General features: G+C 68.0%; 102 protein-coding genes and 4 riboswitches (2 of these 106 running past the window's edge). Of the genes, 51 read left to right on the top strand and 51 right to left on the bottom strand.

Annotated elements, in window-relative coordinates; genetic code table 11:
• From ACQP2F_RS32975 to ACQP2F_RS32955, 5 genes are all read left to right on the top strand, one after another.
• On the top strand, positions 1-231 hold the end of the coding sequence (locus ACQP2F_RS32975; protein WP_433294387.1) for a 3'-5' exonuclease. The gene continues 432 nt to the left of window position 1, outside the view; only the last 231 of its 663 coding nucleotides appear in the window; the start codon falls outside the window, past its left edge; it ends in the stop codon at positions 229-231.
• A gap of 70 nt (positions 232-301) precedes the next feature.
• Positions 302-1,363 (top strand): protein-L-isoaspartate O-methyltransferase family protein, encoded by a 1,062-nt coding sequence (locus ACQP2F_RS32970; RefSeq protein ID WP_433294385.1) that lies wholly within the window; start codon positions 302-304, stop codon positions 1,361-1,363.
• 88 nt (positions 1,364-1,451) lie between these two features.
• Positions 1,452-2,066: a YdcF family protein gene (locus ACQP2F_RS32965; RefSeq protein ID WP_433294383.1), complete on the top strand. Its 615-nt coding sequence runs from the start codon at positions 1,452-1,454 to the stop codon at positions 2,064-2,066.
• A 90-nt stretch (positions 2,067-2,156) separates the two neighbouring features.
• Positions 2,157-2,831, top strand: coding sequence for a hypothetical protein (locus ACQP2F_RS32960; RefSeq protein ID WP_433294381.1), 675 nt, complete (start codon positions 2,157-2,159; stop codon positions 2,829-2,831).
• 264 nt (positions 2,832-3,095) lie between these two features.
• Complete coding sequence (locus tag ACQP2F_RS32955; RefSeq protein WP_433294379.1) at positions 3,096-3,590, top strand: hypothetical protein; 495 nt, start codon at positions 3,096-3,098, stop codon at positions 3,588-3,590.
• Between the two features lie 399 nt (positions 3,591-3,989).
• On the opposite strand, the gene ACQP2F_RS32950 is transcribed toward ACQP2F_RS32955, so the two are convergent.
• Positions 3,990-4,985: a hypothetical protein gene (locus ACQP2F_RS32950; RefSeq protein WP_433294378.1), complete on the bottom strand. Its 996-nt coding sequence runs from the start codon at positions 4,983-4,985 to the stop codon at positions 3,990-3,992.
• Between the two features lie 88 nt (positions 4,986-5,073).
• Positions 5,074-5,949: a PIN domain-containing protein gene (locus ACQP2F_RS32945; RefSeq protein ID WP_433294376.1), complete on the bottom strand. Its 876-nt coding sequence runs from the start codon at positions 5,947-5,949 to the stop codon at positions 5,074-5,076.
• 180 nt (positions 5,950-6,129) lie between these two features.
• Between ACQP2F_RS32945 and ACQP2F_RS32940 the strand changes: the two genes are divergently transcribed.
• The 3 genes from ACQP2F_RS32940 (at position 6,130) to ACQP2F_RS32930 (ending at position 9,426) form a co-directional block, all read left to right on the top strand.
• Positions 6,130-7,554 (top strand): serine/threonine-protein kinase, encoded by a 1,425-nt coding sequence (locus ACQP2F_RS32940; protein WP_433294373.1) that lies wholly within the window; start codon positions 6,130-6,132, stop codon positions 7,552-7,554.
• Between the two features lie 470 nt (positions 7,555-8,024).
• Positions 8,025-8,399, top strand: a complete 375-nt coding sequence (locus tag ACQP2F_RS32935; protein ID WP_433294372.1) for a creatininase family protein — start codon at positions 8,025-8,027, stop codon at positions 8,397-8,399.
• Positions 8,400-8,550: 151 nt separating this feature from the next.
• Positions 8,551-9,426 (top strand): phosphotransferase family protein, encoded by an 876-nt coding sequence (locus ACQP2F_RS32930; RefSeq protein WP_433307685.1) that lies wholly within the window; start codon positions 8,551-8,553, stop codon positions 9,424-9,426.
• A gap of 38 nt (positions 9,427-9,464) precedes the next feature.
• Here ACQP2F_RS32930 and ACQP2F_RS32925 read toward each other — a convergent pair whose 3' ends face one another.
• Positions 9,465-10,139: a YdcF family protein gene (locus ACQP2F_RS32925; protein ID WP_433294370.1), complete on the bottom strand. Its 675-nt coding sequence runs from the start codon at positions 10,137-10,139 to the stop codon at positions 9,465-9,467.
• Between the two features lie 134 nt (positions 10,140-10,273).
• Positions 10,274-10,723 carry a hypothetical protein gene (locus ACQP2F_RS32920; protein ID WP_433294368.1) on the bottom strand — a complete coding sequence of 150 codons (450 nt, stop codon included), beginning with the start codon at positions 10,721-10,723 and terminating at the stop codon, positions 10,274-10,276.
• A 273-nt stretch (positions 10,724-10,996) separates the two neighbouring features.
• Between ACQP2F_RS32920 and ACQP2F_RS32915 the strand changes: the two genes are divergently transcribed.
• Entirely contained in the window at positions 10,997-11,821 is an 825-nt protein-coding gene (locus tag ACQP2F_RS32915; RefSeq protein WP_433294366.1) for a 5'-3' exonuclease, read from the top strand.
• 153 nt (positions 11,822-11,974) lie between these two features.
• Here ACQP2F_RS32915 and ACQP2F_RS32910 read toward each other — a convergent pair whose 3' ends face one another.
• The 3 genes from ACQP2F_RS32910 to ACQP2F_RS32900 are packed head-to-tail and all read right to left on the bottom strand — an operon-like array spanning position 11,975 to position 14,499.
• Positions 11,975-12,778 carry a hypothetical protein gene (locus tag ACQP2F_RS32910; RefSeq protein WP_433294364.1) on the bottom strand — a complete coding sequence of 268 codons (804 nt, stop codon included), beginning with the start codon at positions 12,776-12,778 and terminating at the stop codon, positions 11,975-11,977.
• On the bottom strand, positions 12,775-13,065 hold the full coding sequence (locus tag ACQP2F_RS32905; protein WP_433294362.1) for a GNAT family N-acetyltransferase: 291 nt from the start codon (positions 13,063-13,065) through the stop codon (positions 12,775-12,777). Before ACQP2F_RS32905 ends, ACQP2F_RS32910 begins: the two co-directional genes overlap by 4 nt.
• Before the next feature lie 48 nt (positions 13,066-13,113).
• Positions 13,114-14,499, bottom strand: a complete 1,386-nt coding sequence (locus tag ACQP2F_RS32900; RefSeq protein ID WP_433294360.1) for a helix-turn-helix domain-containing protein — start codon at positions 14,497-14,499, stop codon at positions 13,114-13,116.
• Between the two features lie 195 nt (positions 14,500-14,694).
• On the opposite strand from ACQP2F_RS32900, the gene ACQP2F_RS32895 reads away from it, so the two are divergent.
• From ACQP2F_RS32895 to ACQP2F_RS32885, 3 genes are all read left to right on the top strand, one after another.
• Positions 14,695-14,853, top strand: coding sequence for a hypothetical protein (locus ACQP2F_RS32895; RefSeq protein ID WP_433294358.1), 159 nt, complete (start codon positions 14,695-14,697; stop codon positions 14,851-14,853).
• 87 nt (positions 14,854-14,940) lie between these two features.
• Complete coding sequence (locus ACQP2F_RS32890; RefSeq protein WP_433294356.1) at positions 14,941-16,482, top strand: asparagine synthase-related protein; 1,542 nt, start codon at positions 14,941-14,943, stop codon at positions 16,480-16,482.
• Between the two features lie 28 nt (positions 16,483-16,510).
• Positions 16,511-17,053, top strand: a complete 543-nt coding sequence (locus ACQP2F_RS32885; protein WP_433294354.1) for a GNAT family N-acetyltransferase — start codon at positions 16,511-16,513, stop codon at positions 17,051-17,053.
• Between the two features lie 142 nt (positions 17,054-17,195).
• Here ACQP2F_RS32885 and ACQP2F_RS32880 read toward each other — a convergent pair whose 3' ends face one another.
• A complete protein-coding gene (locus ACQP2F_RS32880) occupies positions 17,196-17,252 on the bottom strand; it encodes a hypothetical protein (protein WP_433307683.1) in 57 nt (18 codons plus the stop codon).
• A gap of 235 nt (positions 17,253-17,487) precedes the next feature.
• Positions 17,488-18,207 carry a hypothetical protein gene (locus ACQP2F_RS32875; protein ID WP_433294352.1) on the bottom strand — a complete coding sequence of 240 codons (720 nt, stop codon included), beginning with the start codon at positions 18,205-18,207 and terminating at the stop codon, positions 17,488-17,490.
• A gap of 216 nt (positions 18,208-18,423) precedes the next feature.
• Here ACQP2F_RS32875 and ACQP2F_RS32870 point away from each other — a divergent pair, with 216 nt between their 5' ends.
• On the top strand, positions 18,424-19,122 hold the full coding sequence (locus ACQP2F_RS32870) for a hypothetical protein (protein WP_433294349.1): 699 nt from the start codon (positions 18,424-18,426) through the stop codon (positions 19,120-19,122).
• A 338-nt stretch (positions 19,123-19,460) separates the two neighbouring features.
• On the opposite strand, the gene ACQP2F_RS32865 is transcribed toward ACQP2F_RS32870, so the two are convergent.
• The 5 genes from ACQP2F_RS32865 to ACQP2F_RS32845 all read right to left on the bottom strand — a co-directional run bounded on the left by ACQP2F_RS32865 (position 19,461) and on the right by ACQP2F_RS32845 (position 28,539).
• Positions 19,461-19,706: a hypothetical protein gene (locus ACQP2F_RS32865; RefSeq protein ID WP_433294347.1), complete on the bottom strand. Its 246-nt coding sequence runs from the start codon at positions 19,704-19,706 to the stop codon at positions 19,461-19,463.
• Between the two features lie 464 nt (positions 19,707-20,170).
• A complete protein-coding gene (locus tag ACQP2F_RS32860) occupies positions 20,171-23,995 on the bottom strand; it encodes a hypothetical protein (protein ID WP_433294345.1) in 3,825 nt (1,274 codons plus the stop codon).
• Positions 23,996-24,281: 286 nt separating this feature from the next.
• Positions 24,282-24,452, bottom strand: a complete 171-nt coding sequence (locus ACQP2F_RS32855) for an SAM-dependent methyltransferase (protein WP_433307681.1) — start codon at positions 24,450-24,452, stop codon at positions 24,282-24,284.
• Between the two features lie 3,203 nt (positions 24,453-27,655).
• Positions 27,656-27,868 carry a hypothetical protein gene (locus tag ACQP2F_RS32850; RefSeq protein ID WP_433294343.1) on the bottom strand — a complete coding sequence of 71 codons (213 nt, stop codon included), beginning with the start codon at positions 27,866-27,868 and terminating at the stop codon, positions 27,656-27,658.
• A gap of 425 nt (positions 27,869-28,293) precedes the next feature.
• Positions 28,294-28,539: a hypothetical protein gene (locus ACQP2F_RS32845; protein WP_433294341.1), complete on the bottom strand. Its 246-nt coding sequence runs from the start codon at positions 28,537-28,539 to the stop codon at positions 28,294-28,296.
• A gap of 142 nt (positions 28,540-28,681) precedes the next feature.
• Between ACQP2F_RS32845 and ligD the strand changes: the two genes are divergently transcribed.
• Positions 28,682-29,638 carry a non-homologous end-joining DNA ligase gene (gene ligD, locus ACQP2F_RS32840; protein ID WP_433294339.1) on the top strand — a complete coding sequence of 319 codons (957 nt, stop codon included), beginning with the start codon at positions 28,682-28,684 and terminating at the stop codon, positions 29,636-29,638.
• A gap of 142 nt (positions 29,639-29,780) precedes the next feature.
• Positions 29,781-30,224: a hypothetical protein gene (locus ACQP2F_RS32835; RefSeq protein ID WP_433294336.1), complete on the top strand. Its 444-nt coding sequence runs from the start codon at positions 29,781-29,783 to the stop codon at positions 30,222-30,224.
• Positions 30,225-30,230: 6 nt separating this feature from the next.
• On the opposite strand, the gene ACQP2F_RS32830 is transcribed toward ACQP2F_RS32835, so the two are convergent.
• Together ACQP2F_RS32830 and ACQP2F_RS32825 are read right to left on the bottom strand one after the other, a co-directional pair.
• Complete coding sequence (locus ACQP2F_RS32830; protein WP_433294334.1) at positions 30,231-31,343, bottom strand: hypothetical protein; 1,113 nt, start codon at positions 31,341-31,343, stop codon at positions 30,231-30,233.
• A 127-nt stretch (positions 31,344-31,470) separates the two neighbouring features.
• On the bottom strand, positions 31,471-32,193 hold the full coding sequence (locus ACQP2F_RS32825) for a hypothetical protein (protein WP_433294331.1): 723 nt from the start codon (positions 32,191-32,193) through the stop codon (positions 31,471-31,473).
• Positions 32,194-32,600: 407 nt separating this feature from the next.
• Here ACQP2F_RS32825 and ACQP2F_RS32820 point away from each other — a divergent pair, with 407 nt between their 5' ends.
• A complete protein-coding gene (locus tag ACQP2F_RS32820) occupies positions 32,601-33,539 on the top strand; it encodes a hypothetical protein (RefSeq protein ID WP_433294329.1) in 939 nt (312 codons plus the stop codon).
• Between the two features lie 49 nt (positions 33,540-33,588).
• A protein-coding gene (locus ACQP2F_RS32815; protein WP_433294327.1) for an IS3 family transposase occupies positions 33,589-34,757 on the top strand; the annotation gives its coding sequence in 2 pieces (ribosomal slippage) (positions 33,589-33,873 and positions 33,876-34,757; 1,167 coding nt in all).
• A 412-nt stretch (positions 34,758-35,169) separates the two neighbouring features.
• Here the strand turns inward: ACQP2F_RS32815 and ACQP2F_RS32810 are convergent.
• The 6 genes from ACQP2F_RS32810 to ACQP2F_RS32785 all read right to left on the bottom strand — a co-directional run bounded on the left by ACQP2F_RS32810 (position 35,170) and on the right by ACQP2F_RS32785 (position 42,584).
• Positions 35,170-37,041, bottom strand: coding sequence for an ATP-dependent helicase (locus tag ACQP2F_RS32810; RefSeq protein ID WP_433294325.1), 1,872 nt, complete (start codon positions 37,039-37,041; stop codon positions 35,170-35,172).
• Positions 37,042-37,072: 31 nt separating this feature from the next.
• On the bottom strand, positions 37,073-39,118 hold the full coding sequence (locus tag ACQP2F_RS32805; protein ID WP_433294322.1) for an ATP-dependent nuclease: 2,046 nt from the start codon (positions 39,116-39,118) through the stop codon (positions 37,073-37,075).
• Positions 39,119-39,409: 291 nt separating this feature from the next.
• Positions 39,410-39,742, bottom strand: a complete 333-nt coding sequence (locus tag ACQP2F_RS32800; protein WP_433294320.1) for a histone-like nucleoid-structuring protein Lsr2 — start codon at positions 39,740-39,742, stop codon at positions 39,410-39,412.
• Between the two features lie 333 nt (positions 39,743-40,075).
• Positions 40,076-40,552: a hypothetical protein gene (locus ACQP2F_RS32795; protein ID WP_433294318.1), complete on the bottom strand. Its 477-nt coding sequence runs from the start codon at positions 40,550-40,552 to the stop codon at positions 40,076-40,078.
• Between the two features lie 65 nt (positions 40,553-40,617).
• Positions 40,618-41,220 carry a hypothetical protein gene (locus ACQP2F_RS32790; protein WP_433294316.1) on the bottom strand — a complete coding sequence of 201 codons (603 nt, stop codon included), beginning with the start codon at positions 41,218-41,220 and terminating at the stop codon, positions 40,618-40,620.
• A gap of 50 nt (positions 41,221-41,270) precedes the next feature.
• Positions 41,271-42,584 (bottom strand): tyrosine-type recombinase/integrase, encoded by a 1,314-nt coding sequence (locus ACQP2F_RS32785; protein WP_433294314.1) that lies wholly within the window; start codon positions 42,582-42,584, stop codon positions 41,271-41,273.
• A gap of 590 nt (positions 42,585-43,174) precedes the next feature.
• Between ACQP2F_RS32785 and ACQP2F_RS32780 the strand changes: the two genes are divergently transcribed.
• On the top strand, positions 43,175-44,110 hold the full coding sequence (locus ACQP2F_RS32780; RefSeq protein ID WP_433294311.1) for a hypothetical protein: 936 nt from the start codon (positions 43,175-43,177) through the stop codon (positions 44,108-44,110).
• Positions 44,111-44,544: 434 nt separating this feature from the next.
• Here the strand turns inward: ACQP2F_RS32780 and ACQP2F_RS32775 are convergent, their stop codons facing one another.
• Together ACQP2F_RS32775 and ACQP2F_RS32770 are read right to left on the bottom strand one after the other, a co-directional pair.
• On the bottom strand, positions 44,545-44,934 hold the full coding sequence (locus ACQP2F_RS32775; protein WP_433294309.1) for a VOC family protein: 390 nt from the start codon (positions 44,932-44,934) through the stop codon (positions 44,545-44,547).
• Between the two features lie 40 nt (positions 44,935-44,974).
• The gene (locus tag ACQP2F_RS32770) at positions 44,975-45,409 is read right to left on the bottom strand and encodes an ATP-binding protein (RefSeq protein WP_433307679.1); all 435 of its coding nucleotides are present in this window, start codon (positions 45,407-45,409) and stop codon (positions 44,975-44,977) included.
• A gap of 275 nt (positions 45,410-45,684) precedes the next feature.
• Here ACQP2F_RS32770 and ACQP2F_RS32765 point away from each other — a divergent pair, with 275 nt between their 5' ends.
• From ACQP2F_RS32765 to ACQP2F_RS32755, 3 genes are all read left to right on the top strand, one after another.
• On the top strand, positions 45,685-47,880 hold the full coding sequence (locus ACQP2F_RS32765) for a putative bifunctional diguanylate cyclase/phosphodiesterase (RefSeq protein WP_433294307.1): 2,196 nt from the start codon (positions 45,685-45,687) through the stop codon (positions 47,878-47,880).
• Positions 47,881-48,151: 271 nt separating this feature from the next.
• The gene (locus ACQP2F_RS32760) at positions 48,152-48,781 is read left to right on the top strand and encodes a superoxide dismutase (protein ID WP_433294305.1); all 630 of its coding nucleotides are present in this window, start codon (positions 48,152-48,154) and stop codon (positions 48,779-48,781) included.
• Between the two features lie 5 nt (positions 48,782-48,786).
• Positions 48,787-49,068 carry a superoxide dismutase gene (locus tag ACQP2F_RS32755; RefSeq protein ID WP_433294303.1) on the top strand — a complete coding sequence of 94 codons (282 nt, stop codon included), beginning with the start codon at positions 48,787-48,789 and terminating at the stop codon, positions 49,066-49,068.
• Here ACQP2F_RS32755 and ACQP2F_RS32750 read toward each other — a convergent pair.
• The 3 genes from ACQP2F_RS32750 to ACQP2F_RS32740 are packed head-to-tail and all read right to left on the bottom strand — an operon-like array spanning position 49,046 to position 51,200.
• On the bottom strand, positions 49,046-49,594 hold the full coding sequence (locus ACQP2F_RS32750; protein ID WP_433294301.1) for a GNAT family N-acetyltransferase: 549 nt from the start codon (positions 49,592-49,594) through the stop codon (positions 49,046-49,048). The genes ACQP2F_RS32755 and ACQP2F_RS32750 overlap by 23 nt on opposite strands.
• A gap of 25 nt (positions 49,595-49,619) precedes the next feature.
• The gene (locus tag ACQP2F_RS32745; RefSeq protein ID WP_433294299.1) at positions 49,620-50,042 is read right to left on the bottom strand and encodes an N-acetyltransferase family protein; all 423 of its coding nucleotides are present in this window, start codon (positions 50,040-50,042) and stop codon (positions 49,620-49,622) included.
• Between the two features lie 6 nt (positions 50,043-50,048).
• A complete protein-coding gene (locus ACQP2F_RS32740) occupies positions 50,049-51,200 on the bottom strand; it encodes a HoxN/HupN/NixA family nickel/cobalt transporter (protein WP_433294297.1) in 1,152 nt (383 codons plus the stop codon).
• A 112-nt stretch (positions 51,201-51,312) separates the two neighbouring features.
• Between ACQP2F_RS32740 and ACQP2F_RS32735 the strand changes: the two genes are divergently transcribed.
• From ACQP2F_RS32735 to ACQP2F_RS32695, 9 genes are all read left to right on the top strand, one after another.
• Positions 51,313-51,801, top strand: coding sequence for a Fur family transcriptional regulator (locus ACQP2F_RS32735; protein ID WP_433294295.1), 489 nt, complete (start codon positions 51,313-51,315; stop codon positions 51,799-51,801).
• 313 nt (positions 51,802-52,114) lie between these two features.
• Positions 52,115-52,327, top strand: a riboswitch (cobalamin riboswitch).
• 132 nt (positions 52,328-52,459) lie between these two features.
• Positions 52,460-52,951, top strand: coding sequence for an acyl-CoA thioesterase (locus ACQP2F_RS32730; protein ID WP_433294293.1), 492 nt, complete (start codon positions 52,460-52,462; stop codon positions 52,949-52,951).
• Positions 52,948-53,472: a LysE family translocator gene (locus ACQP2F_RS32725; RefSeq protein WP_433294290.1), complete on the top strand. Its 525-nt coding sequence runs from the start codon at positions 52,948-52,950 to the stop codon at positions 53,470-53,472. The genes ACQP2F_RS32730 and ACQP2F_RS32725 overlap by 4 nt, the downstream gene beginning before the upstream one ends.
• Before the next feature lie 39 nt (positions 53,473-53,511).
• Complete coding sequence (locus ACQP2F_RS32720) at positions 53,512-53,847, top strand: hypothetical protein (protein ID WP_433307678.1); 336 nt, start codon at positions 53,512-53,514, stop codon at positions 53,845-53,847.
• A riboswitch (cobalamin riboswitch) is annotated at positions 53,844-54,058 on the top strand. It overlaps the preceding gene by 4 nt.
• Before the next feature lie 41 nt (positions 54,059-54,099).
• Positions 54,100-54,960 carry a MerR family transcriptional regulator gene (locus tag ACQP2F_RS32715; RefSeq protein ID WP_433294288.1) on the top strand — a complete coding sequence of 287 codons (861 nt, stop codon included), beginning with the start codon at positions 54,100-54,102 and terminating at the stop codon, positions 54,958-54,960.
• Between the two features lie 5 nt (positions 54,961-54,965).
• Entirely contained in the window at positions 54,966-55,742 is a 777-nt protein-coding gene (locus tag ACQP2F_RS32710) for a (2Fe-2S)-binding protein (protein WP_433294285.1), read from the top strand.
• 63 nt (positions 55,743-55,805) lie between these two features.
• Positions 55,806-56,114 (top strand): hypothetical protein, encoded by a 309-nt coding sequence (locus tag ACQP2F_RS32705; protein WP_433294283.1) that lies wholly within the window; start codon positions 55,806-55,808, stop codon positions 56,112-56,114.
• A 153-nt stretch (positions 56,115-56,267) separates the two neighbouring features.
• On the top strand, positions 56,268-56,495 hold the full coding sequence (locus tag ACQP2F_RS32700; RefSeq protein WP_433294281.1) for a CbtB domain-containing protein: 228 nt from the start codon (positions 56,268-56,270) through the stop codon (positions 56,493-56,495).
• A gap of 18 nt (positions 56,496-56,513) precedes the next feature.
• On the top strand, positions 56,514-57,449 hold the full coding sequence (locus ACQP2F_RS32695; RefSeq protein ID WP_433294279.1) for a CbtA family protein: 936 nt from the start codon (positions 56,514-56,516) through the stop codon (positions 57,447-57,449).
• Positions 57,450-57,559: 110 nt separating this feature from the next.
• Here ACQP2F_RS32695 and metE read toward each other — a convergent pair whose 3' ends face one another.
• The 6 genes from metE to ACQP2F_RS32665 all read right to left on the bottom strand — a co-directional run bounded on the left by metE (position 57,560) and on the right by ACQP2F_RS32665 (position 66,971).
• Entirely contained in the window at positions 57,560-59,812 is a 2,253-nt protein-coding gene (gene metE, locus ACQP2F_RS32690) for a 5-methyltetrahydropteroyltriglutamate--homocysteine S-methyltransferase (protein ID WP_433294277.1), read from the bottom strand.
• A 116-nt stretch (positions 59,813-59,928) separates the two neighbouring features.
• A riboswitch (cobalamin riboswitch) is annotated at positions 59,929-60,141 on the bottom strand.
• 172 nt (positions 60,142-60,313) lie between these two features.
• Complete coding sequence (locus tag ACQP2F_RS32685; RefSeq protein WP_433294275.1) at positions 60,314-60,595, bottom strand: hypothetical protein; 282 nt, start codon at positions 60,593-60,595, stop codon at positions 60,314-60,316.
• Positions 60,596-60,692: 97 nt separating this feature from the next.
• The gene (locus tag ACQP2F_RS32680) at positions 60,693-61,688 is read right to left on the bottom strand and encodes a ribonucleotide-diphosphate reductase subunit beta (protein WP_433307676.1); all 996 of its coding nucleotides are present in this window, start codon (positions 61,686-61,688) and stop codon (positions 60,693-60,695) included.
• Positions 61,689-61,735: 47 nt separating this feature from the next.
• Entirely contained in the window at positions 61,736-64,114 is a 2,379-nt protein-coding gene (locus ACQP2F_RS32675; protein ID WP_433294273.1) for a ribonucleoside-diphosphate reductase subunit alpha, read from the bottom strand.
• 113 nt (positions 64,115-64,227) lie between these two features.
• A riboswitch (cobalamin riboswitch) is annotated at positions 64,228-64,442 on the bottom strand.
• A gap of 436 nt (positions 64,443-64,878) precedes the next feature.
• Positions 64,879-66,507 (bottom strand): GMC family oxidoreductase, encoded by a 1,629-nt coding sequence (locus ACQP2F_RS32670; RefSeq protein WP_433294271.1) that lies wholly within the window; start codon positions 66,505-66,507, stop codon positions 64,879-64,881.
• Between the two features lie 44 nt (positions 66,508-66,551).
• Positions 66,552-66,971, bottom strand: coding sequence for a nuclear transport factor 2 family protein (locus ACQP2F_RS32665; RefSeq protein WP_433294269.1), 420 nt, complete (start codon positions 66,969-66,971; stop codon positions 66,552-66,554).
• A gap of 211 nt (positions 66,972-67,182) precedes the next feature.
• On the opposite strand from ACQP2F_RS32665, the gene ACQP2F_RS32660 reads away from it, so the two are divergent.
• Together ACQP2F_RS32660 and ACQP2F_RS32655 are read left to right on the top strand one after the other, a co-directional pair.
• Entirely contained in the window at positions 67,183-69,723 is a 2,541-nt protein-coding gene (locus ACQP2F_RS32660; protein WP_433294267.1) for an AAA family ATPase, read from the top strand.
• Positions 69,724-69,735: 12 nt separating this feature from the next.
• The gene (locus tag ACQP2F_RS32655; RefSeq protein ID WP_433294265.1) at positions 69,736-72,480 is read left to right on the top strand and encodes an AAA family ATPase; all 2,745 of its coding nucleotides are present in this window, start codon (positions 69,736-69,738) and stop codon (positions 72,478-72,480) included.
• Here the strand turns inward: ACQP2F_RS32655 and ACQP2F_RS32650 are convergent.
• From ACQP2F_RS32650 to ACQP2F_RS32640, 3 genes are all read right to left on the bottom strand, one after another.
• Positions 72,477-73,679 (bottom strand): cation:proton antiporter, encoded by a 1,203-nt coding sequence (locus tag ACQP2F_RS32650; RefSeq protein WP_433294263.1) that lies wholly within the window; start codon positions 73,677-73,679, stop codon positions 72,477-72,479. The genes ACQP2F_RS32655 and ACQP2F_RS32650 overlap by 4 nt on opposite strands.
• 28 nt (positions 73,680-73,707) lie before the next feature.
• The gene (locus ACQP2F_RS32645) at positions 73,708-74,649 is read right to left on the bottom strand and encodes a catalase (RefSeq protein WP_433294261.1); all 942 of its coding nucleotides are present in this window, start codon (positions 74,647-74,649) and stop codon (positions 73,708-73,710) included.
• A gap of 189 nt (positions 74,650-74,838) precedes the next feature.
• Positions 74,839-75,162, bottom strand: coding sequence for a hypothetical protein (locus ACQP2F_RS32640; RefSeq protein ID WP_433294259.1), 324 nt, complete (start codon positions 75,160-75,162; stop codon positions 74,839-74,841).
• A gap of 212 nt (positions 75,163-75,374) precedes the next feature.
• Between ACQP2F_RS32640 and ACQP2F_RS32635 the strand changes: the two genes are divergently transcribed.
• The 3 genes from ACQP2F_RS32635 to ACQP2F_RS32625 are packed head-to-tail and all read left to right on the top strand — an operon-like array spanning position 75,375 to position 77,510.
• Positions 75,375-76,679, top strand: coding sequence for a diaminopimelate decarboxylase family protein (locus ACQP2F_RS32635; RefSeq protein ID WP_433294257.1), 1,305 nt, complete (start codon positions 75,375-75,377; stop codon positions 76,677-76,679).
• Positions 76,676-76,996 carry a hypothetical protein gene (locus ACQP2F_RS32630; protein ID WP_433294255.1) on the top strand — a complete coding sequence of 107 codons (321 nt, stop codon included), beginning with the start codon at positions 76,676-76,678 and terminating at the stop codon, positions 76,994-76,996. Before ACQP2F_RS32635 ends, ACQP2F_RS32630 begins: the two co-directional genes overlap by 4 nt.
• Positions 76,989-77,510, top strand: a complete 522-nt coding sequence (locus tag ACQP2F_RS32625) for a universal stress protein (RefSeq protein WP_433294253.1) — start codon at positions 76,989-76,991, stop codon at positions 77,508-77,510. Before ACQP2F_RS32630 ends, ACQP2F_RS32625 begins: the two co-directional genes overlap by 8 nt.
• On the opposite strand, the gene ACQP2F_RS32620 is transcribed toward ACQP2F_RS32625, so the two are convergent.
• Positions 77,511-79,409 (bottom strand): amino acid transporter, encoded by a 1,899-nt coding sequence (locus ACQP2F_RS32620; protein WP_433294251.1) that lies wholly within the window; start codon positions 79,407-79,409, stop codon positions 77,511-77,513.
• Between the two features lie 331 nt (positions 79,410-79,740).
• Here ACQP2F_RS32620 and kdpF point away from each other — a divergent pair, with 331 nt between their 5' ends.
• The 6 genes from kdpF to ACQP2F_RS32590 all read left to right on the top strand — a co-directional run bounded on the left by kdpF (position 79,741) and on the right by ACQP2F_RS32590 (position 87,809).
• Positions 79,741-79,830, top strand: coding sequence for a K(+)-transporting ATPase subunit F (gene kdpF / locus ACQP2F_RS32615; protein WP_433294249.1), 90 nt, complete (start codon positions 79,741-79,743; stop codon positions 79,828-79,830).
• Positions 79,830-81,479, top strand: a complete 1,650-nt coding sequence (gene kdpA / locus ACQP2F_RS32610) for a potassium-transporting ATPase subunit KdpA (RefSeq protein ID WP_433294247.1) — start codon at positions 79,830-79,832, stop codon at positions 81,477-81,479. The genes kdpF and kdpA overlap by 1 nt, the downstream gene beginning before the upstream one ends.
• A complete protein-coding gene (gene kdpB / locus ACQP2F_RS32605) occupies positions 81,476-83,599 on the top strand; it encodes a potassium-transporting ATPase subunit KdpB (RefSeq protein ID WP_433294245.1) in 2,124 nt (707 codons plus the stop codon). The genes kdpA and kdpB overlap by 4 nt, the downstream gene beginning before the upstream one ends.
• 1 nt (position 83,600) lies before the next feature.
• Positions 83,601-84,467, top strand: a complete 867-nt coding sequence (locus ACQP2F_RS32600) for a potassium-transporting ATPase subunit C (RefSeq protein WP_433294243.1) — start codon at positions 83,601-83,603, stop codon at positions 84,465-84,467.
• A 184-nt stretch (positions 84,468-84,651) separates the two neighbouring features.
• Positions 84,652-87,135: a DUF4118 domain-containing protein gene (locus tag ACQP2F_RS32595; RefSeq protein WP_433294242.1), complete on the top strand. Its 2,484-nt coding sequence runs from the start codon at positions 84,652-84,654 to the stop codon at positions 87,133-87,135.
• Entirely contained in the window at positions 87,132-87,809 is a 678-nt protein-coding gene (locus tag ACQP2F_RS32590; protein WP_433294240.1) for a response regulator, read from the top strand. The genes ACQP2F_RS32595 and ACQP2F_RS32590 overlap by 4 nt, the downstream gene beginning before the upstream one ends.
• Here ACQP2F_RS32590 and ACQP2F_RS32585 read toward each other — a convergent pair.
• Entirely contained in the window at positions 87,772-88,245 is a 474-nt protein-coding gene (locus ACQP2F_RS32585; RefSeq protein WP_433294238.1) for a hypothetical protein, read from the bottom strand. The genes ACQP2F_RS32590 and ACQP2F_RS32585 overlap by 38 nt on opposite strands.
• A 363-nt stretch (positions 88,246-88,608) precedes the next feature.
• On the opposite strand from ACQP2F_RS32585, the gene ACQP2F_RS32580 reads away from it, so the two are divergent.
• Positions 88,609-90,552, top strand: coding sequence for a potassium transporter Kup (locus ACQP2F_RS32580; RefSeq protein WP_433294236.1), 1,944 nt, complete (start codon positions 88,609-88,611; stop codon positions 90,550-90,552).
• Between the two features lie 456 nt (positions 90,553-91,008).
• Complete coding sequence (locus ACQP2F_RS32575; RefSeq protein ID WP_433294234.1) at positions 91,009-92,202, top strand: hypothetical protein; 1,194 nt, start codon at positions 91,009-91,011, stop codon at positions 92,200-92,202.
• A 24-nt stretch (positions 92,203-92,226) separates the two neighbouring features.
• On the opposite strand, the gene ACQP2F_RS32570 is transcribed toward ACQP2F_RS32575, so the two are convergent.
• The 6 genes from ACQP2F_RS32570 to ACQP2F_RS32545 form a co-directional block, all read right to left on the bottom strand.
• Positions 92,227-93,450, bottom strand: coding sequence for a GAF domain-containing protein (locus tag ACQP2F_RS32570; RefSeq protein ID WP_433294231.1), 1,224 nt, complete (start codon positions 93,448-93,450; stop codon positions 92,227-92,229).
• Positions 93,451-93,651: 201 nt separating this feature from the next.
• The gene (locus ACQP2F_RS32565; RefSeq protein ID WP_433294229.1) at positions 93,652-94,503 is read right to left on the bottom strand and encodes a carbohydrate ABC transporter permease; all 852 of its coding nucleotides are present in this window, start codon (positions 94,501-94,503) and stop codon (positions 93,652-93,654) included.
• Positions 94,500-95,450, bottom strand: coding sequence for a carbohydrate ABC transporter permease (locus tag ACQP2F_RS32560; RefSeq protein WP_433294228.1), 951 nt, complete (start codon positions 95,448-95,450; stop codon positions 94,500-94,502). The genes ACQP2F_RS32565 and ACQP2F_RS32560 overlap by 4 nt, the downstream gene beginning before the upstream one ends.
• Positions 95,447-96,745, bottom strand: coding sequence for an ABC transporter substrate-binding protein (locus tag ACQP2F_RS32555; protein WP_433294226.1), 1,299 nt, complete (start codon positions 96,743-96,745; stop codon positions 95,447-95,449). The genes ACQP2F_RS32560 and ACQP2F_RS32555 overlap by 4 nt, the downstream gene beginning before the upstream one ends.
• Before the next feature lie 190 nt (positions 96,746-96,935).
• Complete coding sequence (locus ACQP2F_RS32550) at positions 96,936-97,820, bottom strand: SigB/SigF/SigG family RNA polymerase sigma factor (protein WP_433294224.1); 885 nt, start codon at positions 97,818-97,820, stop codon at positions 96,936-96,938.
• 266 nt (positions 97,821-98,086) lie between these two features.
• Positions 98,087-99,067 carry a GlxA family transcriptional regulator gene (locus tag ACQP2F_RS32545; RefSeq protein ID WP_433294222.1) on the bottom strand — a complete coding sequence of 327 codons (981 nt, stop codon included), beginning with the start codon at positions 99,065-99,067 and terminating at the stop codon, positions 98,087-98,089.
• 69 nt (positions 99,068-99,136) lie between these two features.
• Between ACQP2F_RS32545 and ACQP2F_RS32540 the strand changes: the two genes are divergently transcribed.
• Positions 99,137-100,069: an NADP-dependent oxidoreductase gene (locus ACQP2F_RS32540; RefSeq protein ID WP_433294221.1), complete on the top strand. Its 933-nt coding sequence runs from the start codon at positions 99,137-99,139 to the stop codon at positions 100,067-100,069.
• 27 nt (positions 100,070-100,096) lie between these two features.
• Complete coding sequence (locus tag ACQP2F_RS32535; RefSeq protein WP_433294219.1) at positions 100,097-100,861, top strand: SDR family NAD(P)-dependent oxidoreductase; 765 nt, start codon at positions 100,097-100,099, stop codon at positions 100,859-100,861.
• 173 nt (positions 100,862-101,034) lie between these two features.
• Here ACQP2F_RS32535 and ACQP2F_RS32530 read toward each other — a convergent pair whose 3' ends face one another.
• A complete protein-coding gene (locus ACQP2F_RS32530; RefSeq protein ID WP_433294218.1) occupies positions 101,035-101,952 on the bottom strand; it encodes an MgtC/SapB family protein in 918 nt (305 codons plus the stop codon).
• 407 nt (positions 101,953-102,359) lie between these two features.
• Between ACQP2F_RS32530 and ACQP2F_RS32525 the strand changes: the two genes are divergently transcribed.
• A complete protein-coding gene (locus ACQP2F_RS32525; protein ID WP_433294216.1) occupies positions 102,360-104,333 on the top strand; it encodes a putative bifunctional diguanylate cyclase/phosphodiesterase in 1,974 nt (657 codons plus the stop codon).
• Positions 104,334-104,585: 252 nt separating this feature from the next.
• On the top strand, positions 104,586-106,223 hold the full coding sequence (locus ACQP2F_RS32520; RefSeq protein WP_433294213.1) for a methyl-accepting chemotaxis protein: 1,638 nt from the start codon (positions 104,586-104,588) through the stop codon (positions 106,221-106,223).
• A gap of 131 nt (positions 106,224-106,354) precedes the next feature.
• Here the strand turns inward: ACQP2F_RS32520 and ACQP2F_RS32515 are convergent, their stop codons facing one another.
• Together ACQP2F_RS32515 and ACQP2F_RS32510 are read right to left on the bottom strand one after the other, a co-directional pair.
• Entirely contained in the window at positions 106,355-106,747 is a 393-nt protein-coding gene (locus ACQP2F_RS32515) for a hypothetical protein (RefSeq protein WP_433294211.1), read from the bottom strand.
• 801 nt (positions 106,748-107,548) lie between these two features.
• The gene (locus ACQP2F_RS32510; RefSeq protein WP_433294209.1) at positions 107,549-108,259 is read right to left on the bottom strand and encodes a GAF and ANTAR domain-containing protein; all 711 of its coding nucleotides are present in this window, start codon (positions 108,257-108,259) and stop codon (positions 107,549-107,551) included.
• Positions 108,260-108,383: 124 nt separating this feature from the next.
• Here ACQP2F_RS32510 and ACQP2F_RS32505 point away from each other — a divergent pair, with 124 nt between their 5' ends.
• Entirely contained in the window at positions 108,384-110,456 is a 2,073-nt protein-coding gene (locus ACQP2F_RS32505) for a catalase (RefSeq protein WP_433294207.1), read from the top strand.
• Between the two features lie 238 nt (positions 110,457-110,694).
• Here ACQP2F_RS32505 and ACQP2F_RS32500 read toward each other — a convergent pair whose 3' ends face one another.
• On the bottom strand, positions 110,695-110,826 hold the full coding sequence (locus ACQP2F_RS32500; RefSeq protein WP_433294205.1) for a hypothetical protein: 132 nt from the start codon (positions 110,824-110,826) through the stop codon (positions 110,695-110,697).
• A gap of 349 nt (positions 110,827-111,175) precedes the next feature.
• Between ACQP2F_RS32500 and ACQP2F_RS32495 the strand changes: the two genes are divergently transcribed.
• Positions 111,176-111,538 (top strand): hypothetical protein, encoded by a 363-nt coding sequence (locus tag ACQP2F_RS32495; protein WP_433294203.1) that lies wholly within the window; start codon positions 111,176-111,178, stop codon positions 111,536-111,538.
• A 109-nt stretch (positions 111,539-111,647) separates the two neighbouring features.
• Here ACQP2F_RS32495 and ACQP2F_RS32490 read toward each other — a convergent pair whose 3' ends face one another.
• On the bottom strand, positions 111,648-112,079 hold the full coding sequence (locus ACQP2F_RS32490; RefSeq protein ID WP_433294201.1) for an ATP-binding protein: 432 nt from the start codon (positions 112,077-112,079) through the stop codon (positions 111,648-111,650).
• Between the two features lie 52 nt (positions 112,080-112,131).
• On the bottom strand, positions 112,132-113,811 hold the full coding sequence (locus ACQP2F_RS32485; protein ID WP_433294198.1) for a GAF domain-containing sensor histidine kinase: 1,680 nt from the start codon (positions 113,809-113,811) through the stop codon (positions 112,132-112,134).
• 305 nt (positions 113,812-114,116) lie between these two features.
• Between ACQP2F_RS32485 and ACQP2F_RS32480 the strand changes: the two genes are divergently transcribed.
• Together ACQP2F_RS32480 and ACQP2F_RS32475 are read left to right on the top strand one after the other, a co-directional pair.
• Entirely contained in the window at positions 114,117-114,479 is a 363-nt protein-coding gene (locus ACQP2F_RS32480; RefSeq protein WP_433294196.1) for a hypothetical protein, read from the top strand.
• A gap of 109 nt (positions 114,480-114,588) precedes the next feature.
• Positions 114,589-114,861 (top strand): hypothetical protein, encoded by a 273-nt coding sequence (locus tag ACQP2F_RS32475; protein WP_433294194.1) that lies wholly within the window; start codon positions 114,589-114,591, stop codon positions 114,859-114,861.
• A 174-nt stretch (positions 114,862-115,035) separates the two neighbouring features.
• Here ACQP2F_RS32475 and ACQP2F_RS32470 read toward each other — a convergent pair whose 3' ends face one another.
• Positions 115,036-115,343 carry the 3' portion of an STAS domain-containing protein gene (locus ACQP2F_RS32470; protein WP_433294192.1) on the bottom strand. Its footprint extends 31 nt past the window's final position, so 308 of the gene's 339 nt are visible here — the last part of the coding sequence; its start codon lies beyond the right edge, outside the window; its stop codon occupies positions 115,036-115,038.

Below are 115,343 nucleotides of genomic sequence, written 5' to 3'. Positions count from 1 at the left end.
CGGCCCGGCCTTGCCTCGTACGCCCTCGATGCCCTGCTGAGCTTCTATGGCATCGCGATCCCGGCAGCACGGCATCGCGCGCTCGCTGATGCCGAGGTCACCGGCCGATTGCTGATACGGCTTCTGGCTGACGGTGCTCGGGCGCACCGTTGGAGCCGGCTGGCTCAGCTTCGGCACCTTGCCGGTACCCCGCCACCGGCCGGTGCGAGTACGCAGCAGTCCTTGTTCTGACCGCGAAGGAATTCGCTTTCCGCGACCGGACCCACCGGCTGCCGGAGCCACTTCGCCCAAAGGAGAGAGCGTGGCCTTGATCGACGACGCAATCGCCCGCGTACCCGCCGACTACTACCTCAACGACCCTCACCGCGGGGCGACCAGACATTGGTCGGATCCCGACGCGATCCGGCGCGAGCTGACCAGCCTCGACGTGCGTCCCGGCGACCGGGTCTACGAAGTTGGTACCGGGACCGGCTACTCGAGCGCGCTGTTGGCCGAGCTCGTCGGCCCGGGCGGGCAGATCGTCAGCATCGACATCAGCGACCACCTGACCCGATGCGCGGAACGGCTGCACCAGCAGCGGGGCATCCGCACCGTCCGCTGCGTCACCGGCGACGGCCTGACCGCCCGTCAGCCGGGCCCGATATTCGACCGGGTCGTGGTGTGGTGCACGCCCGCTCGGCTGGCCCGAGTGCTCGTGGAGCAGCTGGCGCCCGACGGGCGGATGGTCGTGTGCCTGCCGATCGCGCCGTTGCCGTCACTGACGATGATCAGCTCGATCACCCTCGACCCCGACCGGCGGCCGAAGGTAGAGACCGGGGTGTTCGGCGGCTACGCGCAGAGCACCCTTGCCCCGGTCGACGACCCCACCACGATTCCCGGCCGCTGGGTAGATTGGAGCATCCCCGGCCCGCAGCCATCCTGGGTCGCGATCGGCTGGCGCGACCACGACGACCTGCAGCACACCGGCGCCCGGACCGCCCTGGCCCGCTTGCTGGAGCCCGGACAGCACGAGCCCTACCCGCATGAACCGCTGGACTGGCGGTCGCTGACCGCCCACCTCGCCGCGATCGGCGACCCGCAGCTGACCGTCGTCGCCCGCCGCGGTCAGGACCGCGGCATCGGTCACAGCACACCGAACTCGGCCGCCGCGATCCTCGACGACGGGACGCTGATCGCGGATCGGCCCGGCTCGCCGTCGCTGGCGACGTTACGTACCTGGTTGGCCGGCTGGGAAAACGCCGGTCGGCCCGGTCCCGACGGCTACACCCCTGTCCTGGCCCCGGCAGGCGACGTCCATCCGCCTGGTTGGGATCTGAGCCTGCGCCCCGGGCACACGGGTACCAGCTGCGCGGTGCCGAGATGATCCCCGCCAGCGCTCCGAAGAACGACGACTTCACCGGCGCGCGCCTGCTGCACTGGGAGAGGCCCGGCGACAGGTCACGGTGGTGGCCATGTCGGTGACCGACGACATCGCGGACTTCGTCGACGCCCACGCCCCGGGACTCGGCCCCGCGGACGTGATCTTCGTTTTCGGCTCCACCCTGCCGGACGCCATCGAGCCCGCTCTGCACGCCTTCGGGGCCGGGCTCGCACCGTTGATCGTCCTGACAGGCGGCCCTAACCGCCGCAACCCCGCCCACGTGGAAAGCGACGCACACGCGCAGCTCCTTCATACCCACGGGATCACCTCCCAGCAGCTACTGGTCGAACGCCGGTCGCAAACCTCGAAGGAGAACGTCGAGTTCGCCCGACCGCTCATTGAGGAACGCCTCGGTCCAGTCCGGACGATGATCGCGGTCGTCAAATGGTGGCAGAGAAGACAAATACACCTGCTGGCGGAGGGTTTCCCGTCGGTCCAGCGGATCTACGCCGCCACGTGGAACCCGCCCGCTCGCGCGGATACCCGCGCCTACGACCGGACTACCTGGGCGTCCAGCACGGATCGAGCGCGCATCGAATGCGAGCACGACTACCTGAAACGGCTGCTGGACAGCGGCGAACTGCCTGCGTTGTCGCGGACCCCAGCGGGCTGGACCCGAACCACACCGGTCGACCGGACCTCGTGACGCCCACCCCACCCCTTTGACCCAGACGACCGCGGCGGCAACAGGACCTGCGGCTGACCGTCGATCCCCTCGACGAACGGAGAACCCCCGATGACCAGCGTCGCCTTCGCGGCGGGCTCGACCGTCGTACGCCGCGACGTCCTCGATGGGCGGGTCTGGACCGCGGCCGCCTACCGCTTGCTGTCCGACGACGGCCACGAGCTCAACCTGGTCTGCTGGCCCGGCTGCCCCAGCTACGTACCGACCACCTGGATCGCCTGGCTGCACGGCGGCGACGACGCCACCCGCAAGCAGGGCATCCCGAACCTGGCCAACCGCCGGTGGCAGCTCGGCGCCTGGACCTGGCAGCACACCATCCAGCTGAGTTGGATCGGCCTCGACCCCGAGTTCAGCGCCATGTATTTCCGCCCCCTGGCCGGCGGCCCCGCACAGTGGAAGATTAACTTTGAGCGGCCAGTCCAGCGAACCAAGTTCGGCATCGACACCTTCGATCTGCTCCTCGACCTGGCCGGCGACGCCACCGGCGAGCGGTGGACGTGGAAGGACGAGGACGAGTATCAGCAGGCACGCCGCCTCGGACTTATCACCGACAGCGAGCACCAGCGCATCGACCAGGCCCGGCAGCGAGCGACCGCGTTCGTCGAAGCGCGCACCGACCCGCTGGCCCACGACTGGTCCGCCTGGGACGTGCCCGAAGACTGGCTCGTCCCCGTCCTACCCGCGCACGTCACGGACGTTGTGGACCGCGGCCGCGATTCCTCATAGCCGCTGGCCGGCGACGGCCGTCTACGCCAAGGGAGCCAGCTCACCCAGCTCCGGCAACTCGCGGTACGCCACCACCTGCGGGCCCCGCCACTCCACCGCCCGTTCTGACCAGCAAACTCGGCCACAGCCCGCATCGGTGGCTGTCGCCCTTCAAGGAGAAAAATCCGTGACGACCAACCCGACCGCCGCCGAACCCTGCGCCACGCCGACGACCGCACCGGCCAACCGCGAACAGCCCAGGCCCGTTGCGTACGGGACCGGCCGATGAGCCGTGCGCCCGAGTCAGCCCCGCCGGTGCGGGTGGTGATGTCGCTCTATCCGCAGTACTACGACCTGATCCTGAACCGGCGAAAACGTCACGAGTTCCGGCGCCACTTCCTGCCCGGCGTTGCGACCAGGTGGTTCGTCTACCTCGCCGACCCAATCGCCGCGCTTACGGCGGTGATCGACCTGGCCCCGGCCGTCATCGACACCCCGACCACCATCGCCGAGCTCGCCGAGCAGGTCCACCCGGGAAACGGCGCCAGCGTCCTTGCCTACCTGGGCGACGTACCCCTCGGGTACGCGATGCCGATCCTGCGGGTCCGTGAATACCCGCCGCTGCCGGGCGAGGACCTTGCCGACGTCTTCGGCCGCCCGCCGGCCATTCGCCGCTACACCCTCGTCGACCAGGACCCACAGCTCGCCGCGCTGTGTACGCGGTTCACCGGGCAGAAGCCGGTGCGTGACCTGGACATCGAACACCTGCCACCCACCTGAAATGGGCCGGACCACGGGCGGCCGAGATGGTCGTGTAGCCGGACCGTCATGATCGCCGCCCAGCCGCGCCCCTGATTCCTCCCGGGCTCGGAAAGGATGCCGCCGTGACGACCCTCGACCTACCTCGGCTGCTGACGATCGCGCAGAACGTCGTCGCCGACGCCGAACAGCACCTCACCACCGCCTGCCCCGGCACGGGCACCGTCAAAGTCGACCGTGACCTGGTCAGCGACGCCGACCTCACCATCGAACGATGGACCCGGACCCAACTGCAGCCGAGATCCGTTGTGGCGCCCGTCGGACAGCCCCGAGGGCTCACAGATTCCTGCCAGAGGGACGTGCAGACCTGCGCGTTAGCGCAGGGGCCATGGCCTTCAAGCGGTGCGGGTTGTCAGCAACCTATCGCGGGAGCGACGCGTCGGCGGCAGCCATGCGGCCCGTCCGGCGCAGCATGTGAGCGATGAGGTTCGCACACCGGATGAACAGGTAGTCTCCAGCGTCGTCGTTCGGGAGCTCCTGCTGGTCGTGCTCGTGATGCCGAATCCGGAATCGGTTGCCGATGCTGGTCAAGGCCCTGAAATCCTCGTCGAGGACGGTGCGGAATGGTTCCGATGCTGCATTGTCGAGGAGCAGCGCGATGGAGTTCTGTTTCTGTCCGCCGAGTTGGAGGGTTTTAAGACGCTCGAAGCCATCCCAGAGCTTTTCGAGGGCGTCTTGGCGATCTGCGCGAAACCGGGAGACGAACCGCGCGAAGGCGTCGTTGAACAACTCGTCGAGCTTGGGGTCGCCAGTGTTCGGGCGGAAGTCGGTGATCAGGGCACGGGCTTCGGGCGGTCCGAGACGGCGGATGCGTAGGTCGTCGCCCAAGGTGAACGCGATTCCGTTGCGTCTGAAGACCTGATCGATCTTGTCCTGGAACCTTTCCTGCTCTGGCGTGAGTTGCCCGGCATGGATGGGATCGCGTTCTTCGCCGAAGTAGTAGTGAGTGTGGTCGCCGTTCCAGCTGTGGCGAATAGTGGAGCTCGGCTGTTCGATGTTCTGTGCGACGAAGTCGATCAGGTCCAGCACGGTGGCAGTGGCTGGCATGATGTCCGGATCCAGTGGGGTCCTGGCAGATCGGCGGGCCCAGCCGTCCGCTGGGTCGCCTGCGGACTCGATCAGTTGCGGCACGTGGGCTTCGAGGGCGTTGAAGAAGCCCTTGCGGTCCGTTCCCGTAATCGTGTTGCGACCGGGATCGTCCGTGCAGTAATACTCGGGGTAGGCATGTGCAAGTGCGCCGTTGTCCAGCTGTTGCTGTATCAGGACGACGACGCCGCGCCAGGCCGGGAGCGAAATCTCCTCGCTGGTGCGTGGGGCGACCTGGCCGATCCGGTCGGTGTAGAAGGTGTCAGGCACGATTGCAGCTTGGCAGCGGTCCGGATCGCGTGCCACAGGTTTCTCGGGTCTCGAACGCATCGTGACTGGTCTCCGGGCGAGGCTTGGGTCAGTCGTCGTCCCTTTTCTTCTTGTAGCTGTCGGGCAGGAGTCGTGCCCGTAGGCCCATGTGCTCGGCACGCAACTGCATGCCGAGGTCGCCGGTCACGACGCGCGCGCCGCCGTCCCGGATTCCGTCGAGGTCCGATGTGCAGCGCAGGATGGCCAGGTCGGCGTCGCCGCCGCGGTCCTCGGTCTGGATCCACACCTCGAGCGTGGCGCTGCGGCCGGGGCGAATCGCCGCCGCCTCACCCGTACGGCCCGCGAGGGTCTGTTGCAGGAAGCGCACGGCCTTGGTGGCGCTCCGCGCGAGGAACCCGTCGCCGTACTTCTGCTTGTCGAGTTCGTCGACGACCCGTAGGGGCACGACGAGGCGGGCCTCCCGGTCTGGCTCGTTCCATCCGCGTAGAACAGCGGGCCAGTCGATTTGGTCGGGCCGTTCCCAGGTGTGAAAGACGTTCGTGTCGAGGACTAGGGGCAGGCCCGGTCGGGCGGCGAGTTCCTTCAGGGTGTTGAGTTCGGCGCGCGCCTGAGCGAGCTCACGGATCGCGTCGTCGATGACCCGGCGGTGCGCCTCATTGTTCGCGCGTCGAATATCCGTATTATCCGGTGCCATGCTCGGCGGGAGGTCGCTGACCAGTAGAGTCACGGTCGAGCGGAACGCCAGGTCGAGGGAGAGCAGGTGCCAATAGGCATCGCCGCGGATGGCGCCGGCGAGATCGGGCTCGGCGAAACACTCGAGCAACGGGGTGTACGTCTTCTCGACGACGTCGATGTAGGAGCGAAAGTATCCGAAGCTCCCGCCCTTGGCGTTCTCCCACTCCATCTCGGCGGTACGTAGCACCTCGTCGGCGCGGGCAATCGTGACCCCGGGGTTCAATCTCATGCCGGGGATCCTCCCATCAAAGATCTGCGGAACCGGAGACAATTGCAGCGCCTCGGAGTTTCCCGGGGGTCTCGTTCCGGCAAGCCCCACCAACGGTTATGAGTGCCGGTGGGCTTGTCCATCGTGTCGCAACCCCCGTCGAGCCCGACCGCCTCCACGTTGTCTGCGATCATCGCAGTCGTGGAGTTCTTCGATGGCGATCACGGCGGGCAGTGGTCCTACGACCCGGATGCCCGGCTTGGAGACCCTGGTGCCTTCGGCGAGGTATTCGAGGGCGCCAGGTCTGATGGTCATCCGGTTGCTGTAAAGCGAATTCCCTTGCCCTGGGATGTCGAAGGTGAGCGGCGACTACGCGAACGGGAGGTCGAGATCGGTCAGATCTTGGCCGACATGCCAGCCCAACACGTGATGAGACTGCTTGATGTCGGGCGGGCAGGCAAGGACTTGCTGCTGGTGATGCCCCGTGCAACTCGATCGTTGGCCAAGGCGATCCGTGACGGAGACCTTGATATTCCGGCTGGCATCGAGGTGATCCGGCAGGTCGCAATGGGTCTGTCCGAGCTTGCACAAGCATCGGTGGTGCACCGTGACCTGAAGCCAGCCAACGTGCTCCAGGTCGACGGCGTATGGAAACTGGCGGACTTCGGCATCTCCCGCGATCTTCGCGTGTCCACGAACCGCTACACGTTCCGTGGGCAAGGGACGGCGGAGTACAAGGCTCCGGAGATCTGGGCGGGCAGACCCGCGACAGTCAAGACCGACCTCTACGCCCTGGGCGTCCTCGCGTTCGAAGTTCTGTCCGGCCACCAGCCCTACGTCGGTACTGACGAAGAGCAGTTCGCCCGCCTACACGAACAGGAACCACCACCATCCTTGCTGGACGCGGTTCCGTCGATGGTCCGCCGCTTGGTGCTTCGGCTACTCGGTAAAGATCCCGCCCAGCGCCCGCAGGACGCTCGGGCCGTGGTGGATACCCTTGACAATGCTGTCCGTCGTCTGGAGCCGCAGCGGGAGGCGTTACGGGAAGCAGCCCTCGCGGCGCAGCGGCGCGATACTGAGAAGGAAGCCACCGGCGCTGCGCTGAAGGCCAAACAGGCCTTGCTCGGTCAGCAGATCAGCCAGGCCCTCGCGGATCTTCGCGACGTCTTGGAGGAGGCAGCCGATCAGGTACGCGAGGCGTTGCCAGAGGCCGAACTCGAGGTGCGGAACGGACTTGATCTGGAGTTGCGCTGTGGGCAGGGACGGCTGGTCGTGGAGGTCTGGCCCCAATCTGCTCCAGACCTGGAGATCCCCGAGCGTGATCCGCTGCTTCTCGTCGGCACAGTAAGCGCTGCGCCGAACGCGACGGGCCCGTACGCGAACCTCGTGTGCGAGGTACGCGACGGCCGACTGTCTTGGTCGGTACTGCGCTTCACCGCGAGCTTGACCCCGTCCCGTTACGACTACGGCCCGCGGGATCGACAACATGGGTTCGCCTGGCACGTCTTCCAGGCGCAACGCCAACACATGCTCCGCCCGTCAATGCATGTGTGGACGATGGTGAGCGGCCCGCTTGGCCCCGACGTGATCGTCGATCTCTTACGTGAGGCAATCACCCAGGCTTGACCATCTGTCCATACCGGCGGCTCGCCCTCGCCTGAGGTCAGCGAGAACCAACGTCAGCGCTGATCACAAGGTCGCCGTCCAGCGCTGCTCGCGTCCCCCATCGGAGCAACTACCGAGAGGGCATCAAGACGTTACCGCGGGCGGCGAAAGCTACCGAAAAGCAGCACGGCTGGGCAGCCGCTGGTTGACAACAGTTCGGACCGGCAGAGAAACATTGCGGAGACGAACACTGTGCAGGCCGGTGTGACACAGCCAGGGCCGCCCAGGTCGGCGGGACTGCGTCGGCCCCGATGGGGAGGTGAGGAAGTCCGGCCGGCCAGCTGAAGCCAGCGTCCCTGGAGCCAACATGATCGGTTTGACATGAGCAAGGCGGCGAGCCTTCGTTGCCATCTCATCATGGACATGTAATCTACGTAAATGCGCAGGTCAGGGCGTTCGGGCGGTCGCTTACGGTCGGTAAAAGCAACGTGGTGCAGACCGCCAACGCCCACACCCCACGGTCGATGATCCTGTTCCCGACCCGAACCGACTGGGACACCGCCCGCCGCGACGCCGCCCTGGCCACCACGGGGCACGAAGACATGCACGCCGGCGAACTCGAAGCGTCCGTCCTGCTCGTGACCTATCCGGACGCTGTGCGTACCGGCGGCCCGGAACAGGATCATGTCGCCGACGACCGCCGTCTGCTCCTGAGCCACGGGATGACCGCCTACACCGACAGCGGCGTGATCGGCCGGCCCTCGGCGGCAACCGCACAGAAAGGACACGCGGTCCTCGACAGCCTCACCACCTCGTTCCGCCACCACTTCCAGGCCGTCGCCGCACCCGGCGACCAGGATCAATAGACGCCGCTTCCGGCGGTGTACGGCGAACGCGACCTCACCACATCGCGGCCCCGGCCCCAGCCGCTCAACCGTGGGCTGTCGGGTGCCTCGGCGCGCAGCCGCCTAGCATCGGATGGTGGGCACTGCAGGAGGCCGGTTCGGGGAGTCGGCGATGCGCGAGGCGCTCGATCGGATCGCCGCCCACATCGGCGTGGATTTCCACACGGCGACGCTGCTGCAGTTGACCAACAACGCCGTGTTCGCCCTCCCGGACGCGGGCCTGGTCATACGGATCACCCGCTCACACACCCTGCATGCCCGGGTCCACAACAACGTCGCGTTGGGCGCCTGGTTCGCCGCCATCGACGCACCGACGATCCGGCTGGCCGCCGGTCTGCCCCAACCGGTCGCCGACGGCGACCTGCTCGCCACGATCTGGGACCTCGTGCCTGCCGGCACACCGGCCCCGGACGGGAGCGATCTCGGCACCGTGCTGCGCCGCTTCCACGCGCTCGGCCTTCCGGCGTTCGACGTGCCGGCTTGGAATCCGATCGGCGACGCCCGGGCCCGCATCGTCGACGCTGAAGCCCTCGGCGACGCCGATCGCGACTACCTTCTGGACTGGTGCGACCGGCTGGAACCGCGTCTGGCCGGGTTCGCCGCCGCGAGTCGCCGCTCGCTGATGCATGGCGACGCTCACCCCGGCAACCTGCTGCGTCACCCGGACGGGCGAGTGTTGCTGTGCGACTTCGACGCCACCGCTGCCGGGCCGTGGCAGGTCGACCTCGTTCCGGCACCGGCCAATGAGCTGCGCTTCGACGCCAGCGGCGCGCACGCAAAACTCGCCGCCGCCTACGGGTACGACATCACCACCGACCCGGCGTGGCCGCTGCTGCGCGAGGCGCGGGAGCTGAAGATGATCGTCGGCGGGGTGCCGCTGCTGGCCTCCGGGCCGGGCGTCGCCGAGGAGTTCGCCCGGCGACTGGCCTCGGTACGTGACGGCGATTCCAGCGTCCGCTGGACCGCTTTCGGCGATCTGCCTCGCTGATGGTGCCGAGCCTTCGCACGATCGCGGCGAAGAGAGGGCTACCCGGCTGGACGCAACAAGCGGCTGGTGAAGCCCGCGTCCCGCAGGAGCGTGAAAGCCTCCAGGACGGCGGCCGGCACGGGCTGGGAGACGGCGTATCCCCGGGCCGGGTACTCGAGGATGCGCTGCACGTCGCCGACCAGCATGTCGATGACCAGCCGCTCGTCACCGATCGTTTCAAGGTAGTCATCGAACCCGATGACCTGCGACGCGCAGACTGGCTCCACCTGCGGCCAGAGTTTGCGGCAGGTCGCGTACGCCCGCCGCTGGTCGTAGGGGCGGCACACCAGCATCACGGTCGTCGGGTGAATTCCGGCCTCGGCCAGCACGGTCCTCGAAAGGGTGATGTTCTCGCCGGTGTTGGTCGCCTGCCGCTCCACCAGTGCCCGCGCCTCGGACATACCGGCAGCGATCGCCAGGTCCCGGAACTTCACGGCTTCGCCGTCAGGAAACAGCTCGGGGCGGATCGGGTTGCTCGCGCCGCTGAACACCGCGTATGGAAACCATCCCTGCTGGTATAGGTCGGCCGCGCACGAGGCAACGCCGAGGTCGTGGCTGCCCAAGACGATCGCGGCGTCACTGGGTTTCAACGGTTGTTGAAGTTGGTGGTAGCGCCACAGCAGGTGGGCCGCCGTCCATTGGGCGTCGCTGATGCGCACCGCACGTGAAGACACGCCGCTCCCTTCACCGTCTTCGAGAACCCGCCACGGCCGCCGGCGAGAAGTCCGAGCCGCGGACGACGACTTTGGATGATCGCACAGGCGTACGAGTGGTCGGGCCGGGGCCTCGGGCGCCCCGCCGAGGCTGATCAGAAGCGGGTGAGCTCGACCGTGAGCACCCGGCGCAGGACGGCGACGACCTCGCCGGCCGGAAACCGTTCGCCGGCCTGTCGCTCCAACCTGGCCACTACGCTGAACATCTCGTCGCGGCTGGCGATCCGCAGGTGCGCCACCATCCATGCGCTCAAATCCGCCAGATCCTCGGGCATGACGAGCGCCTCGGGCGGCGGCAGCAATTCCGCCTCAGACACGCTCGGCACCGCAACGCCGGCGGAGGCGTACGCGGCGGGCGCCAGCCCGACCCGGAAGGGGTGCACACAGACCGGAACGCCGTCCGGGGTCGCCCGCCACCCGAGATCCGGCCGGTAGGCCAACTCCGTCCGAGGCCGCGTCACCACATCGAAACCACCCGGCCTCAACAGCTGGGCAGGGCAGATCCCGCACGTCTCGTCGCGCCACCGCCGCACCGGACCGCCCACGCCGCGATCGTATCCGCCCGCCGACGCAGCGCCCGGGCGCAGAGTCGCCCGTTCTCGAGACGTCACCCTTCTCGGGGAAGACGACCGGAGCTTCACCCCTATCTGGTGACGCGCCACCGCGTCTCGCCTTCGCGTGGGCGCGTCAACCCTCCGCCGTAGTGCCGAACCAGTAAGGTCGCTGCCACGGCTCGCCTCGCAATCAGGGCAAGACGTGCCCGCCCCGCCACGGATATCGGCGCTCCACAACCGCGCTCATGTCCGGAGGCGACACTGATGACACCGCTGCTGCTGGTTGACGGCCACCACCTGCTGTACCGGGCCTGGTTCGGGTTCCCCGCCCGCATTCACTCCCGGGATCGCAGCCGCGATCTCACCGGCGTCTTCGGTTTCCTGGCCCTGCTACGCAAAACCCACCGCGAGGCCGTTCCCGATGCCGAGATCATCGTCGTGTTCGACGGCGAGAACGGCGCCGCGGCCCGGCGCCGCCTCGACCCCAGCTACAAAGCCACCCGCATGAATGCTGATCACATGCCTCTGGCCTCGCTCGCACCGATCAAGGAAGCTCTGAGCGACTTAAGGATCACCTGGGTCGAGATCGACGACAGCGAGGGCGACGACGTTATCGCCGCCCTGGCCACCATCGCCGCCGCCCGCGGGCGCACCGTTATCTGCTTGTCTGGCGACCGGGACCTGCACCAGCTCGCGGCACCCACGATCACCATCCTCACTCCCGAACGACGCCAGATCACCCCCGCGACGCTGGTCGCCCGCTACCGCGTCACGCCCGCACAATGGCCGGACTACCGCGCCATGACCGGCGACCCCGCCGACAACATCGCCGGCATCCGCGGCATCGGCCCCCACACCGCCGCAACCCTGCTCGCTGGCGGCCTGCACCTGGAAGACCTCCCCAGCAGCGACCGGCTCCACGGGGTACGTGGCGCCGCCATCAACCGAGCGTGGCTCCAGCTGTTGATCTGGCGCGACATGATCCGCCTCAACCGAACCGTCCCGATCAGCCCCGGCCTGATCACGGACGAAACCACGCCGCCGATGCCACGCGCCGCAAGCATCCTGGAGTCCCTGAAACTCTGGTGAGCAAGCCGGTCAGCACCTTCCGGCATCGAGCTATTCGGCGGCCTGAACAGAAGCTTTTTCGGCCCAGGCCAACGACGCGGCTTCCAGCGTGCCGCAGACCGGCTCCGAGAAGACAACCGATCGACTCGCGTCATGCCGACCTCGGGGTCGTGGTCAGCTCCGCCAGCTGGCCCACGCGTTCGCGGCCTCGGCCAGAGTTTGAGTCCACGCATCGGTGCTGTTGGTTGTGATCTCTGACCAGAGGCGGGCACTGGCCGCCGCGAACACGTTCAGCGCCGCGGAAGACGCCCGGCTCCAGGCCGGGACCCGAGCGGCCCATGCCTCGGCGTCGGCGGGTGCATGACCGGCGGCGATGAGCCATATCGTCCAGTAGGCGGCATCGAGCCACGGGGCGCCGCGTGTGGCCCAGCCCCAGTCGACCAGGCGGGCGCGGCCCTGGTCGACCAGCACGTTGGTGTTATTCCAGTCAGTGTGCAGCAGCGCGTCGCCGCGAAACAACAGCGCATCGCCGGGTCGCTCGACGTAGGCGGCAAGGCGTTGGTCGGCGTGTTTCAGCTCGATCGCCGGGCACGGCAGAGCGCCGAGCTCGCTCAGCAACGCGGCCGTCGCCGCAAGGTCTGCCGAGCCGGGCGTGTAGTCGGCATGGTGATGGGCTTCGAGCGCGCTGAACAGCAGAACGTCCCAGCCCGCTGCCACGATCCGTCCGGTGAAATTCGCGGAGACCGTCCGCACGTACGGGGCGATGCCAGCCTCACGCTGCTGCGTCCACACCCACCGCGCGTCGGCCGGCAGGGCTTTGATGAAGAACGCCCCGCCGTTGGTGTGCAGGGTCGCGGCGACGGCACTGTTGAGGCCGCTGCTCGCGGCCGTGACGTGCCGGACCGGGCCGGTCAGCTCCTCCACCTGGGCATGAACGATGCTCGGCAAGGCCTCGTACGCCGTCCGGATGACCGTCACCTGCCGCCCTCGTGCTCGACGAGGCGGTGAGGCAGCAGCAACTCGAACACTGCACCGTCGCGGCCGGACCCCATGAAAGCTCGGGTGACGGCGATACCGCCGATCGTGTAGTCGCCGGCGAGGTTGCTGAACCGCAGAGCCGTCCACGTCCGGAGGGCGGCCTCATTGTTCGGTCCGGATGGGAGGTAGAGGCGCCGGCAACCCCATTGCCCACCGCGCAGACGCACGGCGTCGAGGAGCGCCGGAGCGAACCCTTGCTGCCGGCGCTCGGCGTGGACCACTTCCACGCCTGCAGCGGGAGCGCAGTCCCTCGACCGGAGCGGCAAGCAACTGATCTAACTGACTCCGATCCGGTTGGCGAGCCCCCGGAGTGCGGCCGGTGTTGGCGTCGGTGCGTACAGCAGGGTGGTAACCAGGTCCCGAACGCTGGCCCGGGCCACGTCCTCCGGCGCGTGCCGTTCCGCAGCGAGTAGCGCGTGCGCGGCCCGGTCGGGCCGGCCATGCCGATGCCACGCCCGCGCGGTGTCGACCAGGTAGCGGCTGTGGCGTTCGGCGGTCGGGAGCCGGGCCGGGTCCACGCTGGCGGCGTGCCGCAGCGCGGCGCCAGAGTCGCCGAGCGTGGTGTGCACGCCGATCCGGTAGATGGTCACCGTCGTCGGCGTGAACGGGTGGACTCCTGCGCCCTGATGGTCGCCGATCCGGTCAGCGGCTGCGGCCGCCTCACTCAGGTAGGTGTCGGCGTTGACGGCCTGCCCGGCCTGGGCGCTGGTGTACGCCGCGGTGCACAGCAGTGTCCCGTACGCGGCGAGCACGGCCGGGTCGTTGTCAGCGACGTCAAGTTGGGCGGCGGTGCCGAGCAGCAGGTCCAGCGCTCCGGTGTGGTGCCCGTCGCGGCGCATCGTGATCGCCAGCACGTGGGTGGCGGCGGTCAGCGCGGCGTGGTCGCCGGCGGCGAGCGCTTCGGCTCGCGCCCGGTCCGCCATCGTCAATGCGATCGCGTCGTCGCCTTGCTTGGTGGCCAACGATGATGCGACCGCGTAGGCGCGCGACAGCAGCCCGGCCATCGCTTCTTTTCGGTGGCCGTCAGCCGCGTCGCGGCTGGTGTGAAGGGACGCGAGCAACTGTGGCAACGCGGCGGCCAGGGTGCCATATCGGGCGTCGCGATATGCCTGCGCGGCGCCGGCCACCGCACTGGCCGCCCGGTCGTCGGTCAAGATCGCGGCGGGCGTGCTGGGTGCCAGCAGCAGCCGGTCAAGGCTGGCCGGCTGCGGGCCAGCTGCCATGGCAGGGCTGCTGGTGAGACCCGCGAGTGCGGCTGCGCTGACACCAGCTCCGGTGAGCAGGGTGCGTCGTCTCATCGGGCTCCGATCGCCGTCGTGTGCTCCTCCCGGCAGCGTATCGGCTTGTGATGGTGGCTGCGGAGCACGCGCAGCGTGTCGCGCGGGAGCGGCGGCCAGGCCAACGAGCTCGTCTGGGATGCCGAGGAGGTGGGCCAAGCGGCGCCGTACGCCGATCTGGTCGACGGGCGGCTGCCCGCGTTCGATGCGCGAAAGCGTAGATGCGGAACAGCCATAGAGGCTGCCCAGCTGCTCAAGGGTGAGGCCGGCGGCCTGCCGGACGAGGCGAATAACCGCGCCGGGCTGGTCGGCGCGGGTGGCCGCGGCGACGTGCGCGGAGGCCCACACGGGGTGGGTGGAAGCGACGAGCGGGGCGTGCTCCATGCCGGGACCGTACCGGTTGGTGCTGATCGTGGCACCCCTGCGGATTTTCAACCTTTGCAAAACGCTGTCACTGCCTGCACGCACCCTGTCGCACAAAGTCACTGATGAGCGTTGATAGATGCAGGCCCACAGCCCGGCCGCCCAGCATCGCCCACTCTCTTGCTGACGCGGTCGCACCCGACGAAGGAGGACCACATGGTCACTGATCACGACACCGACGCCGCCGCCGTCGTCTCGGCACTGTTCACCGGGCCGGCGCCGCTGACCGTCCCCGTCCTGGAGGAGAGGACCAGCTACAAGAAGAAGAAGGGCAGTTCCGACACCGCCCACACCAAGGACGAGATCGTCACCTGATCGCACCCTCGCCAGGCCGGGACGCCGCTTGCCGAGGGCGCCCGGCCTGCGCCACCCCAGCCCAGCAGCGCACGCGAGCGGAGAACGATGATCAAACTGCGGATCCACCCCCGAGACATCGCCGGCCCGTGGACCTGGACCGGCCGGCAGTGGCAGGCCGGCACATCGTGGATCGAGCCATACACCCACCCGGCCGTAGAAGTCCTCGGCCCGGACGACACCAGCCCCGCGATGATCATCCGCGAACGCTGTCCCACCTTGACTGGGCAGCCGCACCACGTCGGATGGCCCGGCGACTTCATTGCCATCCAGCCCAGCAACGGCACGATGTGGATTGAGGCTGGCGTGCGCGGCGTCGCCCCGCTGTACCTGATCGTCACCGACACCGTCCTGTACGGCTCGTGGGACGTCGCCGACCTCGCCCCATCGCTCCGGCACGCCGCGCTCAACGAGCACGAGGTGGTACGGCAACTGTCCACCACCTTCCGATACACCCACGACACCCTGTGGCAGGGCCTGCACTGGCTCACCGAACGCAGCCAGGCCGTGTTCGGCGCACACGGGCTCGGCATGCGCTATCCACTGCCGGCCGCGCACGGCCGCCCTCGCGAACTAACGGCCGGCGCCGACCCGGTCGCCGCCTACGAACAGCTGCTCGACTTAGCCCTGAGCCGGCGCGTCTACGACCCGGCCACCACCGCGGTAGAACTGTCCGGCGGCTTGGATTCAGCGAACATCGCCGCGAGCCTCGGCGCCGCACACCCCGGCCAGATCACCGCCGCCGCGATGATCATCGTTGGGGCGGCTGGCGTCCAGCAGCAGGACCGCCGCCGACAGATGATCGACCTGTTCCGGCTCGGCCCGGACGTCACCACCAAGATGATCGACAACCTGCCGCTGCGGCCGGACGGCCGCCGCGCCTCCCGCGCCCTGATCACCCCCTACGACGAGCTGTACGACGAGGGCAAAACCACCTTGCTCGGCCTGCTGCACTCACGCGGTGTCCGCACCGTCGCCACAGGCATCGGCGGCGACGAGATGGTCGCGCTCACCGCCGCTGAACTGTCCCGCGCACCGTTGGGCATCGACCCCCTCGACCTGCCCTGGACCGGCCCGCACAGCCGCGACCTGCGCGGCGGCTTCGACACCGGAACCGCCCCGGCGTCCATCGTCAACGAGGTGACCCTGCTCGCCACGGCTTGCGTCGCCCCGCCGATTCTGCGGGCCGGCATGTGGCCGATCCATCCGCTCGCCGACCCTGCCCTGATCCGGTTTGGCGAATGGCTGCCGTACTCGTGGCGGTATTTGAAACGGCTGCACGTGGCCCGCCTCGAACGCGTGGGGTGCGGCCCCTATCTGGTCGACCCGCCCTTGCGGGAGAATTTCGAACCGGTCATGGATGAAGCCCTGCACCGGCACGGCGCAGCCTTCCTCCGAGCGATGCTCGACCGCGGATCCCCGCTGATCGACGACGGCTATCTCAATCCGGACGAGCTGGCCGCCGCAGCCACCCGCATCGCCGACGGCACACCGGCGCCGGGCGACAACTCGGTCTGCAACGTGATCGCCCTCGAGGCGGCGCTGAGCTCCTTCGGGCACGCCGAATCACCCACTCCGGTACCTGCCTGATCGGCGTCTCACGATCTACCGTGGGCGGGTGCTGCAGCGCCCGCCCACCCTGACCATGCGCCCCGCCACTGCCGACGACGAGAAACCGCTCGCCGAGCTGATCCATGCCCGCTCCGACTGGCTGCAGGCGCGCGGCCTGGCGGACTGGCACGCGGCCGCTGACGAACTCGCCGCCCAGGCCGCCGACCCCGAGATACCCACCTGGGTGCTGACCGCCAACGTCGTCGAGGTGATTGGCTGCACCACCTTGTACGAAGAGTCACCAGCGTCGCTATGGACCGCACAGGAACGAGCCGAGCCGGCCATCTTCATGGCCACCACCGTCATCGATCCGGCATACGCCGGCCAGCGGATCGGCTGCCACCTCGCGTGGTGGGTGCTCGACTACGCGGCCCGCGCCGGGCGTACCGCGGTCCGACGCGGCACGATCGAACCAGGGCTCGTCCGTTACTACCGCGACGCCCAGGGCTGGACCGTCGTACGCGCCATCCATCGCGGCGGCGTCACGGTCACCGGCCTGTCCCGGCCCGCTACCCGGATGCCTGATCTGAGGGTCACATCCACCTACTGACCCGCAGCGTCAGGGGTTCCGAGGCGCCGCTGCCGGGCTTCACCAAATCTCGGGTTCGCAGGGTGCGCAGACCGTCAGGGTCGCCGCGCGGTCGGCGCCACCCAGTCCATAAACAGCAGCCGGCCCAGATCCATCTGAAGTCTTAGCTCGTCAGCACCTCACGTGCACAACACATGTGTGGCGGCTCGCCGGCCTCCATGATGCCGCCCGGCAGGTTCCACCACGTCCGAGTTCGGCTTCTCCACTAGGACCGCCCTGCGCGCACGGTCCGATCAACGCGCTGGCCGAGCCCAGGAAAGTGGGCAGGCTGGCGTACCACTGTTCCAGCTCCAGCCATTCGCCCGCAGTCCTTACGCTACGCGGCCGAACCGCAGCGGCTGTGACCCGCCGTCCGCCGGATCCATCACCGGACAGATCGCGCGTTGTCTGGCGGGCTACCGGGGTCGGTTCGGGTAGCAAGGCAGGCGACGTACCGCCAGATCACCCAGTGCCGCACCCACGCCGAACAGCACGCCCGCGGCCACGAGCCCCGCGCCCGCCGACACCAGCCGAGCGCAGCGCGTAGAGGCAACCGGCGGCGGCGTCGACGGTGGGCGCGTTGATCGCCGGCCCGTCATCGTGGCCGAGGCCGCGTTCTCGGGCCTACCGGCCAGTGCGGTGCTGGAGGGCGCGGCCGACGTGGGCAGCGGCAGCCGGTGGACCTGCGATGCGCGACCGGTGTAGTTCTCGCGCGGGGTCTGCGTCGTCCAGATGACGATCTCGAGATCGCCGATCGTGGCGAGCCGGGCGAACGTGCTGTCGTTGGAGGCGACGATGAAGCGGCGGCAGCCGGTGCCCGCCAGGCGGTACGCCTCGGCGAGCAGCGCTTCGTCGGCCGCGTCCTTCGCTCCGTCCACGGTCAGCAGCGCGACGTCGTGCTCGTGCAGGACCTTCTCACCATCCGGGGTGATCCGCCCTCGGGCGCACGCCGCAACGACTTTGACTCTGGGCCCTGCACACCGGATCAGCACCTGCATGCGGGCAGCCACGCTGCGGGGCTTAGCGTTACAGCCCACCATGTTTTCCAGATCCACCAGGAGCACGCCCAGGGTCCCCGTGGTTTCGAAGAGGCCGGGGGTGCTGATAACCGGAGGGGGCTGCCGGTCAACGTCCATGATCAGATTCTGGCCGGTATCACGCGATTCGGTGCGGGTCGGCGCTCGGCGCGCCCGAGTGAGATATCGCCGCTGCGACTGGAGCCGGCGTACGTCTACGGCATCCAGCACAAAACGCGTATCGACACGCGTAGGCCAGCCCTAACGGCGCCTCTGTTGCCGTCTGCTTGAGCGAACGCAGGAACGCCGTGGACAGCCCGTATGGATGTCGGCAGAATGCCCGATGTGGTGAAGGCAGAGGTGCCATCGTGGCGGTGGGGCGAACGCTTCGATCCCCGCATCGTTCGCAATGTGAGTGATGCGGCTGACGCCGCGAACGAACAGTCCCTGTCCCTGCTGGAAGCCAGGACGCTAGCGGACCGATGGGAGACTGCCTACGAGCGGCTCTCGCGGGACGGGAGTTTCCCCGAGCCGCGGCGCCTGGCCGGCGCGAACGCGCTGTACCGGGCAGCGTCGGACTTCACCGACCAGGTGGGCAGGATCTATGCACGCGAGGCGCTGTACTTCGCCTGGCTCAGCGCCACCCTGCTTGGTCAGCTCCACGACGGCGTCTCCCCGGCCGACCTTCACATCCCCGACTCGCCCTTGCTGCGGCCTTCGCAGCTCTACGCCGATCCGTCGGTCCTGCCGGGGCCGCCGGCCACCTTCACGGATCCGCCCGACACGCCCGACGAGGAATCCGCGTCCAGGGTCCACGCCCGGGTGCTGCAATGCCTGCGTATCGCCCGCCTGGATCAGACCAAGCCACGCTACGTAATGGATGTCGGCTTCGACGCCGCGACGTTCCCGGACGAGGCCGACGAGAGCATCTGGGGCTCCGGCGGTGTTGACCTCGCCGAGGCGCTGCACCAGTACGGCCATGTGTGCTTGTGGAACCTGGCGCTTCCCAAACCGGACGCCGGCATCGGCAACTGACGCGCACTCGGCCGCGCCCATCCGGGAAGGCGGCGTCTGAGCCGATACGCAGGCAGCTGAGCATGAGCGGCTCGCCGGGCAGACCGTTGCTTGCCGGCCGTCGGGCAACAACGAACCCGATGAAGCGCCTATGTGTCAGTTCGCTGAACGGCTGCGTCCCGGCGGACGTGTGGCCAATGTCCGAGAGCGGAAACTCAGGTGCGGCGGGATCGGTGGGGGTGTTGGCCCGGATGACGCGCGCCGCCTGGCGGCTTGAGCACGCGAACCGCGAGCGGCGGTGAGGTCGGTTGCGGCGGCAGCGCCAAGCAACCAGCATGTGGATCAAGGGATCTGCGAAATCACCAATCGTCCTTGGACATGAAGTCGTACCCTCCGTCTTCGACCGTGTTCCACATGGCCTGCAGAGTCTCGTCGTTCTCCAACTCGGTCACGTGCGCCGAGCGGGCTGCGGCCGCACGATCCCCGTCGCTCTGCGACTGCCGCCGGCGCCGCTCGTCCTCGGGCAGGTTGGCCCAGCGGGCGGCCCTGGCGTGGTCGATCGCGCTCTGCGACTGTCGACGGCGTCGCTCAGGCTCGGGCAGCACCGGCGCTGGTTCGGGCTGGCTTCCCGCACGTGCGCGGTCTGCGGTGCTCTGCGCAATCCGTCGTTCCCGTTCTGCTGGTGGCAGCTTGGCCCACCGAGGTCGTACCTCACCCATCACCTTATAGTGATGACTCGATGACACCCGGTCTAGTGAGTATGGAGGTCCGGCCCTTGATTTTCGTGCGCCGTCATCCGGTAGGGCATCAACCGTCCGCGGTCCGGCGCCCGGCAGAACGCCGCCGAAAGCCCCGGACGGCGGCCGGCTTGCAGGACACGATCGGCGCCCAGCAAGTTGAGGGCGGCCATAGACGGTTACCGCCGGCCCGGCTACTGTCCAGGCGGCGCCGTTGCGAGTTCTTCCCCCGTGGAATTCGCAGCGGCGTCCTCGTTGTCGGCAATCCTGCCGCTGGTCAAGGCAGCTCGGGGGTAGCAGGGGCCGCGTAGCGCGATGCGCCTCGAGAAGGCCTAGGTCACGTACCTGGCCTGGTCCCTCTGGCTGCCGGAAAGGATCGCCTCGCGCAGCGCGGCGCTGTGGCCAAAGGCGCCAGGCGAGGTGTCCTTGGTGACCAGGACGACGGCGATGCCGGCGGCTGGTCCGTCGACGGCGAATCGTTCGACGAGCGCAACGAGCTCGTGGGATTCTCTGAAAAGGCGGTCGGCGTCGTCGATGGTGACGAGCACTGCCGGTCGATCGGACGACGGTTCGAAGGGTTCCTGGCCTGCCGTCGCCAGCCGCTCGTCGAGAAGGGCCAGGCGGTCCAGGACGCCTGCGGGCCCCTCGGCGGCTTGCGGATGCCGCGCCGAGGTCTTGCGATCGCGTCCCGACCACGCCCAAGCGGTCGGGATCAGAGTAAAGAGCTGGGTCTCGCTCGCGCGTTGCGCGATGGTGCGCAGGACGCTGCTGCGGCCGCTGCGCGACGGCCCGTACACGAGGCCGTGGCGTACGCCGCGCCCGGGGCGATGCAGCTGCCAGGTAGTCACCGAGCCGTGGACACCTTCGCCGATCTCGACGCGGCCGCTCATCGGCTCGTAGCGCGGCCCCGCCGCGAAGCCGTCGCCGCTGCGTAGCGGCCACCTGGTGACTTCATGATGGATACGGACCCATTCGGGTGTGCTGCGCTGGACCTCGAGATCGGCGAGCGTCTCAGGATGGTCCGGCCCGTAGAGGGCGGTGTCGATCGCGATGGCTTCCGTGAAGGCCGAGTTCGCCCGCTCCGGCTCGCTGAGCAGAGCCGCGTTCTGGCCGATGAGAAGCAATGTCGAGGGCAGCATGCCGCGGGCGGTCTCGCCGGCCTGGCGAAACACGAGGGCAGCGGATTCGAGATCGTCGAGGGCGTCGATCCGCCGGCTGCGCAAGGTGTTGAGATGCCCGCGAACGTGCAGGTATTTAGCGTATTGAACGCTGTCGACGCCGACCGTGAGGCGGGTGACGGGCTCCGCTTCGGTCAGCAACTCGACCGCTTGGTCGAGCTTGAGCAGTTCGAGCGCGGCGTCGGCACTGCTGATTAGGGCCTCGATCCGGCGCAGGCTGACCGGTTTGCCCGGCCGCGCTGGAAAGTAGTCGAGCACTGCCAGCTCGTGTTGTAGTCGAGCGACCCCGTCGTGCTGATCGCGGGCTAACAGCGCCGCGGTGGCGTGCAGGTCGGCCAGCAGCCGTGGTGCTACCTGGTCGTCGGTGCTGGCAGCGGCCAGCGCGGTGGCATTGACCTGGGCGGCCTCATCGATCTGGCCCAACAGGCGCAGCAACCCGGCGCGGATGTGGGCGGCGGAGGCCCGTACGTCCGGGCTGCGCTCGGGGTCGTCGACCGCCGCAGGGTCAAGCGCGTCGAGAACCTCCTGCGCCAGATCCCGTCGTCCGGTGTTCGCGGCGAGTGCGCCGAGATCCAGCAACGCCGAGAACGACCGCCCCCGGCCCGGACTCAGGAAGGCACCGACGCGGGCGGCCACGCTCTGCACCTTTCGTAGTTGATCGACGGCATCGTCGACGCGGCCCGCACGTTGCAGCAGCACCCCGGTCGCCCTGCGGTAGTCAACCAGGATCCGCACGTCAAGAAGGCCCTGCTCTTCGAGGCTGTCGACGAGCGCCAGAGCCCGCACGGCGAAATCGGCGCCGGCCTCAATGCTGTCCAGGGGCGGTATGCCGCCACGGGTAGCGAGGTGGAGGGAAAGGACCATGGCCGCGACCGCGACGGCCGGCCCGAAATGCTGATGATCAAGGGCGGCGAGCACGAGCGCCGCGATGTGCTCCATGTCCGCGTCCAGCTCGGCGACCGAGGAGTACAGATCGTTCGGGTCCATCCGCTCGAGATAGAGCCCTAACCCGAGTTCGAGCCAGGACAGCGGATCCGGCTCGCTGTTGTGCAGTACGGTGGCGATCAGCGGATGCAGGGCCAGGGTCGTCCCGGTGCGACGCACCAGTGAGCGGTGCACCAGCGCGTCGACGGCCGCCTCGCCGACTGCAGGGTCCTGCAGCGCTGAGGTGAAGGAGTGGGCGCGGGCCGTCGCTTCGGCATACACGCGGCCCTTCACCACCGACCGTCGCGCGATGAAGGCCCTCCATCTCGCCCACGTCGAGACAGGAAGCTCGTGCAAGAACGGGGTTCGCACGAGCGCGGTCACCTCGGCGGTGCGCAGCAATTCCTCCTCGATGGCGACCGGCGCGAGGTGCGCCATGAGCATGAGCAGGTCACCGGCCACCGGGTCTTGCTGGCGTAGCAGCTGGACCTGCAAGTTAATGGCGGCCAGCAGCCCGGTCGGGTGCCCGGCGCTTGTTCCTCGCCCGAGGGCGACAGCGGGCTGCCGGTCGAGCTGGCCAAGGAACTCGGCGATCGGCCGGCCGGAGGCGAGGCAATAGTTGACCGCCTGCGACACCGCCAGGGGATGATTCCCGAGCGCTTCCCCCAACGCCCGTACCTCGGCCGTGCTCGAATCCGGCAGAGCGGTACGGATGAATGCCGCCGACTCCGCTGCGCTCCATACCGTCAGCTCGATCGCATTAAAACCGTGCTCGATATGCCGTGCCGTGCTGGTGATCACCACGCGGCACCATGCCCGGCTCGGAAACAAACCGGCCACCACCGCGGCGTCCGTCACCCCGTCTACGATCAGCAGCAGCGACGGATCGTGCGGCAGGGCCTCCCGAACCGGGCTTTCACCTTCGTCCGCCTCCTCAGTACCGTCCCCAGCCACGGCGCTCCGGCGCAGCCGCGCGAGCGCCCGCCGTACGGACGAGCGGGAGGTCCCCGAAATCATCACGGGCCTCAGCTCGGTGTCATGCAGGGCGGCGAACTGCACAGCGAGGCTTGTCTTACCGGCTCCGGGCATGCCGTGCAGCAGGACCGGTGCGACCTCCTGCTGATCGCCGGGCCGCAGAGCTCGCACCAGGGCCGCCAGTTTGTCATCACGGCCGGCGAACAGCGGGTCAGGCGCCCAGCTCGCGCGCTCGGCGCTGCCCGGGCGTTGCACCGTCTGGTCGTGGACGCGCAGCAGGAGGTCAAGGACTTCAGCGCGGCTGATGAACTCGTGCCGGATCCGTAGGGCTTCCCGCTGGCGGGCAGCCTCAGCGAGGGTCGCGGCTACGGCCGCCCGCTCCGTGGTGCGCCCCGCGGTGTCGGTCGCGGCTTCCCTTACTCGAGCGCGCAACGCGTCGAAACACGCGGCGGCCGTGGCGTCCGCGCCGTCGCGTAGTGGCCGCAGGACGTCGGCGGTGCGCCGGACGGCTACGTCTTCCATCTCCTTGCGCCGGGGAAGCGGCTCTTCCGGCAGATGCAGAGCGGCAAGGAACGCCTGCGTCTCCGACGGGGCCACGCCGAGTTGGCGGCCGACGCGACCAAGAAGCTCTGCCGACGGCGGGTCGCCTTTGGCGCATACCCGCCATAGCTCATGGGTCGGGCCCGCGAACCCCGTGTTGGACCAGAACGCGAGCGTGGCGCGCTTGTCGTACAGCAGCCACTTCCCGTAGAGATCCGCCAGCACTCGGTCCTTCTCCAGCGCCGACCACGTCCATGCCGCCGTCCCGCCACGGTTCGCCTCGCGGTGCTTGATCGACACCAGCTCCGGAGCACCGGCCTTCGGCACCAGGATCAGGTCGGTGGCGCGCTCGACGATCACGCCCGCCAGCTCCTCGTCGCCCAGGTGCCCGAGCAGGACCAGCGCGGCGCAGTCGTCCTGAAACTGGAACCACGCGCGCACCTGCGGAGCGGGATTGCCGCGATCGACGGGCAGCGCAGCCAATGCCTCCCACCCACGAGCATCACTATCGGCAACGGGATGGTCGCTATCTTCGGTCATCGATGATGGACTCTAGACCGAATCCGACCGCACATGACCCCGCGAAGCGCTGATCTGTCTGTCGCACCACGCCGGGACACCTGGTCGCCGCACCGCTACCCTTGGCATCGATCCGAGCTGATGGCGTCCAGCGGAGATCTCGACAACGCGATCACCCCGCTGCATACCTTGGCCGACCCGCATCGACGGCTTCACAGATGGTCAGAGCCGATCTCGACTCTCGGATTTTCACGTTCGAGGCTCGTCATGGCCGGCTCGACGAGGTCCGCCGGCGGGCGTACGCGGGCTATTCACTACTGGGTGGCGTGCGAGGCGAAGACCAACTGCCGGGCTCGAGCGCGTCGATCAGGGTGTTCACGATGGCGCGCGGGTCCTCGTCGTCGCGGATGAAGTGCAGGACCGCGACCAGCATGAGCGCGATCGGCTTCGACAGGTCGAGCAGGTCCTGATCCGCCAGGATCCGGCGCGGGTCACGCAGGTCAGCCTCGATGCAGGAGGAGCCGCCACCGACAGATCAAGCCTTACCTGACGGTGTCGGCGTGACCGCGTCGCCCCAGGTCGCCTACGGAGGTTTATTGCGTTACCAGGGTTGAGCGCGCCGAAGACGGTAGCTCGCCAGGGTGCAAGCGTTCGCATCGTCGAGTACGTACGGCCAGGAAGGCTGTCACAACGCGTGCCCGCACCACGAGCCAGAGGGAGGAAGGAGGTTCCGGTATCACCCCTCCGCGCAGCGCCTCGGCATCCAGCCCCGTCGAATGGTGGCCCGCGAAGGGCAGCCGGCAACCTCGCTACCCGGCGACGGAGTTCACTCGTCCGAGCGGCGCATCGCACTCACACCGGAAGGCGCCTCGATGGCCCCGCCATCGTGAGGGGCTACGAACCTCCGCGATCAACGGCACTGGTTGCCTACGCATACGACCCCTCGGAGGAGACGCAACTCACTCTGAAGAGTGATCCCTGAAGGCTCGACTAGTTGCTCTAGCGGCCAGGCTGGGGGTCAGGAAAGTGGCGCAAGTCACATGCGGGAACGGCGGTGGAGCTCGTCGCGCGGGTTGCAGGGCGGCGCTTCCCCCATCGTCGTGTTCGTCGGCGCGCAGCCTCAAACGCGGCATCGCCCCCGAGGGGATTCTTGGTCAGGGCCAGCCTGCCCGAGGGACTTTCAAGATCGGAAGTCACTTTCTGTAACCTCCCTCGGTCCGGTGCGGCCTCGACAGGGCGCCTCGTTGAACGACGCAGACCCTCCGCGGCGCGCGTCGATCGACCGGCTGCCCTGCCGGAGCGCCGACACGATGAGCTCCACGGAAAACCGAACGGCAGATCGGCGAAGCCTCCGACCGCCGGTGGCATTCTTCGATGGGCCACCAAGCCATCCCTCTCGCCGCGCCACCCCAACACGCGACGGGACTGCTATCGGCTACCCGTCGTCCGATTGGGGCGCCACGCGTACCACCTCAACGGGAGCGAGACCTCCGACCGGTCTCAGGCGTTGAGCGGCTATTCCGACGGCCAAAGGAACCGTTTCGCCATCTCTGGCAGGTGGCACAGTCTGCCCGCACATAGATCGAGACCGCAGACGTCGCGATGGAGCGGAGCGGCCACGTCTAGGCCTTGGTACTCGACGACGGTCTCGTGGGTCCGTTCGGAGCTGACAACTCGGATCCGGGCACGGCCGGGGCACGTCACGACTCTCACCGGTCTGTCTGGACTAAGCCGGACGGACCATGGTCAACCGGAGGCGGGCGCCGTTCCGGTTCGGCGGCGTCCCGCGTTCCGCGCCGGTTGGAACGGAACGACGGTTGGAACGGAACGCCGGTTGGAACGGTGCACGGGACCGGCCGCCGTTCACCAATCTGCCCCGAACGGATTGCGGAACGGGTGCGCACCGTACCGTGTCCCGTGCACGGCACGCAGTGCAAGCGTCCTGCACGGAACGGCGTTGCATCGGACCGTGCACGGGACACCGCCTGCACCGGCCGAGCCGGCACAGAGGAAGCGGAAGCAGGAGCGCGACTTCCGCTCGCCGTGGCGGAAGCGGAACTAGTGCCAAAACTTCCGCTCCGCCGAGGAGGAAACGGAGCGGAAATTTCCACCCGGCACAGGGGTGGAAAGCAGCGGTCTGCGGACCTCCGCAGACGGTCTCCATCTGCGGTCTGCGGACCTCCGCAGACGGTCTCCATCTGCGGTCTGCGGACCTCCGCAGACGGTCTCCATCTGCGGTCTGCGGACCTCCGCAGACGGTCTCCATCTGCGGTCTGCGGACCTCCGCAGACGGTCTCCATCTGCGGTCTGCGGACCTCCGCAGACGGTCTCCATCTGCGGTCTGCGGACCTCCGCAGACGGTCTCCATCTGCGGTCTGCGGACCTCCGCAGACGGTCTCCATCTGCGGTCTGCGGACCTCCGCAGACGGTCTCCATCTGCGGTCTGCGGACCTCCGCAGACGGTCTCCATCTGCGGTCTGCGGACCTCCGCAGACGGTCTCCATCTGCGGTCTGCGGACCTCCGCAGACGGTCTCCATCTGCGGTCTGCGGACCTCCGCAGACGGTCTCCATCTGCGGTCCGGGGACCTCCGCAGACGGTCTCCGCCTGCGGTCTGCGGACCTCCGCAGACGGTCTCCGCCTGCGGTCCGGGGACCTCCGCAGACGGTCTCCATCTGCGGTCCGGGGACCTCCGCAGACGGTCTCCATCTGCGGTCCGGGGACCTCCGCAGACGGTCTCCATCTGCGGTCCGGGGACCTCCGCAGACGGTCTCCATCTGCGGTCTGCGGACCTCCGCAGACGGTCTCCGTGGACCGGGGATCCCGGCCCTCGCAGGTGGAAATTTCCGCTCCGATTTCCTCCTCGGCGGAGCGGAAGTTTTGGCACTAGTTCCGCTTCCGCCACGGCGAGCGGAAGTCGCGCTCCTGCTTCCGCTTCCTCTGTGCCGGCTCGGCCGGTGCAGGCGGTGTCCCGTGCACGGTCCGATGCAACGCCGTTCCGTGCAAGATGCTTGCACCGTGCCGTGCACGGGACACGGTACGTTGCACGCCGTTCCGCACGATGCCTCGTCCCGTGCATGCTGGAACACCTTGGGCATTGCGTACCATCCCGTGCACCGTTCCGGCGGCCGTTCCGTTCCAACCGGCGTTCCGTTCCAACCGGCGCGGCGACCGGAGGGGAACGCGGGACGCCGCCGGACCGGAACGCCGGCTTGTGCCGGTCGATCATGACGGCGGGAGCCGACTCGGCCGGAACGACCAGAGACCTCGCACTCGGTCTCGGGCTGTGGCCTGTCCGCGCCTGCGAGGTCTGGGTCCGGCTGACGCGCTCTAGGACTCGGGACAGATCTAGTCGGTCATGATCTTGGTTTTGGCTGGCTGCGGCGCATGGTGAGTGTGTAAGCCCCGGAACTGACGATGAAAAGGCGCCGATCAAAACGCACTGCGTAGCCGAACAAATAGACCCGCCCCAGTCGACTACTGAAATTGTTTGGACGGATCGATTCTCGATTGCGTCCTCGATGCGGTTGGATGAACTATTCGCGAGACCAGGACAGTGCGAATTAATGCCATCGGATAGTGCTGAATTACTCGACGGCCTTGCCGGCCTTGAGTGTTTGGTTACAATGAAAGGAGGAGCCGGCCCTGTAGGGCCGACTCCTCCGATGGTGCCACCAAATGGTCAGCGGGTGAGAGCGATGACAACCTTGGTGGCGGCGGCGAGGGCGCCCACGAGCATGATGCTGGTGGGCGTCCCGTCCTGACCGTGCAGCATCAGGACGTTGACCAGGTCCAACGTGGCTGACGTGACCATCAGCATCGTCTTGTCCTGCTCCTTCTTGCCGTTGTCGTCGGGGTCTTCCGACTTCGGTGAGTAGCCGTCCTGCACTGCCATTCTCCTTCTTGGTGGGTGGACTTCCGGCGCTGAATTCTGGCGTCGGGGCATCCGCCCGCGAAGGCTTGGGGAAGTTCAGATGGGCCGTTTCTCGCCGACCACAACAATGGCATATCGAGTCCAGCTCTGCCACCCGGCCAGATCTTCGTGAGTCCGCTTTGGACGCCGCTTGATCTTGGAAAGGGCGGGCGTGCTGAGACCGTAATTCGAGGCTTCCCGGATGATCCAGGCGCTTCCCCGCCCGACCTTTGTCGGTGCGGCGAGAATCATCCTTAGCCGTTCAGGCGCAGAGACTCGGGCACGCCGGCGACCGGGCCCTGAAGGGCGACGAGGGCGGGGTGCAGCGAGTGGGGCGGAACTCATGATCCGGAGCGGGATGATTCCAGTGGCCTGGCTTTGCGGATCGGCCTCCTGCGCGGGTGGGATCAGCGCCGTCGTACGCGGTCGTAGGTTCGGCGCGCGTCCAGCATCTCGCCGAGTGCCGCATGAAGCTCCTGCAGAACCTGGACGTCTTGCGCCTGCCATGCGCGAACCGATCGGACGCTGCTTCCCGGGTCGATCGGGACGCCGCGCGCCATCAGATGCGCGAAGGCGCTCACAAAGCGGCGAGCCGCGGCGAAGTAGCTCGTCCGCGCTAGCGACTCCTCTCGCTCATGCCGTGTCGATCCCACGTAGATAATCGTACGTGTGTTCTATTTCCTGCTCTCGGCGAGGTTCGCACCGGCCTTGACCAGGACGAATTCGCCGATCTGAGCCCGCAGCGGATGCCGAGGCCACGATGATCCTTTTGTGAGGGGTGCGCGGCATGATGAAATGCCGCCCCGGCTCAAACCGATGCTCGCGACGCCGGGGCCGCTACCGGACGGCACGGGCTGGAGTTTCGAGTTCAAGTGGGACGGGGCCCGGCTGCTTCCGGCGACGGCCGGATCACGGCTTCGGCTCTTGACCCGGGCCGGTCGCGACGTGACCGGCTCGTTCCCCGAGTTGGTCGTTCTCACCGAGGTCTTGGACGGCCGGCAAACAGCTCTGGATGCGGAACTCGTCGCTCTCGACCACCGCGGACGCCCGAGCTTCGCCCGCCTGCAGAAACGTCTTGGAGTAGGCCGGCCAACCGCGGATCTCTTGCGCCATGTACCCGTGGCGCTGTATGTCTTCGACCTGGTGCACCTCGACGGCGCCAGCATCACCGCCGCGCCCTACCGGGAGCGCCGCGACATCCTCGCGGGCCTGGACCTGGACCTGCCGGGCGTGCTCTGCGTCCCGCCGCACGTCGACGGTGACCGCGACGCGACCTGGGCCGCGGCGGTGGAACATGGCCTGGAAGGCGTGGTCGCCAAACGTGTCGACGCCGGCTACCACCCCGGCCGCCGGTCGAAGGCGTGGATCAAGAAAGTCATCCCGCACGTCGCCGAAGTCGTGCTCTGCGGCTGGCTGCCTGGCCGCGGCCGCCTGGCCGGCTCGATCGGCGCCCTCGTCGTGGGGGCCTACGACCGCGACAACCGGCTGCACTACGTCGGCAAAGTCGGCGGCGGCCTGACCGGCGAACAACGCCGCGACCTGCTCGAACAGCTGCAGCCCCTCCGCCGTGCCGCTGCACCGATACACGCCGAGACACGCGAACTGGCGGCGGCCAGTTGGGTGGACCCTGTCCTGGTGGCGCAGATCGCGTACCGCGAACTGACCGCTGGATCGCAATTACGGCACCCGGTCTGGCGCGGCCTCATCGACACCGCCGGCCCGACACGGGCGTACCTCGACGAGCTTCGCTGAACCGGTTCTTCCCGATCGGGCTCGGGAACAGCAGGCCATGAGCAGGTCAGGCACTGGCCCCGGACCGGCCCGGCAGTTCCAGCCGTCCAACCATGATGATCACATCGATGAAAATGTCGTACCCCGACGCCATCATGCACATATGGCACAGCCCGCCGCCCCGCTGCCCGACCGGAGGCTCGAACTCACCCTGCCCGAGGCCCGGCCCCGCTTCACGCAACTCGTCCGCCTCGCCACCCTGAACCAGCAGATCACCACCATCACCGACGCCGGTCGACCGGTGGCTGTCATCGCACCACCGGACCGGGTCCGCGGACCCGGCGAGCCCACCGCCGACGCCACGCCCCGGCCCACGCCCGCCGAGGGCTGGATCCGCCGCATCGAACAGGTCCGCGCCGAGGTCCGTCGCCAGCACCAAAGCCGCATCACCGAGCTGGAGACGGCCCTACACGAGGCTTGGCAGGCTCTCGACGCACTGCAACCGCCGGGGAAAGACCCGCGCATCGACGCCCTGCGCGTCCTGCACGGCGACATCCGCCGTGCTCGCCCAGAACAGCCGCCGACACCGGTACCTCACGCCGCCTAGCAGCGACTACACCAGGCGAGCCGCCACCTGGTCCGCCTGCGCGCGAACCAAATCCAGGAACGTCTCGCGGTGATCTTCGGTGTCCATCGGATTTTCGTCTTCCTGGTCGGTGTCGCAGAAGACCAGCAGGCAGGCACGCAGCCCATCGAGTAGATGGTCCAGCAGATCCCGGCTGGGCCGACGCGGATCGACAAGGGAAACACGATCCAGGAAGCCGGCCATCACCACGTCGCGATCAGAGACCGGCAACCGCTCGGCCTGGGCCCGCGCGGCATCCACCGCCGCCACCAGAGCAGCCGGGTCCGGGACACGGCCTTCGGCCGCGGCTCGCGCGGCCAGCAGCACATCGACGACGACCTGCCGCGGCTGGACTCCCTCGCCGAGAACGGCATCCACGACCAACGACGGGACCTGCACCGACCCGGCCTCGAGATCGTCCGCCCAGGCGAACACCTCCAGCGGCGTCACCCCGGTCACGTCAACAATGACCTGGGTCGCTGCGGCGAGCCAGTGAGCTGCGGCGACACACGCGGCCGCCGGATCCACCGCCGTCCACAGCAAAGCATCCCCCAAGGGATGGTCCCGCAGAATCGCGTCGGCGGCGGCAACTTGAACCGGTGACGGATCGACGCGGTTCAGGCGAACAGCCTGAACGGCCCGGTCACGCAGATCACCCAAGCCCGCACGATCGACCGCCCGGATCTCCGCGGTCACCTCGGCGACCACCGCGTCGGCCAGTTCGACGTCGCCGATGTCTCGTACGAGCCGGCCGACCTCATGAGCAGCCTCGATCGCCGGATGATACGAGACCACCAGATCACCGGCATCGTCCGGAATATTCGGCTCGCGCAGCGCCTGGAGAATCTCGGCCCCATCGACGCCGTGCTCGTGCAGATCAACGGACTCCTCGTCGCTGGCTGCCGAAGGCGTGGCCAGGTAGCCGCAGGCCCAGAGCGCTTCCGACAGACGGGTCAGCCCCTCGCACAGCTCGGCGGCCACCGATTCTTCAACACCCGGCCCCCACGGGCACACCGTCGTGGCATGCCCTCCACTGCCCGTTGCCCATACCGCGATGATCACCGGCCGCGTCTCGCCGACGAAGAGGGCGTACGACGTCATCGGCACCTCGATCGAGTCCCGCCGCACCCCCTCGCGGAGCGCGTCCCGTGATTATCGCGCAATCGCTACCTCCTCCCGGGACAGGCCGGGAATCGGCCGGCCGGAAAGGTGAAAGCGTTTCGTTCTATCATGCTGAACGCTCAGGAACATTCTCGACCCATAGTCCCTCTCGTTTCCACCGCAGTAGCCTGCGGCGGGAGGTCTCAACGCTGGCGCGCATCTCGTTCGACCATTGGAACTGTTCACGAAGGAGGGCGGACATGCCCGGCCCGTCGCCGGTAATGATCGTCACGCCATCGACCGGGTCATGAATCACCTGCTGGATATCCTTCGCGTTCTCTTTCGCCTGGCGCAGGGCATCGCGCCGCTTCTTCCAGGAGGACCGCCTGGACTCGTTGAGGGCGTTCTTGAGTCCGGTGTCGCGGCGCCGACAGTCGAGAATGCGCGCGCGTACCCGCTCATACTCTGCACTGGACCCTTGGGTGTTGTTGAAAATGGTTCGGTAGAAGTCCGCCAGCACGGGCTGGACGGATTCGAAGCTTCGCGTATGAGCCTTGAGCTGGTCAAACCCCTGCTGTAGCAGAGTTTCAGCCTGTTCGAGTACGGCTTCGCGATCGTCGTCAGGAAGTTCGTCACCCTGGTCGACCTGGTGGACGTAGTTGCGGGCTATGAAGTTCCAGACCGCGTCGCCAGCCGCCATAAGGTAGTCATATGCCGTCTCGCGGGCTTGCGCGTGCCGCTGCTCAACGGCGCTCTGGCGATCGATCCATTTCATCCGGAACGTCACTGCTGCGCCAAGTACTGCAACCAGCAGAGCGACGGCCGCTGGAATGAGGATCTTCGGGTCCATAAGCCCACATTAGAACCATCCGACAAAACCGAATTGAATTCACGTCAGGGGGCCGTTTCCCCTCGCCCCTCTGACGATTAGCGGCAACGGAACAAGGACCTGCCGAATGGTCTGCGATGCAGGCCGGCGCGCTGATCAACCTCGTCCCCTCGGGACCGGCAGCATTCCCGTACACCAGGGGATGACCGCAGTTCGCCCGCTGTTGCGCGACGTAGCAGTGCTCGGGCATACTGCCTCTCGGCCTTGCAGGGGCCAGCTCCTGGTGTCGTTCCGCCTCCCAGATCCGGCGGCACCCCGTAGGAGCGAAGCGGCTCGGCCGTTCCGCAGCTCCACAAACAGCAGTTCGCGGCCCGTCAACTACCGATCGGGCGCTTGGGAGGCGGAAGCGCACGAGAACGGGTGCGAACGTGCCAACCGACACCGCCACGCGGATTCGGCTCTACCGCGACTACACCGGCGCCTCCCACCAAGCAGCGCTCGACGCCGTCCGCTCGGCGACGCACGGCATCCCGCCAGCGAACACACCTGAACAAGCCGTGCTCGAAGCCCAGCTGCTCGCCGAGTTCGGACGCCTCGGCGGCGAGTATTGGGCACATCCCCTGGGCATCTCCCGCGTCTGGCACCGCCCGACGGGGCTAGCCATCTGGCTGGACAGCCACACCATCCTCAGCTCGGGCGAACACCACCCCGCATCGGCCGCCATCGTGGACGGCATCCTGCCCTACTGGGACCCCGACAGCGAAGTGTTCGGCATACCGGGATTGCGGGTCGCCGGCCACCGGGGCGCCTTGCACCTTCGATCGCTGTGCGGCCGCGGCGCAGCCGTCACCCTGTATGGAATTCAAGGGACTCCATGGCGCCAGATCCTGCGAGACCGATCGGCGGCCCTAGTCGAATCGGGAGCCGTCCCGCTGTGGAACGAACCTAAACTGACGCCCAGCGAGATCGACCACCTGAAACAATTCCCCGACGTCGGCGCAAATCGCAAGGACATCGCCTGGTTCGGGTCAGGGCTACTACGGCGCATCAATCTCCTCTATACCCACATCGACGCATATTCGGCCCACGCCTGGGTGACAGAAGACCGATGGTCCGTCGAATTCAGTTCTTCGCAAACGCCTCAGCTCGGTCACGACCACTTCACGACCATGCTGTCCGACACATCTTTCGGCCTACCCCTGCAAGTCGCCCACAGATACTGTTCCTGTCTGACCAGTCAGAGATACCCCGCGGCATCGTGCAGAATCGAGATGCGGATACCGGACCTCACCGGTTCGGTGGACCTACGCTTTCAACACTGGGCATCCGAGCAAACACGCGAACGCAGGGGTCTGCTGCACCAATAGGTGACATCTGAGATGGCTTGCCGTGACGGCGGGCTGGAAGGATGTTGCTGTGCCCAAGCCCTACCCCCGCGAGTTCCGCGACGACGTCGTGCGGATCGCTCAAGGCCGCGATCCTGGCGTGACGGTGGAGCAGATCGCGAAGGACTTCGGGGTCCACCCGATGACGTTGTTCAAGTGGCTGCGTCAGGCTGACATCGACGCCGGCGCCGAGCCCGGCGTGAGCCGCAGTGATTCCGCTGAGCTGCGCGAAGCGCGTAAGCGGATCAAGCTCCTCGAGCAGGAGAACGAGGTCCTGCGCCGGGCTGCGGCGTATCTGTCGCAGGCGAATCTGCCGGGAAAAGGCTCTACCCGCTCGTGAGCGAGCTGGCCGCCGACGGGATCCCCGTCGCGGTGACGTGCCGGGTGCTGACCATTGCTCGACAGCCCTACTACCGGTGGCTTGCCCGCCCGGTCACCGACGCCGAGCGGGCCGAGGCGTACCGGGCGGACGCGTTGTTCGACGCCCACCGTGACGACCCGGAGTTCGGCTACCGGTTCCTGGCCGACGAGGCCCGCGCCGCCGGGCAGCCGATGGTCGAGCGCACCGCCTGGAGGATCTGCTCCGGTATGGGCTGGTGGAGCGCGTTCAGCCGCAAGCGGCGGCGCGGCAAAGGTGGCAGGCCGGGCCCACCCGTGCATGACGACCTCGTCAAACGTGACTTCACCGCCGACGGGCCGAACCAGCTATGGCTGGCCGACATCACCGAACACCGCACGCTTGAGGGCAAGCTCTACCTGTGCGCGATCAAGGACGTGTGGTCGAACCGGATCGTCGGCTACTCCATCGACTCGCGGATGAAATCTAGGCTGGCGGTCAATGCCCTGCGCAACGCCGTCGCCCGCCGCGGTGAGGTGGCCGGTTGCGTGCTGCACACCGACCGCGGGTCGCAGTTTCGCAGCCGGAAACTCGTCCTCGAACTGCACCGTCACCACATGATCGGATCAATGGGCCGCGTCGGCGCCGCCGGCGACAACGCCGCCATGGAATCCTTCTTCGGCCTACTACAGAACAACGTCCTCGATCGCGGGACCTGGCCCACCAGACAAGCATTGAGGACCGCGATCGTGACCTGGATCGAACGGACCTACCACCGCCGGCGACGCCAACGAAGCCTGTCCCGGTTGACCCCTATCGAGTACGAGACCATCATGAGCCCACCGGCCAGTCAGGCCGCGTGACTTGTCCTGTCACCTATCGGTGCAGCAGACCCCAGCGCCTTCATCGAGGTCGGCGCGTCACACACCTGGCTAGACCGAGTTCTACCGGCGAAGGATCCTCGCCTGCCAGGCGCGATGCGATGAACGTGGACCGGCTTCTGCTGATCGCGCTTCTCGCTACACGCCTTCCCAGCCTGATCGACGCAGCTACGCGCGCCCTGACTGTCGCCGTCGCGCTCCTATCCTCAGACAGGAATCGACGCAACCAAGCCCGCCTGCTTATTCAGACAATTACAAATCCCGCGCAGCGAACCCAGTCGCGTCGACGGCAGGACTAGATTCCTGGTATCGCTGAGTTCGGCGCCGTCCATAGTGGTTCATGTCCGCAGGCAGGCGAGTCGGCGTGCGGACATGGGGAGCGGAAATCCTGTTCTCAGGTGATGACCTCTTGCTGAATTTCGGAAACGAAGCGCGACCATTTGGAGCTACGCGTCCGGCCCCAGGCAGTAAATTTATTTCCAGGTATGAGGACAACTGCGTTAGTCGCTCTGGTGACCGCAACGTAAAACTTTCGCCGAGCTACTTCCAGCCCGTACGGGGTTAGACGCTTACCTGCGAAAACGAAGGGCACCAGACCCTCAATGAGGCCAGGCAGGATAACAACGGGGAATTCGCGACCCTTGGAACTATGATAAGTCGTCATTATTATGTGGCCAGGCGAGCGGCCGCCGGCAAGTTCGGCCATCGTGAGTCCGGCCGCCACCTCGCTGCGTACCTTGTCCAGGGCCTTATGGTCTCGACTGCCGCTCGTGAGGTCCTGGATGGCGAGGGTCTCGCTCAACATCGCCCAAAAAGGTTCGCAGTCGTGCTGGGGGAGCTCGCGTTCGGCGGCGTCGACCAGTCCGAGCAGGCGCCTGGCAAGAAGCCGTACGGTCGTCGTAGGACTGGCGCTCTCCGACTCTTGCAGGAGCCGGCTCCACATCGCCGCGATCTCCCGCACAGGTGGCGGGGCAGCGCCGCCCGCGCTCCGCTTCGAGGGAACTTGGCCCCGTTCAGCAGATGGAGGTTTTCCCGGCAACGGTCCGGCCAATCGTCGGGCGGCGCAGGCCATGATCAACTCGGCAACCGGACCGTCGGGCATTCGACGACCACGTTCGTTGTCGAACGCGATGCCGGCGTCGGTGAGGGCCTGCTCGATCAAGTCGTGAAGGGTGGTTTGGCCAGGGTAGAGAATGGCCATGTCCTCGGCGGCTGTGCCGTTCGCGAGCAGCTCCTGTACTACTTCGACCGTGCGGTCTGCGTGCGCGTCGAGGTCGCCGTCGACCGGCCTGAGTTCGATGACTCCGGGATCGACGCGACGGGGATCGTGGGCATAGCCGCGATCTTCGCCGAGCGTGGCGCGCGCAGCGGCCACGATGGCGCTGCCACTGCGATAGTTCAAGGTCAACTGGACGGGTTCGCAGCCGAGGCGAGTCCCGAGGGTGCGAAGGTAGCGCGGATGGGCCCCCTGGAACTCGTACATCGTCTGATCAGGGTCGCCGACCGCGGTTACCGTCATACCTGCGTCGTGCAACGTGGTGACCAGAACGTCGAGGACCGGCCCCAAGTCTTGGTATTCGTCGATGACCAGGTGAGGGAAACGAGCGGTGAGTAACTCGCGAGCTGCGCTGCTCTCGCCCAGGACGCGCATGGCCCGATGGGTCATCTCGTCGAAGTCGAGGAGATGGTTTGCCGCGAGTCGTTGTTCGTAGAGCCGAACAGCGTGTCGATGCTCGCGCGTGAAGTTTTGGACGTCTTCGCCTGCGGCGGCACGGCGTCGAAGCCGGGTGACCGTGGTCACCTCGCTGCCGAGGTTGTTGAAGTGGACCCCAGCGTCGCTAAGCGAGCCAGACCATAGCCGGTCAATCTCAGCCTTCTCCGGTACCCGGAAGTCCGCCGGCAGCGGCCGGCCGGCAATTCTGCCGTACGGGCGGAGGACGTGGTTGAGGCAAAACGCATGAACGGTACGACTTGCCAGCCGCCGGCCCAACGCCAGTCCCATCTTGCGTAGTCGGGAGCTGAGCTCGCGCGCAGCGGCGTCGGTGTAGGTGATGGCCGCTACGCCACGGTGTTCACCGGTCGTCGCGAGGAGGTATCCAACCCTTGCGACCAGCGTGCGGGTCTTGCCTGACCCGGGGCCCGCGAGGATGACGACGTCACCCTCGTGAAGAGCAGCTTCGCGTTGCCGAGGATGAAGTGCGGCGATCTCGTCGGCCAGCGCTGCCGAGAGCATGATCTCGGCAGCTGGCCGGACTTCGGCATCCACACCTACACCCACCGGTCGAGGCGCCGCGGCTTCACTTGTCGGCCTTGGGCTGCTCAGGCGCACCGCGGGAATCGGCTTCAGCTGTTTCCTTCTCGACTTCCCTTGTTTTCAGCCAGGCTAAATATTCAGCCTGGCTCGGCATCAGGGGCAAGCCCTCCACCTCCTGGCGCAGGTCATGTAGCAGCGTCAGTAGGTGACCGCAGCCAGGAACTTCGAGAAGCTCGTTCTCCGTGAGCACTGCGTCAGCGTCTATTTTGAGAAGGTCGCATACCCGTTTTCGTAGATCCATGGCGGCGACGTGAGCGGCGAGGCGCTGCCCATAACGACCCTTACCCATTCTTTCGATCTTCGAAAGCAGTGCTTTGCGCTGGATGAGCGTCGAGCACCCACCCGCGTCGCCGACCTCTTTGACCGCGGCCGCGAAATTGCTTTGGCGAGTGGGGGAACTTGGTGCAAGTTCATTGAATGCTGCCACCATTTCGCGCGCCATCAGTGGGACGATATCGACTTCGAGGGTGTGGTCGCCGACATAAATTTGATAGACCGAAGCGTCGCTGACGAGATCTGCTCGTCCTCCGCGAAGCGATCCACCATCCATCGCTCCCGAAGCAACCTCTTTCAGTTTGTCGGCGAAATCGAGGGAGTTAGGCGCGTCGAGTAGTTCGAGAAGGTTGCGCGCACGGGTCAAGCCCGGCTCGGCCAGGTGGGCTTGCTCAGAGTCGGTTACGTCGCCGTCGGTCAGAACCACGAAGGGCCGGCGAAGTGCCGAATCGCCCAGCAGGAGAGCGTAAGGCGCGAAGTCTGTTCCCTCGACCGAAGCAACCACGACGCCGTGTCCATCAAGATCAAATCCAGTGGCTTCGGCGAGAGCGGGGATCAGAAAATTCTCGGCGGCGCCCTCAACCAGCACGATTCGCCGTGCGAACAGCATCTCCGCTCGGGTGACGTTGAGGTACCGCTCGATGTCGGTGGTCTCGTGTGGTTCCAGGAGTCCTGGTGGCACCAGGCTGGCTTGGGTCTTTCCCTTTTCGGCGGAGAGAAGTACCAGGCTTCGCAGCGGGGTGACCGCGGCGATGTGTGGGCTGTGGGTAGTGAGGATAAGTCGATCCGGCTGCTTCAGCAGGTGAGCAAAGACGCGACGCTGCAAAGTCGGATGCAGGTGAGCCTCCGGCTCCTCTACCGCAAGGAGAGCGTCTTCCCCGTTCCCGGATTCGCGACGTAGACGAAGGCGCTCAAGCAGCAAAGCGAGATAGAGGACGTTCGCCGTGCCCGTAGAGGTGCGATCGATGCCGCGCGTGCCGGCAGCGTCGGTGAAAAGTCGGATACTACGAAGGAGGTCTTCCTGCCGTCCAGCGAATGCCAGCGAGGGAGAAAGAGCCAATTGCGGGCCCGCCATACTGCCGACGCGATCGGTGATCATCTGCCGAACGGTGTCGACATTCGGATCTTGGCCAAGTTCGTCACGCGCCGTCTGCATGGCGACCAACGCCTTCTCGAGGTTCGAGTCGGACGGAGGTAGCTCGCGCAGCAGCTTCGTCAGCGGGCTGCGATCGGCGCGAACAAGATCGCCTTCGGCATCTCGCAGCGGCGGTAACACGGACAAGGCCGCGTAGCGTTTGGCCGCGAGCATCGCGTTGGACGGGTCGTCCGCACCGAAGATCGTCCACTCGTAGTCATCAGGCGTCAGCCGGTCGCCTTCGGTCTCTCCGAGCGCCGCGGCAAGCGACTTCTTGGGCTTGAAAAGGTACGTAAGACGGGCGATCAAGGGATCGGTGTCGACGATCGCGCCATCGAGCTCGCTGCGGGCATCGTCGTCATCGTCGAAGTCGGTCAGTTCGATTTGAACGGAAACCTCGACGCCGGCATACATTGACGGACCGGTGTCGTGGATGTCGTCGGGCTGGAGCCATCGGCGACGGTCGGGCAAATCAGGGTCAAGCACCAACCGCAAGGCCATCAACAGGTTGCTCTTGCCAACACCGTTTTCGCCAACGATCACCGCCGGGTTGGGAAACGGCTCGATTGACAGGTCCGCGAAGTTACGAAAGTTCCTGATGTGCACCTTTCGAAGCTGCACGAGCGCCTCCCGCTGACCGCTGCTGCACGCTCACGACGACCTGGATCAGAGTAGCCATCGATCGAGCCGTTACAACGGGTTTCGTCCGCGAAGGCCGAAATCCGGCAGCTGGGATAAGCGCCAACCACCCGTCGGGGCAGAACATGAGAGAGCACACGGGTTCGCAGGCCTGCGGCGCCGCGCTTCAACCAACTGCTAGGCGGACACCGCTGCTAGCGTACGAACCCAAGCCAACCAACCCGTGGCGCGAGCCGATCAAGAAACCGAACACCACCGCAGGCCTGAACGACATCAACGCTTGCGGTATGCCTCGACGACGTGAACCGGAATCCGGCCCCGACCAGAGATCTCGTGGCCGTTCTTGCCCGCCCACTCGCGGATCGCCTGGTTCTCATCACGCGTCGACCGCGCTGCCGCCGCCGCAACCGGACGCCGCCCGACCCCACCGCGCCCGACCCTAACTCCCGCGCTGAGGTACGGGTCGAGCGCCTTCCGCAGCTTGCCGGCGTTCTTCTCCGACAAGTCGATCGTGTAGTTCACCCCGTCCAACCCGAACTCGACGGTGCGGTCGGCTTCACCGCCGTCCAGATCGTCGGTCAGCATGGTGATGACTTGCTTGGCCATGTTCATCCACTCCCGGACAAAGAAGGAGACCAGTCAGAAACCGATTTATATCGCTTACCATAGCGTTCCATCGACCTATATATGACTACCTAGCTGAAGAAAATAATCTGGATCACACCGCCAGCGACGAATTGCTCGCCGCAGCGGCGCGAAAGGATAGCTGAGACCCCATTAACGAATCGTACGCAGATGAACGAGCATCGGCGCAAGACAGCTATCCAGTAACCACACCAGAAGCCCACGTCCACTTCCCTCCAGAGCCGGGCGGCGGCACCCGCCGCGAGGAAGACGCCGCCACCCGCCCGTCCGCGTCCGGTCGCGAACCGACCGGCGCTACTTGTTAAACGCAGTACCGGCCTCGCCCGGGCGGCGCCGCAAGATCGCGGCCCAGGCGGGATGGGCCTTACCCGTGGCGTCGTACTCTCTCAACATCCTGGCCAGACCAGCCGACCGCAACGCAGGCAGCCGCGCCCCGTCCACCCCGGCCTGCCGCGTCAGCTCGCGCCACTGCTGTCGAACCTGCGGCTGATTCCACTGCCGATCGAACACCAGCGCGTTCCCATCGCGAGACTCCACGAGCTCCCGCATGCTCTCGAGCAGCTCACCCGAAATCCCCATCACCCGCGGACGACGCAACTGCCCGCTCTGCAGATCCGCATCACGACCCCGAAGAGCGAACACCTCGCCCACACGCAGCCCCTCATCAACCATCAACGCGACCACCACGCCCCACGGCGGTGAGGTCGCCGCGGCATCCTTCAACCGGCGAACCTCTGCCTCCGTCAACGCCGACCGCTCCACCTTTTTCATCCTCAGCAACCCCTCTTGAGAAGCATCCACAATTCGAGGCAGCCGCCTCGACAAAACTCGACCAGCTACGCCCGTTTCCTCCACGGAAGCTGGCCGGCCAGCACCACGAGATCAGCCGCGAGGTTTCGCGCCGCCAGCACGCGAAAGCCGCCGTCCCAGATCACCGAGACCACGCCGCACCGGCGGCAATACCAAGACCGCCGCCACAAGTACCAGGCCCGCTCGGCCGCCTGACCGCGCCGCACAGCCTCGCGCCGCCACCACGGCACGAGCCCGGCCAGCAGCACGACCACGACAGCGAGAACGCCGGCGAGCGCTCCCGTGCCGTACCGGCCGCCCTCCGAAACGGCCGACGCCACCACCGCGAGCTCCGCCAGGCCGGCCACGACCAACCCGGCAACCGGCACCACCGGCGACATCGGCCGCCTCGGCGCCGCCAGCGCCTGCGCCAAACCACTCACCGTCGACGCGCTGGCCCGAAACGGAAGATCCACCCCCGGCGAGCCCGTAATCCGCCCACGAACCACCGCCGTGCTGCGGCCCTCACGAACCACCGCCGGGACCGAAACCAGCAGATCCGTACCCCCGCACTTCAGGCACCTCGGCCGCTCGCCCGGCACCGCCGGACTCACAGCCTGCGACGCTGACGTATTCATCAGCCCCTCCACCTCCTCTTCACCGATTCCTCCCTTGCCGGCCGAGGCATGTGCGCCTCGCCCTACGCGGCCAGCGCCAGCGGCAAGCCGTCGACGTACGGCGACACCCTCTTCTTGGACTTCCTCTTCGCCTTCTTCTTCGACGACTTCTCCTTCCCACCGGGAAGCCGCCGATCCAGCGCCTCCAGCAGCCGATCGTCACCGCTCGCGATCCGGTGGCCATACACGTCGATCGTCGTCTTGATCGAGGCATGACCCAGCCGCAGCTGGATCATGTAGAAATCAGCGCCCGCGTCCAGCAGCAACGCGACATGGGTATGACGCAGATCGTGAAACCGCGGTCGCTTATGCAACCGCGTCTTGCACGCACACGTCGACACCGACATCGCCGTCACCCGCTCCAGCTCCGCGCCATTGCCCGTCTTCTGCGGCACCGGCGGGTGCTCCGCGCAACGCTGCGCCGCCGACACCGCATACCGCCAGTGCTGCCACCGGAAATCGTTCGCATCCCACGCGCCGCCCTCAGGCGCCGTGAACACCAGATCATTGGGCCGCTTACCGGCGATCAAACGAGCCGCCAACTCGGCCATCCTGGGCGACAAGTGAATCGCCCGCCGCGACCGCTCCGACTTCGGCTTGCCGAACTTCCCGCCGCGATGCAACGTCATCACGACGTACACCACCGGCTTACTCCCGGACAGATCAACCGCCTTCACCCGCAGACCGAATAGTTCGCCCTGCCGCATACCGGTGCCGATGGCGAACTCGACAAGGTCCCGGATAGCCGGGGGACATCTGGCCACCAAAATGTCGGCCTCGGGCGAGGTCAAGAAGACCGCATCGTGCTTCTCGATCCGGGGCAGCCCATTACTGCGGTGGCCGGCAGGAATATCGAGAGGGTTATCCGGCCGGTACCGGGGAACCGCCGCCCTCATCACCATGTTCAAGACCGTCCAGTGCTTGTGGACCCCGGCCGGTTCAAGGTCCTCACACAGGTACGTCTTCCACGGATCGATATCAGCCTGCCGAGTGATCTCATGGACGTACAGACCCTCAAACGACGGGATGACCCGCTTGCGCAGCATGCGGGCGTACTCCGCTTTCGTGGTGTCCTTCACGTCGACCTTGTTTGCGATCCACTCCTCGACGAAGTCCTTCATCAAGGGGGACTCGACCGTCTCGGTGTCCTCCTCGTTCCAGCCGTAGATGGCCGCGTAGACCTCCCGGTCGGTGATCCTGTGGTTGCGGGCATCCGCAAGTCGCTGGGCCGCTTCCGCCAACTCGATCGTGGGGAAGGTGCAGACCTCGCGGCGTCCTGCCCGGCCGGCCTGCCACCGGACTTGGAACGAGCCGTTTCTTTCCTTGATCGATGCCATGCGGCAGAAGCTAGCGCGAGAACGTCTCGACGAGTGGCTACCGAACGTGCATGTCGCTGCCCCTCAAGAGCATCAACCTGCAACCAAAAAGCATGTCTGACCTGCGTTCATAACTGAACGTGCAGGTCAGAGCACTGTATCAATGTCACTGGCAGTGTGGGGGTCAGCACCCTCGTCGGCCTCGCTATATTCGGTTCTATCAATGAGTTTTGTGCGCGATACTTTCGCGGTCTTCAGTCTGGTGGTTAGTCGGGTGGATTCCAAACACTTGACTTCCCGGACTTCTTCGCTGGCGCCTCGAAGCGGTCCTCCCAGGGCGGACGTCAGGAGGATTTAGCGCTGTGGCAGAACTGTGCGCTTCAGTTACGCAGTGAAAGCCCTGACTCACGCTGCTATCGAACGATGACTTAGTGTCTCCGATCGGGCTGCGTTGCCCCGGCTCGAGCATTGTCGCTCGCCGAGGTTGCGCATCGGGAGAGCCGCTTATTCCCTTCGGACGAGCGTTGGCTCTTTCTCCTGCTTTGGGCGGCTGTTCATCTGCCTTGGCCGTGTCGTCGGTGACGGGCGGATCCGGGTCTATGCTCGCGCCCATGGGTCAAGGGGGACAACAGTTCACGATCAGCGCCGAGGTGACAGTCGAAGTCACCGACATGGCGGGTCTGCAGCAAGCAGCTCTTCAGCGGCTCAACACCACACAGTTCTTGCCGGACGATCGCCGCAGCGCGGACGAGGTCCGGGCCGACGCCCGCGACGAGATCGAAGAAGACATCGCAGCAGCGCTGGACTGGGTTACCGACGCGGACGCAATCTTGACGGTCGTCGACGGCGTTCAGGTTACCTCTTCCCAGATCTCGATCGGCGAAGCGGGCGACGACGCCGCCGACGAGGATCAGCAGTGGCCGGACTTCGCCGCCCTGTTTCCGGTATGCCAGTGCGACGCCGAGGACTGCGAGACCTGCTCCGGGTTTCAAATGACCCCGCGCACCGCGGCCGCTCTCTGGTCGGTGGCGCAGGTCCACGCGGACTTCGCCTACGACGACGTCCAGCAGCACGGCGACGACCCGGTCACCGACGACGACGCCTGGGCCGCCTTCAACGAGTACCCACGCATCACATGGACCCAGGATGCGGTCTGGCGCCGCCAAGCCGCCCGAGCCTTCGACGATCTGACCGCGGACCTGGCCGCCGGTCATCTGCCGTCGCCGACCTGCCCTGGTGAGGAGATGGCCTTGCACCTGATGTTGCAATCAGCGCAGGCCGCCATCGCCGACGGGTGGGGACCCCCGCCCGAATTACTTTCTTCGCTACCGGAAGTCGCCGGCGACTACGACTGGGATCTGGCCGAGGAGGTCCTGTTGCAGGACGACGACATCCTCAGCCTGTTCGACGTGCAGATGGACGGCATCGAAGACCCGGAATCCGAGGCCAACCGCACTGCCGGTATGGGCGACTACCGTCCTGCGGCGTGGTTCCGCACATTCAACAACATGACGCCCAGGGACGGCCGTCGTCGATTCCGCCGGTAGACGTTGCTGACCTACACCGCGATTCGGTGGAGGCGAAGCCCCTGTGCGGCCCGCTCAAGTGCCTGGATAGCGCGGTGCCGCAGTCAATTGGGGGAGTGGCTCAGCAGGATCGCCCCGACTTTTGTCTGCCGGCGAGGATCCGGTCCCAACGCTCGGCGAATGCGTCGACGAGCCGCAATCCCCGGGCCCGATCATGAGCCGCCGGCGGGCCGCCACCGGCCAGTGGGGCGGGGCACCGTGACCGCGGTGGTGGTGCCTCCGGCGACATGGATTATCAGATTCTGGGCCCCAGGACAATGCAAACGCCGATCAAGGTTGCGGCGTGGTCGATCGGGTCGGCGACCAGTTCTGTGCTCACGACGCTGGCCGGGAAACGCTCAGCCCAAGATTCCCGTCCCTCGTCCAGGGCAAGGACGAAGATCAACGTGGCGAGCTTAGGTGTAGCGTCGCGGCTCGAGCTGGTTGATCTTGATGAGTAGGCCGTCCGGTGAGGTGACTTGCAGCTGGCGTCCGAAGCCCTGGTCGCTTGCGGGTGAGGCGATGGTGACGCCTGCGGCGCGGAGGCGTTGCTCAAGCGTGTCGAGATCGGTGGTGGCGGCGAAGTTGAGTTCGACCTGACCTTCGTTCTGCTGCGGGTTTGGTGGGTGGGCGAGCAGGCTGAACTGGCTGTCGCCCAGGCGCATGAGGGCGAAGTCGCCGTCGCGGCTGCCGTGTTCGACGTGGGCGCCGAGGGCTTCGTAGAAGGTGACGGCGGGTGCCATCTCGGCGACGTGGATCATCGGTTGCAGGCTGAGCCCGGCGGCGGTAGGCAGTTCGTCTGTCATCAAAGTCTCCGTGGTGGCGGTCGGGTGCCCGAGGTGGAAGTCAGGGGTGCAGCGGGAACGTGGCCCAAATGTGTTTCGTGGTGGCGGTGGCGTACCAGCCGACGTCGAGGGAGAAGGCGCGCGCGAGTTGCAGTCCGCGCCCTCCGGCGCCCAGAGGGCGGGTGTCGGGTACGCGTGGCACGGTGCTCAGGTCGTGATCGGCGACGTCGAGCACGAAGCAGTCGTTTGCGCGCGACAGCCGGACCTCGGCCAGTGGCTGGCCGTGCATGATGGCGTTGGTGGCCAGCTCGCTCGCGACAAGCACCATCCGCTCCGGTACGTCGCCGAGAGTGTCGCCGGCTGTGGGCGGGTGCCCGGTCAGGGCTTGCTGGAGCGCGGAGCGCAGCTGCCGCAGCTGGGTGCTGTTGTCGAGGACCCAGACATGGAGTTCCTGCGCCTCGGGCGGGGGCGGCAACGTCTGCAACGGGGGCACCATCGCCAAATGCCCTCCGTACCGGGTCATTAAGCGTCCGGTATCGCGGAATCTGGCTGGTCGAGTGGCGAATGGGTTCTCGGCCTTCCAGGAGTTTCCACTATTTCTGCGACGCGGGACGCCGGTCACGATACGTCGGACTGTTCAGGTTCGCGCAGTCTTTGCCGACTACTTGTTGAGTAGGCGACGGCGGGAGCGGGGGAGCGGCGGTGGTGCGCGCGAGGCTTGAAGGAGCGCAAGGCCGGCGGCGTTGGTGGTTTACCCCGATCGCCGTCGCGATGGCCGTGTCCGGCGTGCTGATGATCGCGCTGGGTATACAGGTCGCGCTTCCTCAATTGCTGGTGTGGGTGCCGGCTGTAGTAGGTCCGGTGCTGGCGAGCGCCGCGTTCTGGGCGGCTGCTGACGGGGCCGACGGTGGGCTGGGCCGGTTCTGGCGTCGCTTGTCCGTGGCGATGGGTCTGGTGGCCGTGGCCGCGGTGAGCCAGGTCGTCGACGTCGTGACGATGCCTTATCAGGGCATGCCGCCGATTGGCGCAAGGACGTTGCTGCTTTACGTGACCGGCACGGTAGTGGCGATCGGCGCCTTGTTGCGGTTGCCCGGCGGCGGCCGCAGCTGGCGGCGCCTGGTGACGGCGGTGCTGGATGTCGCGGTGGTCGCGGTGACCGCGGGGATCGCCGCATCGCAGTATGTCGGGTGGTTCGTCGGCCGGTTCGGGGTGTCCGCCCCGGCGTGGTGGCTGAACATCGCGATGATCGCGATCGCCGTCGGCGGTGTCGTGGTCGTCGTCAAAATCATGTCGTCGCGTCAGAGCCCTGTATCGCAGGCCGCGCTGTGGTGGCTGGCGCCGGTCGGGCTGTGCGGCCCGCTGTCCACCGTCTTGATGTCGGTCCTGCGGCCCTGGCCGTACCTGAACGGCAGCGCGGCGGTTCTCCCGTTCGTGGGCCTGTTCGGGGTGCTGGCCGCCCACGCACACCGGCTCACGATGAACGCCAGCGGTGATGACCGGCCGGCGTCGGGGGCGCACCGGATCGCCGCGCGGCTCGGCAGCACGGTGCCGCTGATCGCGACCAGTTTGACCGGCCTGCTTCTGGCGGCCCTGGTCCTGCGCACCGGACACCTCAGCGTGGCGGAGGTCGGCGGCACGGTGCTGCTCCTGCTCCTCGTGGTCGCCCGGCAGGCGATCGCGATGGCCGAGAACGCCGCCCTGCTCGCCACGGTCGAATATCAGGCCGCCCACGACGACCTGACCGGCCTGTTCTCGCGCCGCCACTTCACCGCGGCGGTCGCGGCGGCCCACGGATCGCGCACAGTCGTGCTGGTCGACCTCAACGACTTCCGCGAGCTCAACGACACCCTCGGATCCCAGGCCGGAGACGAACTACTGGTCGGGTTTGCGCACCGGTTGACCCGACTGGCCGGCGACGGCGCGACCGTGGCCCGGCTCGGTGGCGACGACTTCGGCGTGCTGCTGCCGCGGCGGGACCCAGGCTTCGCCGACCGGCTGTCGGCGGCCAACCGGGAACCGCTGCCGGCCGACGACCGTGAAGTGGCCGTCGACGCGAGCGTCGGGATCGCCGAGGGCAGCCACGCCGGGCTGCACCGGCAGGCGGAGATCGCCCTGCGCGCGGCGGTCGCCGCCGGCGGGGGAGCGGTCCGCTACGACGCGGCACTGGAGTCCCAGCTGACCCGGCGCGCGACTCTGGCCGCGGAATTGCGGGCGGCGCTCCGGGCCGAGCAGTTCCATCTGCTCTTTCAGCCCATCGTCGAGTTGCCGCACGGGCGGATGACCGGGGTGGAGTCCTTGATCCGCTGGACCCGGCCGGACGGCCAGGTCGTCTCGCCGGCCGAATTCATCCCGGTCGCCGAGGACACCGGCCTGATCGTGGAGATCGGCGCCTGGATCATCGATCAGGTCTGCGCTCAGATCGCGGCCTGGCGCCACGAGTTCGGCCCCGACTTGTTGAGCTCGGTGAGCGTCAACGTCTCGGCCCGGCAACTGCTCGACCCGGCGCTGCCCGCCGTGCTGACCGCGGCACTGGACCGGCACGGCGTACCCCCGCGGCAGCTCACCGTCGAGATCACCGAGACCGCGGTGTTCAGCGGCAGCCGGGCCCTGGCCGCCGTCCACGCACTGTCCGAGCTCGGCTGCAGCATCGCGCTGGACGACTTCGGCACCGGGCACTCCTCGCTCGGGCTGTTGCGCACCTGCCCGGTCGACGTCATCAAGGTCGACAAGTCGTTCGTCGACGAACTCGGCGGCACCGCGCAGCAGGAGGCCATCGCGGCCGCGCTGGCCGGACTCGCCAGCACGCTGGGCTTACGTACGGTGGCCGAGGGCGTCGAGACCGCGGCCCAGGCCGAGCGGCTGTTCGAGCTCGGCTACCGGCGCGCACAGGGCTTCCTGTTCGCCCGGCCGCTTCCGGCCGCCGAGATCGGCGCCATGCTGCGGCAGCAGGAACGCGCCGCTGCCTGAGCCCGCCGCAATCGCAGAGGAAGACGAGCGGCAAGCCGCTGTAATGCCGTCGGGGTTGGCCCTTCCTTGGCCGTGGCCGCCGTATTTGTCGAGCCCGCCAAGGATGAGCCGGCGCAAGGCGTCCCGGCGAGCTGGATCATCGCGGCCGAGACGCCTCAAGACGCCACTTCACACCGCGAACAGCGGTGAGTGCCGCCTGCGGTGGGCTCAACGCCCGATTGCCATCGTGAGGTAGTTGCCAAAGTATGGCAATAAGGGAAGGCTGTGGGTCATGGCGATCTACACGCTTCCCGACATGCCCTACGACTACGGCGCGCTCGAGCCCGCCATGAGCGGGCAGATTCTCGAGCTGCATCACAGCAAGCACCACGCCGCGTACGTCAAGGGCAGCAACGACACCCTCGACCAGCTCGCCGAGGCCCGCGACAAGGGCGACTACCACGCCCTGGTCGGCCTGGAGAAGACCCTGGCGTTCAACCTGTCCGGGCACGTGCTGCACTCGATCTTCTGGAACAACCTGCGGCCCGGATCCAGCGCCGACCGGCCGGACGGCGAACTCGCGGCCGCGATCGAGGAGCACCTGGGCTCGTTCGACGCGTTCGCTGCCCAGCTGTCGACCGTGACCAAGGGCGTGCAGGGCTCCGGGTGGGGCGTGCTGGCTTGGGAACCACTGTCGCAGCGCCTGATCGTCGAGCAGGTGTATGACCATCACGGCAACGTCGGGCAGGGCTCGACGCCGATCCTGGTGTTCGACGCCTGGGAGCACGCCTACTACTTGCAGTACAAGAACGTGCGGCCGGACTACGTCGACCGGCTGTGGAACCTGGTCAACTGGGTCGATGTCACGAAACGGTTCGACGCCGCCCGGGCCGCCGGCAACCCGATCATCGTCGCTCCCTGACGCTGATGGGTGACGCCGACCCGGCCGCGGCCGCCGCTGCGGCGTTCGCCGGCGCCCAGCGCGCCGCCGGGGCCATCGCGGCCAAACACCGCGGTGACCTCGACGGCGCCGCCGAGCTGCTGGCTGCCTTCCCGGATGCGGACGCCCGCGCCCATTCGTTTCAGCTGCTGGCCGAACTCGCGCTGAGCATTCTGCGCGCGCAGACCGGCCAGTCGATGGACGAGCTGGTCCAGGAACTCAGCCTGCACATCGCCGCCGCGGCGATCAGCGGACCGCCAGCAGGGTGAGGTCCTTAGTGAACAGCACTAGTGGATGCCCGCCGGCCCGGTAGGTGAACTGCCGCTGCCAGCCGGTCTGCTCGTAGAGCGCGACCGCCGGGGCCTGCGGATGGGTGGCCAGCCACGCTCGCGGGGCATCGGCAACAAGCTCGGCCAGCAGCCGGCGGCCGAGGCCCTGCCGCTGCCACGACGGGGCGACCATCAGCTCGGCCACCACCAGGGCCGGGGCCACCAGCAACGCGGCCAGCTCCGGCGGTACGGCGTCGCGAACCGCGCGGTCGTGTTCAGTGGCTTCGGGCAGGGTCGCCGGCGCAGGCCAGCCGTAGGCGGCGGCGACCACGGTGGTGCCGGATCGGGCGATGACGCCGCGGGCGCCGGGGTAGCTCGTCTGCCGGTGCAGCCGGTCCGGGTAGCCGTCGGTCTCGGCGGCCGGTTCGTTCCACGGCGGCGCGGCGAAGCACTGCCGGTAGATCACCGCGAGCTGCTGCTGATGCTCGCGCAGGCCGGCAGCGTCCACGCCCACGATCGTCACCACGGCCGCGCTCCTCTCCAGCGATTGGTCAGGCGGTGTCGCGGCTGAGGATGATGCTGTAGTCGCGAAAGCCCAGCGCCCGCCAGAACCCGAGCGCGCGTTCGTTGTGCACGAGCGCGTCGAGCCTGACCGGCGCCCGCCGCCATCCGCCCGCCAGGAGTGTGAACGCCTGCCGGCCGAGGCCGGTGCGGCGGCGGTGGCGGACGACGAAGAACTGGCGGACGTAGATGCCGTCCTCGTCGTCGCGCCACACCCCGTACGCCACCGGCTCGCCGTCGTCCTCGACGACCGCCACGTGATACACCTCGCCGGTGATCCAGCGGCGCATCCGATCGGCCAGTTCGTCATCGGTGGCGGTGCTGTGATGCCGCTGGTCCTCGATGAGCTGCCGGTTGAGCGCGGCCAGCAGCCCGATGTCGGAGACCGTGGCCGCGTGAACCGTCAGCCGCATTGTCGGCTACTCCGCAGCGGCGGAGGGGGCGAGGTTGGCCGACCAGCGTTCCTCGACTCGGCCGAACCGCCAGACGGCGATGGCGACGATCCAGGCGAGGAAGAACAGGCCGACGATGCCGTAGCCGGCGTAGTCGAGTGGGATGTCGGCGATCGCGGCGAGCGGGCCGGTGGTGATGTTGGCCTGGTCGGCCAGCACCCCGATGAGTTCGACGGTGCCGATGATCAGGGCGACGGCGACCGAGATCGAGGTGATGGTGATGTTGTAGAAGACCTTGCGGACCGGCTTGGCGAACGCCCAGCCGTAGGCGGCGTTCATGAACACCCCGTCGATGGTGTCCATCAGGCACATGCCGGCGGCGAACAGGATCGGCAAAACGAGGATCGAGTAGAACGGCAGGTTGAACGCGGCCGCCCCGCCGGCCAGGACGAGCAGGCCGACCTCGGTGGCGGTGTCGAAGCCGAGTCCGAACAGGACGCCGATCGGGTAGATGTGCCAGGCCTTGCGGACGCTCTTGGTCAGGCCGCCGAGGAACCGGTTCATGAAGCCGCGCTTGTTGAGCTGGTCCTCCAGGGCTTCTTCGTCGTAGACGCCGCGGCGCAGGTCGCGGAAGACCTTGATGATGCCGAACAGCACGACCAGGTTGAGGATGCCCAGGATCCACAGGAAGACCCCGGACACGGAGGCGCCGATGACGCCGGTGACCGAGTGCAGTTCTGAGTCGTCGTTCTCGACCTGCCCGGCCAGGGCCTTGACGCCGACCGAGAGCAGGAAGGCGAGGCAGAAGACGATCGTGGAGTGGCCGAGGGAGAACCAGAAGCCGACCGACAGCGGTTTGCGGCCGCCGCCGTTGTTGGTGTTGTCCTGCATCAGCTTGCGGGTGGTGTTGTCGACCGCTGCGATGTGGTCGGCGTCGAAGGCGTGCCGCAGGCCGAAGGTGTAGGCCAGGATGCCGACGCCGACGGTGAAGACGGGGTGGTCGCCGCCGAGGCTGAAGTGTTTCGGGGCGACGAAGCCGAGCAGCGTGACGAACCCGATGACGTGCAGCAGGACGATGAAGGCGCCCATGCCGGCCAGCGAGCTCCAGTCCTGCGGGGTCAGGCTCTGCCGGAATCGGGAGAAGCGGGACACGTCCACGGCCATCTGGGTATCGGTCACGTCTGTCTTCTTCCGCGAGGGTGCTCGATACCCGGACGCTAACCCGCACGGATCTACTATTGCAAGGTTGTGGCGATAGCGTGATTGTGGCAACTGGGACCGGGGAGGCGTAGTGACAGCGGAAGCAGATGCTCGGCTCAACGCGATCCGGGATCACGTCCGCGCTGGTGGCCGCCGGTGGACTTTCGCGAAGAACGCGATCGTCGGCACGCTGATGGACGCCGAGCGGCACCTGTCGCCGCGGCGGATCTACGAGACCCTGCTTCCGGCCCATCCGCAGCTGGACCACTCCACGGTCTACCGGGCGTTGCAGGTGCTCGTCGACGAGGGCGTCGTGCACAGCCTCGACCGGCGCGGCGAGGCCCGTTACGGGCTGGCCGACCGCCCGCATCATCACGTCGTCTGCGGCGACTGCGGACGCGTCGCCGAAGTTGCCGCCGCGGACGGTGTGCAGGAGTTGCTGACCATGGTCGGGTCGCGGACCGGTTTCTCCTTCGCCGGTCAGAGCCTGACCCTCACCGGCCGCTGCGCGCGGTGCTCGACAGCGTCAGCGGCCGGCGGCGGCCTGGATGGCGTACTGAACAGCGAGGGCGGTCGTTAGCACCCCGAGAGCAGGCGTAGTGCTCGCTCGGGCGGATGTGGTTGCAGGCGGGCACCGAGGTAACCGCCGCCGAGACCGCTGAGCAGGCCCAGAATCTAGTCGGGGTTGAGGTGGCCGCCGGTCGTTGCCGCGAAAACGAGATAGCCGGCCGCTCCGGCGGTCGAGGTCAGGAACGTGGAGGCGAGCACGGCCGGGGCCGGTTCGGTGATCCAGGTAAGCCGCCCACCCGCAGCATAAGAGAGGCTGGTGATGCGTGGCTGCGGTGAATGGCTGGGGTGATAAGCATCGCGTCGCCCGTCGCCGCCAGATCGCTATGCTCGGCCTCAGCGCTGGTTCACCCGATCTCCTTGGTGGGGTGTCGTAAGAGGGAACCCGGTGGGATTCCGGGACTGCCCCGCAGCGGTGAGCGGGAACGACCGCCGTCACACAGCACTGAACCCCTTCGCACGGGTTTGGGAAGCGACGGCCAGTAGGCGTTTGTTGGCTGCCCGCGAGTCCGAAGACCTGCCCGCGTCGCGTACGCCGCCCGGCGTGCGTTTGCTGTCGGCCTCGCGGGTGGGCCGGACATGTCAACGTCACCGGCGAGCCGAGACCGGGGCGCTGCCCGCTGTCTGCCTTCCGCGCGATCGTTGGTCGCGGAACGGAGCGGAAGGTAGCGATGACAGAATCTGGTCGTGCGCCGTCGGCGTCGCAACTGACCCTGTCGCAGATCATGGACCAGCACCACACCAACCTGATGGGCACGGTGCACGGCGGCCGGATCCTCAACCTCATCGACTCGGTCGCCGGGGTCGTCGCGGCCCGCCACTCCGATGGTCCCGCGGTCACCGCGGCGATGGACGAGACGTTGTTCCTGCAGGCCGTTCGGGTCGGTGACGTCGTGCACGTGCAGGCCCGGATCACCTGGGCCGGGCGCAGCTCGATGGAGGTCGCAGTCAAGGTCACCGCCGACCGGTGGGACCGGGCGGTGCCGCCAACGGTCGTGGCTACCTCCCATCTGGTGATGGTCGCGGTCGACGACGACGGCAAACCGCGTACTGTGCCGGCGCTGTTGCCGGAGACCGACGAGGACCGGCAGGCCTTCCATCAGGCGGAGATCCGCCGCCGGCACCGTCTCGCCCTGCGGGGCGCGCTGGAGGGACGGCCGTGATCTCGACGTCGGTGCTGCTGGGCTACCTGACCGCGATCGTCCTGCTGATGATCACTCCCGGTCCGGACATGATGTTCGTGATCACCAACGCCGGCCGCTACGGCGCCCGGGCCGGCATGGTCGCCGCGCTCGGTGTCGCGACCGGTAACGCTTTCGTGCGGGGATTGGTGACGAATCTGCTCAACCCGAAGATGATCCTGTTCAGCGTGGCGTTCTTGCCGCAGTTCGTACGGCCCGCCGCCGGGCAGGTGACCGGCCAGCTGATCACCCTTGGCGTCCTGTTCATCACCGTACAGCTCGCCGTGGACATCACCCTGGCCGCCACGGCGGGGCGGCTCGGCGCGCGGCTGGCCCGCGGCCGTACGGCACGGTGGCTCAACTGGGGGGGTGCGCGGCCGTTTGCGTCGCGCTCGGCGTCCGGCTGGCGTGGGGGTGATCCGATGAGTTCTCCCGAGGAGCGGACCGGCGCCACCAGGTGTGCCCCTACTCCAACGCCACCCGCGGCTGATCGCTCTGGCTAAAGTTGGCCGGTGAGCGAAACGATCATCGACGGATGCACGGTGACGGTGTGCCGAGACTGCTGTTGCGGTAACGCGCTCAAGCATCCGTCGACCGATCACGACGCTCAGCTCGACCGGCTGCGCGCCGAGATCGGCGACGGCCACCGGGTGCGGACCAGTGTGTGCTTGGACGTGTGCGAGCAGGCCAACGTCATGGTGGTCCACCCGACCGCGACAGCCCGCCGCTCGGGCGCCCGGCCGGTCTGGTTCGGACTGGTCCTCGACGACGCGATCCTCACCGACCTGCTCGGTTGGGTACACGCCGGCGGCCCGGGGCAGGCCGAGATCCCGGCGCCGCTGGAGCTGTCGGTGATTACAGCGCCTGGCCGGCAGTAAGCTGTGGGGGCAGTCGGTTCGCCCGCCCCTGGCCGGGGGTGAGCGTCGTAAGAGGGAACCCGGTGTGATTCCGGGACTGCCCCGCAGCGGTGAGTGGGAACGACCGCCGTCACAGAGCACTGGACCCGAGCTGGGTCCGGGAAGCGACGGCCAGTAGGAAGCGTGCCGGACGCCCACGAGTCCGAAGACCTGCCACTGCCCACACCCGATGCGGGTGTGGTCGTTGTCGGTGACCTCGAGGGCGGGTCGGCGGTGGATGACACCAGGGGGCTCAGCCCCGGATTACTCGCGCGGCGACTCGGCGTGGCCCCGACGACGCTGCGTACCTGGCATCAGCGCTACGGGCTCGGCCCGACCGGGCATCAGGCCGGCCGGCACCGGCGCTACACGCCGCCCGACGTGGCCGCGCTGACCGTGATGGCCCGGCTCACCGCTCGCGGCATGCCGGCCGCCGAAGCCGCCCGGATGGCGCGCCGCGAGGTCACCCCGTGGCCGGCCGAGCATCCGGTGACCGACCAGAGCACACAGTCAGCGGCGCGCGGGCTGGCCCGGGCCGCCCGCCGCCTCGACGTGCTGAGCCTGCACGAGACACTGCGGGCCGCGGTCACCGCCCACGGAGTCGTGCACACCTACCACACCCTGGCCGGGCCGGCGTACGTGTTGATCAGCCAGGGCCGCTACGCCGAGACACGAAAAGCGGTGGCCCGGCGCGTGCTCAGCCGGGCCCTGAGCGAGGTGTTCGCGGCAGTTGCACGGCCGCCGGCCGGTTCGCCGGTACGCACACTGCTGATCGCCGTGGACGCCGGCCGCGACGTCGCGGCCCTAGACGCGCTTGCCGCCGCCCTAGCCGAGCAGCAGATCGCGTCGATCCACCTCGGTGCCGGCCTTTCCCGGCAGACGCTGGCCGACGCGATCACCCGCAGCCACCCCGCAGCCGTCGTCCTGTGGAGCCACGCCCGGCACCCGGCGATGCCCGGACTGCTGGCTACGGTCGCCGACAGCCTCCCGTGGCGGCCGACCGTCATCACCGCCGGGCAAGGCTGGGATGATCAGGTCACCACCGTGACCCTGGCCGACGCCGTCGCCGCCGTAACCGGGCTGGTCATAGAGTGAGCGGCGTGCCTGCCGAACAGTACGGTGCCGGTCCGGCCCTGGAGGCCGCCGCCGGGCTCGGACCGTACTTCGCCTGGCAGCCCCGTCGCACGGCCGCCGGCTGGCGGCCCCTGGCCGATCTGCTGGAACCGGAGGTCATCGCCGAGCGAGTCACCGCTGGCCAGCAAGTGATCATGCGGATGTCCGGGCTCGGCCCCGATCAGATCGGCGAGCGGGTGGTCGCCTCGACCATCTTCCTCGGCCTGGCCGCCCGGCTGCTGTCGCCGCTGCTCGGGGCGGCCGCGCTCACGGGCGTGGTGCCCCTGGCTGATCCGGGCCGGTTGTGGTGGCGTCCGGTCGAAGGTGGCCCGGTCCCGATCGCCTACGACTCTCTCCACCGCGCCGGCGGCGACGCGGGAGGAGTGCTGACCCGTACGGCGGTCGTCGGTCTGGTCGGGCCGGTGCTGGAGGTCTTCCGGCACCGGTTCACACTGTCGCCGCAGGTGCTGTGGGGCAACGTGGCATCGGCGCTCGGCGGCGCGGCCGGCATGATCGCCGACAACGCTGGCGACCCGGCCGCCGCCGAACGCGCCGCCACGACCGTCGCCGAGATGCTGACCGTGCCGCCACTGGCCGGGATGGCGACGTTGCACCATCCGGATCCCGACCGGGACCGCTGGTTTCTGGTCCGCCGCAACTGCTGCCTGTACTACCGGATCCCCGGCGGGGGCACTTGCGGCGACTGCGTCTTGACGCCCGAGGCGGAGCGCCGTGATTACTGGGAGCGATTTCTCCAGCGGTGACGCGCTACTGTTCGGACGGCGAGCGCTGTAAGGATCGTCACGCCGGAGGGAGCGACGCTCAGGATGACCAAGCATCCTCCGCCGCCGCACGTCGAGATCGACGGTCAGGATGGCGTCGTCATCCCGGTTGAGCTGTACGAAAGCCTGCTCGCCGGGCGCCGCCGGCTTGGTGCTCGCGACGCGCGGATGCATCGGCTGTCCCGGGAGATCCATGATCTTGCGGCGCTTCTCGACCGTATCGAATGGCTCGTGACCAATCATCTCGTCTGTGCCGATCCGGACCGTTCCGAGTGTCCGGCGTGTCAGATCGCGGGGCTTGTCGCGCAGCGGCCGAAACACCGTGATGTTGACCCTGCTCGCGAGCGGACCTAGGCTCGGCTCGATGTGACGATGTAAGGAACCCGGTGCGAGTCCGGGGCGGTTGCGCCACTGTGAGGCCACGATGTGAGGTCGGGGCTGTAGTCAGATACTTCGTCGTCGCTACGCCGGTATCGATGAGGGACGCATCATCCCTGAGGAGGCTTCATGACGACTGTTCCCGTACCCGCTGCCAAACCGACCGCGACCGTCTCGCCCGAGGCGTTGTCGACTACGCGGGTCGTTCTCGTTCTCGGCATCACCGTGCTGCTCGCGCTGCTCGCGTACTATTTCATCGGCGTCGATGAGGGCATGGTCTCGGTGTTCGGCAAGTCGATGGTCGTCCACGAGTGGGTTCACGACTCGCGGCACTTCCTCGGCTTCCCCTGCCACTGATCCGGGACTGAGACACTCATGGAACTCCGCGCTATCTGGCGTGGGGCGGTCTCCGGTGCCTTCGCCGGCCTCCTCGCCTGGGTTTTCGCCTACATTTTCGCCGAGCCTCTCGTCGACAAGGCCATCGACTACGAAGAGGGCCGCGGCTCGATCCTCGACGCGCTCAACCAGGCGGCCGGCCGACCGACGTCGGCTGAGGGCCCGGAGATCTTCTCCCGCTCGATCCAGTCGACGATCGGTATCGCCACCGGCATCATCGGCTTCGCCGCCGCGATGGGCGCCCTCGTGGCGGTCGCCTACGTGGTGCTGCACGGCCGGTTCGGCGTACGCCCGCGCAACCTGATCTGGGGCATCGCCGCGTTCGGCTTCGCCGGCGTCTACCTTCTGCCGTTCGTCAGGTACCCGGCCAACCCGCCGGCGATCGGCCACGACTTCACGATCGTGCAGCGCGGCCGACTCTACCTGGCCACCGTGCTGGTGTCGCTGGTCCTGCTCGGCCTGGCGATCGTGCTGGCCCGCCGTTTGGCGCCTCGGTTCGGCTGGGTGACCGCGATCGTCGGCTCGGCGGTGGCGTTCCTGGTCGTCTACGGCGTCTACATCGGGCTGCTGCCGTCGCTGGGCAACCTGCACGCCAACGTCGACGCGACGAGCCAGTTCGGGTACGTCCGGGCGGCCACCGAGACACCACAGCCGATCGTCAACATTCTCGACACCCCGTTGACGGTGGACGGTAAGACGTTCGCGCCCGGCCAGATCGTTTACCCGGGCTTCGACGCCGACCTGCTGTGGAAGTTCCGCTGGTATTCGCTGATCAACCAGGCCATCATCTGGACGGTGCTCGCGCTGACGTTCGGCGCGCTCGTCGACCGGATGCTCGGCGTCACACGCCGACGGCCTACTACAACCTCCGCGCCGGAGCCGGACTCCGCGCCGGAGCGGCTGACGGTCGCCTGATCCCTTCGCTCGTCACCACGGCCCGGTCCGCGATGGACCGTGCCGTTGGCGTTGATGGAGCCGGGCGGCGCCGGAGGGGGGCCGGCGCCGCCCGGGGTCTCAGCTAAAGATCAGTTGCCGCGTACCACGGCGGCGGCCGCGACGAGGCGCTTGAGGGAGGCCTCGACCTCCGGGTAGCCGCGGGTCTTCAGCCCGCAGTCAGGGTTGACCCACAGCCGCCGCGCCGGGACCGCATCGACCGCGCGGCGCAGCGACGACACCACCTCGTCGTGCGACGGCACCCGCGGCGAGTGGATGTCCCACACGCCCGGCCCGACGCCTCGGCTGTAACCGATCGCGGCCAAGTCGTCCAGGACCTCCATCTTGGACCGGGACGCCTCGATGCTGGTGACGTCGGCGTCCAGGGCGTCGATGGCGGTGATGATCTCGCCGAACTCGGAATAGCACAGGTGGGTGTGGATCTGGGTGTCGTCGGCGACCCCGCTGGTGGCCAGCCGGAACGAGCCGACCGCCCAGTCCAGGTACGCCTTCTGGTCGGCCTTACGCAGCGGCAGCGTCTCGCGCAGCGCCGGCTCGTCGACCTGGATCACCGTGATGCCGGCCGCCTCCAGGTCGTGGCACTCGTCGCGCAGGGCGAGCGCGACCTGGTCGGCTGTGTCGGCGCGGGGCTGGTCGTTGCGGACGAACGACCACGCGAGAATCGTGACCGGGCCGGTCAGCATGCCCTTGACTGGCTTGCCGGTCAGCGACTGGGCGAAGACCGACCAGGAGACGGTCATCGCCGCCTTGCGGGCCACATCACCGTAGATGATCGGCGGCCGGACGCAGCGGGAGCCGTAGGACTGCACCCAGCCAAATTCGGTGGTGCCGAACCCGTCGAGCTGGTCGCCGAAGTACTGGACCATGTCGTTGCGCTCGGGTTCGCCGTGCACGAGCACGTCGAGGCCCAGCTGTTCCTGCAGGCGGATGACGTGCTCGATCTCGGCCTTCATCCGCTCGGTGTAGCCGGCCTCGTCGAGCTCGCCTTTCTTGAACGCGGCTCGGGCCTTACGCAGCTCACCGGTCTGCGGGAACGACCCGATCGTCGTCGTGGGCAGGTCCGGCAGGCCGAGGCGGGCCTGCTGGACGGCCGCCCGCTCGGTGTAGGTGCCGCGCTGCCGGTCGGCCGGGGTCAGCGCCGCCAGCCGCGCCCGGACGTCGTCGTGGCGCCACGACGCCGGGATCGGCGGCAGCGGGTCGGGCAGGTGGGCGGTGCCGTCGCGCAGCCCCTTGCCGAGCAGGACGACCTCGTCGACCTTCTGCCGAGCAAAGGCGAGCCGGGCGTACAGGTCGGGGTCGAGGTGGGTCTCGACCGACAGGTCGACGGGAACGTGCAACAGAGAGCACGACGTCGACACGGACACGTGGTCGGCGAGCCCGGCGACGGTCGCGCCGGCTGCGACGGCGGCGCGCAGGTCCGTACGCCAGATGTTGTGCCCGTCGACCAGCCCGGCCACGATCGTCTTGTCCCGCAGCGGACCGGCCGCGGCGAGCCCGGCCAGGTTGCCCTCGCCGGCGACCAGGTCGAGGCCGAGCGCCTCGATCGGGGTGTCCAGTAAAGCGGGGAGGGCGTCGCCGAGCTCACCGAAGTAGGTGGCGACGAAGATCCGCGGCCGCTGTTCCAACTCGCCCAGCGTCGCGTACGCCCGGCGCAGCGCGTCGATCTCGTCCGCAGTACGGTCGGCGACGTAGGCGGGTTCGTCGAGTTGCACCCAGGCGACGCCGGCCTTGGCCAGCTGGCGCAGGATGTCGGCGTACACGGCGACCAGCTCGTCCAGGCGGGCGAACGGATCCTCACCCTTGGCCAGCAGCAGGAACGTAGCCGGCCCGACCAGCACCGGACGGGTCATGATGCCGAGTTCGGCCGCCTCGGTGTACTCCTGCAAAGCCTTCGCCGGATCGGCGGCGAAGACCGTCTCCGGGCTGATCTCCGGCACCAGGTAGTGATAGTTGGTGTCGAACCACTTGGTCAGCTCGAGTGCGGGCTCGGCGTCGACACCCCGGGCCATCGCGAAGTACGTGTCGAGATCGGACAGGCCGAGGCGCGTGAAGCGCTGCGGGACCGCACCGACCGCGACGGCGGTGTCCAGGACGTGATCGTAGTAGGAGAACGTGTTGGACGGGACCGCGTCGAGGCGGGCGTTCTGCAGGGTCCGCCAGACCTCAGCCCGCAGAACCCCGGCGACGGCCTCCAGCTCGGCGGCGTTCATCCGGCCGGCCCAGTAGGCCTCGACAGCGTTCTTCAGTTCCCGATTCGCGCCGATGCGCGGGTAGCCGAGCACAGTGCTCTGTCCGAACGGGGTGGGCCCGAAAGCGGTTGTCACGACAGGGAGTCCTTCCCTCGAAGTGCCCGACGGCACACGGGAAGGGGGGAGGAAGGCGCGGCGCAGCACCGGCTTCTGCCCGGACCCTCCCGAGGGGTCGTCGGCAGCGCACACCGGCGGTGCACGCAGCGCTGGCAGGTCTTCGGACTCGTGGGCGCACTGCTTCTGCCTACCGGCCGTCGCTTCCCAGACGCTTTCTTTGCGCCCAGTGCTTCGTTGACGGCTTTCGTTCCCACTCACCGCTGCGGGGCAGTCCCGGTCTCACACCGGGTTCCCTCTTACGACACCCCGCCTGGCGGGCAGGGCGAACCAGCACCGCCGACCATCGTACGGGCTGCACGGCGCAATAGTGTGAGGGCGTCCGCCGTACGGGACAACGGCCGGAGCGCTGGATAGCTGACTGGTTATCCGATGTCCGTTGCGCAGCAAGGCCGCATGGTCGAAGGAACCGCCAGAGCGTGTCTGCGCAGATCGCCGCGGTGGTGCACAATCCCGCGGGAGTCACGCCTGCAGGTTTTCCCACCATGACAGGCTTGCGGCGTCGACGATGGTGACGCTGGCCTGAACCGCCGCCTGCAGCACGGGCTCGGAGGCGGAGCCACCGACGACGATCATGATGAGATCTCCGCGCTGCATCAGCCGAACCGCATCGGCGAATCGGTGGACGTCGGCCGGAGCGAGCCCGGCCGGATCGAGATGGCAGCGCAGCACCCAGCGTTGGCCATCCGCGCCGATACCCGTGACGTCGGTGCCGAGATGTCCCATCGAGGCGGTCACCGTCACCTGGCGCCAGCCACCTTGTCGCATCAGCGTCGCAACCCGGCTGGCAAGCCGTGACGACTCGCCGGCGCCGGTTGACACCCGGCGCCGGCCATGACGGTCAGAAATCGTCGTCGAACGACACCGAGCCGGTCACACCCACCTGGTACGCCGAGACGCGCCGCTCGAAGAAGTTCGACAGCTCCTGGACGTCCTGCAACTCCATGAACGCGAACGGGTTCTTACTGCCGTAGACCGGTGCGATGCCGAGCACCTCGAGCCGCCGGTCGGCGACGTGCTGCAGGTATTCGCGCATGTCGGCCAGGGACATGCCGGAGACGCCCTGCTCGAGGATGTCCGCGGCGAACTGCACCTCGCACTCCACGGCCTCGGACAGCATGTCGCGGACCTGCTGCTCCATCTCGGCGTCGAACAGGTCCGGCTCTTCCTGCCGTACGGTGTCGACGACGTCGAACGCGAACGCCATGTGCATGCTCTCGTCGCGGAACACCCAGTTGGTGCCGGACGCGAGACCGTTCAGCAGGCCGCGTGAGCGCAGGAAGTACACGTACGCGAAAGCGCCGTAGAAGAACGGGCCCTCGATGCACGCGGCGAAGCAGATCACGTTGAGCAGGAACGCCCGCCGGTCCGCCTTGGTCTTCAGTTCGCGCATCTCGTAGATCGAGTCGATCCACTTGAAGCAGAACTCGGCCTTACGCGCGATCGACGGGATGTTCTCGACCGCGGCGAACGCCTCGAACCTCTCCTGCTCGTTCGGCACATAGGTGTCGAGCAGGTTCAGATAAAACTGGACGTGGACGGCCTCCTCGAACAGCTGCCGCGACAGGTAGAGCCGGCCCTCGGGCGAGTTGACGTGCTGGTACAGGTTAAGCACCAGGTTGTTGGCCACGATCGTGTCGCCGGTGGCGAAGAACGCGACCAGCCGCGACACGAGGTGCTGCTCGGCCGAGGACAGTCGGGACAGGTCTGCCAGGTCGCTGTGCAGGTCGACCTCTTCGACGGTCCAGGTGTTCTTGATGGCGTCCTTGAACCGGTCGAAGAAGTGCGGGTAGCGCATCGGCCGCAGCGTGAGGTCCATGCCGGGGTCGAGCAGCATCCGCCGCTGGGTCTCGGCGGGCGCGGTACGGGGTTCGGGAATGGTGGTCACTGGCAGGCCTCACAGCTTTCGGGGTTTTCCAAGGAGCAGGCGAGCGCTTCTGCGTCCGACACGGCGGTGATCGTCGTGGCAGCGGCCGAGACCGACACCGTGGCCTGCTGGATGCGCGTCGCGGGCCGCGAACGCAGGTAGTACGACGTCTTCAGGCCGGACTTCCAGCCGTAGAGGTACATCGAGGAGAGCTTGCCGATCGTGGGAGCACTCAGGAACAGGTTCAGCGACTGCGACTGGTCAATGTACGGCGCGCGGGCGGCGGCGAGGTCGATCAGCGCCTTCTGCGGCAGCTCCCACGCCGTACGGAACAATTCGCGCACCTCGGCGGCCAGCTCGCCGACGCCCTGCACCGAGCCTTCGGCGCGCTTGATCTGCTCCCGGATCGCCGCGGTCCACAGGCCGCGAGCCTTTAGTTCCCCGACGAGATAGGAGTTGATCTGCAGGAACTCGCCGGACATCGTCTCGCGCTTGAACAGGTTGGAAACCTGCGGCTCGATGCACTCGTAACAGCCGGCGATCGACGCGATGGTGGCGGTCGGCGCGATCGCGATCATCAGAGAGTTGCGCAGGCCGTGCTCGGCGATCCGGGCCTTGAGACCGGCCCATCGCTCTGTCTGCTCAGGGGTGGCGCCCCACAGCTCGTGGTGTAGATCGCCCTTGGCAGCGCGTGTCTCCGGGTAGGCCGGGTGGGGGCCGAACTGCTCAGCCAAGGCCACGCTCGACTCGAGCGCGGTCAGGAAAATCTCCTCTTGCACACGCGTCGACAGGTCCTTGGCCTCGGCGCAGTCGAACGGCAGCCGCAGCTGGAAGAACGCGTCCTGCAGACCCATCAGCCCGAGCCCGATCGGCCGCCAGCGCGGGTTCGACTTCCCGGCCTGCTCCGAGGGGTAGAAGTTGATGTCGATGACCCGGTCAAGGAATACGACCGCAGTCCGGACGGTGGCGCGTAGCGTCTCCCAGTCGACGCCGCCGTCGGTGATGTGCGCCCCGAGGTTGATCGAGCCGAGGTTGCAGACCGCCGTCTCCTCGTCCGAGTTGACCTCGAGGATCTCGGTGCACAGGTTGGACAGGTGGATCGTGTTGCCCGGGCCGCCGGTCTGATTCGACAGGGCGTTCGCGCGGTCCTTGAACGTCATCCACCCATTGCCGGTCTGCGCGAGCGTGCGCATCATCCGCCCGTACAGGTCCCGGGCCTTGACGGTTTTGACGGCCTTCTTCTCCGCGGCTCGGTAGGCCTGGTCGAACTCGTCGCCAAAGAGGTCGGGCAGCTCGGGCGCGTCGGACGGGTCGATCAGCGACCAGTCACCGTCGGCCTCGACCCGGCGCATGAACTCGTCCGGGATCCAGTTGGCCAGGTTCAGGTTGTGCGTACGCCGGGATTCCTCGCCGGTGTTGTCGCGCAGCTCGAGGAACTCCTCGACATCCGGGTGCCACGGCTCGAGGTAGACGCAGGCCGCGCCCTTGCGCCGGCCGCCCTGGTTGACCGCGGCCACACCGGCGTCGAGGGTCTTGAGGAACGGCACGATGCCGTTGGACTTGCCGTTGGTGCCGCGGATCAGCGCACCCCGGCCCCGCACCCGCGACCAAGAGATGCCGATGCCACCGGAGAACTTCGACAGCTTCGCGACCTGGTGGTAGCGCTCGTAGATCGAGTCGAGCTCGTCCTTGGGGGAGTCGACCAGGAAGCAGCTCGACATCTGGGTGTGCCGGGTGCCCGAGTTGAACAGGGTCGGCGAGCTGGGCAGATAAGCCAGACTCGACATGAGCCGGTAGAAGCCGATCGCCTCAGCCGGCGTCTGCGACAGGCCGCACGCGACTCGCAGCAGGAAGTACTGCGGCGTCTCGACCACCGTACGCTCCTGCGGGTGGCGCAGCAGGTACCGGTCGGCCACCGTACGCAGCCCGAAGTATTCAAATCGCAGGTCACCGGTCACGTCGACGGCGTCGTCGAGCTTGCGGGCGTTCTTCGCGACGAACGCGGCGGTCTCGTCGCCGATCAGCCCTTGCTGGTGGGCATAGCGGATGGACTGGCTGAACGTCGCGACCCCCTGCAGGCGAACTTCCTTGTCCACGTACGCAGCGAGCAGGCGGGCGGCCAGCTTGGAGTACTGCGGCTCCTCGCCGATCAGCTCGGCCGACGTCTGAATGGACAATTTGTCGAGCTCGGCGGTGGTCGCGCCGTCGTACAGGCCGCTGATCGTCTTGGTCGCGACCCGCAGGGGATCCACCTCGTCGAGGTCGGCTACCCACCGCTCGACAGCCTTGACGATCTTGTTGACGTCGACCGTCTCCAGATCGCCGTTGCGCTTACGTACCTGCATCACGTGCCGCCGCTGCTCCGGCACGGCTGTCTTGTCCTGCGTGACCGTCATTTCCGCGTCCCCCCAAAAGCCTCTGTTCAGGCACACGGGGACGCCGACGGCCCCGGTCCGGCCGTCATGATGGCGTCGGCCGTCCCGCGCGGCCTTCAACCGCCGCACACCCGGTGGCGTACGGCGCGCTGGCAGGTCTTCGGACTCGCGGGCATGACCATTCGGTCGCCTACCGGCCGTCGCTTCCCAGACCCGTACGGATCCAGTGCTGTGTGACGGCGTTCGTTCCCACTTACCGCTGCGGGGCAGTCCCGGACTCACACCGGGTTCCCTCTTGCCTCGAGCGTCACCGTGAGATGGTGCTCGAACCAGCTGCGAGCAACACCATATATGGGTGGGCGCAATCGAAGGCAACACCAGATGGTGTATTCGGCGTGTCGCGCCTCACGGTCACCCCGCCTCGCCTTCCGTGATCTGCTTTCCGAAGTCCCGGTTCACCTGTCGCCGTTCGGCGTCCGGCCGGCTATTTCTGAAGCTGACACCGACCCGCGGGCCGGCCGACCGGCGTGACGTCGCCGTCTGACGTGGCGGCAACGCTGGGGATCCAGCCAGCCCGTATGCGAATGCGGTCGGCAGCGCAGCCAGCGCCCCCGCTGTTCAGACCAGATCCCCTGCCGGTGCCGCTCGTCCGGCACCGGGGTTGAACCGGGCCTGCGTGACGATCGGCGCCACAATATCGCCTTGGAGGCCGCGAGCCGATTCGACTGACCGCGTGTGGCGTCCTCCGGGCATAACGGAGCGGCTGCAACAACCGAAGGTAGGGCCTACATGGTGGTCGCGAGTTCGATGGGGGCGATCCGGTGGTCGTGGGCTTGACGTCCCTCGATCAGGTCGGCCGCCTTTTCGGCGATCATGATGGTGGGTGCATTGGTGTTGCCGCGTACGACGGTGGGCATGATCGAAGCGTCGACGACGCGTAGCCCGGCGATTCCGTGCACGCGCAGCTGCGGGTCGACGACGGAGGTATTGGTGGTGCCCATGGCGCACGTGCCGACCGGGTGGTAAATCGTCTGAATCCATTGTCGCGCGTAGGTGTCGAATTGGTGGCTGTCGAGATCGTCGCGGTCCCGCAGATATGGCTGGTCGAAGAGCCGGCGGAGGTTCGCGCCCTGGGATAGGTACATCAGCTGCCGGTATCCCTCGTACAGCAGGTCCCGGTCGGCGCGCTCGTAGAGGGGAAGGTCGATCTCAGGGGCGGTGTCGGGGTTGGGGTCCCGCAGGCGTACGGTCCCCCGGCCCGGCGGGGTGAGCACCGTCAAGAGTGTGGTGAAGGCGGCCGGTGCACCGGGGTCGCCGCGGTCGGCGAAGGGCAGCGCGGCGGTGTGCAGTTGGATGTCCGGCGCCATGCCACCGGTGGTGGACAGGAATCCGCCCGCCTCGCCGATGTTCGATGACGCCGGGCCGTCGCCGTGTTCGGCCCACTCGGCCTGCGCGGCGGGGTCGGCGGCGAGGAAGCGCAGGTCGGTGGTGCCTGTCGTGGTCCACATGATCGGCAGGGTGGGGTGGTCGTGGAGGTTGGCGCCGACGCCGGGCAGGTCGAGCTGCACCGCGATGTCGTGGCGGCGCAGGTGGTCGGCGGGCCCGATGCCGGAGCGCAGCAGCAGGTGCGGGGACGATATCGCGCCGGCGCTCACGATGACTTCTGCGTCGGCGGCCGCCTCGACGACCTGGTTGCCGATGCTGTAGCGCACTGCTCGGACCGCGCCTTGTTTCACGACCAGGGTTTGCACGAGCGCCCCGGTGCGCACCGTCAGGTTGGGTCGGCCGAGGGCGGGACGCAGGTAGGCGGCTGCGGTCGACCAGCGGTGCCGTCGATAGGTGGTGGTCTGGTAGTAGCCGGCACCGAGCTGGGAGGCGCCGTTGAAGTCGTCGGTGAGGTCCAGGCCGTGCTGCGTGACGGAGTCGAGCCAGGCGTCGGTCAGCTCGTGGTGGTAGACGCCGTCCTCGACGTGCAGCGGCCCGTCAGTGCCGTGGAACGGGCCGGCCAGCCGTTCGTTGGCCTCGGCGCGCATGAAGTACGGCAGCACGTCACGATAGGTCCATCCGTCAGCGCCGGCGGCGGCCCAGCCGTCGTAGTCGACGGCGTTGCCCCGGATGTAGATCATGGCGTTCAGCGACGACGAGCCGCCGAGCACTTTGCCGCGCGGGATGTAGATGGGGGCCTGCCGGGGCCCGTTGGGCGCGGGGGCGGTGAAGTCCCAGTCGGTCGGGCCGTGGAACAGGGTCGGAAAGGCCACGGGCATGGCGATGGCCGGTGAGTCGTCAGGTCCGCCGGCCTCGAGCAACAGGACGCGGTGGTCGGGGTCTTCGCTGAGCCGGTTCGCGAGTACGCATCCCGCACTGCCGGCGCCGATGACGATGTAGTCGAAGGCGTTGTCCTTCTGGTTGGTCATGGCGAGCACCTCTCACGTGGACAGGGGTTGGTTTCGGTGCTGGATCAGGAGTTCTGTGTGTCGTTGTCCGGGCGGCGTGCGATGAGAGCGCGGGACAGTTCGTCGGTGTCGACGTAGGCTTCGAACGCGACGATCTTGTCGTCGCGGACCTGCCAGACGTGGGTTTCCGCCGCGTCGAACGGCTCGCCGGTGGCTCGGACCGTTCCCTGGGTGCGGCCGACCTGAATGATCCGGTCGCCGGCGGCGTACAGGTCTCCGGTCTCGATTTTGCTGTCGAGGTGGGACATGACGGTCTGCAGGAAGGTCAGCAGGCCGTCGTGGCCGCAGCGATGACCGCCCCAGGGCACGATCTCCGATTGGTAGACGGTGATCTCAGGGCTGCAGAGCTCCAGCAGCGCGGACACGTCTCCCCGCTCCAAAGCGGCGTAGGTCTGCCGGACGATGTCGGTCCCGGAGGTGCTCATGGTGGTCCTCTCGTCGTGATCCACGGGTTCTCGGTGGCTCAATCGACGCTAAGAACGCGTACCGAATGCCGGTATAGGTCGGCCGACTGCCCGGTTGCTGCAGTCGCCGCAGGGCGCCCCTCTAGGCGCGACTCATCGACCGGAGCCGAGCACTAAAGGCAGTCGCTCGACTGATACCGCCTACGACGGTCCCGTCGTTAAGTTGCGCGACATGACACCACGCCCCGCCGAGCCCCCGGCCGCGCTCCTGGGTCGGGAGGACGAACTGGGCGCTATCGAACAGGCCCTCGAGCAAGGCGGTCTCCGCGGCGCAATCCTCGCCCTGACCGGCGAACCCGGCATCGGGAAGACGGCTCTGCTGGCCGCGGCCCGGGCCGCGGCTGCCGGTCGCGGACGTCAGGTGCTCTCCTGCTCCGGGTTCGAGGTCGAGACACACCTGCCGTTCGCCGCGCTCTACGAACTCCTCGAGCCCGTGCTCGATCAGTCCTCAGCGCTTCCCGACGCCGAGCGTCAGGCCCTGCTCGCCGCGTTCGGTATGGCTGAGGGCGCCCAGCCCGAACCGTTCCTCATTGCCGCCGCGGTGCAGGGCATGTTGTCCACGGCGGCGCGTCACCGCCCCGTCACGGTGCTGATCGACGACGCGCAATGGCTGGATCCGCCCAGCGCCGACTGCTTGGCGGTCGTCGCACGTCGGGTCGCCGCCTCGACAGCGCCGGTGTGCCTGATCGCCACGGTGCGCCTCGACGCTCCCGGCCCCATGCCGGCCGTCCTGACTGCCATCGACCGACGTGTCGTCGTGCAACCCTTAAGTGAGACGGCCGCGGCGACGCTGCTGCGGCGGGCCGCGCCGTCGCTGTCCGGGGTCGAGCGTCAGCGCATCGAGCAGCAGGCACAGGGAAATCCCTTGGCGTTGATCGAGCTGCCGGGAATGTGGCATCCGGATGAGACCGGAACTGACGTGTCCGCACTGTCGGACCGTCTTGCCCGTGACTTCGGCGGTCGCTGCGCCGAACTACCCGCCGGGACACGAGACGCCCTGCTGGTAGCCGCGATCAACGACCGGCTGGATACCGACGAGACGTTGACCGCGGCCGGCATCCTGGCCGGCCGGGCCGTCGATCGAGCGGAGCTTGCGGCCGCCGCGGACGCCGGGCTGGTGCTGCTCGATCATGACCGATTGAGATTCCGGCACCCACTGGTACGTTCGGGCATTGTTCACACCGAGCTCTTGTCCCGGCGTCAATCGGCCCATGCTGCTCTGGCCGAGGTGGTGGCGACGCCGTACCGGCAGGCGTGGCACCGCGCCCAGTCCATCATCGGGCCGGACGATGCGGTCGCCGATGCACTCGAGGCCACGGTTGCCGCGTCCCTGCGCCGGGGGGCGGTGCTGACGGCGATCAGCAGCTTGGAACGGGCCGCTGAGTTGACTGTGTCACCCACTCGGCGCGGTCGCCGGCTACTTGCCGCGGCCGAGCACGCGTTCGGGCTGGGCCGGACTCAGCTCGTCCACCGGTTGGTCAGCGTGGCATCGCGGGGCGAACTGGACGACCTTGACCTCGCACGCGTGCAGTGGTTGCGAGAAATATTCAACGACGGTGTGCCCGGTGACGCCGGGCGGGTGCGAGAGCTGTGCGACATCGCCGACCGGTCGGCGGCGGCCGGCGAGGTGGATCTCGCGTTGAACCTGCTGCTGGGCGCGGCGTTGCGCTGCTGGTGGGCCGACACCGGCCCGGATGCTCGGGCCCGCGTCGTGCAATCCGTGACGGCGCTGCATGCCGGCGGCGACGCCCGGTCGATCGCCGCCGTCGCCGTGGCGGAGCCAGTGCTGCGGGCTGCCGCCGTCACCGCGGCTCTCGCCGCCGCGCCGGTCTCCGCCGTCGAAGACGCGGACGGGCTCCGTTTACTCGGCATGGCCGCCCATGCCATCGGAGATTCCGCCCGTGCCGATGACTACCTGAGCGCAGCCGAAGCGATGCTGCGGACTCAGCACCGCCTCGGCGTGCTCGTGCACGCGCTGAGCATGCATGTCATCGTGTTGCTCGAGATCGGTGACTGGGATCGAGCCGCAGTAGCCAGTTCCGAGGCGATGGCGCTGGCCGGTGACACCGGTCAGCCCATCTGGACGGCCGGCAGCATCGCGTGCGAGGCGATCGGACTGGCTTTGCGGGGCGACGCCCCCGCCGCGTTCGACATGGCCGCCCGCAGCGAGATGATCGCCCACCGTAGTCGGCTCAACGATCTGCTGTCCGTCGCGGGCCTGGCCCGTGGTATTGCCCTATTGACTCTTGATCGTGACGACGAGGCCTTCGAGACACTGCGACAGCTCCTCGATCCGGCCGACCCTACGTACCACCACCGCGAAGGGATGGGCGGTCTGATGTTCCTCGCCGAGGCAGCCGTCCGGTCCGGCCGGGTGCGCGAGGCCCGGGACATCGTCGGCGGACTCGATCCGATCGCCGCGATCACACCCACACCTATCCTTCATCTGCACCTCGGCTACGCCCGCGCGGTCCTCGCCGACCCGACCAGCGCGGAACGGCTGTTCCGCACCGCCCTGGCCGCACCCGAGCTGCCCCGCTGGCCCTGGATTCAGGCCCGCACCCAGCTCGCGTTCGGCAGCTGGCTGAGCCGCCACGACCGGGCGAGCGAAGCTGGCGGGCTGCTGACGGCTGCTCTGGCTACCTTCGACCGTATCGGCGCGACACACTGGTCCCGACAGGCTCATCAGTTGCGAACCACACACCTAGGCTGAGGCGATACTCGCATGCAGCATCTGATCGGACGAACGGATGTACTGGCCTCCCTCGCCGCCATGATCGACAACTCCCATGGGGGCGGCGCGATGATCCTGCTCGGTGATGCCGGCATCGGCAAGACCACCGTCTTGCGCGCCGCTGTGGAGTATGGACGGGAGCATGGCCGTATAGTGCTGCAAGCAGCCGGCGTGGAGCCCGAGGCGGATCTTCCCTTCGCCGGTCTGCACCAGCTGTTGCGTCCCGTCCTCGATCTTGTCTCCGTGCTGCCGGAGGCGCAGCGCCGGGCTTTGCTGACCGCGTTCGAGATGGACGACGGACCGGCGCCTCAACCCTTCCTCATCGCCCTGGCGACGCTGAGCCTGCTCAGCGAAGCCGCAACACAAAACCCCGTCATCATCGCCGTCGACGACGCGCAATGGCTCGACGAACCCTCGCACGAGGTCTTGGCGTTCGTTGCCCGTCGCGTCGACCGCGACCCGATCGCGATCATCGCCACGATCCGCTCCGGGCACGTGTCGCCCCTGCTGCGCACGGACGTGCCAATCACCACCCTGGCCGGGCTCGCCGACGACGCAGCGCGAGAACTGCTCACCGTCCACGCTTCAGATCTTGATCCGTCGGCCCGGTCCGCCATCCTGCGCGAGGCCAGCGGCAACCCGCTGGCGTTGGTCGAGCTGCCTCAGGCCTGGCGTTCACCTGCGCGGCCGAGCACGGACAGCGGCCGCTCGTTTCTGCCGCTCACAGCCCGGCTGGAACGGACCTTCGCCGCCCGGCTCGACGACGTTCCTGCTGACACCCGTGACGCGCTGCTCATCGCGGCAGTCAGCGACAGCGACGACCTTCCGGAAATCCTGGCGGCGGCCGGCGTCCTGAGCGGCGTGCCCGTGACGCTCGCCGCCTTCGAGGCAGCCGCCGCGGCCGACCTACTGTCCTACGACATGCGCCAACTGCGTTTCCGGCACCCGTTGGTTCGCTCGGGCATCGCGCAACAGGAGACGCCGCTACGCCGCCAGGCCGCCCATGCCGCGCTGGCCGCCGTCCTGGGCGACCAGCCCTACCGCCGCACCTGGCACCAAGCCCAGTCGATCGTGGGTGTCGACGAGACCGTCGCAGACGCGCTCGAGGACAACCATGCGATCGCGCTCAGACGTGGCTCCGTCACCTCGGCCATCTGGGCGCTGGAACGGTCAGCGCAGTTGACCGGTGACTCGGGCCGCCGCGGCCGGCGGCTGCTGCTGGCCGCTCAGCACGCGTTCACCCTCGGCCGCGCCGATCTAGTCGACAACTTGGTCAGCGCTGCCGGCAACGAGCAGCTCACCGAGCTTGATCAGGCACGGATGGAATGGTTGCGCGAGATCTTCAACGACGGCGTACCGGGCGACTCCATGCGCGTGCGTGAGCTGTGCGGGATCGCCGAGCGTTCCGCTGCCGCCGGCGAAACCGACCTGACCCTGAACCTGCTGATGGCCGCGGCGCTGCGGTGCTGGTGGGCCGACGCCGGCGCAGCCGCCCGCAGCGGCGTGATCGCGGTAGCCGAACGCGTAGCCGGTCGCCACCCAACCGTCGCCGACGATCCGCGTTTCGTTGCGCTTCTGGCCGTGGCCGAGCCCGTTGCCACGGCACCCCGGGTTCGCGACCTGTTAGCGAAGGTCACGCTGGAGACCACGGTAGACGGCGACGCGCTGCGCCTGTACGCCATGGCGGCCCACGCGATGGGCGATCCCGCACGGATGCTCGACTTCGCGTCTCGTGCTGAGACCAAGCTCCGTGAGCTGGGACAGCTCGGGTTGCTCTCGCACGTCCTGACCATGCAGATCCTCGATCATCTCGAGGTCGGGGACTGGGAGAGAGCCACCGCGTGCGTTGAGGAAGGCAAACGTGTGGCCCACGACTCCGGCCAGCTCACCTGGAGCACCGGCACGCTCTCCCTGAACGCCATGGTCGCCGCAGCATACGGACAGTACGACCACGCACTCACCCTGGCGGCGCGGGCCGAACAGCAAGCCAACAGCCGGCGACTCAATGATCTGCTGGCTTGCGTGCAACTTGCCCGTGGCATCGCCGCCGTGGCGACCGGACGATACGCCGAAGGTTTCGTCGAGTTACGCCGCGTCTTCGACCGATCCGACAGCGCCTTTCACCTCGCCGAGCGATACCGCGCGATCACCTTTCTCGCCGAGGCCGCGGCCCATTGCGACCGTTCAGCCGAGGCAGCAGACGTCCTCGACGCGCTGGACAGAGAGCTCGCGGGCGACTTCGTTCCGATTGTGCAGATCCACCTCGCCTATGCTCGTGCGGTTCTGGCCGGCGATGACGAAGCCGAACAAAGCTATCTCCGAGCACTCGCCCAAGATCTGGTGCGGTGGCCGTGGCCGAAAGCGCGACTGCAACTCGCCTACGGCTCCTGGCTGCGACGGCAGCGCCGCATCGGCGAGTCCCGCGCGCCGTTACGCGCAGCGCAGACGACCTTCGACCTGATGGGCGCGACGATGTGGGCAGAACAGGCCCGCTCCGAGCTGAGGGCTGCAGGGGAGCGCACGCCGGCCGATTATCAGCCGGCGCCGCACCAGGTCCTGTCCGCGCAGGAACTGCAGATCGCCCGCCTGGCCGCGACAGGATTGTCGAATCGCGAGATAGGTGAGCGGCTTTTCCTGTCGCCTCGCACCGTCGGGTCGCACCTCTACCGCATCTTCCCGAAGCTCGAGATCACCGCACGAGGCCAGCTCGCGGCGCGGCTGCAGGCATCGTCCTAACCCACGACATCACGGGTGGCTACGGTCGGCGTGGGCCTCTGCGCCGCCAGCAACGACGCGGCCACCGGAAACACGATCACGGACAGCAGACCCGCGACGACCAGCGCGACGTAGACGTCCGGCCGAATCACTCCCAGCCGCACGCCGATCGCACCGCCCACGACGGGAATGCTGAGGTTCACCGACTGCAACAACCCGGCCGTGACCACCTGGCGCGCCCGCGGCAATATCGCGCGATACAACAGCGCCGGGACGCCCCGAACCAGCAGCAGAGCGCCGAGGAACAGCGGCACCCGGACGGCGTTGCCGGCATCGGCGACAAAGCCGCGCACATCGAGCGACATGCCGGTGGCCACGAAGAAGAACGGGATCAATGCACCGTACCCGACCGCTCGCAGCTTGCCCCGGAACGGACGGTGGCTCATCGCCCGGTCGCGGTCGAGCAGGGATATCGCCGCGCCGGCAAGGAACGCACCGAGAATCGCTTCCAACCCGAACTGGACCGCCAACGCGGCGAACCCCAGCAGGAGCGCCACGGCGGCCCGTACGCGGATTTGAGCCGTCGTGTCCTGCAGCGCTACCAGGGTCCGGGTCAGCCACGGCCACCTCTCGATCCCGAGAACCGTGACCACTGCCGTCGCCGCGAGGCCGCAGAAGGCCAGCAGTAGTGCCGTCTGTTTCCCGAGCCCGGCCCCGTGTTCGGTGAACAACAACGACAGCAGGACCACCGGGAGCACCTCGGCCAATGAACCACTCGCCGTGACAAGGCGGCCCAGCGGGGTGGTCAGGTCGCCGGTGTCGGCGAGGACCGGAATCACGATGCCGACGGATGTCGCGGACAGGATCACCGCGATCAACAGCGGCGACCTCACCAAGCCGATCGCGCTGAGAACGGTACCCACGGCCACGGCCAGTGTCATCGACATCAGGAAACCACGCACGGCGACTGACAACGTCGGCCCCCGCAGATGCTCGAAATCCAGTTCGAGTCCGGCCAGGAACAGCAGGAACGCCAATCCGATCACGGAAAGTACGACCACCGGCTGATCGGCGTGTGCCCATCCGAGCACCTGCGGGCCGACGACTATGCCGAGCAGTATCTGCACGACGATGTCCGGGACCGGGACCCGAAGGGCACGCACCAGCAGCGGTGCCACCAGAGTCAACAGTGAGATCAGCGCCGCCGACATCAGTGACATGTCGCGACCTCCTATCGAGTCGCCGCGGCTACTGCCGCTCCGCGAAGGAGATCGGATAGGCGGCAGCGCGAGTCGCCAGCATCGGATCGGCGAACCGGATGCCCGCCACGTCGGTCGCGGGCCGGAACATCAGTGCACGATCGGTGTCCGGGTCATCGGCCATCGCGTCCAGTTCGATGCGTCCCAGCCGAACGAGCTCGCGTGACTGCGGCCAGGCGCTCGACGGGTCCTCGATGTCGTCACCGGCTTCGGCCAACTGGGCGAACCAGGTGAACGCCACCGGGTTGGCCGCGACTCGCGCTTTGATCTCCCGCTGCAGGTAATCCGGGCCGCTGGCGGCCAGCTCTTCATCGTCGAGCAGGTCTTCACCCGCCTCAGGCACGAAGCGGTACCGGACGTGACGGACCACACCGGCGGCATTGGTGAAGGTGAAGGCGTTGACGCCGAAGTAGGTCAGCGTCGCATAGCTGCGGGGGGCGGGCTTCTGCGTCGTGAGGAAGGTCTTCGCCACGGGATGGGTCTCGAAGAACGCGGTGAGAAGCCCGTCGTCGCCGTGTCCATGCGCTGCGATGGCTCGCAACAGCAGCGAGAACTCGGCTGCGGTCGCTACCGGAAAACCGTCGTAACTGTGGCTGACGACGTCCACCTCGGCCCCCGCCAGCGGCGAGAACCTTACCGCGAGTCCACGGGGGTTGGCCTCTGCTGCCGCGTCCGGGATGTCGGGTAGCCCCGTGAAGTCCGATACCCGCGCAACGACGGGAACATCAGACCCGATGAAGATCGCCGCCTCGCTCAGGGTCGACGCCGCAGCGTGCGGACGGAATCGTCCCCGCAGGATAGTTCCCTTCGCGTGCACCGCTCTTGCGTGATGGCGCCCGAACGCGCCGTGCAGATCTTCGACCAGGCGGGCGGGCAGCTCGGCCGCTCCTGACTGGATGTCCGTCTGTGCAGCCACCTTTTGCGTCGTCATCGCCTAGCGCCTCCATCGGTTGCCATCGGTCGCGATAAGGCAAGCTACGAACGAAAGTGACGGCTGAGGTATCGGTCGGTCGACTGCATACAGCGCGGGCGAGTCGCGCAACCCGCATTCGGCGGCCGCGATGGCGGCCCGCAGGCCCCATTCGGCGGCCCCGCTCGCTCGACGTAGTTCGGCTGAGCGTCAACAGCTTCCGACGGCGCGGAGGTTGATGGGGCGCAGGATCGAGTGGACGTCGGTGGTTTCGGCGCCGCCCCGCAGCCGCAGGTCGGTGATCGCCTGGTGCAGCAGCGGCATGCTGGGGCAGCGCAGCAGTACCATGGCGTCGATGTCGGCGGCGATCCACCAGGCGTTGACGACTCCGGGCTGGGAGCGCAGGTGCTCCAGCAGTTGCTGCCCGGCGGCGGTCGGGGCCAGCCGGATGGACACCAGGGCCTCGTGTGCGATCTCGTCGGCGTCGGGATCCCACATCGTCGGGGCCGCGGGCCGGGTCACGGTAGTCGTCATGGTTCGAGGGTCGCGCGGACGGCCCTGGTGCCTGGCCTCGTTGACAGACCGTTAGCGCCGGATCGGGAGATGTTGACACTGCGTTCACGGGCCCGTATTCGGGCCGTCAACAACGGCCCCGCCGGCGTGAACAGGGTGTATTCAGCCCTGGCGAGTGAGCCGGGCGGGGCGCACGGTTCGGTCATGGCTTCAGTTCAAACCGGCAGGTCGTCATGACGCTCACCGACATCATCCCCTCCCTGCGGACTTCCCTGCGCCCTGCTCTGGATCCGGCCGTCTGGCCGTGCACCGCCCGTTGGAACGCCGACGGCGAGTTGTCGATCGGCGGCTGCGGGGTTACCGAGTTGACCGCCGCCGGGGACAGCCCGGTGTATGTGCTCGACCGCCGTGACGTCGAGAGCCGGTGCGCCGGGTACGTCGAGGCGTTCGGCGCTGACGGGGTCGCCTACGCCGGCCAGGCGGGGCTGAGTTTCGGCCTCGCCCGGATCATCGCCGGCTCCGGCGTGGGCTGTGTGGTGCGTTCCGGCGGCGATGTACGGCTGGCGACCGCGGCCGGGTTCCCGGGCGACCGCGTCACCCTGTCCGGCGGCGGCAAGTCATTCGAGGACTGCGAGGCCGCGTACGGCTGCGGCGCGGTCGTGGTCGTCGGGAACGCGGCCGAACTGGCCGCCGTGGCGGCCAACGCGCCGGCCGGTCAACGGGTTCTCGTGCGGGTGCTGCCGGCCGGGTCCGCGCGCGGTTACGGATTCCGGCTCGGTTCGGGGCCGGCGCTCGCCGCGGTACGAACCGTGCTCGCGGCTCCGAATCTGGTGTTCGAGGGCCTGGACTGCCCGGCCGGCCACGAGATCAGCCGTTTCGGCCGCTACGAGGCGGTCGTGCGCGAGGTGCTCGCGTCCGCCGCGGTGATCGCGGCGCGCCACCGGGTGCCGGTCCCTCGGATCGAGCTGGGCGGGGGCCATGCGGTTGCGTACGCGCCCGGCGACAATGGTTTCGCGGTCCGGGCGTTCGCGGCCCGGATCCGTGCGCTGGTACGGCTGCACGCCGAGCGGTACCGCATTGCGGTGCCGCGGCTGTCGGTGGCGCCCGGGCGGGCGCTGGTCGCGCAGGCCGGGGTCACCCTCTACCGGGTGGCCGAGGTGAGTCCGTCGGTCGACGGGCGTCTGGTCGTTTCGGTGCACGGCGGGCTGACCGACTGCCGGCCGCGGGCGCTGTGCGAGAGCCGGCACACGGCCCTGCTGGCCAACCGGCAGACGGCCGCCGCGACTGGCCCGGCCACCGTGGTCGGCCGGCACCGGGAGGCCGACGAGACGGTGGTGCACAGGATGCAGGTGCCCCGCGACGTCGCGGCCGGCGATGTGATCGCCGTGGCCTCGACCGGCGCCTATCACCAGAGCCAGGTATGCGACCGTCGGCTCGGCGGGTGGCCACCGATGCTCGCGGTGGCGAACGGCCGACGGCAGGTCCTGGTTGCTGGGCGATCCGCGCAGAGCCTTCTCACCTCCGAGGTGTCCCGATGAACGGCCGACAGCGGCCGGTTCTCGTCGCCGGCGCCGGCCCCGGTCAGGCCGACCGGCTCTACCAGGCGCTGGAGCGATCCGTCATCGGTGTCGCCCCGGTCGGCGTCCACCAGCTCGCCACCGAGATCCGCCGCTGGCGTCCCGGCGTCGTCGTTCTTTACCCAGGGTGCGACGTGAGCCCGTCCGAGGCGGCCGAGCTCGCCGAGGCAATGCGAGTGATCATCATCAGCGCCCGGATGGCCGTCGACGGCGTCGGCGAACTCGCCGACGCGATCCGCCGGGCGAGCGTCGAACCCGTGGGAGTACGCCGTGGGTGAGGACACCGAACGCAAAGTGGTTGTCGGGGTGTCGCAGTCACTGGCCGGTCTGGCGGCCCTGCGATTCGCCCTCGACCTGGCGCATCGGCGTTCCGTGCCGTTATGGGCGGTCCGGGTCTGGCGGCTGGAGGTCGGGCCGCGGGCGCAGCCGAGCGCCGAATGGGAGCGGGCGATAGCCGCCGAAGCGCGCCGCTACGTCGATGACTGCTTCCGGGCCGCGACCGGGCATGCCGTACGCGATCTCGGCGTGATCGTCCGGACCCCGTCCGGGCGTACCGACGTCGCGTTGCACCACTACCTCACCGACGGAGGCGACCTGCTGGTCGTGGGCGCCGCCGCCAGGCGTTGGTGGTCAGGGGGCACGGTACGCCGCTGTGTCCGCGGGGCCGGCTGCCCGGTGATCGTTGTCCCGGCCCCGGATCTGGCCCGGACGGGCCGGTTCTCGGCGCGGCGGATCGCCCGGGAGGCCGCCGCCGAGCTGAGCCGGACCGGCCCGACCCGCGGCCGCCCGTAGTCAGCCGACGTGCACGTGCGGGCGGCGGCTGCGGTCCGGTTCGGCCTGGCGGATCATTTCGCGGGTGACCGGGGCGACCTCGCCCTGGCCGAAGATGAGGTAGCGGGCGAAGTTGGCGACCGGGCTGCCCTCGGTCCACTCGAAGTAGACGTGGGGCCGTTTGTGGGTGGTGTCGCGGATCCACAGCAGCAGCGCGGCGAGGGCGCTGGGTACCGAGGAGCCGACCACGCTGAGCACCCGGTAGCGGTGGTGCATCACTTCACCCCGTACGTGCAGGTCGGTCTCGAAGTCGGAGGCGTCTTGGACGGTGACCTCGACGAAGATGACGTCGCGGTCGTCGGCCATGTCGTTGTCGGCCAGGATCTGAGCGATCTTGTCGCTGTATTCGCGGGCGTCGCGCTGGTCGGGCTCGTTGGCTACCAGGCGGATCTGCCGCCGGCCGCATTCGCGCAGGAAGCCCTGCGCCACCTTGTCGGCGTCGATGGTGGTCACCCGCAGCTCGAAGGCCCGGCGGAGCCGTGACAGGAAGGAGACGACCAGGATGGCGGCGATGAAGCAGGCCGCGATCTTCACGCCGTCCGGCCGTTCGGCGACGTTCGCGATCGTGGTGTAGACGAAGATCAGCGAGACGATGCCGAACGCGATCATCCGGCCCCGCTGCCGCCGGCGGCGGCAGGACAGGGTGACCGCGGTCGCGGCCGAGGTGATCAACACCAGAACGCCGGTGGCGTACGCGCCGCCCTGCGCGTCGACGTTGGCCCGGAAGATGATCGTGATGAGCAACGCTGTACCGGTGAAGACGAGCACCATGGGCCGCACCGCCCGCGCCCAGCTGGGCGCCATGCCGAACCGGGGCAGGTAGCGCGGCACCAGGTTGAGCAGACCGGCCATGGCCGACGCGCCGGCGAACCAGAGGATCAGGATCGTCGAGATGTCGTAAACGGTGCCGAACACCCCACCGAGATTCTCGTGGGCCAGATAGGCCAGGGCCCGCCCGTTGGCCGGACCGCCCGGTTCGAACGCCTGCTGGGGGATCAGGACGGTCGCGACGACGCTGCTGGAGATCAGGAAGACGCTCATGATGCCGGCCGCCGTGGTCAACAGCTGTTTCGCGCCCTTGATGCGGGCCGGGAGGTCGCCTTTGATGTGGGGCATGACGGCCACGCCGGTCTCGAACCCGGACAGGCCCAGCGCCAGCTTGGGGAAGACCAGCAGCGCGATGCCGATAACCATTGCGGGATTGCCGTGTGAGGTGGTCAGTGCGCTGGTCCAGTCGCCGACCAGATGCGGGTGGGTGATCACCCGCCACCAGCCGTCCACGACCACCACCACATTGAGCGCGAGGTAGACACCCACCAGCCCGACCGCGATGCCGATCGCCTCGGTGAAGCCCTTCAGGAACACCGCGCCGAGCAGCGCGACCAACACCAGCGTGACGATGACGACGTGACCCTTGAACGGCCAGTACGGGTTCTCCTCGACGTGGGCGGTCGCGTCGGCCGCCGACAGGGTGATCGTGATGATGAAGTCGGTCGCCGCGAACCCCAGCAGCACCAGGACGAACAGTTTGCCCTTCCAGAACGAGAGCAGCTTGACCAGCATCGCGATCGAACCTTCGCCGTTCGGGCTGTCGACCGCGACCCGCCGGTAGACCGGCAGGGCGCCCAGCAGGGTCACCATGACCAGCACCAGCGTGGCGATGGGGGAGAGGACCCCAGCGGCGAGCGCCGCGATGCCGGGCTGGTAGCCGAGGGTGGAGAAGTAGTCGAGGCCGGTCAGGCACATGACCTTCCACCACGCGTGCGGCTTCTCCCCGGGCTGCCCGTGCGGGCCGTCGTGATGCTGTGCGGTCTCGTTGAGCCCGGAGAGCAGCCACGTGCGGAGGTCGGTTGCGGTCACCGGCCGATCGTTTCACCGGCTTCGAGACAGCCGAAGGCGTCGCGCGTCAATAACGCGTCAAAAAAACGCCGGACGGTGTAAGAGCAGCGACCGCGTCCGGAAAGGTGACCTGGGTCGCAGCAGCGTTAACAAGGCGTATAGGAATCGGGTCCCGGCGTACGCAACGTGTGAACACCCATGACGTACGCCCGCCCGGTCGTCGAATCTCTAGGCGCAACCTTCTGCACTGATCCTCGTCAAGGAGTTCTCCCGTGGCTGATCTCGGCTTCGTTCTGCTCACGGTGGTGCTGTTCGCAGCGCTGACCGTGCTGATCCGGGCGGTCGAGCGCTGGTGAGCGCCGTCAACCTGGTCGGCGGCCTCGTCGCCGTCCTCCTCGCCGTGTTCCTCGTCGCCGCTCTCTTGTTTCCGGAGAAGTTCTGATGGCCGGCTGGCTGTTCGTCCTCACCCTGATCCTCGCTTTGGCGGTTTGTTACCGGCCGCTGGGTGACTACATGTACAAGGTCGTGTCCGGGAAACGGAACAGCGCCGTCGAGCGCGGTGTCTACCGGCTGGTCGGCGTCGACCCCGCGGCCGAGCAGACCTGGGGCGTGTACGCCCGCAGCGTGCTCGCGTTCTCGGCCGTCTCGATCCTGTTCCTCTATCTGTTCCTGCGCGTGCAGGACAAACTGTGGCTGGCGCTGGGTATGCCGAAGATGGCGACCCACGTCGCCTGGAACACCGCGGTCAGCTTCGTCACCAACACCAACTGGCAGGCCTACTCGGGTGAGTCGGCCCTCGGCCATCTGGTGCAGATGGCCGGCCTGGCCGTACAGAACTTCGTCTCCGCGGCGGTCGGCATCGCCGTCGCGGTCGCCCTGGTGCGCGGGTTCGCCGCCCGCAAGAACGGCACGCTGGGCAACTTCTGGGTCGACCTGACCCGCATCACCCTGCGTATCCTGCTGCCGCTCAGCGTCCTGTTCGCGATCATCTTCATGGTCGGCGGCATGGTGCAGAACCTCTCCGGCGGGGTCGACGCCACCACGCTGACCGGTGCGACGCAGCACCTCACCGGCGGCCCGGTCGCCTCCCAGGAAGTGATCAAGGAGCTGGGGACCAACGGCGGCGGCTTCTACAACGCCAACTCGGCCCACCCGTTCGAGAACCCCACCAGCTGGACCAACTGGCTGGAGATCTTCCTGATCCTGCTGATCCCGTTCAGCCTGCCCCGCGTCTTCGGCCGGATGGTCGGACAGAACCGGCAGGGCTACGCGATCCTCGCCATCATGGCGATCCTCGCCCTGGCCAGCGTCGCGCTCACGGTCGGGCTCGAGGTGCACGGCAGTGGAACCGTCCCGCAGGCGGTCGGGGCCGCGATGGAGGGCAAGGAAGTGCGGTTCGGTATTCCGAACTCGGCCAGCTTCGCCTCCGCGACCACGTTGACGTCGACCGGTGCCGTGGACAGCTTCCACGACTCGTACACGTCCCTCGGCGGCATGATGCCGATGATCAACATGATGCTCGGTGAAGTCGCCCCCGGTGGCACCGGCTCCGGCCTCTACGGCCTGCTCGTGCTGGCGGTGATCACCGTGTTCGTGGCCGGGCTGATGGTCGGGCGTACCCCGGAATATCTGGGCAAGAAGATCGGCGCCCGGGAAATGAAGATCGCCTCGCTGTACCTGCTGGCCACCCCGGCCCTCGTGCTGATCGGCACCGCGGCGGCCTTCGCCACCGGCAACAACAGCACGGCGCTCAACACCGGGCCGCACGGCCTCTCCGAGGTCCTGTACGCGTTCACGAGCGCCGCCAACAACAACGGTTCCGCCTTCGCCGGCATCACCGTCAACACCCACTGGTGGGACGTCGCGACGGGCCTGGCCATGCTGATCGGCCGCTTCCTGCCGCTGATCCTGGTCCTCGCCCTGGCCGGCTCGCTCGCCAAGCAGCAACCGGTGCCCGAATCCGAAGGCACGCTACCCACCTACAAACCCCTGTTCGTCGGCATGACCGTCGGCGTCACCGTCGTCGTGGTCGCACTCACCTACTTCCCCGCACTCGCTCTGGGACCGCTCGCGGAGGGCTTCACCTCATGACCACCCCAACCCTGGAAAAACCCGAGACATCGCCCCAGCCGGCCTCGCCCGCGAACCGTCGCGTCGGCGGAGGATTGCTCGACCCCAAGCAGCTATGGCATTCCCTGCCTGACGCAGCCCGCAAGCTCGACCCGCGCACGCTGTGGCGTAACCCGGTCATGTTCATCGTCGAGATCGGCGCCGTCTTCACCACGATCCTCTCGATCACCTCCCCGTCGACCCTCGCCTGGATCATCACCGTCTGGCTGTGGCTGACCGTCGTGTTCGCCAACCTGGCCGAGGCGGTGGCCGAGGGTCGCGGCAAGGCCCAGGCGGCGGCGCTGCGGTCGGCCAAGACCGACACCATGGCCCGGCTGCAGGACGGCCGGACGGTCGCCGCGCCGGAGCTTCAGCGGGGCGACGTCGTGGTCGTCGAGGCGGGCGAGATCATCCCCGGGGACGGCGACGTCATCGAGGGCATCGCCAGCGTCGACGAATCGGCCATCACCGGCGAGTCGGCCCCGGTCATCCGCGAGTCGGGAGGCGACCGGTCCGCGGTCACCGGCGGCACCCGGGTGCTCTCCGACCGGATCGTCGTGCGGATCACCCAGAAGCCCGGCGAGAGCTTCATCGACCGCATGATCGCCCTGGTCGAAGGGGCCAACCGGCAGAAGACACCGAACGAGATCGCGCTCAACATCCTGCTCGCCGCACTCACGATCATCTTCCTGCTGTCGGTCGTCACGCTGCAGCCTCTGGCGATTTTCTCCAAGGCGTACAACGCGGCCGCGCCCGACACGACCGCGATCAACGCCCACGGTGTCACCGGCATCGTGCTGGTCTCGCTGCTGGTCTGCCTGATCCCGACCACGATCGGCGCGCTGCTGAGCGCGATCGGCATCGCCGGCATGGACCGCCTGGTGCAGCGCAACGTGCTCGCCATGTCCGGCCGCGCGGTCGAGGCGGCCGGCGACGTCAACACGCTGCTGCTCGACAAGACCGGCACCATCACTCTCGGCAACCGGCAGGCCTCGGAATTCGTCCCGGTCGACGGCGTCACTGCCGCCACGCTGGCTGACGCCGCGCAGTTGTCCAGTCTCGCCGACGAGACGCCCGAGGGACGGTCGGTCGTGGTGCTGGCCAAGAACGACTTCGGGTTGCGGGAACGCGAACCCGGTCTGATGAGCGACGCCACGTTCGTGCCGTTCACCGCTCAGACCCGGATGAGCGGCGTCGACGTCGCCGGCCGCGAGATCCGTAAGGGTGCCGCGACCGCGGTGATGAAGTGGGTCCGCGACAACGGCGGCCACCCGACCGACGAGGTGGGCGAGATCGTCGACACGATCAGCGGCACCGGCGGCACCCCGCTGGTCGTCGCCGAGCACGTCGCCGGGCAGCCGGCCCGCGCCCTCGGGGTCATCCATCTCAAGGACGTCGTCAAGCAGGGCATGAAGGCCCGGTTCGACGAGATGCGCAAGATGGGCATCCGCACCGTCATGATCACCGGCGACAACCCGCGTACCGCCGCCGCGATCGCCGCGGAAGCGGGCGTCGACGACTTTCTGGCCGAGGCCACGCCGGAGGACAAGCTCGCCTACATCAAGCGGGAGCAGGAGGGCGGCCGGCTGGTCGCGATGACCGGCGACGGCACCAACGACGCCCCGGCGCTGGCCCAGGCCGACGTCGGGGTCGCGATGAACACCGGCACGTCGGCGGCCAAGGAGGCCGGCAACATGGTCGACCTCGACTCCGACCCGACCAAGCTGATCGAGATCGTGGAGATCGGCAAGCAGTTGCTGATCACCCGCGGCGCGCTGACCACGTTCTCGATCACCAACGACATCGCCAAGTACTTCGCGATCATCCCGGCCATGTTCGCCGCGGTCTATCCCGGCCTCGACAAGCTGAACATCATGCGGCTGCACTCGCCCGGCTCGGCGATCCTGTCCGCGGTCATCTTCAACGCCCTGGTCATCATCGCGCTGATCCCGCTGGCCCTGCGCGGTGTGCGGTACACACCGTCGAGTGCGAGCGCGCTGCTGCGCCGCAACCTGTGGATCTACGGCCTGGGCGGCGTGATCGTCCCGTTCCTCGGCATCAAGCTCATCGACCTGCTCATCCAGTTCATCCCGGGGATCTGACATGCGACTTCCTTCCTGGCTCAGCCAGCACCTGGCGGCGCTGCGCGCCCTGCTCGTCATGACCGTCCTGCTCGGACTCGCCTACCCCCTCGCCCTCGTCGCGATCGGCAAGATCCCCGGACTCGACCACAAAGCCGCTGGCTCGATGGTCACCGTCGGTGACACGACCGTCGGCAGCAGCCTGATCGGGCAGGCGTTCACCGACAAGGACGGCAACCCGATCCCCAAGTACTTCCAGAGTCGCCCCTCGGCGGCCGGCGACGGCTACGACCCGACCGCCACCGCGGCGAGCAACCTCGGCCCGGAAAGCGTCGTCGACACCATCGCGCCCGACGCCAAGGACTCCAAGCCGAGCCTGCTCACCCAGGTCTGCTCGCGCAGCCTGGCGATCGGCAAGCTGGAAGGTGTGGACGGCTCGCGACCGTTCTGCACCTCCGACGGCGTCGGTGCGGTCCTCGCGGTGTGGCGCCGCGACGGGCTGACCGGCCCGGTGACCCGGGTGGTGTCGGTCAACCAGACCGGCACGCCGTTCCTGGCCACCTACGACGGCGTACCCGTGCAGCCGGCCAAGGCGGGCGAGGACTACGTCGCCGACGGCGGCATCATCACGCCGATCCGCGGGAACGCGCCCGCGCACGCGGCCGTCCCCGCCGACGCGGTCACCGCCAGCGGCAGCGGCCTCGACCCCGACATCAGCCCCGCCTACGCGAACCTGCAGGCGCCCCGGATCGCCCGCGAGCGCGGCCTGACCCTCGATCAGGTCCACGCGTTGATCAAGAAGTACACCGACGGGCGCGCTCTCGGTTTCATGGGCGAACCGGCCGTCGACGTCCTCGAGCTGAACCTGGCCCTGGACGGCGAGAACTGACCCGGGTCGGCCAGGGGCGGTAAACAATCCGACTGTGGACAGCCGCCGGGAACTGTGGACAGCCGCCGAAATTCGTCGGTTCCGGCCGCTTCACTGATCCCCACCCAGTGCCGGGGTGGGGGGGGCGGGAGGTGGCCGGGCCCCCGGCCAGGAACGATCAACGACAAGGAGGCGCGGCGCGAAGATGGCACGTGGTGAACTGCGGATCTACCTGGGCGCCGCGCCGGGCGTCGGCAAGACGTACGCCATGCTCGAGGAGGCTCACCGCCGCGCCGAGCGCGGCACCGACGTGGTCGTTGCTCTGGTCGAGACCCACGGCCGCAAACACACCGCCGCGATGCTCGCCGACCTCGAAATCCTGCCGCGCCGGTCGATGGTCTACCGGGGCGTCACAATGCAGGAGATGGACCTCGACGCGATCCTGGCCCGCAAACCCGAACTGGCCGTCGTCGACGAGTACGCCCACACCAACGTCCCCGACTCCCGGCACACCAAACGCTGGGAAGACGTGCAGGAGCTGCTCGACGCCGGCATCAGCGTGCTCACCACCGTCAACGTCCAGCACCTGGAGTCACTCAACGACGTCGTCACGCAAATTACCGGCATCGAGCAGCGCGAGACCGTCCCCGACGCCGTCGTGCGAGCAGCCGAGCAGGTCGAACTGGTCGACATGACCCCCGAGGCGCTGCGCCGCCGCATGGCCCACGGCAACATCTACCAGCCCGAGAAGATCGACGCTGCCCTCGGCAACTACTTCCGCACCGGCAACCTCACCGCCCTGCGCGAACTCGCCCTGCTCTGGCTGGCCGACAAGGTCGAGGACCAACTCGAGAAATACCGGGCCGACCACGGCATCAACCAGACCTGGGAAACCCGGGAACGCATCGTGGTCGCCCTGACCGGCGGCCCGGAAGGCAGCACGCTGATCCGGCGGGCCGCGCGGATCGCCGCCCGCGACAAAGGCTCCGACCTGCTCGCCGTCCACGTCACCCGCAATGACGGCCTCGCGGGCGCCGACCCCGCCGAGCTGGCCCGGCAGCGGGTGCTGGTGGAGAGTCTCGGCGGCACCTACCACCAGGTCGTCGGCGCCGACGTGCCGCGCGCGTTGCTCGACTTCGCGCAGGCGGTCAACGCCACCCAGATCGTGCTCGGCGCCTCCAGCCGCGGCAAACTCGCCCAGCTGTTCGCCGCCGGTGTCGGCGTCACCACCACCGCCCTGTCCGGGCCGATCGACGTGCACCTGGTCACCCACGAACGCGCCGGGCAGGGCCGACGGCGCGCCCGTCTCCCGGCCGCCCTGTCCCGCAGCCGGCGCATCGCCGGGTTCATCACCGTCCTGGCCGGCCTGCCATTACTGACGGCACTGCTCAAGCTCGGGCCGTCGCTCACGCTGACCAACGACATCCTGCTGTTCTTGGCCGGTGTAGTCGGCGTCGCCCTGATCGGCGGCCTCGGCCCCGCCCTGCTCGCGGCGGTCGCCGGCTCGTTGCTGCTCAACTACTACTTCACGCCGCCGATCGGCCGGTTCACGATCGCCGAGACCGACAACCTGCTGGCCCTGGCCATCTTCGTCGTCGTCGCGCTCGCGGTCAGCTGGGTCGTCGACACCGCCGCCCGTAAGACCCGCCAGGCCGCCCAGGCCTCGGCCGACGCGCAGACCCTGGCCACGGTCGCCGGCGGCGTGCTGCGCGGCGAACGACCACTGATCGCCCTGCTCGACCGACTGCGGGAAACCTTCGCGCTGGACTCGGTGACGCTGCTCGACGGCGACACCGTGGCCGCCCAGGTCGGCCACCCGGAGTGCACACGGCAGTCCGAGGCCGACATGGCGGTCAAAGTCGACGACCAGGTATCGGTGCTGCTCAAGGGCCGCACCCTGGAGGCCTCGGACCGGCGCATCGTCGAGGCGTTCGCCGCCCAGGCCGCGCTGGCGCTGCGCCAGGAACGGCTGGCCGCCGAGGCGGCCGCGGCCAAGCCGCTGGCCGAGGCCGACAAGATGCGAACCGCCCTGCTCGCCGCGGTCAGCCACGATTTACGTACGCCGCTGTCCAGCGCCAAAGCGGCAGTGGCCGGGCTGCTCAGCGACGAGGTGGACTTCGACCCCGACGACCAGCGGGAACTACTGGAAACCGCCGACGAGTCGCTCGACCGTCTCGACAAGCTGGTCGCCAACCTGCTCGACATGAGCCGCCTGCAGGCCGGCGCGCTCGGCGTCACGGCGATCGACGTCGGCGCGGAGGAGGTCATTCCGCGGGCCCTCGACGATCTCGGCGCCGACGGCCGTGGTGTCCGCCTCGTGCTGCCCGACGAACTGCCCGCCGTCCACACCGACCCAGGCCTGCTCGAACGGGTCCTGGTCAACCTCGCCGGCAACGCCCTGCGCTACAGCCCGCCCGACAGGCCGCCGGTCATCACTGCCAGCCGGCACGGCGACACCCTCGAACTGCGCGTCATCGACCACGGCCCCGGCATCCCTCGCGACCGCTGGGACGACGTGTTCCTGCCCTTCCAGCGCCTCGGCGATCGCGACAACCACACCGGCGTCGGCCTCGGCCTCGCCCTGTCCCGCGGCCTCACCGAGGCGATGGGCGGCACCCTCACACCCGAAGAAACCCCCGGAGGAGGCCTCACCATGATCCTCGCCCTGCCCGTCGGCGCGACCGCATGACCCGGGTGCTCGTCGTCGACGACGAACCCCAGATCGTGCGGGCCCTGCGCATCAACCTGCGGGCCCGCCAGTACGACGTCGACACCGCCCCCGACGGCGCGACGGCCTTGCACGCCGCGGCCCGCCACCACCCGGACCTGGTCGTGCTCGACCTCGGCCTGCCCGACATGGAAGGCACCGACGTCATCCGCGGCCTGCGCGGCTGGACCGCCGTGCCGATCATCGTGCTCTCCGGCCGGGCCACCAGCGCCGACAAGGTCGCCGCGCTCGACGCGGGCGCCGACGACTACGTCACCAAACCGTTCGGCGTCGACGAACTGCTCGCCCGCATCCGCGCGGTCACCCGCCGGGCCCAGCCGGGCGACGAGTCCCGCCCGGTGCTCACCATCGGCCGGCACACGATCGATCTGACCGCCCGCACCGTCACCGGCGGCGACACCGACGTACGCCTGACCCCCCGCGAATGGGAACTGCTCGAATACATGGCCCGGCATCCCGGCAAGCTGCTCAGCCGCGCCAGCCTGCTGCACGACGTGTGGGGCCCGCAGTACCACAGCGAGGGCAACTACCTACGGCAATACCTGGCCCGGCTGCGCCGCAAGCTGGAGACCGACCCGGCCCACCCGCAGCACCTGCTTACCGAGCCGGGGATGGGTTACCGTCTGCAACCCTGAGCGAGAGGGCGGCATCGTCGATCAGGCTGCCCGGCACGATCACACCGTCGATCACGCGTCGCCCGGTGGGCGGTTGCGGGTCGGCAACGCGCCGCCACGCATGCCACCACCGGCGTCCCCGGCCCAGCACCGCCCCGGCAACGACGACCGGCGTATAGGACCACGCAGACGCGTCACCGGTGAGGACACCGTACCGATGAGCCAGGAACCCGACGAACACCAGCGCGGCGAACACCGTCACTCCGGCGGCCGCCCGCCAGTCCTCGATCAGCGCCGCCGCCACCGTCGCCACGACCGCGACGGTCAACGCGCGCGCGGCGAGGTCATGCACCGGCAGCAGACCGGCCGCTATGAACGCCGCCGCGATCACGGCGCCGTAGCCGGCCACCACAGCAACCGCGGCACGCGGCAGAGCATCGTCATCGGTGTACGACATCGCCCACCATCTCAGCGTCGCGCTCCGGCCCTCCACCGGATCCTTCGCACCCATGCCAGACCGGTGCGCCCCGGGTGGGCAAGAGCGGTTCACGCGCTGTTGACGCCCAGACCGGCGATGTTGACGCCGCGTTGACGAAAGAGACCGAGTAGAGGGAGATCGAGATGTCCGATGCCGAGCTACACCGCCTGCGGGCCCGGGCCGACGCCGGCAACCGCGACGAGGCCGACGTTCTCGACGAAATGGACGGCGAATGATCTCCGTGGCGCTGCCACACCGTCCACGTGGCGCCAATACGGCCAGCCGCGGGCTTTACCTATGCCATGATCCGCTCGCGGACCGTGTGCTGAGCGGGAGGTCATGATGGCAGATGGGCAACGCTCGACGCCGGTGGCGCAACCGGCCGGGGCCGGACATGACAGCGCGCGGGTCGGCATCGTGGTCGGCGCGCTCGGGGTGGTGTTCGGGGACATCGGCACCAGCCCCATCTACACCCTGCAGACCGTTTTCAACCCGGAGGACCCGCATCCGGTACCGGTCAGCTCGAGCAACGTCTACGGCGTGGTGTCGCTGGTCTTCTGGTCGGTGATGATCATCGTCACCGTCACCTACGTGTTGTTGGCCATGCGGGTCGACAATCACGGCGAGGGCGGCATCATGGCGCTGATCGCCCTGTTGCGCCGCCACGCCGCGGGACAGGGTCGACGGGCCGCCGCCGTGCTCGCCGGGCTGGGTTTGTTCGGGGCTGCGCTGTTCTTCGGCGACAGCATGATCACTCCCGCCATCTCGGTGCTGTCGGCCGTCGAAGGACTCAAACTGGTCCAGCCGTCGCTGGCCGACGCGGTCGTCCCGATCACCGCCGTCATCATTGTCGTGCTGTTTCTGGTGCAGCGGCGGGGGACCGCCGCGGTCGGGCGTGTCTTCGGGCCGGTGATGATCGCGTGGTTCGCGGCCATCGGCGCCTGCGGCGTGGCTGGTATCGTCGCGCATCCCGGCATTCTCAAGGCGTTGTCGCCCACGTACGCGCTCGGTTTCCTGGCCGGGCACTTCGGCGTCGCGTTCTTCGCCCTCGCGGCGATCGTGCTGGCTGTGACTGGTGCCGAGGCGTTGTACGCCGACATGGGGCACTTCGGCCGGCGGGCGATCACCCGGGGCTGGCTGTGGCTGGTGCTTCCCGCCTGCGCCTTGAGCTACTTCGGTCAGGGCGCGCTGATCCTCAAGGATCCGGCGAACGTGAGCGGCCCGTTCTTCCTGCTCGCCCCAGGGTGGGCGCGGCTCCCGCTGGTGCTGCTGGCCACGGCGGCGACCGTGATCGCCTCCCAAGCGGTGATCACCGGCGCCTATTCGGTGGCTTCGCAGGCGGCGCAACTCGGTTACCTGCCGCGGCTGCGGGTGGCGCACACCTCGGAGTCGTCCGTCGGCCAGATTTACGTGCCCTGGATCAATTGGCTGCTGATGGTCTCGGTGCTGACGCTGGTCTTCGCGTTCCGCAGCTCCGCGGCGTTGGCGTTCGCGTTCGGCATGGCCGTGACCGGAACGATCACCATCACCACCCTGCTGTTCTTCTACGTGGCGCGCAGCCGGTGGCGGGTGCCGCTGTGGCTGCTCAGCGGCGGCGCGGCCGTTCTGCTCCTCGTGGATCTGCTGTTCGTCGCCGCGAACCTCACCAAGCTGGTGCACGGTGCTTGGCTGCCGCTGCTGATCGCGCTCACCGCGTTCACGATCATGACGACCTGGCAGCGGGGCCGGCAGATCGTCACCGCGGAACGCGAACGGCGTGAGGGCACACTGAGCGAATTCATCGCCTATTTGCGCGACGACCAGGCGGCGACCCGGACGGTCGCCGGCACCGCGGTCTTCCTCAACCGCGGCAGCCTTACCGCGCCGCTGGCGCTACGGGCCAACGTCGAGCACAACCACGTCCGGCATGAGCACGTGGTCATCATGTCGCTGCAGACCGAGCCGGTCCCTTGGATCGCGGCGCAGGAACGCATCAGCGTCGACGCGCTCGGCTACGGCGACGACGGCATCATCCATGTCATCGCCCGGTTCGGCTACCTGGAGACGCCCGACGTGCCGGCTGCGCTGCGACTGCTCGACCCGCAACTCGCCGAAGGTGACCTGCGTCTGGAGGAGGCGTCGTACTTCCTGTCGAAGATCGAGCTGCAGGTCGGCCCGGCGGCGACGATGGCGGCCTGGCGCAAACGCCTGTTTATCGCCACCTCCTACATCACGGCCGACGCCGCTGAGTTCTTCGGCCTGCCGCGTGACCGCACCGTCATCATGGGTTCACGTATCGACGTGTGAGGGGCGGCTGCGTACGGTCCGGACCGAGCGGACGTTGGCCAGCTCCGCGTCCCACCCGGGCGCAGCCAGACTGTTCCGGTCTGGGCGTCGACAAGCCGCGACAGCAGGTCCGCGCCGTTGCTCTCGATCGGGCTTCGACGAGGGCTTTCCAGCGCACGATGTCAACGTACCGTCAACAATGGCCTCAGCGGCGTCTACGGGTCGTCAATGCGATGCCTTTCCTATCGATGATCGTCGCATCGTTGTCTGGTGGAGAACACGGGGACAGCTGTCGAGGATCGCGTTCCATCTACACCGCTGAGCCGGATGCAGGCCGACTGTACGACTCCGGCGGTCCTTCGACGCTGGACCGTCGCCTGCGGCCTTCTCATCATCGTCGCGGCGGCACTGCTGACAGTTGCCGCTGCGCAAGCGCGAGCCGGCGCGGCGCGACTCACGGTTGTCGAGGCACCGACTGTGGTCGCCGCCGACGACCTGTACTTCGCGCTCAATGACATGGACGCCCAGCTCGCCAACGTGTTGCTGGGCAGCGACGCCACCGGTTCGGCCGCGCTCTACGAACGTCGACGTCAGCAGGTCGACGCCGATGTGCGGCGGCTGGCCGCGGCCAACGCCGGCGATGCGAACCTTACCCTTCTGCTCGACGGCCTCGGACGCTACGAAGCGCTCGCCGCCAACGCGATGCTTCTGCACGGCCAGCACGACGCAACGCAGGCGCTGAACACCTACCGGGCGGCCACGACGCTGCTGCGCTCGACGCTGCTGGCGCGGGCTCAGGCGGTCGTCGACGAGCAGTCGCAGAAGCTGAACACCGGCTACCGCACCGAGATGCGCCGCGTCACGGTCGCGCGGATCGCGGTCGTCGGGGTCGCCGTCTTGCTGCTGATCCTGCTGGCCGAGCTGCAACGATTCCTGGCCCGCCGGTTCCGGCGCACCGTCAACCCCGGTGTGCTGTCCGCGTCGGCCCTGACCGTCGTCCTGGCCGGCGGTGCCTTGCTCATGCTCGGCCAGCACGGCCACGACCTGCGCCGCGCCAAGCAGGACGCGTTCGACTCGATAGTCGCCCTCTCCCACGCCCGGGCGTTCAGCTACGACGCCAACGCCGACGAGAGCCGCTACCTGCTCGACCCGCAACGCGCCGACATTTACCGGCAGGCGTTCATCGACAAGACCCAGCAGGTGCTGGACCTACCCGGAGCGACCCTGGCGACCTACGACCAGCAGCTCGCAGCCGCCTGGCAGGCGTACCACGCGAATCCGGCCCGGGCCGGCTGGGGCGGGGCGATGGGCGTGGAGTTCGGCAATATCACCTTCGCCGGCGAACGGCCGGCGGCCGAACTGACAGTCGAGCGGTTCCAGCAATACCAGGCCGTCGACCGGCAGATCCGCCAACTCGCCGACACCGGCCGGCGCACAGCCGCGATCGTCCTGTGCACCAGTTACGCGCCCGGCGGCTCCAACTACGCTTTCGAACGCTATGACACCGCCCTGTCCGACCTGATCGCCGTCAACAGCCGGGCCTTCGACTCCGCGGTCCGCACCGATCGGCGGCTCCTGGTCTGGTCCCGGTGGCTGCCGCTGCCGCTCGCGGCCGCCATATTGCTTCTGCTAGCCGCTGGTATCCGCCCGCGGCTGGCCGAATACCGGTGACCGGCCGAGGTTGCCTATGACCGTTCAGCGGTTGCGGTAGGCGTCGAGGCCGCCGAGTTCTTCGCTGGCGATGAACACGGAGTGGACGTTGAGGATGGCTTCCTCGACGTGTCGAGTACAGCCCCACGCGGAGGAACCCCAGGAGTCGGCGACCTTCAGCTCGGCCGGTTCTGGACATCCGGCCTTCCCGCCGAGTTGGCATCGCTCGGGGTGAGGAGTGCCGGCCTGAGCGGCTGCGGCGGTGCGCATCTGGGCGGCGAGTTCGGCGGCGGCCGTGGCGCGTTGCTCGGCTTCGGTGCGCAACTGCTGCTCGGCGCGCACGGCTTCGGCCAGCTCGCGTACGGCGGCCTCGGCACGTGCCTCGGCGTCGAGCCGAGCTTGTTCGGTGTGGTGGCGTTCGATGGCCAGTGCGGCGGTGCCGGCGAAGACCCGGGCCAGGGCGAGGTCGAAGTCGTGCGGGACGCGGGGGGAGCGGTGGTACATGGCGAACGTGCCGAGCAGGCTGCCGTCGCGGGCCAGGATCGGTATGGACCAGCAGGCGGCCAGCTGGGCCCGGTCGGCCAGGTCGCGGAAGTCGTCCCAGAACGGATCGGTGGCGATGTCGGTGACGATGACCGGCTGGCGGCGGTGGGCGGCGGTGCCGCAGGAGCCGACGCCTTCGCCGGTGGCGATTCCGTCGATGGCCTGGTTGTAGAAGTCGGGCAGGCTCGGTGCGGCGCCGTGACGCAGGTGGGCGCCGTCCGGGTCAGCCAGAAGTACCGAGACGAGGACGCCGTCTCCGGTGAGGCTCTCGATGCAGCGGGCCATCCCGTCGAGGATTTCGGCCAGGGGTGCCTGCCGGGCGATCTGTTCCAGCAGGGTGCGGTGTTCGGCCATCAGGTGCTGCGCCTGTTTGACCTGGGTGGTCTCTACGCCGATCACCCGGATGCCGGTCACGGTGCCGTCGGCGTCGCGGCGCGGTTCGTAGGTGAAGTCGAAGAACGCCTCGCGCGCCTGCGCGCCGGCGCCGAGCACGATGCGGGCGTCGCGGCCGGTGTGGGGCTCGCCGGTGCGGTACACCTGGTCCAGCAGCGCGATGAAACCCTGCCCGGCCAGTTCGGGCACCAGGTCGGCAAGCGGCGCGCCTGTGCGCGCCCTATCCTGGCCGCCGATGGCGGCGAAGAACGCCGGGTTGGCCGTTTCTAGCACGTGTGCAGCCCCGGACAGGTCGGCGAACACGACGATGGATTGACCGAACAGAACTCGCACGTCCTCGTCCGCTGCCTGCCCGTCCTCGGCGTGCGTCGGCCGCTGAGATGGTAGCGCCGTCATGTCGCGTGTGCCCTTTCACCTGCAAGAAGGCCGGCCCCCGGTTGAGCGCCACTGGGACGGTACCTAACGGTCAGGGCTGTAGCCTTCCGGGGCGGCAACAAGTCGGTAGCGGTTAGGACTTTTCGTGCGGCTTATCGCTCATCGGATGCCGCTGCGGGTGAACCCCTGGACGAAGTAGCGCTGGAAGACCAGGAAGAGCACGATCATGGGGGTCACGTTGAGCAACGCGAACGCCATGGTGGCCCCGTAGTCGGAGCCGAACTGGCCCTGCAGATAGAGCAGGCCGATGGGCAGGGTGAAGAGCCGGTTGTCCTTCAGCGCGATCAGGGGCCACGCGAAGTCGTTCCAGCTGCCGAGCAGGCTCATGAAGAACAGCACCGCGATCAGCGGCCGCGAGAGCGGCAGCACTATGCGGGTGAAGACCTTGAGCTGACCGGCGCCGTCGATGCGGGCCGCGTCGATCAGGTCGTGCGGGATGCCGATGATGAACTGGCGGGCCAGGAACAGGCCGAAGGCCGAGGCCGCGGTCGGCAGGATCACCGCCCAGTAGCTGCCGTACAGGCCGGTGTTGGTGACGAGTTTGAACAGCGGCACCATGATCACCTGGACTGGTAGGGCGATGGTGGCCACGGCGAGCAGGAACAGCGCGTTCGAGCCGCGGAAACGGAGTTGGGCAAAGGCGTATCCGGCGAGCAGGTTGACCGCCACGGTGAGCAGCGAGGTCACCAGCGCGATGGCGACGGAGTTGCCCAGCCAGGTCAGGGCCGGGAATCCGGACAGGACGCGGGAGAAGTTGTCCAGGGTCAGGGCGTGCGGCCACAGCCGGGTGCCCGCGCCGAGCAGATCGGCCCGGGAGGACAGCGCGACGACCACCATCCAATACAGCGGGAACAGGATGACGGCCGAGACGGTCAGTGCGGCGGCCAGGCGCAGTGCCGAGCCGAGCCGCCTGTGTGCCGGTGTGCGCATCACGGCCGGGGTCCTCTTCATTCGACCACGTCCCGGGTCCGGTTGGTGTGCCACTGCACTAGCGTGAAGGCCATGGTCAGCAGCAGCAGAACGACGCCGATGGCGGCCGCGTAACCTTGGTCGCGGGTGACGAAGCCGGTGTCGTACGCGTAGGTCACCAGCACCGATGTCGCGTTCTGCGGGCCACCCCCGGTCAGCACGAAGACGATGTCGAACACCTGGAACGAGTAGATGACGTTGAGGATCAGCAGGAAGAAGGACGACGGTCCGACCAGTGGCACCGTGATGTGACGCAACCGGTTCCAACCGGTGGCGCCGTCGAGGCGCGCCGCCTCGTACAGTTCGGGGCTGATCGACTGCAGCCCGGCCAGATAGATCAGCATGTTGAAACCGATCCGCCACCACAGCGTGACCAGTACTACCGAGGCGAACGCCGCGACCCCACCGGATTGCCAGTGCACCGCCGGCAGGCCGACGGCGGTCAGGACTTTGTCCAGCACGCCGTTGTTCTCGTCGAAGACGAGCCCGCCGAGCAGCGCGGCCGCGACTCCGGAGACGGCCATCGGGGTGATCAGGATGGAACGGAACACCTTGCGGGCCGGTAGAACAGAATTGAGCAGCAGCGCCGCACCCAACCCCAGCGCCATCGACGCCGGGGTGACGATGACGGTGAACAGAACCGTGTTCGCGGTGGAGCGCCAGAACAGCGGGTCGCTGAACAGCCGAGTGTAGTTGTGCAGGCCGATGAAGGTGCCGGCGCCGAAGCCGTTGGTGCGCTGCAGGCTGATCCAGACGGCCCCGGCCAGTGGGATCAGCACGAAGACGGCGAGCAGCAGCATGTTCGGGGTGATGAACGCGTACGCGGCCAGCGTCTCGCCGAATCGGCGCCGTGGGTGTGCCCGTGGCGGCTCGGGCGGGGCAGAAACCGGAGCCCGGGCCCGGGACGGGTTGTGGTTGGTGGCGGTCATTTGGAGGCCGTGGCCGCGGCGATTCCCGACGCCATGTGGGTGAGGGTGGCGGCGGTGGATTGGCCGCCGACGAAGGCTTGTTCCAGCTGGTCCTTCAGCACGGTGATGATCTTCGACATGGACGGTGAGGCGACCTGGCCGGAGTCGGTGGCGCGTACGGTCGACGCCTGGCCGATGAAGACCGGCGAGAGTTCCGGCCGCACCGCGAAGTCGAGTCCGCTCGAGACCAGGTCCGCGCGCGTGGGCAACAGCGACGCGCCGGCGCAGAAGGTGCGCATCGCATCGGCCTGGGTCATGAAGTCCAGGAACTTCGCCGCCAGATCGGGCTTCTTCGTCCCGGCCGTGGCGACCAGTGCGTTGCCGCCGAAGTCGCCGGCCGCGCGCACATCGCGGGGCGAATAGGTGACTCCCCAGTCGAATTTGAGGTTCTTGGTGGCGTCCGGCACTTGGAAGGCGCCGCCGAAGACCATCGCCGAGGTTTGCGCGTACCAGATGTCTGCCGCGTAGGTTGTCGATTTGACCGAGCTGTTCGGCGGGACGAACTTACGGGCGAAGAAGCTTTTGGAGAAGTCGACGGCGGCGGTGCCGGCCGCCGAGTTGATGGCCGGGGTTCGCAGGTCTTCGGCCAGGAAACGGCCGTCCGCCTCGAACAGCAGGCTGAGCCAGCGGGTGACTCCGTTGCCCTGCCAGTTGTAGGCGAACGGGAACTTGCTGCTCGGCAGGGCGCCCCGCAGCTTCTGGGCGACGGCTTCGAATTCGGCCCAGCTCCAGGCTTGGTCGAGGCGGGACGGCACACTGGTGATGCCCGCGGCGGTCAGCGCCGCTTTGTTGTAGTAGATCACCGAGGTGTCGGTGTGGTGCGGAACGCCGTACGGCTTGTCGCCGTTCTGCACGGCCTGCCAGGCCGCCGGGGTGAAACGCTGACCGAAACCGGCACCTACATGCGGGGTCAGGTCGAGGAGTTGCCCGCGGCCGGCATAGCTGCCGAACGTGTAGTAGGGCACGCGGAAGATGTCCGGCGGGTTGCCCGCCTGAATCTGCGCATCGATGTTGCTGAACATCTGTTCGTACGGAACCGCGTTCAACGAGACCTTCGCCGCCGGTTCCGCCTTCTCGAACGCGGCGATCGCGGTACGGAAGCCGGCCAGCTCGCTGTCGGTCCCCCACGTGGTGAAGGACAGGGTGCTTGCGTTGGTGGACTTGGAACTCGATGGCGCGAACCCGCACCCGCTCACCATCAGCGGCACCGCCAGCGCACTGGCCGATCCTAGGAACTGGCGCCTCGTAACAGCCACGACTGACCTCCCCGAACAGCTTTTAGATGTTGTCGAGATGCCCGACGCAGGAGGCGTCAATCATCAACCGACGCATAAATCGACGCAACTTCGAGTTCGCCGAGGCCTCTGTTGGGGTCGCAGGCCACGATGTGGCAGACGGTGTGGATGTAGCGGACGGTGTCAGCCCTGCGAATCCTGCGCCGGCCGGTCAACTCGGAAGGCGACTCGTTCGCCGGGGCAGCCCACGAGCGACGATCGACGTTGAGCGTTTGGTTGCTCGTGTGCGGGCGATGTGGCCCGGTCCGATGCCGTCGCCGAGCAGATCGGTTCGCAGTGTGCTGACGGCTGCCGCCAGGAGCCGTGATACGTGCATCTGCGAAATACCTATCCGTTCGCTGATCTCGGCCTGGGTGAGGTTGTCGCGAAAGCGCAGCAGCACGATCTCGCGTCCTCTTTTGTCGAGACGGTCTAACGCATCGTGCAGCGCAATGCGGTTGTCGGTGAGGTCGTACTGGTCGGGGGCGGCGAGGGTGTCGGCGAGTTCGAGCCCGCTCTCGTCGTCGATGGGCGTGCTGAGGCTTGTGGCGATGTAGGCGCGGCCGCCTTCGATGCCGTCCAGGACCTGTTCATCGCTGAGGCCCAGGTGTTCGGCGATGTCGGTGATGGTCGGCGCCCGGCCGAGCCGGTGGGCCAGTGCGCTGTTGGCGAGGCGGATGTCGGCCCATCGTTCCTGCAGGTGGCGCGGGATGCGTACGGCCCAGGTGCGATCCCGGAAGTGGCGTTTGATCTCGCCGAGGATGGTAGGTATCGCGAAGGCGGGGAAATCGACGCGGCGGCTAAGGTCGAAGCGGTCAACTGCTTTGATCAAGCCGACGACGGCGACGTGCAACAGGTCGTCGGCGGATTCGCCTCGGTCGGCGTAGCGGCGGGCCAGATGCTGGGCCAGAGGTAGCCACGCTTCGATGGCCTCGCGGCGGGTGGCCGGTCGACGCGGATCCTCGGCCGGCATGGCGGCCAGCGTGGCAAGCAAGGTGGCGGCGGTGCCGTCGGTCGAAGTGGCGCCGAGGCGTCGATACAAGTTCGAGACTGGCATGGGGGCGGTCTCCTCCCGGAGTCCCCGCCGAGTCGGATACTGCTCGCCAAACGTATGAAGTTGTCTCGCCAAAAGTACGAAGTACGGCTGATAGCTACCGCCGTGCTGGGCCTAGTGTGCCGGTATATTTGCACCTCTGCAACTATTTCGATGGACCAGTTGAACAGGTTCAACTGTGCGCTGGGCCGACTTGGCCAGCGGTCAGCCCTCCGGGAACGCAGCCGGCGACCAGGCTCAAGGCCGCTCGGGTTATATAAAGCGGGAAGCTAAGCTCGAGCCTCGGTGGGCGTCGTCTCGTTGCGGAAGGTGCGCCGGTAGGCGTTGGGTGACACGCCGAGTTCGGCGTTCATGTGCTGGCGCAGTGATGTCGTCGTGGCGAAGCCGACGTCGGCGGCGATCTGGTCGACGGAGAGGCTGCTCGACTCCAGCAGATGCCGGGCCCGATCGAGCCGCTGCGCAATGATCCATCGATGCGGCGGCACCCCGGTCTCGTCGCGGAACCGGCGGGCGAACGTACGCGAACTCATATGCACTAATTCGGCCAGGCGCGGCACGCTCAGCGGGGCCGCGAGGTGTTCCAGCGCCCATTGCCGGGCCGCGGCGGTCGAAGAAGCGGGGTCGTCCGGCACCGGACGTTCGATGTATTGGGCCTGGCCGCCATCGCGAAACGGCGGGACGACGCAGCGGCGCGCGGCTCGATTGGCCGCCTCACTGCCCAGATCCGATCGGATCAGATGCAGGCAGAGATCCACTCCGGCGGCCGCCCCGGCTGAGGTCAGGACCTCGCCGTCATCGAGGAAGAGCACGCTCTCGTCGAGCCAGATGTGGGGATACCACTTGCGGAACAGGGCCGCCGATTCCCAGTGCGTGGTGGCAGTGCGCCCGTCGAGCAGCCCGGCGGCCGCGAGCACGAACGCCCCGGTGCAGATCGAGGCTATCCGAGCGTCGGCCGGTATTCGGCGCAGAGCGGCCGCAGCGGGCGCGGAGAGTTCCGGCCCCAGACGCGCGGGATGAGTCGGGGCGACGATGACGGTGTCGGCGGTCTCGAGAATCTCCGGTCCATGCATCGGCGTGATGGCGAAACCGGCGTTGGTCTCGACCGCACCGCCGTCGACCGAACACACCTGCACCTCGTATGCGCCCTCGGCAGCGCCGAAAACCCGCGGCGGGATGCCCAGCTCGAAGGGGAACACCCCGTCGAGGGCGAGGACAGCGACGCGATGCGGAGCCGCGGGCGGTAACGACATGGCAGAATTCTATCGCAAAGTGACCTGTCTGCCATCGTCGTCAGCGCCGATCGCTCGCAGCATGGAGTCATGACCGACACCATGATCACCATCAGTCAGAACGAGCTCGGCGGCCCGGAAGTCCTCGAGGTCGTTTCCGCTCCGATCCCGCAGCCCGGGCTGGGCCAGATCCTCATCCACGTGCACGCCGCGGGCGTCAACCCAATCGACGCGACGAACCGGCAGACCGGCCTGTTCCTCGGACAGCCGCCGTTCGTGCTCGGCTGGGACGTCTCGGGCACGGTCGCCGCGGTCGGCGGGGGTGTCTCCATCCACAAACCGGGTGACCAGGTTTTCGGGATGTTGCCCTTCCCCGCCGGAAGCGGCGCTTACGCGCAGTACGTGCTGGCCCCGGCGCGTGCCTTCGTACCCAAGCCGGCCCACCTGTCGCATCCGGAGGCGGCCGCGCTGCCGCTGGCCGGGCTGACCGCCTGGCAGGCGCTGGTCGAGACCGCCCACATCGGCCCGGGCAGCCGCGTGCTGATCAACGGTGCGGCCGGCGGCGTCGGTCACCTGGCCGTGCAGATCGCCAAGAGCCGCGGGGCGTACGTCATCGCCGTGGTCTCCGCGGGCAACGCCGACTTCGTGCGGGTGCTCGGCGCCGACGAGGTGATCGACCGCGCGGACGCCGCGCAGGTCGCCGGGGTGCGAGACGTCGACGTCGTGCTCGACACGACCGGCGGCGACCCGGCCGCCACGTTCGAATTCCTTCGTGCCGACGGCACTTTCGTCACCCTGGCGCCCCGCGCGCTTCCTGCGGCCCAGGCCGAAGCCGAACGCCGCAAGATTCGGACCGCGACCCTGCTGGTGGAGGCCGACCGCGTCGGCATGAACGCCCTCGCCGAACTCGCCGCCAACAAGCAACTGGTGCCCGTCGTCGACGCGACATACCCGCTGCAGCAGGCCGGGATCGCGCAAGCCACCAAGCCCAAGTCCGGCAAGAACGTCCTGCTGGTCGCCTGAGCTCTCCGATTACTAAAGGAGTCCTATGTGGACGCACCATTGAACGGAACGGTCGCGCTGGTGACGGGGGCCAGCAGCGGCATCGGCGAAGGCATCGCGCGGGGATTGGCGGCCGACGGCGCGATCGTCGCGCTGGTCGCCCGCCGCATCGACCGGCTCAAAGCCCTGGCCGGCGAGCTGGCCGAGACGGGCAGCACGACATTGGTCGTCGAGGCCGACGTCGCCGATGAACAGCAGGCCAGAGACGCGGTAGCGCGGACGGTCGCCGAAGCGGGACGCCTCGACATCGTGGTCAACAACGCGGGCGTGATGCTGAGCGGGCCGGTGAGCGATGCGATCGACGGTGAATGGGAGAAGATGCTGGCGGTCAACATCGGCGGCACGCTCAACGTCACCCGCGCCGCGTTGCCCCACTTACAGCAGGCAGCGGCATCAGGCCCGCGCAACGTGGCCGACATCGTCACCATCAGCTCGACCTCGGGCCGGGTGGCCCGTCCCGGGCACGCCGTCTACAGTCTGACCAAGTTCGGCGTCAACGCCTTCTCCGAAGCGCTTCGGCAGGAGATGCTGCCGCACCGCGTCCGGGTCGGCGTGGTGGAACCCGGAGTCGTCGAAACCGAGATCGTCGCAAGCCTGCGCGGTGACTTCGGCAAACAGTTCCTGGAACAAGTCTCCGCGGTCACTCTGATGCAGCCCTCCGACATCGCCGACGCCGTTCGCTACATGGTGTCTCGTGACCGCCGCGTCGCCGTCAACGAGATGCTCGTCCGGGCCGGCGAGCAGACCTGGTGAAATCAAGCGATGCCCAGCCGCGTGTTCGGCGTCGTCCTTACGGCCAGCTCGGCCTCGGCAGCCTTGTTCCGTATGTTGGCGTTCGATGGCAACGCGGACGGTACCGGCGAACCCGGGCCAAAGAAAGATCGGGTTCGACGAAAGTTCTGCGCTGAGGCTGTTTGGTTGCGAGTTCATGGCGTGGGGGTGTTGCCGTCGTCGCCGGATACGGCCAGGACGCCGTCGATATCGGCTATGGCGGCGGTGAGATCGCTGACCGACCCTCGCCCCTGCACGGTCAGCCCGGCGGCGACGGTGCGCGGGTCGGGCCGGCCGTCGACCTGTTCGAACGCTGTCTCGCTGGTGACAAAGTTTTGGCGGGCGCATTCGGCCAGCACCGCCCGCAGCACGCCGCGGCCGTCGACGTAGGTCAGGCGGATCCGTGACGGTGCATATCGGGATCGGGGCAGCCGGGCGGCGAGCGGGGCGAAGCCGAACACGACGAGGAAATGCCCGGCGGTCACGACGATCGCCAGCAGCCAGAGTCCGGCTCCGGCCGCCATGCCGACGGCGGCGGTCAGCCAGATCACGGCGGCGGTGGTGAGTCCGCGAACGGCGTCGCGACGTACGAAGATCAGGCCACCACCGATGAAGCCGATTCCCGAGACAATCTGTGCGGCGATCCGGGAGGGGTCGAGCACGGTGTGCGGGCCCAAGACATCGGTGAAGCCGTACTTCGACACCAGCATGATCAGCGCGGAGGCGAAACCGACCAGGGTGTGGGTTCGCAGCCCGGCGCTTTTCTGCCGGACGTCGCGTTCCAACCCGATCGCTGCGGACAGTAAGAACGCCAGGACGAGCTCGCCGATCTGCGTCCAGCCTTGCCCGGTCGGCTCTCCGAATGACGCCAGCACCACGCTGCCCAGCGTACGGACATTCCGCTGAGGTTCGGTCGCGGCCGATGGACCATGGCTGGGTCTGCTGCGATATGGCGACAGGCGGTCGAATGTTGAGTTCAGGAATGCGGTCCGGCGTCGGTCACGAGACGGTACCCAGATGGTCGTCGTGAGCAGCTCGGGGGCGGGGGGAGTTGCGTACGGAGGAATCGACAACCATCGCAGACCGCGCAGCTTGCTGGCGTGGGGGTCAAAGGGAGCTCTTACGTGTAGGCGGCCCTCCTAAGGTTGCGGCATGTGCGCTAATGGCCACGCTGAGTTGTCGCGTCGGCATGGGGTGGCGCGGGAGGCGTGCGCCTGCCACGGGAATGCCGAGGACGTTGCGCATCAGGCGCTGACCGCCCTCATCGGTCGGGCATCAACGAGTCCGGCAAGCCGCCGGTCCTCGCGCTCCGAATTTTGGCGGCGGTCCAAAATCTGAGAGCAGAGTCCCCGGTAAGCCGCTTGGAGGATGCGCTCCGCTGTGCCGCCGAAAGGGATTGGGCGGATTCCCCTCAGATCGCGGCCTGCGGTGCCGATCAGTTACCGTGCGAGAGCGGTGGTTCCTTGCTGGCCGCACACGGATGACGCCGTGGCGGATCCTGGTGATGCTCGGGATTGTTACCGCCGTGGCGGGGGGACTCGGACTGCATGCGCTCCAAGAAGAGGTGCATACCCGGGCGGTGAACAGTGCTGAATTCAGCGCGGAGTTGATCGACGAGCTGGTCGTCGGCCGTAACATCACCACCGGCATCCTGCAGACCGGCGTCCTGGACGTTGAACGTCGAGCGGACATGGACGCCGATGTGGCGAAATTACGCGAGAACCACCACATCGCCGGTCTCGTGGTCTGGGCTCTACGCAGTGGCCACCTGATCTACGCCGACCGCGCACATCCCTCCTCCGCCGCCGTCTTGCCCGCCCAGCTACTGGCCCGGTCCCGGAGCGGCATGGCGTTCAGCACGGTCAGCAGCGGCGACTCTGCGACACTGAATGTCTTCCTACCCGTGGACGCCGATCCCGCCGCGGCCGACGACCACGCGATCGATGCTGTCGTAGAAGTCATGCTGCCCGACGACGCGATCAGCAGTTCGATCACCCGCTCCCTCCGGCTGATCAACGGCGGCGCGGTATTGGTGGCGGTCGCCGGCGTGGTCCTGTTCTGGCGCACCCGGCGGCGGATACGCCGCCAGGAATACGCGACGCGCCACGACGCCGTTACCGGATTGGGTAACCGGGTGCTGTTGGCCGAGCGGGCGAACAATGTTCTGAGTGGGGACCGGCAGAGCGCACTGTTGTTGCTCGATCTCGACGGGTTCAAAGAAATCAATGACACTCTCGGGCACCGGGCCGGCGACGACCTGTTGACGACGATCGCCGGTCGCCTCGCCGCCGCCACTCGACACGGTGACACTGCCGTGCGCCTCGGCGGCGACGAATTTGCCGTCCTGCTCACCGATCTGGGCGCCGCGGGCAGTCCGGGCGAAATCCGGGAGAGTGCACAGGAGACCGCGCGGCGGCTACGCCAGGTCGTGCGGGCGCCGGCCACCGTCGGTCAGCTCACCGTCGAGACCGAGGCCAGCGTCGGTATCGCTGTGTCCCCCGAGAACGGCACCACCGTTGACACCCTGCTGCGCTGCGCGGACGTGGCGATGTATCAGGCGAAGAACAATGGTCTCGGGATCACTGTGTACGACCCGGCGACCGACACTCGCGACGAGCAGCATCTGACCGTGCTGACCGACCTCCGCCGCGCGATCACTGCCGGTGAGTTACGGCTTCACTACCAGCCCAAGTGCCGCCCGGACGGTGCCGTCGGCCATGTCGAAGCGCTGGTGCGCTGGCAACACCCCGACCGCGGACTACTCGGACCGTTCGCATTCATGCCGCTCGCCGAACACACCTCACTGATCAAACCGCTGACCGCCTGGGTGATCGGCGAAGCCGCCCGCCAATGCGCCGCCTGGCGCGCCGACGGGCACCCCCTGGTCGTCGCGGTCAACATCTCACCACGCAACCTCGTCGATCCCGACCTGCCCGACGTCATACTCGCCGCGATCAACGCCGCCGCGATACCCGCCAGCATGATCGAAATCGAGATCACCGAAACAGCCATCACCACCGACCCGCAACGCGCGCTCGCCACCCTGAACCGGTTGCACGACCTGGGCATCGGCATGTCCATCGACGACTTCGGCGTCGGATACACCTCCCTGTCACAACTCGGCACCCTGCCGGTGGACACCCTGAAGATCGACCAACTCTTCATCGCTGACCTGCTCACCAACCCCGTCCACGAAACCGTCGTCCGCAACGTGATCCGGCTCGGCCGCGATCTGGGACTACGCATCATCGCCGAAGGCGTGGAGTCCTACGACGTCTGGCACAGGCTGAACGAATTCGGCTGCGACCAGATTCAGGGCTACGTCGCGACCCCACCACTTCCTCCCGACCAACTCGCCGCATGGCTCGACCGGCAACCCGCCATCGCCGAGGCGGGCGGTGGTGCGGACGAAGGCAGCCCCGGCACCCGCAACCGCGCCCGACAAACCACCTGAAGCCACCCACTCCACGGCAAGGCCGTTATCGTCGTTGGCGCGGGGACGTTGCCGGTTCGTGCGACGGCTCGCGGACCCGCGTGTGAGCGTGAACGCGGCAGCAATGTCGGCGGGCGCTGCAAACGGGCGGTGTCAATACCCTGTCCCTGCTTCGGCGGATCTTGCGTTTCGATCTCGCGGCGTATCCGGGGCTGGTTGCCTAGGAGGTGACGAGGCCGCCACGAGGGCGGGCCGACCCTAAGTCCGGGACAGGTGAACACGAACGTGACGTCGAACGCGGAGACGCCCCGGCGGTGGGGATGGCGGCAGTGGCTGGCCGACCGGCGGGTCGGTACGAAGATTTCGATCGCGGTTGGGATCATCTCGGTGTTCAGCGTCGCCGACGGCCTTTATGCCTTGGGCAATTTGGGCACCACCAACGCGCAGGTGAAAACGGTGTACCAGCACGGCCAGGAACTCGACACCATAGGAGATCTGCGCAGCGCGGTCAGCGCGGTCTGGCTCGCCGCCGACGACTACGTTGTGGCCGGCGACCCGGCCGGGCACGCCACAGCGAAGACCACGCTGCAAGCGGCCCAGAATGAGGTGACCGCCACGGCAGCGACGTACAAGGCGTATCCGCTCAGCGCCACGGCCGCATCGCAGATCACCGCGTTCGACGCGGCCTGGCAGACGTACACCAGCCTCCTGCGAACCGAAACGTTGCCGCTGGCCGACGAGGGCGACACCACACGCCTGAAAGCGCTGCGCGCCGGGGACCAGACCGCGGCGATCACCGCGGTCCGCGACAACCTCGCCGCCCTGTCCAACACCACCGTCCAGGCGTCGCAGGTCGAGGAGATCACCGCCGAGCACCGGTACCAGTCGACCCGGATCTGGGTCATCGTGATGTTGGTAGCCAGCGCGCTTCTGGGTATCGCGATCGCCGCCGGGATCGCCCGGCTGATCGTGCGTCCGCTTGCCCGGTGTGTGCAGACCTTGGACCGCATCGGCTCCGGTGACCTCACCGCCCGGACCTCGGTGGAGAGCCGCGACGAAGTCGGCCGGATGGCCGGTACGCTCAACGCCACCGCCGCCTCGGTCGCCGGCATGGTCGGCAAAGTGACCACCAGCTCGGAGTTGCTCGCCTCGGCGTCCGAGCAACTGTCCGCCGTTTCCGCTCAGCTATCGGCTGCCGCCGAGCAAACTTCCGCGCAAGTCAACACTGTCTCCGACTCGGCCGGAACGGTGTCTCAAGGAGTGCAGGCCGTGGCCGCGGGCGCCGACCAGATGGGTGTCTCGATCCGGGAGATCGCCACCAATGCCGGGGAGGCCGCCGGAGTCGCCGCCGGCGCCGCCGACACCGCCCAAGCCACCAATCTGAGCGTGCAGAAACTCGGGGCCGCTTCCGCGCAGATCGGCACCGTAGTCGCTTTGATCACCTCCATCGCCGAGCAGACCAACCTGCTGGCCCTCAACGCCACGATCGAGGCCGCCCGCGCGGGTGAAGCCGGCAAAGGTTTCGCCGTGGTGGCCTCCGAGGTCAAGGACCTTGCCCAGGAAACCGCTCGGGCGACTGACGACATCACCCGTCAGGTTGCCGCGATCCAAGCCGAAACGGCCAGCACCGTCGAGGCGATTGGGCAGATCGCGGACGTGATCGCCACCATCAACGACTACACCGGCACGATCGCCGCCGCCGTCGAACAACAAACCGCCACCACCACTGAGATCGCCCGTAGCGTCGGCCAAGCTGCCGAAGGCTCCTCGAGTATCGCCGAAACCATCGCCGGCGTCGCGCAAGCCGCGCAACAGGTCACCTCCGGCGCCACCGAAACGCAGCAGACCGCCAACGAACTCGCCCGCACGGCGGCCGACCTTCAAGCCACCGTCGCCGAATACCGCATCTAACCGCCCAGATCGACGGCTCACCTCTGTTTCGAGTACGGTCAAGCCAGCGCCGCTGCGAGTTCTTCCCCCGTGGAATTCGCAGCGGCGTCTCCGCACGGCACGAAACGCTGACGGGCGGTGGCCGTGCCGGGTCAGTGGGGGCCGGCCGTTCGGAGCATCAGGGCGGCCCAGGTCACCATATCGTCACCGTCCGACAGCCATCCCCAGTGGTCGGCCATCCCGTCGATGAGTGTTGCCTCGAGCACGAGGTTCTGCATATTCGCCGCTTGCGCGGCTGGTGCGGCGCCGGCCCGGACCCACAGGTAGAGCACGTCACGGTCCAACATCGCTACCACTGTCATCATTGTCGACGTCGTGCTGATAGCCCAGGAGACGAGCTCGCTGGCCAAGGTCGATGCGAAACCGATCAGGCCGGTCAGTCCCCACGCCAGGCATGCTTGCGTGGCGAGGTCGCGGCCCCGCCGGGCGGCGCCGGAGATGGGCAGGATCTGCTCGGTGAACGAGGGCGAGCGCAGCAGTCCCATGATCAACGCCTCGTGTGCGGTGTCGGGCCGACGACTGAGCTGAGCGCGTCTACCCGCCGACGTGCGTGAGGCGGGTAGCGCGGGTGAGGGTGCGGACGAAAGCACCAGCGACGTTCCGGACGCCAGGCCTCGGTGTCCGGCCGGTACCGCCGAACAGGTCACCGTCAAACGGTCCGCCAGTGACAGGCCCGAAAGGTCGATCGTCAGCCGGCCGGGATGCCGGACGAGGCTGCGGTCCAAGGCAGTGCGTAGGAGGTGCAGCGAGGAGGCGTCGGGTGCACCGTGTACGGCGCAGACCGTGGACCCCGCAGTGGTGTCCATGTGCCAGGTCAGCGGGGCCAAGACCCACCTCGGACCGGTGCGGTGGGCATTGTGTCGGACAGCCCTGTGCATTCCATCGCAGGCGCGTACCCGAGAGAAGCGCGACTACACCGCTTCGTCCGCGCCGACGCGCACGGCGGCCTTCGTGCCGCCCGGGCGAGCCGTCGGGTTCATCTCGGCGGATGCAGTCTCGCGGGCCGCGCGGATCAGCGCTCACGCGGCCTGACGCGCGTGGGAGGCGAGCCCCACCGCGGCGAAGCGCCGAACTCGACCAGTGTGAACGTGTCGGCCCGGCAGCTGCTGGATCCGGCTCTGCCCGTGCTGGTCGCCGGCGCTCTCGAGCGACACGACGTCCCGGCCGCGCAGCTGGTCGTCGAGATCACCGAGACGGCCGTTCTCAGCGGCAGCCGGACCCTGTCGACCGTTCGCGCCCTGTCCGGTTCAGGCGTCTTGATGGTGGGACGCGAGGACCGCCGCAAGTCAGTCCGGGAGTTCTCCGGTTGCGATGAGGGTCTCGGCCACGGCCAGGAGTTTCTGGTTGGTGTTCTGCGAGGTCTTCGAGAGCAACTCGAAGGCGGCTTCGGCGGTCAGGCGGTGTCGTTCGATCAAGATGCCTTTGGCCTGGCCGATGATGTCGCGGTTGTCCAGGGCGAGGTTGAGGTTGGCGACACGTTGCCCGTCGGCCAAGGCGAGCGCGGCGAGGGTGGCATAGAGGGCGGCGACGCGTCGTTCGGCTTCGCCGAAAGCGCGGACAGTAGGGCCGTAGACGCTGAGGGTGCCGAGGCGGCGCTGGTCGACCCACAACGGTGCGCACAGCATGCTGCGGACGCCGATCTCGGCGGCTGCCGCCGCGAAGCGGGGCCAGCGTCCGTCGGTGGCGGTGTCATCGATGACGGTGACGCTCTGATCGCGGGCGGTGTCGATGCAGGGTCCGGCGCCGAGTTGCTGCTGCAGATGATCGAGGACCAGCGGGGCGGCGCCGTGCGTGGCTTTCGGGACGAGACGACCGTGCTCGAGTTCGATCAACCCGGCCGAGGTTGCCGGCGTGATGGTCTCGATGGCCTGGGTGACGACGGCGCTCAGTGCTGACGTGGAGGAGCCGTCGGTGCGCAGGGCGCGCGCGGCGCGGGCGAGCTGGTCGAGGGTTTCGTCGGCGGGAGTCTGGGCCAGTTGCTCGTCGATGCCGGTCACAAGACTCCCTCGTCTGATCATTTTGCCGCCGTGTTCGGTGGTGGAACCGAAGGTTGGTGCTAGGTTGGCGCGGAAGGTGAAACAGGTCGCCTCCACCCCTGGAAAAGGATAGGTGGAGTTTGTCGTGGCCACACCTCGCAAGAACAACGCTGAAGAACCCGCACCGGGCGTCTCGGCATTGACACAGACGGGCACTTTCCTCACCACGGCGCAGGGTGTTCGGTTGCCGGACACGGATCATTCGCTCAAGGCCGGTGAGCGCGGGCCGAGCCTGCTGGAAGACTTTCACCTGCGCGAGAAGATCACCCATTTTGATCATGAGCGCATTCCGGAACGGGTGGTACACGCGCGCGGCGCGGCGGCGCACGGCAGTTTCGAGGCGCACGGGTCGGCCGAGTCGGTCACCCGGGCCGCGTTCCTGCGGGCCGGTGCCCGTACGCAGGTGTTCGTCCGGTTCTCCACCGTGCTGGGCTCGCGCGGGTCGGCTGACACGGTGCGCGACACTCGGGGTTTCGCGGTGAAGTTCTACACCGACGAGGGAGTCTTCGACCTGGTCGGCAACAACATTCCGGTGTTCTTCATCCAGGACGGCATCAAGTTCCCGGACGTCATCCACGCCGGCAAGCCGCATCCGGATGTAGAGATTCCGCAGGCGCAGAGCGCTCACGACACGTTCTGGGACTTCGTGTCGCTGCACACCGAGGCCACGCACCACGTCTTCTGGAACATGTCCGACCGCGGCATTCCCCGTTCGTACCGGACGATGGAAGGCTTCGGCGTGCACACGTTTAGGCTGGTCAACGCCGAGGGGGCGACCAGCCTGGTCAAGTTCCACTGGAAGCCGGTGGCGGGCGTGCACTCACTGGTGTGGGAGGAGGCGCAGATCGCCGCGGGCGTCGACCCGGACTTCCACCGCCGTGACATGGCCGACGGCATCACCGCGGGCGCGCCGCTGGAGTACGAGCTGGGCATTCAGGTCATGGCTGACGACGGCACCGACACGTTCGAGGGCATCGACCTGCTGGACCCGACGAAGATCGTGCCGGAGGAACTTGCGCCGGTGCAGCTGATCGGCAAGCTGACCCTGGACCGTAACCCGACGAACTACTTCGCCGAGACCGAACAGGTCGCCTTCCACACCGGGCACCTCGTCCCCGGCATCGAGGTCACCAACGATCCGCTGATGCAGGCCCGCTTGTTCTCCTACCTGGATACGCAGCTGACCCGCCTCGGCGGCCCCAACTTCGCGCAGCTGCCGATCAACGCCCCGCGGTGCCCGGTCAACGACATGTTCCGCGACGGCATGCACCAGCACGGCGTCCACCCCGGTGTCGCCCCGTACCGGCCGAACAGCCTTGACGACGGCCTTCCGCAGGTTGCGACGGCGGGCGACGGCGCGTACGTGCAGACCGCCCGCCCGGTCGACGGGTTCACCGTCCGGGAGAACCCGGTGTCCTTCGACGACCACTTCACCCAGCCGGCGATGTTCTACCGGTCGCTGAGCCCGGTCGAGCAGGCCCACATCGTCGAAGCGTTCACCTTCGAGCTCGGCAAAGTTTACGAGCAGGCGATCAAGGAGCGTCAGCTGGCCGTGCTCGCCAACGTCGACGCGGAGTTGTGCGCTCAGGTCGCCGAAGGCCTCGGCTTGCCCGCCCCGTCCGGCAGCCCGGTCGGCGATGTCACGCTGTCCCCGGCGTTGTCCCAGTTGGTCGAGCAGCCGGGCCTGATCGCCGGCCGCAAGATCGGGGTGATCGCGGACCGCGGGTCGGATCTGGCCGGCCTGCGCAAGCTTTCTACCGCCCTCGCCAAGCTCGGCGCGACGGTGCTGGTGATCGCCCCGGTGGGCGGAACCTTGGGTACGGCCCGTGCGGGCGTGCCGGTGGACCGTACGGTCCTGACCGCCCGGTCGATCGAGTTCGACGCGGTCGTCGTGGCCGCGGGCACCACGCCGACGAACAACATCAAGACCGTCATCCTGTTGCAGGAGGCCTACCGGCATCTCAAGGTGGTGGGTGCGTGGGGCGACGGCATCAGCCAGTTGCAGATCGCGGGTATCGACGCGGACGCCGACGGTGTCATCGGCGCCGACGCGGCCGGCAAGGCGTTCACCGATGCGTTGGTCGCCGCAGTGGGCCTGCACCGGGTGTGGGCGCGAGCGGACGCCGTGATGGCCTCGGCGGTGCCACCGGCCGCCTGACCGCGTGGTGGCAGTCGTCGCCGGTGTCGTCCGGGGGTAGCGGCGATCGCTGACGCCGATCGCGGGGCCGGAGTAAGGCAGACAATTCTCTTACGGTACGGGCGGCTCCCGGTAATGCATGGCAAACGTGCTGAGCGGGACGCCGTCGCGGACCAGCATCGGTGTCGACTAACTACCGGTCGGCCCTGTCCGGGCGCCCAGCACTCGGGATCCAGGCCGGAACGGTACGCGCACGAGGTCAATGCGACCGGGAGCCGACTTCTTCGCCGGTGGCGATCCCGTCGATGGCCCGCTGTCTTAACGCGGCCAGGCTGGGCTCGTCGCCGTGCCGCAGGTGCTGCATATCCGAGTCGGCCAGCAGTCGCTGCATTCGTAGTTTGGTGTTCCGCTCCAGGTTTCGTGGGGCCGATGACCCGTCGGTTGCCCCAGGAATTGTCGCGTCCGAGTGAATAGTCCGGGCAGAAGGGGGGACGCGTACGAGACTTGTCGGCGAGATGTCTTGGTTAGGCGGGTAATGATGATGGATGGGTGAGGTTGTTCGTCGCGGTCGGATGCAGGGGGTGCAGCCCGTACTGGCGGGGGCTGGGCAGCGGTTGCGCAGGGCGCAGGAGTTGCAGCTCACAGCCGCCGTGCGGCTCGCTCGTGCTGCTCAGGCGCTGGCGGAGTCGGGCCGGAGGTTGGCACGGCCGGGGATGCGAGTCGGTGTAATGCTCGAGATTATGGATGGGGACGACTGGTCCTGGCAGCAGAAAGAGATCGATGCCGAGGTTGCGGTGTCAGCGGCGGCGTTGCAGGCACAACGTGGCCGAAACGCCGGAATCGTCGGCAGCGAGACGGTACGGGCAGAAGCGACATCAGCCCAGGCCGGCGCTTCGAGGCGTTGCCGTTCGGACACCGTCGACCACGACAGACGGAGATCGGCAGAACGCAAACGGTTGGCTGCGGCCCGGCAACGCCACCTGGAGAAGCGAGAACGCGACTTATGCCGCCGAGAGCGTGTGCTCGACGAGCGAGAACGAATCGTTGAGCAGCGTGAACGGGCTGCTGATCAGCGCGAGATCGACGCGCAAATGGCATGGTAGGCCTATGAGTGAAGGCGCCCCCATCACCGACCACGGCATCGACTACGGCCGTGGTCGTCAACAATCCTCCGAGGCCGTCCTGGAGACGTCTTCATCCGCGCCTACCGGTTCAGTTGGGTAGGGGAAAACTCGCCCAGATGTGTTTTGTGGTGTCGGTGGCGTACCAGCCGACCTGAAGGGAGAACGAGCGGGCCAGTTGCAGTCCGCGTCCGCCTGCGTGCTGGGGCCGGGTGTCGGCCAGTTCCGGCACGGTGCTCAGGTCGTGGTCGGCGACGTCGAGGACGAAGCAGTCGTCGGCGCGCAGCAGCCGTATCTCGGTGGGTGGGCGGCCGTGAACGATGGCGTTGGTGGCCAGCTCGGTCGCGACCAGGATCATGCGTTCCGGGACGTCGCCGACGGTGCCGCCGGCCACCAGAGGGTGCCCGGTCAGAGCCTGGTGCAACGCGCCGCGCAGGTGCCGCAGTTGGGTGCTGTCGTCCAGGATCCAGACGTGCAGTTCCTGGGCTTGCGGCGGGGGCGGAGACGTCTGCAGCTCGGGCACGAAAGCGACATTCCCGGTCCGCGGCGGTTCTAAGCTCACGACGCCGGTGCTTTTACGCATGCTCGCCGCTGATCGGCGAGGGCGCGGGTGGGGGAAGCGTGACCTGCACAGTGGTGCCACCGCCAGGGGTGTCGGCGATTCTGATGGTGCCGCCGTGGCGTTCGATGATGCGATGGCAGGTGGCCAGGCCGATGCCGTGCCCGGTCTGGTCCTGCGGGTTGACGCGGGCGAACATGTCGAAGACACGTTCGTGCTGGTCGGCGGGGATGCCGATGCCGTTGTCAGCGACCGTGATCGTGCAGGTGTGGGTGTCGATGGCGGCGCCGATCCGGATGCGGCAGGCGCGTTGAGGGTGCCGATATTTGATGGCGTTGGCGATGATGTTCTGCATCAGCTGCCGCAACAGGGTCGCGTCCCCGTTGACCTGGGGGAGTGCGCTGACGGTGACCTCGGCGCCGCTGGCTTCGATGGCGACCTTGAGGTCGAGCACGGTGTGCTCGACGACTTCCTGCAGGTTCACCGGGCCGGTGCGGCCGGTGCGGTGTCCGGATTGGGCGTAGTCCAGGAGCGCATCGATGAGAGTTTGCATGCGGGTGACCGCGCGAGCGGCCTTGGTGATCCACGTGGCGGCGTCGGGGTCGCCGGCATCGCCGATGGTGTCGAGCAGCTCGAGGTAGCCGTGCACGGCGGCCAGGGGTGCGGCGAGGTCGTGGCTGACCGCGGCGGCGAACTGGGTGAGTTCGGCATTGGAGCGCTGCAGGTCGGTGATGGTGGCGGCGAGTTGGCCGCTGCGGTCGGCCAGGTCTTCGTAGGCGCGTTGCAGAGCCGCGCGCTGGGCTCGCTGGGTGGTGATGTCGTTCATGGCGACGACGGCACCCAGGACGGTGCCGTCCTCGGTGGTGAGACGTCGTCCGGTCGCGGTGACGTGGACGTCGGATCCGTTGCTGGGACGGATGGTCAGCTCCTGGTTGTTGACCTGCCCGTCGCGCAGCGTGCGTTGCAGAGGGGTCTCGTTGTCGGGTAGAGGAGTCAGCCAGCCGGAGGTCAGCAGGGTGTAGCGGCCGGTGACGTCGGCGGGGTCGACGTCCGGGTCGGTGTCCAGGCCGTGCCAGCGGCGCGCGGCCCGGTTGAACAGGGTGAGATGGCCGGCGGGGTCGGCGGCGGCGACCGCGACATCGATGGTGTCCAGAACGGTGTTGATGAACGCCTCCCGGCGTTGTGCCTGTGCGGCGAGGCGCGCGTGGTGCAGGGTTTCCCGGCGTCGTTCGAGCAGGGCGACCGCTACCTTCGCGGCGTCGTCGAGGGCGGCTAGCTGGTCGCCGGTGAGGTGCCGCGGGACGGTGTCGAACACGCACAGGGTGCCCAGACTGTGGCCGTCCGTGGTGATCAGCGGAACGGATGTGTAGAAGCGGACGGCGCCGAGTTTCCCGGTGACCCACGGATTGCAGGCGTAGACAGGGTCGGCGGAGGCGTCCGGGACGTGGACCGTTTCACCGTCGAGGAACCGCAGCGCGCACATCGAGTCGCCGCGGGAGCAGGCTGTGCCCCGGAAACCGACGGCGCCCAGTGGGCGCTGCTGGTCGCCGTCGATCAGGTTAAGAGTCCCGGTGGGTACGCCGGCGAGAGTGGTGGCCATGCGGACCACCGCAGTCAGCTCGGCGTCGAGCGGCGCGTCGAAAAGGTGGTAGTCCTCGAGCGCGGCAAGGCGCCGGCTTTCCCGGCTATCTGCCACGACCGCTGCGGACGTCACCTCTGCCTATCGGCACAGTCAACGTGATGCTGAGCGACTGCGCCCTGACGGCTGGCCATCCCGTGCACTGCGGGCCGCCCGGCCCACCGGCGCCATGATCATCACCGAAGCATCATGACCGGAGGCGGACCTCGTCACCGAGCGTTCCTTCGGCGCGCATTGGGGGCAAGGGTTGCCATCTCGGGCGAGCGGCTGCGTATCCTTCTATCGGGCGCGATGCGCGCGGATCGCTGCGGGCTACGTTCTCCGCAGCCCGGGCGTCCCGGCCCACCGGCAGCCCCCGCGAGGTGGCCCGGGCCGGCGCACCCCATCCGGTTGACGACAACGCGGCCGGCCAGGCGTTGCGCACGATGGCGGACGTGGTGCCAAGCTTGAGCCGCGCCGTAGTACTCGGCTCCTCTACCGATCCTGCCGGCGCCGCGGCGTGGCTGCCGCGCAGCGCGGACGTCGCCCGCCGCGCCGCGTACGCCGCGATCCTGACGCCGGATTCGGGCGGCAAGCCGTTTCGGGGCGAGAACTGTCCTGCGGTGATGACGCCGGACTACGCGGCGGCGCTGTGCCGGGACGGACACGGTGAAGTCGTACGGACCGGGGACCGGGCGGTGGTGGCGTCGATCGGCCGCGTGCTGCTGCAACGACTGGCGCCGTGATCGCAAACGCTAGTGTCGAAGGAACAAAGGGCCGAGAACGCGGTGATTGAGCCCGCGAGGATGCGGGCATATTGCGCCCGCCATCGTCGTACCTCACCCGGAGTTGAAGATGATCAATCCGCGAGTCACCTTGGACGCCGACTCCCTGGGACCGGTCGGGCAGCGCTTGCGCAAGCCCTTGGAGGATCAGCTTACCTCAGCACTGCAGCACGCTACTCACACGGTCGAGGACCACTACACCGGCGAAAGCGTTCCGGAAGTTGCCCAGGAGCTACTGGTCGAGACGCGGGGCGGCCTGCACCCGGACATCGCCGCGGGCTTCGAGCCGGACGGAGCGCAGCTCACCGCGGTCGCGGCGGCCATCGTCGAAGAACACCGGTAAACGCTTCCGCGGGGCACCATCCGATCGCGCGGCTGGTTGAACGCGCGGACGACCGTCCCCGTCGCCCGACACCCGCTGGACGCGACGAAGCCGATCGCAGCCGCCCCTGACGCCAGCCTTACCGCGTTTCCTGACCTGCTCCCGCTCCGCCGGCCCCCGCTCGTCCGGACCCGATCAGGGCGATGGGCGCTGAGCCGGTGCGGCACCCACCGCACTGAGCACCTGCAGCAATCCCGTGATCTCCAGCGAGCGACGAGTAATACCGACCACATTGACCACTTGGAAAGCCGCACCGTGCCGCAGCGCACTCTCCCGGGCGCGTAACAGGGCGTAGATGCCGGAAGTGTCACAGAACCGCAAGTTTGCGAGGTCAACGATCAGCCGGTCAAGCGGTCCGCGTTCGAGAGTGGCCCCGACCTGCTGGTCCAGGTCACCGGCGGTGGCCATGTCGAGCTCACCGTCGATCACCAAGCGGGTCCCGC

It is taken from the genome of Actinoplanes sp. CA-030573, assembly GCF_050951115.1.
Lineage (GTDB): Bacteria > Actinomycetota > Actinomycetes > Mycobacteriales > Micromonosporaceae > Actinoplanes.
This window is presented reverse-complemented; position numbering and strand designations above follow the sequence as displayed.

Coding starts and splice junctions, on each gene's coding strand:
- ACQP2F_RS32670 (WP_433294271.1), bottom strand. CDS start 66,507: ATGACCAACCAGAAGGACAACGCCTTCGACTACATCGTCATCGGCGCC.
- ACQP2F_RS32635 (WP_433294257.1), top strand. CDS start 75,375: ATGACGCTCACCGACATCATCCCCTCCCTGCGGACTTCCCTGCGCCCT.
- ACQP2F_RS32730 (WP_433294293.1), top strand. CDS start 52,460: ATGACAGAATCTGGTCGTGCGCCGTCGGCGTCGCAACTGACCCTGTCG.
- ACQP2F_RS32680 (WP_433307676.1), bottom strand. CDS start 61,688: ATGCTGCTCGACCCCGGCATGGACCTCACGCTGCGGCCGATGCGCTAC.
- ACQP2F_RS32650 (WP_433294263.1), bottom strand. CDS start 73,679: ATGTCACTGATGTCGGCGGCGCTGATCTCACTGTTGACTCTGGTGGCA.
- ACQP2F_RS32825 (WP_433294331.1), bottom strand. CDS start 32,193: ATGGACCCGAAGATCCTCATTCCAGCGGCCGTCGCTCTGCTGGTTGCA.
- ACQP2F_RS32560 (WP_433294228.1), bottom strand. CDS start 95,450: ATGACCGCCACCAACCACAACCCGTCCCGGGCCCGGGCTCCGGTTTCT.
- ACQP2F_RS32585 (WP_433294238.1), bottom strand. CDS start 88,245: ATGTCGTACACCGATGACGATGCTCTGCCGCGTGCCGCGGTTGCTGTG.
- ACQP2F_RS32850 (WP_433294343.1), bottom strand. CDS start 27,868: ATGGCAGTGCAGGACGGCTACTCACCGAAGTCGGAAGACCCCGACGAC.
- ACQP2F_RS32890 (WP_433294356.1), top strand. CDS start 14,941: ATGATCAAACTGCGGATCCACCCCCGAGACATCGCCGGCCCGTGGACC.
- ligD (WP_433294339.1), top strand. CDS start 28,682: ATGCCGCCCCGGCTCAAACCGATGCTCGCGACGCCGGGGCCGCTACCG.
- ACQP2F_RS32660 (WP_433294267.1), top strand. CDS start 67,183: ATGACACCACGCCCCGCCGAGCCCCCGGCCGCGCTCCTGGGTCGGGAG.
- ACQP2F_RS32955 (WP_433294379.1), top strand. CDS start 3,096: ATGAGCCGTGCGCCCGAGTCAGCCCCGCCGGTGCGGGTGGTGATGTCG.
- ACQP2F_RS32875 (WP_433294352.1), bottom strand. CDS start 18,207: ATGGACGTTGACCGGCAGCCCCCTCCGGTTATCAGCACCCCCGGCCTC.
- ACQP2F_RS32755 (WP_433294303.1), top strand. CDS start 48,787: ATGGGTGACGCCGACCCGGCCGCGGCCGCCGCTGCGGCGTTCGCCGGC.
- kdpB (WP_433294245.1), top strand. CDS start 81,476: ATGACCACCCCAACCCTGGAAAAACCCGAGACATCGCCCCAGCCGGCC.
- ACQP2F_RS32705 (WP_433294283.1), top strand. CDS start 55,806: ATGACCAAGCATCCTCCGCCGCCGCACGTCGAGATCGACGGTCAGGAT.
- ACQP2F_RS32665 (WP_433294269.1), bottom strand. CDS start 66,971: ATGAGCACCTCCGGGACCGACATCGTCCGGCAGACCTACGCCGCTTTG.
- ACQP2F_RS32745 (WP_433294299.1), bottom strand. CDS start 50,042: ATGCGGCTGACGGTTCACGCGGCCACGGTCTCCGACATCGGGCTGCTG.
- ACQP2F_RS32695 (WP_433294279.1), top strand. CDS start 56,514: ATGGAACTCCGCGCTATCTGGCGTGGGGCGGTCTCCGGTGCCTTCGCC.
- ACQP2F_RS32800 (WP_433294320.1), bottom strand. CDS start 39,742: ATGGCCAAGCAAGTCATCACCATGCTGACCGACGATCTGGACGGCGGT.
- ACQP2F_RS32545 (WP_433294222.1), bottom strand. CDS start 99,067: ATGTCGTTACCGCCCGCGGCTCCGCATCGCGTCGCTGTCCTCGCCCTC.
- ACQP2F_RS32515 (WP_433294211.1), bottom strand. CDS start 106,747: ATGGGACTGCTGCGCTCGCCCTCGTTCACCGAGCAGATCCTGCCCATC.
- ACQP2F_RS32945 (WP_433294376.1), bottom strand. CDS start 5,949: ATGAGATTGAACCCCGGGGTCACGATTGCCCGCGCCGACGAGGTGCTA.
- ACQP2F_RS32630 (WP_433294255.1), top strand. CDS start 76,676: ATGAACGGCCGACAGCGGCCGGTTCTCGTCGCCGGCGCCGGCCCCGGT.
- kdpA (WP_433294247.1), top strand. CDS start 79,830: ATGGCCGGCTGGCTGTTCGTCCTCACCCTGATCCTCGCTTTGGCGGTT.
- ACQP2F_RS32770 (WP_433307679.1), bottom strand. CDS start 45,409: ATGGTGCCCCCGTTGCAGACGTTGCCGCCCCCGCCCGAGGCGCAGGAA.
- ACQP2F_RS32500 (WP_433294205.1), bottom strand. CDS start 110,826: ATGCAGCGACTGCTGGCCGACTCGGATATGCAGCACCTGCGGCACGGC.
- ACQP2F_RS32895 (WP_433294358.1), top strand. CDS start 14,695: ATGGTCACTGATCACGACACCGACGCCGCCGCCGTCGTCTCGGCACTG.
- ACQP2F_RS32550 (WP_433294224.1), bottom strand. CDS start 97,820: ATGCCAGTCTCGAACTTGTATCGACGCCTCGGCGCCACTTCGACCGAC.
- ACQP2F_RS32930 (WP_433307685.1), top strand. CDS start 8,551: ATGCGCGAGGCGCTCGATCGGATCGCCGCCCACATCGGCGTGGATTTC.
- ACQP2F_RS32915 (WP_433294366.1), top strand. CDS start 10,997: ATGACACCGCTGCTGCTGGTTGACGGCCACCACCTGCTGTACCGGGCC.
- ACQP2F_RS32775 (WP_433294309.1), bottom strand. CDS start 44,934: ATGACAGACGAACTGCCTACCGCCGCCGGGCTCAGCCTGCAACCGATG.
- ACQP2F_RS32860 (WP_433294345.1), bottom strand. CDS start 23,995: ATGACCGAAGATAGCGACCATCCCGTTGCCGATAGTGATGCTCGTGGG.
- ACQP2F_RS32760 (WP_433294305.1), top strand. CDS start 48,152: ATGGCGATCTACACGCTTCCCGACATGCCCTACGACTACGGCGCGCTC.
- ACQP2F_RS32700 (WP_433294281.1), top strand. CDS start 56,268: ATGACGACTGTTCCCGTACCCGCTGCCAAACCGACCGCGACCGTCTCG.
- ACQP2F_RS32785 (WP_433294314.1), bottom strand. CDS start 42,584: ATGGCATCGATCAAGGAAAGAAACGGCTCGTTCCAAGTCCGGTGGCAG.
- ACQP2F_RS32540 (WP_433294221.1), top strand. CDS start 99,137: ATGACCGACACCATGATCACCATCAGTCAGAACGAGCTCGGCGGCCCG.
- ACQP2F_RS32830 (WP_433294334.1), bottom strand. CDS start 31,343: ATGACGTCGTACGCCCTCTTCGTCGGCGAGACGCGGCCGGTGATCATC.
- ACQP2F_RS32655 (WP_433294265.1), top strand. CDS start 69,736: ATGCAGCATCTGATCGGACGAACGGATGTACTGGCCTCCCTCGCCGCC.
- ACQP2F_RS32580 (WP_433294236.1), top strand. CDS start 88,609: ATGGCAGATGGGCAACGCTCGACGCCGGTGGCGCAACCGGCCGGGGCC.
- ACQP2F_RS32475 (WP_433294194.1), top strand. CDS start 114,589: ATGATCAATCCGCGAGTCACCTTGGACGCCGACTCCCTGGGACCGGTC.
- ACQP2F_RS32595 (WP_433294242.1), top strand. CDS start 84,652: ATGGCACGTGGTGAACTGCGGATCTACCTGGGCGCCGCGCCGGGCGTC.
- ACQP2F_RS32495 (WP_433294203.1), top strand. CDS start 111,176: ATGGATGGGGACGACTGGTCCTGGCAGCAGAAAGAGATCGATGCCGAG.
- ACQP2F_RS32965 (WP_433294383.1), top strand. CDS start 1,452: ATGTCGGTGACCGACGACATCGCGGACTTCGTCGACGCCCACGCCCCG.
- ACQP2F_RS32870 (WP_433294349.1), top strand. CDS start 18,424: ATGCCCGATGTGGTGAAGGCAGAGGTGCCATCGTGGCGGTGGGGCGAA.
- ACQP2F_RS32900 (WP_433294360.1), bottom strand. CDS start 14,499: ATGGAGCACGCCCCGCTCGTCGCTTCCACCCACCCCGTGTGGGCCTCC.
- ACQP2F_RS32590 (WP_433294240.1), top strand. CDS start 87,132: ATGACCCGGGTGCTCGTCGTCGACGACGAACCCCAGATCGTGCGGGCC.
- ACQP2F_RS32565 (WP_433294229.1), bottom strand. CDS start 94,503: ATGAAGAGGACCCCGGCCGTGATGCGCACACCGGCACACAGGCGGCTC.
- ACQP2F_RS32600 (WP_433294243.1), top strand. CDS start 83,601: ATGCGACTTCCTTCCTGGCTCAGCCAGCACCTGGCGGCGCTGCGCGCC.
- ACQP2F_RS32780 (WP_433294311.1), top strand. CDS start 43,175: ATGGGTCAAGGGGGACAACAGTTCACGATCAGCGCCGAGGTGACAGTC.
- ACQP2F_RS32645 (WP_433294261.1), bottom strand. CDS start 74,649: ATGACGACGCAAAAGGTGGCTGCACAGACGGACATCCAGTCAGGAGCG.
- ACQP2F_RS32765 (WP_433294307.1), top strand. CDS start 45,685: ATGGCCGTGTCCGGCGTGCTGATGATCGCGCTGGGTATACAGGTCGCG.
- ACQP2F_RS32795 (WP_433294318.1), bottom strand. CDS start 40,552: ATGAAAAAGGTGGAGCGGTCGGCGTTGACGGAGGCAGAGGTTCGCCGG.
- ACQP2F_RS32640 (WP_433294259.1), bottom strand. CDS start 75,162: ATGACGACTACCGTGACCCGGCCCGCGGCCCCGACGATGTGGGATCCC.
- ACQP2F_RS32525 (WP_433294216.1), top strand. CDS start 102,360: ATGACGCCGTGGCGGATCCTGGTGATGCTCGGGATTGTTACCGCCGTG.
- ACQP2F_RS32960 (WP_433294381.1), top strand. CDS start 2,157: ATGACCAGCGTCGCCTTCGCGGCGGGCTCGACCGTCGTACGCCGCGAC.
- ACQP2F_RS32675 (WP_433294273.1), bottom strand. CDS start 64,114: ATGACGGTCACGCAGGACAAGACAGCCGTGCCGGAGCAGCGGCGGCAC.
- ACQP2F_RS32835 (WP_433294336.1), top strand. CDS start 29,781: ATGGCACAGCCCGCCGCCCCGCTGCCCGACCGGAGGCTCGAACTCACC.